Genomic DNA, 115,343 nt, shown 5'->3' with positions numbered 1-115,343 from the left:
GGTTCCGGCAACAGCTGGTCCAGCACGTTGCCTGAAGAATACGGGTGCGTTCACGGGATCAGGCCGTTCGCTGTCGGCGGGATATGAACAGTGCTCCGGCGAACAGGATCAGTGCGCCCAAACCGAACGGGGCGATGCCGAGACCTCCGGATTTCGGCAGTTTTCCGTCGAGGGACTTCAGTTGGATGGCCCAGGCGGAGTCGGAGGCCTGGATGTCGCCGATGAAGTCCTGCCGGAATGTCGCGTTCACGGTGGCGGTGTCCACGTGGTAGCTGTCATCGTTGTACCTCATGGCGGACGGGTTCGAGGCATTCCACCAGCAGGTGATGGACTCACCTCGACCGAGAGCCGCTGCAGGACTGACGGCGGCTTCGGGTCCGCTGACGTTCACGGTTGCGCTCTTATCGCACTGCATTTCCCCGATATTCATGCGCTCACCGCTGTCCGCGTTCTCGCCGTACCGGTCGCTGACGATGAAGCTCGCGATGTCACCATTTCCATCGTTGGTAACCCGGTAGGAGATTTTCACGGTCGGCGCACCGGGGATGACTGCCGCGGCAGTCTCATTCGAGTCAGCCCCTTCGTCGTTGATGAGTTTCTCAAACCCAATACTGGTAATCAAAAGGTCGATACATGCGGAGCCTGTGGTCTCATCACCTTCGAGTTGAACGAAGTTTGCGAGACCGTGATGACCCTGATTGTTGGGGGAGCACTCGAGATTGTCGGATAGGGCGTCAATTCCGTTATCCGCGGCAACCTCGTATGAAACGATCACGTCTATTGTTGCGCTGATGTCAGTATTACCCTCCGCGCTTCCGAGCACACTGTTGAAATTCGACGCCTCCAGCTTGAAGGTACCGTCACCACGATCTTCGAAGTCAACGAGCTCTTCGTCATTCTTCAGCAGTTTTTGGCTGGAACCTTCAATGCCACTCGGCGTGTTTCTCGCTCTGATCGACCTAACCTTCAATCCGTCCATCGGAGTAGGTGACTCAATGATCGATTCCGGAATAGCCGCAGCAGCCGAGTTATTAGTGATCTTAACCCGGTAGGTCGCTTCGAAGGACTCGCCCTTCCGCAACTTTCCTTCGCGTCCTTGGACCGCGACACGCTCGGAGGAGCCGGACTTCTCGATGGCAAAAGAAGCTGGGGGAAGCCTGACCCAGGCTTTATCTGAAACTTCCTGGCCAATTATGGTGTCACTAGTCGGATAATTCTGATCACCAAAGACAGATTGCTCGGGCGCTTCGAGATTGTAAGTCGGTATCACCTTCACGACGTCGCCGTGAATGAGATCGTGGATATCGTCGCTATCTATTTCTGAAATATCCACCATCCCTGTACAGGTCACGGATTTTCCGACACCGAGCCCCGTGTCAAAACTAATTCGGGTTTCTTCTTCACCGGTTGTCACAGTCGATTGAACATCGCCACCTTCACAAATCAGATTCTTAACTGGAACGAGACGTTCGGTTGGCTTACCATGTTCATCGAGCGTGTAGTCTCGGACCGAGACCGATTTAACGTCGGGAGATGGAAGATTTCCCTTATTTTCCCGGATAAACTTTCTCCCTGACGAACTATTATTAGTTATTACATACGATACCTTGAACGAATCTTTCCCTTCGGGGTTCGAGATGGTTTTGTTGTTCTTTTGGTCACCGGGAGACATATCGGAGGATACTGCTGTCCCCTCATCGTTGATCTTCTTTGTCACGGTGCTATCAGCACGAACCAAAGAATAGCAGACGTCTAAGTATCCTTTTTCCACAGGAGCGTAATTTTCTCCTGTAACCACATCCACCGTATTGTACAAACCACGGTTCTCGTTCGATGCGGTTCGGTTCCGTACCGCATTACATACGTATCTGTCGTCCGCATGTTTAGCTGGACGGTCGAGGACACTCTCGACTTTGTACGTGACCTCAAGACGGAAGTTTCCCTTATGACGAGCCTTCATGATGTTGATTTGATCGGTCCGCAGGGTCCACGCGGTGTCATTATCACTACCCGCTAAAACGGCGCCATCACCGACGATCAAATCATGCTGCCTCGTCATTCCCTGATCGTTAATGAGACTCTGCGTGAAATCACGGTCGTAAGCGCGCACGCTCATGACCTTCAACCCCGGTGCCGGTTTAGGAATATCGACGATGTCAGGGAATCCACTGTCTACGTAACCATTGTTTGTCAAAATGATATTATAGTCTGCGTTAAATGTTTGACCGACGACACCGTTGACAGTTCGTGGGACTCCGCCTACATATGACTTGAAGATCACAAGACCGGGTTGCGCTTTCGCCCACGCAGAATCGGTAGCTTCTGCAAAATTCTCCGATTTTTGCTCACGTTTTGCGACGACCTTGCCTGTATTACCGAAGTACTTATCTTTGCTCGCCGCCCCGCCATCACTTTGAAAATTTAGATCTACGATCTGGAAGGAGTTGTCTCCTTCCTTCCGGCAAAACATTTTTTCTCCCGGAGCGAGGGGATTTCCGGGAATGATCACCACTGTTTTATCCTCATCGTTGCGGAAATTAACGGTATCTCTCGCGCCGCAGCGAAGCCCTTGGAGCGAAATCGGCTTATTAGCCCGATCATCTTCCGCACCGATTTGCTTATCTGTAAGCTCTAAATATCCGAGTGGAGCAGCCCCGGTGTTTTTGATTTCGAATTCTACATCGAGATTAGCGTTTACCTTACCAAGATCTAGCGCATCGCCCTTTTCATCTGCGTCTACGTACCTACCACCAAGACCCACTCGTTTTTTGAGTTCAAGATCAATTTTAGCCGGAGCATTTACAACATCACAAGAATAACGTGCACCACGACTAATAGGTCTAATTTCGAATGAATTTGGATCCTTCACATCAGGAAATACTATTGAGCCAGGAACTCGATTCCCGTCACGGTCATATTGTGTACAGGAAACACCCAGGGTGTCAGAAGAATATTGAATGGCATAGCCATCTTTAGGCTCTTCTGTCAATTTGAACGTTGAGCCAATCGATGTCCCATCGTCAGAAATAACCTTAAAAATTGCCTGTCCATCAGAGTCGGTTTTCTTCGTTACAGAAGATACCCCACCATTATCGTCAATCGCTTTCTCAGCAGTAAATGTCCAACCGGATTTAGAAACTGTGGGATCATTATTATTTTTTGAATCAACAATCTTTTTATTCAACAAGACTGTACTTTCACAACCGCGCGTTTTCTCGGCAAGAACCCGGGACAATTCATCGAAAGAATTAATTTGGATGCCTGTTCCGGTTGAGGAAAGGCTGTCAGTCATTCGTTTTTCATTAGTAATTGCTTTAGTTTGAATGATTTCTTTAGATCCGTTAATTGAAACAGTACACGCATTATACGTATGAAGGTTCGGGATTCCGCGGTAATTGTAAGTCAGGTTTTTGTCACACTGGACTCTATTTAACTCGGATTGATTTAGCGAAAACTTATTCGAGCCCTTCCCACCGTTATCTTCATAGTCAACTCCGGTCGGTCGCTGACTTGGGTCAACAAAAACGCTTGGGGAGGTCTTACCGTTCGCCCAATCTATTTTGTCGCACCCTCTCGATTTACAATAGGGAATCTGTACTTCTGCTCCACTGTTTCTCCCTACAAATACGGGAATAACGTTGGTTCCCGAAGCTGCGAGCTTTTCACTCTGAATCTGAGCAGCTTTGAGAGCAACAATGTTGGCGACTCCGTGGTTCTGGTTCCAACTCGGAGGCTTGTTAGGAACCCCATCAGTAATGAAGAATACTGCATCATAGTCTTTATTTTGAACCTGTTGAAGACCCGCTTCCCAGTTAGTTGCGGATCTGGGATCGGTATCGGGGTAATTTGGTGCTTTCAGCTTGTCAATTTTACTGATCGCCTCCGACGCGTTTTCGTCAGACATAACTTTCGGCTCCATTGTTGCACTTTCAACAATATTTGCCTCCCCTGCAAAATTATAGAGGCCGAGCACTGTCGGAGTATTCCTTAATCTATTTACAATCTCTTTTGCGCTGATTTTTAACTTGCCAATTCCGTCATTGTCGTTCATACTTCCCGACACATCAAATACCATAGCAATCTTCAGACCACATTCCTTCGCGGGGTCATGATAGGTACCACTGCGTGCTGCCCGGACGTCGAATCTCGGTACGACGGGTTCATTCTCACGAATGAGACGCTCGGCATCTATGAATTCAAGCTCGTCCGGATGCGCGAGATAGTATTCCCGGAATTCCGAGGCCTCATCCGTCGGCCAGTTCGCCAATGCGTCCTCATACTCCTGCGGGAGGCGCTCGGCGGGCTTCGGTGCCTGCAGCTCCGGCGCGTTGAATTCGGTCGCGGTGTCGATGACCGACGGTTCATCTTCGGGGAGGTCGCCTGTCTCTGTTCCAACTTCCCCGTCATCAGTCTGCGGTACGTCAGACACGTCGTTCACCCGGGAAGCTGGAGCCGACCCCTCTGACTCAACGTCCACGGCTGCCGCTTCGGACCGGTGAGAGGCCTGAGCCTCAACCGCGGAGGCGTTCTGGGGGGACATCTGCACTGCCACGATAGCGACCAGCAGAGCCACCGCAGAAACCAGCACCAGGGCTCGTTTCATCATGAAGGTGACTCCGTCCGCAAAAAAGTTGCGGTCCTGTTGCTCACTCAAAGTTTCTGTGCCTTTCGACGTGTCCGCCGATGCTGACTGGCGGTCCGATTGCTTTCGTTCAATTGTCTTTCACTTTCCGATGGAGAAGATCCAGCGGAAAGTGTTTGTTCCGCTATTTGTTTTGCATGGCGGACATTATCGCGGTGCTACACGTAATGTGCAGCCGGGGAACATGACACGAAATTATATGCTTAATCATAGCTTTAATCCCGCTCAGGGCCAAGATGTTACATCGAGCCGGAGGGAACGGACCGTCCCCATCCGGCGGAGATACTGAAAAGGCACTATTTTTATTCTCTTAACCTGCACGTTTAGGCATACAACAAAAGGACCACCCTTTCTACACGCCAATGACAACGAGTCCGTTCTTCGCCGGCAAGCTTAATAGTCACATTAAGATACAGTTAAGAATAATGTGCCGTATCATGAAGGAGCCACCCCACGGATCGCCTTTGTCGGCTGCATCCAAGTAAATGCCGCGAAAAAGCGCCGCTCCGGTCAGGAACGGCGCTACGGTAAAAATGGCGGTCAGACCAGCAGCTCCGCGATCTGGACGGTATTCAGGGCCGCACCCTTACGCAGGTTGTCGCCGGAGACGACGAGCACCAGGCCCCGGTTGTCGTCGACGGTCTGATCCTGACGGATCCGACCGACGAGGGAGTCGTCGCCACCTGTGGCGGCGAGCGGGGTGGGCACGTCGACGATCGTGACTCCGGGTGCATCCTCGAGAAGACGGGTCGCTTCCTCAGGGGTGATGGACCGGTCGAACTCGGCGTGGATGGTCAGGGTGTGTCCGGTGAATACCGGGACACGGATGCAGGTACCGGAGACCTTCAGCTCGGGGATGCCCAGGATCTTCCGGGACTCGTTGCGCAGCTTCTGCTCCTCGTCGGTCTCACCACTGCCGTCGTCGACGTAGTTGCCTGCGAGGGCCACCACGTTGAACGCGATCGGGGCGACGTAGGGGGCGGTGTCCGCGGGGGCGACGGCCGAGGGGTCGAGGGCCAGGGAGGTGGAACGGGAGCCGACCTCCGCGACCTGATTCGCCAGAGCCTCCACCCCGGCGATACCGGAACCCGAGACAGCCTGGTACGAGGAAACGTGCAGCCGGTTCAGGCCTGCGGCGTCGTGCAGCGGCTTGAGCACCGGCATGGCGGCCATCGTGGTGCAGTTCGGGTTCGCGATGATTCCCTTGACCACGTTCTCCTTGGCCTCCGGGTTCACCTCGGAGACGATCAGCGGGACCTCGTCGTCCTTACGCCACGCGGAGGAGTTGTCCACCACGGTGACGCCTGCCGCGGCGAACACCGGGGCGTACTTCTTCGAGGTGGATCCACCCGCGGAGAAGAGCGCGATGTCGATCCCCTTCAGGGACTCCTCGGTCACTTCGGCGAGGTCCTCGACCTCGATCTCCTCGCCACGGAACGGCAGCTTGGTGCCGGCGGAGCGGGCGGAGGCGAAGAAACGTATGTTGTCCAGCGGGAAGTCGCGCTCCTCGAGGATGGCGCGCATGACGCGGCCGACCTGTCCGGTTGCGCCGACGACGGCGACGGTGGTCATGAGATCAGAAACTCCTTAGTGCTACATGGTGACGGCCGGTCCGGGGAGCCCCTCGGTGGCCGGTGAAGCGGATATTTTTCAGCGCCCGGTACCGGCGTAGACGGTGGCTTCGGTGTCGCCGCCCAGTTCGAACGCGTCGTGGAGGGCGCGTGCCGCGGTCTCGACGTCGGTCTCGCGGATGAGCACCGAGATGCGGATCTCCGAGGTGGAGATGAGCTCCAGGTTGACGCCGGAGTCGCGCAGTGCCTCACAGAACACGGCGGTGACGCCGGGATGGGACTTCATCCCTGCACCGACGAGGGAGACCTTGCCGATCTGGTCGTCGTACAGGACGTTCTCGCAGGCGCCCTCGGACTGGAGCTTCTTCAGCAGCTCCATCGCCCGCGGCCCGTCGGCGCGCGGGCAGGTGAAGGTGATGTCGGTGCGGTTGTCCTCCAGGGAGGAGATGTTCTGCAGCACCATGTCGATGTTGATCTCGGCGTCCGCCAGAACCCGGAACACACGGGCGGCCTCGCCCGGGGAGTCGGGGATTCCGAGAACGGTGACCTTTGCCTCGGAGAGGTCGGTTGCGACGCCGGTGAGAACTGCTTCTTCCACGGGAATATCCTCCATTGAGCCGGTCACGAGCGTGCCGGGGTCGTTGCTGTAGGACGAGCGTACCCGGATCGGGACGCCGAATGCACGGGCGTACTCGACGCTGCGCAGCACGAGGATCTTGGATCCCACCGCCGCGAGTTCGAGCATCTCCTCGAAGCACAGCTGATCGAGTTTGCGGGCGTTCTTCACGATGCGGGGATCCGCGGTGTAGACACCGTCGACATCCGAATAGATCTCGCAGACGTCGGCCCCCAGGGCCGCTGCGAGTGCGACGGCGGTCGTGTCCGAGCCACCCCGCCCGAGAGTGGTCACGTCGCGGGTGTCCTTGTTCACACCCTGGAAACCGGCGACGAGACAGATCCAGCCCTCGTCGAGGGCCTCACGGACACGGTCGGGCGTGACGTCGACGATGCGGGCGTTACCGTGGCGCTCCGTCGTGAGCACACCGGCCTGCGATCCGGTGAAGGACTGCGCCTTCGCACCGAAGGACTCGATGGCCATGGCCACCAGCGCGTTCGAGATCCGCTCGCCGGCCGTGAGCAGCATGTCCATCTCCCGAGCGGGAGGAACGGGATTGACCTGTGCGGCCAGATCCAGGAACTCATCCGTGGTGTCGCCCATCGCGGAGCAGACCACGACGACGTCGTTTCCCTGCTTCTTCGTGGCGACGATCCGTTCAGCCACGCGCCGGATGCGCTCGGCGCTCTCCAGCGAGGACCCACCATATTTCTGGACGATCAGTGCCACCGCGTCACCTCTCGGGTTTGAAGTCTGTTCCGGAATGATCAACACCATCGTACAAGGCGGTACCGCAGCAGCCCGCCACCGGCGTACCGTCGCGCCGCTCGGACCACTGACGCTACCGGTGTGTTCCGGGCTGGATACGGGCGTCCGCGGACGCATCCGCTAGCGTGGAGCGGGTGCAGAGCAACGTCATCGCCGTGTTGTTCGCCCTCGTCTCCGCACTGACCATCGCCTGGGGAACCGTCATCCGGCACCGGATCGCTGAGGAGGCCCCAGGCGACGGCACCAGCCTCCGGAGTGCCCCGATCCTCGCGGTCATCGGGCGACCGATGTGGTGGGCGGGTACCTTCGCGGCACTGCTCGGTTACGCGCTCCAGATCGCGGCACTCGGGTTCGGCACGCTGCTCGTCGTGCAGCCGGTTCTCGTCCTCTCCCTCATGTTCACGTTCCCGATGTCCGCGGTGTACGACGGCCGCCGGATCAGCAAGGCCGAGACCTTCTGGTCGCTGCTTCTCACCGCGGCCGTGGCGGTCCTGGTCATTCTCGGCAGGCCGAGCCCGGGACTGCTCGAGCCACCCCTCAACCGGTGGTTTCCGGCGCTCGCCGTGGGCGGTGGACTCCTGTTTCTCATCGACCGGCTCGCCTACACCCGAATCCGGCGCCAGAAGGCGCTCCTCCTCGGCATGGTGACCGGTGGCGTGATGGGTTATGTGGCGGTGCTGTCCAAGGCGTTCGTCGACATCTTCGTCCACCGGGGCTTCACCGGAATCCTGCTGAGCTGGGAATCATACGCACTGCTCGGCGGCGCGATTCTCGGGACCGCGGTCCAGCAGTCCTCGTTCAACGCCGGTGCCCTCCGCCAGTCGCTCCCGGCGATGACGGTCACGGAACCGATCTTCGCGTTCGTCCTGGGTTACGCGGTCCTCGGGGAGAAGTTCGCGGTGAGCGGATTCAGCTGGACGTGGATGGCACTGGCGTTGCTCGCGATGATCGTCTCGACGTTCCTGCTGTCCCGCAAGGGCATCGGGTAGAAGCTCCGTTCCCCCGCCGGACCGCACGGTGACGGTGGGATCGGGACGTCACCACGGTCCGGGCCGCCGGGCGGAATCCGACCGCGTCCGGTACTCGCCCCCGGACCCGGCGAGTCCCCCGGGAGAACCATGACCATCATCCCGGCACCCCTCCCCTTCGTCGTCGAAGGACTCCGTGACACCGGGTCCGCCGGGCACCTACGCCTACGTGGCGTCCGTTGACTGGATCCGGGCCGCGGTCGGCTCCGCGTAACCGACCGGGCCACACCCGTGGATCCCGTTCCCGGGACCCGGGAGTGGGATCCTTCCCGTCACCGGCGGCCCTCGGATTATCGCTGAATTACCCCCGTTCCCCCGCCGGTTGAATCCGTCCCGGGACTCGGGTGTCGGTGCGGAAAGCTGCGGCTCCCTCACCGCGGAATTTGTGCGGATACACAAAAGAAGAGCGTTCCACCTGCAGGTTCAGGGTAAATCCCGCACGGTTCCGACGATCCGGGATGACCCCGGCCATGGCTCGGCCGTGATTCCCGCCCACATCGCCGATTTCCCACATAATGAGAACCCTTTCCCAGCGCACGATTGTTTTCGATAGACTCCGCCCCATGCAGCGAGCGCTTCTCCTTAGCCGCCGCGGCGGGTGGAACAAGGTCTGACACGACCGGCACCCCGTCGCGGAGTTGAGCTCTGCCGCCGGTCGTGAATTCTCCACCACACACCCGACCGGCCCTGTGCAAGGGCCCAGCAAAGGACTGAACCTCTCATGGCCCCCTCTGACGCATTCATCGCAGCGCCCGCTGACATCAACACCCCCTCCGGCCCCCGCGCCGAGGGCCAGGCCCCGTGGAACATGCAGCGCGCCTCCGACATGCCGATCCACCGTTACCAGCCGTTCCACGAGGAAGTGGAACCGATCGAGCTGCCGGACCGCACGTGGCCCAACAAGCGCATCACCCGTGCGCCGCAGTGGTGCGCGGTGGATCTCCGCGACGGCAACCAGGCACTGATCGACCCGATGAGCCCCGAGCGCAAGCGCCGCATGTTCGAGCTGCTGGTCCAGATGGGATTCAAGGAGATCGAGGTCGGTTTCCCCTCCGCCTCCCAGACCGACTTCGACTTCGTCCGCGACATCATCGAGAACGACCGCATCCCGGACGACGTCACCATCCAGGTGCTGGTGCAGGCCCGCGAGCACCTGATCCGGCGCACGTTCGAGGCCTGCGAGGGCGCGAAGAACGTCATCGTGCACTTCTACAACTCCACCTCGAAGCTCCAGCGCCGCGTGGTGTTCCGCAAGGATCAGGAACAGATCAAGAAGCTGGCCACCGATGCCGCGGAGCTGGTCAAGTCCCTGGCCGCGGACTACCCGGGCACCAACTGGCGCTGGGAGTACTCCCCGGAGTCCTTCTCCGGCACCGAGGTCGCATACGCCAGGGAGGTCTGCGACGCGGTGGTCGACGTCCTGGAGGGGACCCCGGAGAACCCGGTGATCCTGAACCTGCCCTCCACCGTCGAGATGATCACCCCGAACGTGTACGCCGATTCCATCGAGTGGATGCACCGCAATCTGGCGAAACGTGACTCCGTCATCCTCTCCCTGCACCCGCACAACGACCGCGGCACCGGCGTCGCGGCCGCCGAGCTGGGGTACCTGGCCGGCGCCGACCGTATCGAGGGCTGCCTGTTCGGCAACGGTGAGCGCACCGGCAACGTCTGCCTGGTCACCCTGGGGCTGAACATGTTCACCCAGGGCGTCGATCCGCAGATCGATTTCTCGGACATCGACCGGATCCGCCGCACGGTGGAGTACTGCAACCAGCTGCGTGTCCCCGAGCGCCACCCCTACGGCGGCGACCTGGTGTTCACCGCGTTCTCCGGTTCCCACCAGGACGCCATCAACAAGGGCCTGGATGCCATGGCCGCCGGCGTCCGCGAGGGTGCCACGCACACCGACGTCTCCCCCGAGGAACTGCGTGGTTCCGTCTGGGAGGTGCCGTACCTGCCCATCGATCCCCGCGACGTCGGCCGCACCTACGAAGCGGTCATCCGCGTCAACAGCCAGTCCGGCAAGGGCGGTGTCGCCTACATCATGAAGACCGACCACGGTATCGCGCTGCCGCGCCCCATGCAGGTCGAGTTCTCCGCCACCGTGCAGGCCGTCACCGACGCCGAGGGCGGCGAGGTCAACTCCAAGAACATGTGGGACATCTTCGCCGGCGAGTACCTGGACCGGAGGGCACCGCTGGAGCAGATCTCCGTCCGCGTCGACGCCGCCGAGACCGAGAACGACCAGGCCACCGTCACCGCGCACGTCATCCACAACGGCGAGGAGCAGACCGTCACCGGGCACGGCAACGGTCCCGTCGCGGCGTACGCCAACGCCCTCGAGACCCTGGGAATCGACGTCGAAGTCCAGGACTACAGCCAGCACGCCCGCACCGCCGGTGACGACGCCGAGGCCGCGGCCTACGTCTACGCCGACGTCAACGGCACCCGCGTCTGGGGCGTCGGCATCGCCGGCTCCATCACCTACGCATCCCTCAAGGCCATCACCTCGGCCGTCAACCGGGCGAACGCGAAGAACCCCGCCTTCACCGGAGCGTAATCGCTGCCCGCGGAGCCCGACGGCGCCACCCACACGCCACGAAACGCCCCGCCCCGGCCATCAGCCGGGAGCGGGGCGTCGCCCATTCCACAGGTTCAGTGCCCCTACACCTCCGGTCGCCGTTCCTCCAGACCGGCGATGATGAAGTCGAGCTTCGCATCCAGGAAGCCCCTGCCGATCCACGACTCCTGGGGTTTGAAGGCGTCATCCTCCCGCGCGTCGGCGACGACCTGCTCGAAACCGGTCCGTCCGTCCTCGCCCTGGTTGCGGAGCGCGGAGATGCTGAGGTGCGTGGAGATGACCGTGTCCCCGATGAAGTCCAGGGCGAACAGGGCCTGGGGTTCGGTGAACCCGAATCCGCGCAGGGACTCGATCAGCGATCGCGCCACGCCCTGAACGTGCCGGAATGCGCCGGGGAAGGTGAACAGCACCTCATCGAGACCCGGGTACCGTTCGCACGCCTCCCATGAGCTCTCGGCCCACTCGCGCAGCACCTCCTGCCAGGATTCGGAGTTGCCGTTCGGCCACTCCATCGACGCCGCTCCGCGGGCGAGGCAAGCGTGCACGAGATCGTCCCTGCTGTCGAACAACCGGTACACCGCAGAGGTGGACACCCCTATCCGTTTCGCGACCTGGGCGAGCGTGAACCGCGCGATACCGATCTCCAGGGCGGCATCGACGACATCATCAACCGTGAAACTCGGCTTCGGGCCGGTTTTGCGACCGATCCGGCGTACCGGTCGGCGGGCGGGGCTCGTCGGGGTCATGACATCCAGATTAGCCACGAATGACGGCCACCCGCGCGACCCCGCCACCGATCAGCTTAAGATGGAGGTAATGACAACGACGAGGCCAGAGACCCCAGACACCGCGGACGAGCGCTCCGGCGGCAACCGGGACCGCGAACAGCGCAGGCGCGACCGGGCGGCGGAGATCTCCGCCGCCCCCTACGTCGTCGCCGCGATCCAGTCCACGGGCATCCATCCCAGCACCGCACGTCTCGTCGCCATCGATCTCGTCACCTATTCACCGACCGGCGAGGAGGTCGACACCTACCACGCGGTCCTCAACCCGGGTACAGACCCCGGCCCACCCCACCTCCACGGACTGAGCCCCGCCGAGGTCCACGCCGGTCAGCGCTTCGACAACGTGCTGCGCTCGGTGACCAGACTCATCGACGGGCGCACCCTCCTGGTGCACAACGCCCCCCGGGTGTGGGGATTCATCGTCTCCGAGTCCCGGCGCGCCATCCGGCACAACACCAATCGGACCAGCCGTGGTCGGCGGGCCCGTGGCCGGAAGCGGAGGCCCGGACACGTCCCCAGGCCCACGGCGATCATCGACACGCTCGCGACCGCCCGCCGGCGGTCGGTCCGCCTCGACGACACCCGGATCCGCGGTGTCGCCCGCACGCTCGGCCTCGACGCGCCGACGCCGGTGGCGTCCGTGGAGCGGACGGATGTCCGCGAATCCGAGCACACGCGCACCGACAACCGGCTCATCGCGCAACTCTTCTTCGACACCTACGGTGGCCCCGCTGCCCTCGATGAGCAGCTGCCTTTCGCGATCCTGGACCCCGGCAATCTGCACGGCGACCGTTTCGGCCTGCAGCGCAGCCATCTCCGGGTCGACGCCGCCGACGCGGAACGTCGCTTCGTCAACCCCGGCCCCTGGCAGCGCGGCAGGCCGTTGACCGAGGGCATGGAGATCGTCGTCTCTCCTGAGATCGCGACGGACCCGGACGAGATCATCGCCGCGGCCGTCGGTGCGAACCTCAACTACTCCGAGAAGCTGACCCGGGCCACGAGTCTCGTCGTGTGCAACCAGACCGTCGAGCTCTCCGGCAAAGCGATGCACGCCGCGCGAAAGGGCATCCCGCTGATCAGCGACTCCGCGTTCCTTGAGGTCGTCGCCGGCGACATCGTGCCGGGTACTCGGGAGTGAGGTGCGCCGGGCGGTAGACTCGGCAGAATGAAACTCAACCTCCCAGCACCCGTGAAACGGTTGCGCACCAACCTCGCCACCTTCGCGGCGACGGTGGCGACGTCGGCGTCACGGGCCACCGGGCGCGGTGCAGGCGGCATGATCGGCGGTCTCGTCGCCGGCGCCATCGATCCCGCGATCATGGAGGGGCTCGGTAAAGGCCGTCCCGTCGCCCTGATCACCGGAACCAACGGCAAATCAACCACCACCCGCATGCTCGTCGCCGCGCTCCGGACCCGGTTCGACGTGGTCACCAACGAGGGCGGCGACAACATGGACGCCGGCATCATCTCCGCGCTGCTCAGCGGGCGGCATGCGAGCCACATCGTCCTCGAGTGCGACGAACTCCACGTTCCGGGGGTCACGCGCAGACTCCGCACCGACTGCCTCGTGCTCCTGAATCTGACCCGCGACCAGCTGGACCGCGTCGGCGAGATCAACTCCATCGAGCGCGCCCTGCGGCAGTGCGTCACCGACAATCCGCACATGACCGTCATCGCGAACTGCGATGACGTGCTGATGACCTCCGTGGCCTATGACGCGGAGAACGTCGTCTGGGTCGCCGCCGGCAACGGCTGGCACGGGGATTCGGTCTCCTGCCCGCGCACCGGCGGGCACATCGTCCGCGACGGCGACGACTGGTACGCCGTCAAGCCACTGGCCGACGGTCGCGAGTTCCGCCGCCCCACACCGACGTGGACGATCACCGGGGACGGCCTCACGGGTCCGGACGGTGGGACGCTGCCGGTGAACCTCACCCTGCCGGGTACCGCGAACCGGGGCAACGCCGCCCAGGCCATCGCCGCCGCCACCGAACGCTACGGTGTCCCCGTCGCGGAGGCACTGCCCGCCGTGGAGGCCGTGGACAATGTCGCGGGCCGCTACTCCACGATCCGTTTCGAGGGCCGTGACGTGCACATGCTGCTGGCGAAGAACCCCGCCGGCTGGCAGGAGGCGCTGAGCATGGTCGATCGCTCCGCGGACGGTCTCGTCATAGCCGTCAACGGCCAGGTCGCCGACGGCGAGGATCTCTCCTGGATCTGGGACGTCCGGTTCGAGGACTTCGGGGGGCTCTCCGTCTTCGCCGCCGGTGAACGCGGCACCGACCTGGCGGTCCGGCTCACCTACGCCGACATCGACCACACCCTGGTCAAGAACACCGTCGACGCGATCCGCGCCTGCCCCGAGGGGCGGGTCGAGGTGCTGGCGAACTACACCGCCTTCCGCGACCTGCGCCGCGCCCTGACCCGACTCACGGAGGACCCGAAATGACCCAGCTGACCATCGGCCTCATCCTCCCCGAGGTTCTGGGCACCTACGGCGACGACGGCAACGCCCTCGTCCTCCGTCAGCGCGCCCGCATGCGCGGAATCGACGCGGAGATCCACACCATCTCCCTCGGCACTCCCGTGCCGGAGAGCCTCGACGTGTACTGCCTCGGCGGCGGCGAGGACACCGCCCAGATCCTGGCGGCTGAGCACCTCATCAGCGACGGCGGCCTGCGCCGTGCCTCCGACGCCGGCCGACCGATCCTCGCCATCTGCGCGGGACTGCAGGTCCTGGGCACGTCCTTCCGCGCGGCGGGGCGCACCGTCGACGGCGTCGGTCTCCTGGACGCGACGACATCCTCGCTGGCGAAACGCACCATCGGTGAGGTCGCGTCCACCCCCACCGGGGCGGGTTTCACGGCGGCCCTCGACCAGCCGCTCACAGGATTCGAGAACCACATGGGTGCCACCATCCTGGGGCCCGACGCGCGACCCCTGGGAACCGTCACCCGGGGCGTGGGCAACTGCGACTCGGCGGGTGCCGCGGGCACGGAGAATCCTGACGCGCAGACCAGCGCGGAGGGCGCCGTGCAGGGCAGCGTCATCGCCACATACATGCACGGCCCGGCGCTCGCCAGGAACCCGCAGCTCGCCGACCTCATCCTCGCCCGGGCTCTCGGGATCGGGCTCACCGACCTCGCACCGCTGGACCTCGGCATCGTCGACAAGCTGCGCGCGGAACGGCTCCGCTAGAGCGTCAACCGGCCACTGAGGGCCCTGGACAACGTCAGTTCGTCGACGAACTCCAGGTCCCCGCCCAGCGGCATGCCCGAAGCCAGTCGCGAGACCGTCAGTCCCGGGAAGTCCCGGAGCAGGCGCGCCAGGTAGGAGGCGGTAGCCTCTCCCTCGGTGTTGGGGTCGGTCGCGAGGATAACCTCGGTGATCTCCGGCGCGTCGTCGAACTGCGGCTCCTCCGGGGTCGAATCCGCCAGTTCACGATCAGGCAGCACCCCGCCGATGCGCTGCAGCAGCGGGGAGATGTTCAGGTTCTTCGGCCCGATGTTGGCCAACGGATCCAGTGCGCCCCCCAGCACGTGGTACCGCCCGTTGTACTCGCCGGTGCGCTCGATGACCTGGATGTCCTTCGGCTCCTCCACCACACAGATCAACCCACGGTCACGGCCGGAGTCCGCGCAGATCCGGCACACCGCCTCCCGGGAGATGTTGCAGCAGATCCGGCAGAACGCGACCCCGTCGCGGACCGCACCGAGGGCGTTCTGCAACCGGGTGACGTCGTCGGAGTCGACCGTCAGCAGATGGAACGCGATACGCTGCGCCGACTTCGGCCCCACACCAGGTAAACGGGACAACTCATCGATGAGGTCCTGGAGCGGTCCTTCAAACACCGGCGTGTCTCTTTCCTATTCGGAGGCCATGGACAGGGGCCGGCCCGGTTGCGGGTCGGTCGCCCCGATCAGACTACGGCCGTCGCGGGGCGGCGGCCAAAGCACGCGGACCCGGCGCGTGGCCGGGCCCGGACGTTAAACGACACCCGCGCCCCGTCGCTGCGGGGTACGCGGGTGTCGGGGGAATCGGGTCGGTCAGCCCATCAGGCCGCCGAAGTCACCGCCGCCGAGCCCCTGGGACAGCGGACCCATCTTCTCTTCGGCGATCTGCGCGACCTTGCGGTGGGCGTCATCGTAGGCGCCGACGATGAGGTCCTGGAGGGTCTCGATGTCCTCGGGATCGACGACCTTGGGGTCAATGGTGACGGCGGTGACCTGGCCGTTACCGGTCATGGTGGCCTTCACCAGGCCGTTTCCGGCCTCGCCGACGACGCTGGAGGCGAGGATCTCCTGCTGGGCGGCTTCGAGCTTGGCCTGCATCTCCTGAGCCTGCTGGAGAATCTGGTTCATGTCGGGCTGAGTCATTGACTGACCTTCCTGGTGTGTTCGTCGGTGTTCGTCTGCGTGCCGCGCTGCGCACGCTTTCCCGGGCCCCGGTGAGATCCGGTGGCCGTCGTTGCGCAGTCTACCTGTCGGCCGTCAGCCCGCTCTAGAGCTGGCGGGCGCCGAGCTCCCCTGCGAGCAGATCCATCGCGACGTCCCGGGCGGTCCGCCGGTCGGGGGTGCCGGGCCCGGCGGCCGCCTCACGGAGCATGTCCTCCTCTTCCTCGTCGGTCGCGTTCCCGGACGGGGCCGGGCCGGATGTCGGCGCGGGCGCGGGCTCCCGGTTCTGAACGGACGGCCCCGGCTCCGGCATCCCCTCATCCTCCGGGTAGCCGTAGGGATCGTCGGGTGGCGGCGGATCCGCGTCGAAGGGCTCGGGGGGCAGCGGTACGCCACCGGTGAAGCTGTCGGCGTTCCGTCGTGGTTCGGGACGCTGTCCCTGCCGCTGACTGACCCGGATGATCACCTGCTCCCAGGGCCGTTCCCCGGTGTCCGGCTGCGGGCGTCGGACCGGTTCGGCGGGTTTCGGCTCCGGGGCACCGTCGGTGCCGGTGGTGTCCGGCTCCGGACCGCCGAGCGGAGCCGGTGCCCCCCATCCGTCGGTACCGGCGCTGTCCCGGGGTGACGGCTTCTCCGGCCGATCACCGTCGGATCGGCGGTTCTGGGCCGCCGGTTCCGGGGTTGGATCAGGGGTGTGCCGGGGCTCCGCGGACTCCCGGGGCGCAGGGTTCTGGCGCGACTCCGGGTCCTTCCGTGGCTCCGGATCCGAACCGGGAGAATCAGACCGAGGCTGCGCGGGGTCCGGCGCAGAGGTGTTCCGTGGGGCCGGGGGCGCCGGGTCAAAAGGGGCGGTCCCCACCTCGCATTCGACCTCGAGATCGAGCTGGAGCTCGTTCTTCAGCGCGGCGACGATCGCCCCGTTGTTTCCCGGGGCGTTGAGGCGCGAGGCGAGCGCCCCGGTGTTGTGCCCGATGACGAGGGTCCCCCCCCGGACACCGAGGACCCTGGCCTCGGTCAGCATGATCTCGGCGACCTTGTTGCTCGCGCCGATGGCGGCGCGGAGCTGCGCCCAGTTCCGGCGCACGAGTTCCGCGGGATCCCCGGACGAGGCGGCGTCCGGGATCTCCACGTCCGTGTCTGAACCGTCGTGTCCGGGAGCATCGGCGGGCGTGCTCTCGGTGGCAGGCGTGGAGTGCTCCGAATGAGGGGGCGACACCTCCCGTGCGGGTTCGGGCTGCCGTGGCTGCGGCGGCCCGGCGTCGGACCCGGTCCGCCGCTCCGGCTGACGATCCTGTTTCTCCTGCGTGGATGCGGGACGGGATTCGGATCCAGACCGCGGTTCCACCGGTCGGGGCTGTTCCACCCCGGGCGCGGAAACGGGGCGGGCCTCCCGCTGCCGGTCCGCACCCTGTCCGACGTCCGCCTCAGTTCCGGGAACGGTCTCCGGTTTCGGCGGAGTGGCGGCCGGGGTGTCATCGGCCCGGCGATCGGGTGTCCTTTCCGGGGCCGGCTCAGTGGCCGGCGCCGGATCCGGTTGCGGGGCCTGCCGCTGCTGGCGTTCGGTGCCTCGCCGGGCCAGACGCTCAGCTGCCTCGCGGGCGCGGCGGGCGCCCTCGCTGACCGACGCCGGGGCCTGGCTCTGCACAGGCGCGTCGGCGGAACCGGGGGCCTCGGACTGCTGCCGGCTCTGTTCCTGGTTGGTGGCCGCGAGTGCCGCGGCCCGGGTCGCGGGCGGGGCATCGGGGAGCTGGTTCAGTCCCTGCTCGACGAGCTCAAGCCGTTGGCTGACCCCGGCGATGCTGTCGGTGCCCGCGGGCAGCAGCATGCGAGCGCAGAGGATCTCCAGGAGGAGCCGGGGAGCGGTGGCCCCCCGCATCTCGTCGAGTCCGTCGTTGGCGAGGGACGCGAGACGTGCCAGCGCCGAACCCCCGAAGGCCGAGGCCTGCTCGGTGATCAGCGGCACCTGTGCCGCCGGAACGTCGACGAGCCCCATGTCGATGGCGTCCGGCACGGCCTGCAGGACCATGAGATCACGGAGCCGGTCGAGGAGATCGGAGGTGAAACGGCGCGGATCGTGCCCTGCCTCGATGACGTCGGCGACGGTCCGGAACATCGTCGCGCGGTCGCCTTCCGCGAGGGCGTTGACGGCGGCGTCGATGAGCGAGGAGTCGGTGACCCCGAGCAGGGGCACGGCCATGTCGTAGGTGAGTCCGTCGGGACCGGCGCCGGCGAGCAGCTGGTCCATCACCGACAGGGAGTCGCGCGGGGAGCCGCCGCCGGCACGGATGACCAGCGGGTAGACGGCGTCCTCGACCTCGACGCCCTCCGCGGCGCAGGTGCGCTCGAGCAGGCTGCGCATGGCGGGCGGGGTGAGGAGCCGGAACGGGTAGTGGTGGGTCCGGGACCGGATGGTACCGAGGACCTTCTCGGGCTCCGTGGTGGCGAAGATGAACACGAGGTGCGCCGGCGGTTCCTCGACGATCTTCAGCAGGGCGTTGGCGCCCGCGGTGGTGATCATGTGCGCCTCGTCGATGACGAACACCCGGTAGCGGGACTCGGCCGGCGCGTAGAGCGCCCGGTCGCGCAGTTCCCGCATGTCGTCGACGCCGTTGTGGCTGGCGGCGTCGAGCTCGGTGACGTCGAGATTGCCGGGACCACCCGGCGCGAGGGACACGCATGAGTTGCAGGTGCCGCACGGCGTGGAGGTGGGCCCTTCGGCGCAGTTCAACGACCGGGCCATGATCCGCGCGGAGGACGTCTTTCCGCAGCCCCGCGGGCCGGAGAAGAGGTAGGCGTGGTTGATTCGGCCGGAGTCGAGGGCCACGCTCAGCGGATCGGTGACATGCTCCTGGCCGATGACCTCGGAGAACGTTGCGGGACGGTACTTGCGATAGAGAGCCACTCCCCCAGCTTACCGGCGGAGGGATGGCTCAGTTCAGCGCCCCAGATCGAGGAGGTTGACGTCCTGTTCCACCATCGCCTGCTGCAGTGCGGGAATACCGTAGGTCCGGGCGTGGGAGAATTCCTCGTCCGTGAGCAGTACGAGCTGCAGCAGGACGGTGAGCCGGGCGTTCGCGGGCCGGGTGGCCGGGTCTCCGTCGGTACTGACCTCACCGGCCTTCTCCATCATGCGGGGCACGCCCTTCGTCCACACGTAGGGGACGACGAGGAGTCCGTGACGCATGGTGACGCCCGGTTCCGCGACGAGCCCACCGAGTACCCCGACGCCGGGCAGCAGCTGCCCGGGGGCTGCGGGGATCCGCCCCGAGGAATCCCGGAGAAGCGCGGCGGCCGCGGCGACGACGCGGTCCAGGCAGTCGTATTCTCCAGCCGCGACGGCGAACACCTCACTGCGGACGTCGACGGGTCGGGCGTCCAGATCCCCGGGGTCCGTCAGGACATCATCGGTCGCCGATCCGACGATGCTGTCCATGTCGGTGACCAGCCCGGTGTCCACCCGCCCGAAGTCGAGGGTGGTGGCGAGGCGTTCGCCGGAGTCGAGAACCCCGGAGCCGATGTGGAAGTCACCGATCCGGTGCACCTCGAGGGAACCCGGAATGAGGTCGTTGATCCAGTAGGTCGTCTCCCTGAGGTCCACCGTGGCATGTCCCTTCCCGTCGCACCGTCACATGTCGGTGAGACGAGTATAGGGGCCGGTTCAGCCGGCGAACTTCTCGGCCGCCGCCAACAGCACGCAGGTGGCGACGCCGTCCATCGCGACCTCGAGTTCCTCGACGGGCGGCAGCGACGGAGCGAGCCGGATGTTGCGGTTGTCGGGGTCCTTGTGCAGCGGGAACGAGGAACCGGCACCGGTCAGTGCGATCCCGGCCTCCTTCGCGAGCTGGACCACGCGCGAGGCGGTACCATCGACGACATCGAGGGAGATGAAGTAGCCGCCCTCGGGCTTCGTCCAGGTGGCGACGCCGTGCTCGCCGAGGCGGGATTCGAGGATGTCGAGGACGGCCGCGAACTTCGGCGCCAGGGACGCCGCATGCTTCCGCATGAGCGCCCGGACACCGTCTGCGTCACCGAAGTAGCGGGCGTGGGCGAGCTGATTGACCTTGTTCGGTCCGATGCCGCGGACACCCGCGTGCGAGCCGTACCACTCGAGGTTCTCCTTCGACGAGGCGAAGAAGGCCACGCCGGCACCGGCGAAGGTGATCTTGGAGGTCGACGTCATGAACCAGAAGCGGTTCGGGTTACCGGCCTTCTCCGCGAGCTCGAGGACGTTGTGGATGACGGGGAACTCGTCGGTGAGGGTGTGGATCGCGTAGGCGTTGTCCCACACGATGCGGAAGTCCTTCGCCGCGGTCTCCATCTCGGCGAGTTCACGGCAGACCCTCCCGGAGAAGGTGACGCCGGTCGGGTTACCGAACACCGGCACGGTCCACATGCCCTTGACCGACGGGTCCTTGACCAGCTCCCGGACGGCGTCCATGTCGGGGCCCTCATCGGTCATGGGGACGGTGACCATCTCGAAGCCGAGGTGCTCGGTGATCGTGAAGTGGCGGTCGTAGCCGGGGACGGGGCAGATCCAGCGGACCTTGTCGAGGTCCTTCCACGGGGTGTCCGAGTCGTTGTTGCCCCAGACGTAGGACGCGAGGATCAGGTCGAACATGATGTTGAGGGACGAGGCGTCACCGGCCCAGATCTGATCCACCGGGATGCCGAGGAGATCGGAGTAGATCGAACGGATGTCGGTGATCCCGGTCAGTCCACCGTAGTTGCGGACGTCGATGCCGTCGGCGGTGGTGTGCTCCCCCGCACCGGGCTGGCCGAGGAGCTCCTCGGAGAAGTCGAGCTGCTCCGCCGACGGCTTACCGCGGGTCAGATCCAGCTTCAGGTTCCGGGCCTTGAGTTCCTCGTACTTCGCCGAGATCTCCCCGGTGAACTCGGCGAGAGCCTTCGCATCGAGATCCTGCAACGTCATGGGTGCCACCTTCCGCGGTGAATGGATGTGAAACGTTCCGGACACCGGCCCCGGGGTTTCGCCCCTCACGGGCGGTGTCTCCGGGGTCCACTGTAGCCGCCGGTGCCGAGGCGCACCACGGCTGGAGCACCGTCCCGCGAAGGGGGCGGGAGACAAAAAGATGCACCGCCCGGCGTGGAGCGGTGCATCGCGACATCTGAGTTTAAGGGGACCCCGCGCACCCGTCAGAGCCCGCTGACCCTTGCTGCATTCCTGCCCTGGGGGAGTTCACGGGGTGTACGCCGCACGGGGTCCTGCCCACAGGGTAACCCACGAACGACCGGAGACCCAAGCCGGACCCGGGTTTTGTCCGGTGCCCGGGTTTTGGGTATAGTACACCGCAGACATGACGGGGAAACCTGTCGTGCTCTTTCTGGAGGATTCGACTAGCGGCCTATGTCGCACGCCTGGAACGCGTGTTGGGAGCAATCCCTCAGGGGTTCAAATCCCCTATCCTCCGCAGTGAAAAGCCCGTACCACAGGAATTCTCCGGTGGTACGGGCTTTTTCTCACTCCGCTCGTCCCCCGGCCGTCGGCCTTCGCAGTGACATACCTCGCCCGGGTCGGGTCCGCCGATACCGACCCCTCGTGCGGACGGGACCGAGGTGAATGTCCTTCCCCGGGGAATCACATTCACGGCCCGGCCGGACACCACCGGTTTCCGTGCCGGCCACACCACCACGACAACCCGAACGACCCATCACCCCCGACATGGCCCGCCGACATGGCGGCCCGCGTTCCGGCAGAAGACTGCCGGTGAGAGGATCGCCATGATCACGCACACAACAGACGGGTCCGCAGACCACCACGGACCGACCGTCAGGGAGCTGCGCCACCGCGCGGAATGGCCGCTGGTCATTCTGGGGCTCGTTCTGACCGCGATCGTGGCGGTGGCCACGATCGCGGTACTCCTCAGCGGATACACCCCCACCAAATGGGCGATGGGGGTCCTGGCGGGACTCGTGACACCGGTCGTCGCGCTGGTGTTCATCCGCATGATGTACTGGAAGACCGCGGCCAACAGCATCGAGCTGACGGAGAAGCAGCTCCCCGAGCTCTACGCCATCTACACCGAACTCGGTGAGCGGATGGGGTTCGGCCGACCGGGCGGCCCGGACCTGCCGAAGCTCTACCTGCACAACGGCAACGGCGTGATGAACGCCTACGCCACCAAGTGCAGGATGCACGCGACCTACGTCGTCCTGAACTCCGACATCGTGGACCTCGCCTACGTGCACGGGGATTTCGGCGCGCTCCGGTTCATCATGGCGCACGAACTGGGACACGTGAAGTGCCGGCACATCTCCCTCTGGCGGCTGATCTACTCCCCCGTGATGACACTGCTGTTCCTGGGTAAATCAACGACGCGCGCACAGGAGTACACCGCCGACCGTGTCGCCGCGTACTACGCACCGGATGATGTGCTGACCATGGTCAACCTGTTCGCCGGCAAGAACCTCGGCCACCGAGTCGACGTCGACGAGTACTTCCGCACCAGTGAGGCCCACGGCGAGAGTTTCTGGCTGCGTTTCGCCAACTTCCGTTCCGATCACGCCGTCGGTTTCCGCCGCATGGATGCGCTGCGCCGGACCCTCACCGAGGGCTGGGACGTCCACGGGAAGATGCTCTAGCGCCGCACATGACCGGCCGCCGGGCCGGGATCAGTCCTCGGACAGCCAGGCGGCGAGCTCATCGGCCGCGTGCCGGGTCTGGTGGATCGCCATCCCGAGCTGCGTGTCCTCCGCCGAGACGCAGAGCAGCAGGTTCCCCACCGGCTCGTAGACGATGCTCACGACGATGAGTATCTCCCCGGGCATGGTGACCGCGACGACGGTCTCCCCGCCGACGGAATCCGGGTGCCCCATCAGCTGCACCTGGGCTCCCGCGACGCCGAACATGGAGGAGTTCAGGGCCGACAGTCGTGCCGCGTCCTCGGGGCCGCCCATACCGAGTGAGCACACGTGGATCCCGTCCCCGGTGCCGAGGACGATCGCACGGACCCCGGTCACCTCCTCACGGATCGTGGAGAGGTACGGCAGCGCCGCCCGGGCGATCTCGTTCGCACCGAGTTCCCGGCCCCGGATCCGGCGGTGCCGGGGGCCGGTGCCCCGACCGTGTTCAGCCATCAGCGTTCCTCCGTCAGTCGGATGGCGGCGGTGACGAGCCGGGCCATGTCCTCCGGGTTCCGTGGATCCGCCTCGACGACCGGCATCGAGCCGTACCCCAGCCCGGCGAGTGAGGCGCGCGCCCGTTCGAGGGCGCCGGGTACGGTGAAGTTCAGGGCGACCATCATCCGCTCCGCGACGGTCGGCCCACCGGCGGCCGCGATCCAGTGCTCCAGGTCGTCATCGAGGTCTCCCCGGTCGCCGAACAACCAGACGACCACCCCCGCATCGGGGTTGTGGAGGGGTGCCCGGCTGTGGCTGAAACGATCCTGCCCGGCGGTGCCGAACAACCCGACGAGCGTGCCGTCGCCCCGCTCCCAGATCCCGTAGTCGATACCGACGGTGGTGGTCTGTTTCGAGGTACCCGCGAACGCCGCCGCCCCGTCAACCATGAGAACCTCCGTGGTGACGGGCGCGGCGCTCGACAGCGTGGTCACGGCGGTGGTCTTCCCGACCCCCGGAGGGCCGATGAACACGACCTCCGAGTCGGACGGTGAACCGATGATCGCGTCATCCGGAATCACGGCTTCCGGTGTGCCGGATCTCTCGCGGGAATGGGTCACGGGGGCTCCTGAAATGGCGGATACGCTACAGCTGCAGCTATGATTTTTCAAGCACTCGGTGATCAGCATAGGTCATGGCCACAGCCGCCACGAGAACTGATACCCGGACGCGCTCACCTCAGATTGAATAACCCCCTTTTGGAAGGATCGTCATGTCCCGTCAGGAAGACCTGAACAACCTCATCGCCAACATCTCCAGTGATCTGGACGGCTTCATCGGTGCCTCCGTCGTCGACCTCGACACCGGCATGTCGCTCGCCAGCGCCTCCAAGATGTCGAACTTCGACCTCGACGTCGCCTCCGCCTACAACAGCGAGATGGTCAAGGCGAAGTACAAGACGATCAAGGCCCTCGGCCTCGAGACCGGTCTGGAGGACATGCTCCTCACCCTCGACGACCAGCTGCACCTCATCCGGATGCTCGACGACCAGTCCTTCATCTACGTCGCCGTCGACCGCCACTCCTCCAACCTCGCGCTGCTGCGCACCTCCGTGAAGCGGAGGATCGCCGAGATAGCTTGAAGCACCCTCGGGATCCGCGCCGGGCTCGAGTCTGAGGTGACCAACCCCCCGGGGGACGAATCCCCCGACCGGGGCACCGGGACACCGGCGGAAGCCGCGGCAGCGGAACCGGACGCGGAGGCGGCACCCGACGCTCCGGCACCGGAGAGCGCCGCTTCCGGCACCACGGATCTTCCGGCCGTCCCGGAAGAGACCCCTGCGCCGGAGCCGGCCTCCCCGCCGGAACCCGAACCGGACCGGGGACTCGCGAAGCGCGTCTGGCGCCGTTTTCTCGGACGCTGAGAAAGAGACACCGCATTCGGTATCTCTTTTTTCGTCCGGGTACCACCGGCACAGTGCACGGTGGACGTCGACGGTGTTTCCCGGGGTCCACGTGCGGGGCGGCCCCGGCAACGATTCAGCTCCCCCGCTGATCCGGTGCCACCCACACCACATCATCACCGGGGAGGGCAGCGGGATCGAAGCGCTCCAGTAGGCCGGGCATGTCGGAGACCCCGTCGACTCCCACCGACCGGGCTATCCGGCCGCGGATCGCATCGATCGACTCTTTGTCGAGCATCTGCCGCAGAGTCACCGCCCCGTCCCGCTTCGCCAGCCGTTTCCCCTCCGGGCCCAGCACCAGGGGCACGTGCACGTACCCGACCTCCGGGTACCCGAGCAGATGGGCCAGATACGCCTGGCGTGGTGCGGAGGAAAGCAGATCCCGCCCGCGCACGACCTGGTCGATGTCCTGCGCGGCGTCATCGACCGTGACCGCGAGGTTGTACGCCCAATCCGGGCACTGGCCCCCACGGCGCAACACCAGATCATCGACCTCACCGGTGTACTCGCCGGCGTAGTGGTCGTGCACCGTCCACTCCGTGACCTCCGCACGGAGCCGGAGCGCCGGGACACGGTCGTCCGCGGCGAGTTTCGCGCGGCGTCGTTCCCGCATCACCTCATCCAGATCCCGGCACGTGCCGGGATAGCAGCCGGGGAGAATGTGCGGGGCACCGGAGGCCTCCCGGATCTCCCGGCGCGAACAGTAGCACTCGTAGACGAGTCCGCGGGCACGCAGTTCGTCGACCGCGGCCGCATAGGCGGGGTACCGGTCCTGCTGACACCACACCTCACCGTCGAAATCGAGTCCCAGCGCGATCAGGTCCTCGATCTGCCGTTCCGCGGACTCTGTCGATGACCGCTGCGTGTCGATGTCCTCCACGCGCAACAGGAAACGACGGCCCGATCGCCGGGCGAACAGCCACGCGAGCACCGCCGTCCGCAGGTTGCCGAAGTGCAGGTCACCACTGGGTGAGGGCGCGTAGCGACCGGCGCCGGACGAGGAATCTGACATGGGACCATGCTAACGGCCGCGGTGGTGCGGGCTCCGATGGGCGACACCGGTAGCCCCTGTGGCACGATGTTCGCCATGACAACACACTCCGAGATCCCGTCTGGGCAGGGCGCTGCCGACACCTCCGCAGCGTCCGCGAACGCCCGTTTCATCCCCGTCCAGCACTCCTACTACCCCGTGCTGCTGGCACTGTTCGTCTCCGTGTTCGTGATCTCGAACATCACCGCCACCAAGGGGGTGACGCTCGGACCGATCATCACCGACGGCGCCTTCTTCCTCTTCCCCCTCGCCTACATCATCGGCGACGTCCTGGCGGAGTGCTACGGCTTCCGCGCCACCCGCCGCGCCATCTGGACCGGGTTCGCCGCCATGCTCCTCGCCGTCGCCGCGTTCACCGTCGCCATCGCGCTACCCGCCGCAGACTTCTACGACGGCCAGGACTCGTTCGCCAGCGTCCTCGGCGTGGTTCCCCGCATCGTCATCGCCTCGCTCGTCGGCTACCTCGCCGGCCAGCTGCTCAACTCCTACGTCCTCGTCGCCATCAAGAGACGCACCGGCGAGAAAACCCTGTGGGCCCGCCTCATCGGATCCACCATCGTCGGCGAATTCGGCGACACCCTGTTGTTCTGCCTCATCGCCGCACCCGTCATCGGCATCACCACCGTCGGCGACACCGTCAACTACACCCTCGTCGGATTCCTCTGGAAGACCGCGATCGAGGTCGTCATGATGCCGCTGACGTACGCGGCCATCGCCTGGGTGAAGAAACGCGAGAACTACTGATCGACGCCCGCCCACAGGGCTGTCACCGACGACGGCCCCGGTAGGGCCCGACACCGCCCGACCGGACCCATCTACCGTTTCGACGCGTAGTAGCGGCCCATGAACTCGTCCCGGTACGCCTCGTAGTCCCCCGACTCGATGGCGTCCCGGATCCCGTCGACGAGACGGATCATGAAGTGGAGGTTGTGCATCGTGCACAGCGTGCCCGCCAGGAACTCCTTCGCCTTGAGCAGGTGGTGGATGTAGGCGCGGGAGTAGTTCTCGCTGACGTAGCCGCCGAGCTCCTCGTCGATGCCCACGAAATCGCGTTTGAAGCGCGCCCCGGTCAGCGTCATGCGCCCGTCGAGGGTGTAGACGCCGCCGCGGCGGCCGAGGCGCGTGGGCGCGACGCAGTCGAAGGTGTCGGCGCCGGCCTCGATGGCGGTGAACAGGTCATCCGGCTCGGAGATGCCCAGCAGGTGCCGGGGCGCGTCGACGGGCAGTTCATCGCTCACCCAGCCGACGATGGTGCCGAGGCGTTCCTTCTCCAGGGCCCCGCCGATGCCGTAGCCGCCGAAACCGCGTTTCCCCTCCGCACGGAACTCCTCCGAGAGCGCCACCAGACCCCGGGTTGCCTGCCGGCGGAGGTCCTCGTACTGGGCGCCCTGCACGACCCCCCAGAGGGACTGCAGCGGCTTGCCGACGCGCTGGTCCGTCAGCCGGTTGTGTTCCTCGAGGCAGCGGCGGGCCCAGCGGTGGGTCCGCTCGACGGAGGCGTCCTGGTACTCGCGGGTGTCCATGAGGGTGGTCAACTCGTCGAATGCGAACATGATGTCGGCCCCGAGCTGGTGCTGGATCTGCATGGACACCTCCGGGGTGAAGCGGTGCTTCGACCCGTCGATGACGCTGCGGAAGTCCACACCGTCCTCGTCGACGTGCGCGAAGCGGTCCTTGCTGCGGGCCTTCACGTCGGCGGCGGTCAGGTTCGTGGTGTCCATGGCGAGGACCTTCTTGAAGCCGACGCCGAGGCTCATGACCTGGAATCCACCGGAGTCGGTGTAGGTGGGTCCGTGCCAGTTCTCGAAGGCGGCGACCCCTCCGGCGGTGTCGACGATGTCGGGGCCCGGCTGGAGGTAGAGGTGGTAGGCGTTGGAGAGGATCGCCTGCGCACCGGTCTGCCGGATCTGCTCCGGGGTGAGGGTCTTCACCGTGGCCTTGGTCGCCACCGGGATGAATGCCGGGGTGGCGATGTCGCCGTGCGGGGTGTGGATCACCCCGGTGCGCCCGTGGGGGCTGGACTCCAGGCGGGTGCCGAGGGTGAAGGTGGTGTCAGTCATGACTGTCACTGTAGTGCCGGTGCGGCCGGGTGTCGGTCAGCGGCGTGTGCCGGCGCCCGCCGGGGCGGGCTCGTCCGTGGCGGGCCGGGTTTCCTCGAACTGTTCCTCCAGCACGGCACCCTCGATGTCCAGGGTCGGCAGGATGCGGTCCAGCCACTTCGGCATCCACCAGGTCGCGCGGCCCAGCAGGAACATGGCCGCGGGCACGAGGCCCATGCGGATGAAGAAAGCGTCGAAGAGGACACCCGCACCGAGGGCGAAGCCGAAGATCTTGATGAACGGCAGCGGCTGGTCGATGAACGCGGCGAACACGGAGATCATGATGAGCGCGGCGGAGGTGACCACGCGGGCTCCCATGCTGAACCCCTCGATGACGGATTCCTCGACGGCGTTGTAGCGCGATCCCCCGGTACGCTTCCCACCGGTGGCTATCCAGTGCTCACGCATGCGGGTCACCAGGAACATCTGGTAGTCCATCGCGAGGCCGAAAGTGACACCGATGAGGAAGATCGGCATGAACGAGATGATCGGGGCCGGCGTGTCGACGATGCCCCACAGCCCCTCCTGCCAGAACAGGACGGTGACACCGAAGGCGGCTCCGACCGACAGCAGGAACCCGAGGCCCGCGATGACGGGCACCATGATGGAGCGGAACACCACGAGCAGGAGCACGATGGCGAGTCCGACGACGACGGCGAGGTAGATGGGCATCGCCTCGGCGAGCTTCTTCGTCACGTCGCGCTGGATCGGGGTGAGGCCGGTGACGCCGATGCCGATGCCGGTGGCCTCCTCGATCTCGCGGTCGCTCGCACGCAACGAGCCGAGCAGCTGGGAGGTCACGGGGTCGGCGGGGCCGCTGCGCGGGGTGATCAGGAGCTGGGCGGCCCGCGTGTCCTCGGAGAGCCCGATGATCTGGACGTGCTTGATGTCCGGATTCGTGTTGTAGCGCTGCGCGACGTAGGCGTACGAGGCCATCGCCGCCGCGGTCCCGGGGTTGAATTCCTCGGGATCTGTCTCACGCTGGGCATCGACGAGGGGGCGGAGGATCTGGGCATCGGGGTCGACGTCGTGGGCGTCGATGATCATGAGGAACGGGGAGTTGATTCCCGCACCGAAGCCCTCGGCCAGCAGGTCCGCGGACTTTCGTTGCGTGGAGCTCTTGCTGAATGTGCTGTCCGACGGCAGCGCCATCTGCAGGTTGAGGACGGGGTAGGACAGCGCCGACAGCCCGAGGACGACGACGGTGAGCACGAGAGCGGGTGCCCGGTGCACGAACGTCACCCAGTTGCGGCCCATGGAGCTTTTCCGGGGGCTCTCCGCGTCCGACGGGTCCCCGGACGCCGGTTCCTCCCGCCCCCGCCGGCGGCGTGATCCCAGGCCCGGGACCCGGCCCGCGAACGCGAACCGACCGAACAGTCCGAGCAGCGCGGGCAGGAGGGTGAGTGCGACGGCGACGGCGACGGCGACGGTGAATGCGGCGGAGACGCCCATCCAGGAGAGGAAGGGGATGCGGACCATCGTCAGGGCGACCAGCGCGATGATGACGGTCAGTCCGGCGAACACGACTGCGGAACCCGCGGTGCCGACGGCCATGCCCGCGGCGTGTTCCGCGGAGTCCCGTCCGCGCCCGTGTCTCCGTTCGGCACGGTAGCGGGAGAGGATGAACAGGGTGTAATCCACACCGACGGCGAGACCGAGCATCACAGCCAGAACCGGTGTGACGTTATTCAGGGGCGCGAAGTGGGTGGCGATGAGGATCGCGGAGGAGCCCACGGATATGCCGGCGACGGCGGTGATCAGCGGCAGACCGGCGGCGACGAAGGAACCGAACGTGAACAGCAGCACGAGGAACGCGACGCCCAGGCCGATCATCTCGCTCGTCGATTTGATCACCAGGGGGTCGCCGAAGGCGGGACCTCCGGTCTCCACCCGGAGTCCGGCCTCGCGGCCGACGTCCATGGAGTGGCGGATGGCGGCACGCTGTTCGTCCGTGACATCGGCGGGAAGGGGTACATCGAGGCTGAAACTGGTGTAGCCGATCCGCCCGTCATCACTGACCAGCGCGAGGTTCTTCGCGTCCGCCTTCGCGGTCTCCTCCGGGAGTCCCGCGGAGACGGACTGCTCGATGACCGCCTTCTGCAGCTGCGGGTTGAGCTTGACGGGGTTGCCGAAACGGTCGCGGTCGATCACACCGGGTACGTGCTCGTCGATGTCGGCGATGACCCGGTCCATGGCCTCCGTGTAGCGGGGTTCATCGAGCCGTTGTCCCTCCGGGGCGGCGAAGACCATGGTCACGCCCGTGGAGGTCAGCGGGTTGCGCTGGTCCGGGAAGTTCCGGACCAGGGAGTCCGCGGCCGCCTCAGAGGCGGTACCGGGGATGTTGAAGATGTCGTTGAACCCCCGCTGGAGGGCCCCCGCACTGCCACCGACACCCGCGATGATGATCACCCACGCGACGAGGACGACCCATTTCCGCCGGAAAGACCAGCGTCCGAGTTTATACAGCAGCTTGGCCACAGGTGTTTCTCCTCTGTCACGGCGGGATTCGTCGGCGTATCTCAGGATACGGAACCCGCGTGGTCCGTCGCACCACCGCGGCGCGGTACCCGTGCCACTGTAATGGACACCGCGCACCGGCGCGTGGAGCGCCCGAATACACCCGAAACAGAAAAGAGACCCCCGGATTTCCGGGGGTCTCTCCGACTGGCGGTGGCGGGGGGATTTGAACCCCCGGTTGGGGATTACCCAACACTCGCTTTCGAGGCGAGCACCTTCGGCCGCTCGGACACGCCACCGCCGACCAGCCTAACCGCACGGGGCGTCGGGCAACAAATTCCCACGCCAGCCGCGAGGTTGCGGTCTACTTCTACTTCTTGTCGAAGATGTCCTTGACCTTGTCGGCGGCGTCACGGACAGCCTCCTCGGCCTTCTCGACGCCTTCCTTGATGTCGGACTTGACCTGGTCGGCGCGGCCCTCGTTGGCCAGCTTCTCGTTGTCGGTGGCCTCGCCGACACCTTCCTTGATCTTGCCGCCGAGGTCGTTGGCCTTGCTCTCGAAACCCATGATGAAATCTCCTTTGTCAGTCGGTCGATCGGAAGCCCCATACTAGGTGCGTTCCGCAGATCCGGCACGTTCGGGCGGCAACTTTATCCGGAATGTTATCTGGCACAGCCGTCAAAAAGTATCACTTGAACGGTAGTTCAGGTGCCCCACAGGATCCCCATAGAAATGTGCGCTGAAGTGGGACAACAGCTGTCCCGACGGGGTTCCGGAGAAGGACTCCGAGAGTCACGGGAAAACGTCATATGACCAATCACGCCGGTTGAGAAAACCCCGGATGTCACCGGAGCCGACCGAAGAAACCGGTCATGAGTTCGGCGCACCGTCCACCCAGGATCCCCCCGCGGACTTCGGGCCAGCGCATCGCCCCGGACGGCCGGAGAACGTCGTGGACGCTGCCGCACGCCCCGGTCCTGGGTTCGTGGGCCCCGAAGATGATCTCATCGACGCGGGCATCCAGGAGCGCTCCGGCACACATCGTGCACGGTTCCAGGGTCACGACGAGGGTGCATCCGGACAGCCTCCACCCGTCGCCGTGGAGTGCCGCGGCGCGGCGGATCGCGAGGATCTCCGCGTGCGCGGTGGGGTCACCGTCAGCCTCCCGGCGGTTGGTCGCCACGGCGAGTTCCCGGCCCGTGGAATCGATGACGACCGCCCCGACCGGTACGTCTCCGGGCGGGGTCGTCCGGGCCACCTCGATCGCCCTGTGCATGAGCGTCTCCGCGCGGACCAGCCATTCCGGGTCGGGTAGAACCGGCATGCGGGTGACCGTCAGTCGATGTCGAGGTCGACGGCGTCCGCGAGCTCGGACTCGAAACCGAGTTCCGCCGCGATCCGCAGCAGCTGCTCGGAGGCCCACAACTCGGAGTCATCGCAGATGACCGTCATCACCTGTTCACTGACACCCAGATCGGCGAGGATGTCGATGTCCCCCTCCGCCCAGGGATCGACCTTGTCCAGCTCATCGGAGTCCAGTTCAGGGATGTCCGCGCCGATCTCCTCCAGGGCACCGGCCGCGAGATCGTCACTGACCGCCATCGTCGCGTCCGACAGCAGCAGGCGGACCCCGCCCGGCGCGGGCCGGAGGATGAGGAAATACTCGTCATCGACGCAGAGCATCGCGAACGAGGCGCTCTCGCTGCGCAGGCGTCCGACCGCGGCGACGGCATCGTCGATAGAATCGAAGCAGTCGTCGATCTCGCGGACGTCCCACTCCCCGCCCGCCCGGGAAACGGTCACGGCGAAGCAGAGATCATCGTCATGGTCGTCGGTGTCGCCGTCGAATCCGTCAAAGCCGTTGGAATCCATACCGGTAACCGTAGTCGCGATATGGGAGGATTGTCAGATGACCACTACCGCAATTTCCCGGCCCGTCTGTGTCCTCGGCCTCGGCCTCATCGGCGGCTCCCTGCTGCGTGATCTCGCCGCCTCCGGCCACCCCGTTTTCGGATACAACCGTTCCCCCTCCGCGGCCCAGGCCGCAGCCGATGACGGCTACGACGTGACCGACTCCCTCACCGATGTCCTGGAGAAGGCGCAGGAGTGCGGTGCCCTGATCGTGATGGCGACCCCGATGCCCGCGATTCCCACGCTCCTCGAGGCCATCGACAACCACGCCCCCGACTGCGGATTCACCGATGTGGTGAGCGTGAAGGCGAAGGTGCTTGAGCTCGTGCGCGAGCGTGGGATGGCCGACCGTTACGTGGGCGGGCACCCGATGGCCGGGACGGCGGACAGTGGCTGGACCGCCAGCCAACGGGACCTGTTCAGGGGCGCGGCCTGGGTGGTCACCTTCGACCGGGCACTCGACGACACTCCCCCGCCGGAGCAGTGGGTGTCCCTCTGGATCGACGTCGTTCACATGGCGACCCGCGTCGGCGCCGAGGTCATCCCGGCGCAGGTGGGGAACCACGACGCCGCGGTCGCCCGGATCTCCCATCTGCCGCACCTGCTCGCCGAGTCTCTCGCGATCGTCGGCGACAACGGCGGCGCCCTCGCACTGTCCCTCGCCGCGGGCAGCTTCCGCGACGGCACCCGCGTCGCGGGCAGTGCACCTTCGCTGGTCCGCGCCATGTGCGAGACCAACAACGAGGCGCTCCTCGACGCCCTGGATGAGACGCTCGCCCTGCTCAACGATGCGCGCGCGAACCTCACGGACAAACGCCCCAGCATCGAGGAGCTCGTCGATTCCGGGTACCGGTCCCGGATCCGGTACGAGGCACGCTCCGGGATGCACACCGACAACGGCGGCCTCCTCGCCTCTCCACGTCCCGTGATCCGGTTCCAGCCCGGTACGCCCGGCTGGATCAACCAGCTCGCCCACGCGGAGATGCTCGGAGCCCGCATCGAGGTGTACTGACCCGAACACGCGCGGAAGCCCGGTACCGCATGGTCACGGTACCGGGCTTCACACAATGTGGTGCGCCCGGAGGGATTCGAACCCCCAACCTTCTGATCCGTAGTCAGATGCTCTATCCGTTGAGCTACGGGCGCATGTCGCTTTGGGGCGTATCAGCCCCGGCAACGATGTACTACATTACACCCGCCGTGGAAGAGTCAACAAATATGCAGGTGAACGCGCATATCCGACAAAATGAGACGGCCCCCCGTTATCCGGGGGGCCGTCTCATTTTCTGTCTCGACACAGAGTGCGCCCGGAGGGATTCGAACCCCCAACCTTCTGATCCGTAGTCAGATGCTCTATCCGTTGAGCTACGGGCGCTTATTCAGTTGACCCTTGCGGGTGGCGGAGGCGAGAGGATTTGAACCTCCGGTCCTCTGTTAGGAAGACAACTCATTAGCAGTGAGTCCCATTCGGCCGCTCTGGCACGCCTCCATCGACCTCGCGCACATCGCACGTATGCAGATGACGCGAAACCAGCGATGATGTTACCCTGAGCCCCGCTGTCACGGCAAAACCACAGGCCACACACTCCAGATCCACCTGGTTGTAGTGTTGGACGTATGATCCGCAACGATGTCTCCGCCATTCCCGCCTATGTCCCGGGGCGTGCAGCACCGGACGCCCTGAAGCTGTCCAGCAACGAGGCCGCCCACCCACCACTGCCGAGTGCCGTCGAGGCGATGACAGAGGCCGCCCGCACCGCGAACCGGTACCCGGACATGGGGGTCGTCACACTGAAGGCGGAGCTCGCGGACACCCTGGAACTCACCCCGGAACGGATCGCCGTGGGCTGCGGATCCTCGGCCCTCTGCCAGCAGATCGTCCAGGCCACCTGCCAGGCCGGGGATGAGGTCATCTTCGCCTGGCCCAGCTTCGAGGCATACCCCATCTTCTGCCTCGTCGTGGGCGCCAGGCCCGTGATGATCCCCCTCGACGACAACCACAGGCACGACCTCGACGCGATGGTGGCCGCGGTGTCCGACCGAACCCGTCTCATCTTCGTCTGCAACCCGAACAACCCGACCGGCACCAACCTCACGGAAGACGAGTTCACCGCATTCATGGACCGTGTCCCCGATGACATCGCCGTTGTTCTCGATGAGGCGTACATCGAGTACGTCCGCGACGAGAACAACCCGGTCTCCACGGAACTCCTCGACCGGTACCCGAACCTCATCGGCATGCGCACCTTCTCGAAGGCCTACGGCCTCGCCGGCGTGCGCATCGGCTACGCCTTCGGCGAGCCGCAGATCATCGATGCCGTGAATCGAATGGCGCTCCCGTTCAGCGTGAATGCCGTCGGTCAGGCCGGGGCACTCGCGTCCCTGGCCGCCGCGGATGAACTGCTCCGCCGGACTGAGGAAGCCGTCGAGCAGCGCGAGGCGTTGGTCGCCCGGATCCCGGAGGCCGTCGACTCGCAGACGAACTTCGTCTGGATCCCCACCACCCGCGCCCGGGAGCTGGCTGAGGCCCTCTCCGAACGGGGGGTCCTCATCCGGGCCTTCGACGAAGGCATCCGCGTCACCGTGACCACCGGCGAAGAGCTCGATCAGTTCCTCACCGCCTGGGACGACGTGCAGTAGCAGGTAACGCCGGGATAAAGGGGAGGGCCACCACGATCATGTGGTGGCCCTCCCCTTATTCCGCCGGTCCGGTCCCGGTGCCGTACCGGCGATCCGGACGCTAGGCTCCCCGCCCACGCCACCGGAGGAGGCCGACCCCGAACAGGAGGAACATCAGCCCCAAGAGAACGACGGACAGAACATTCGCTCCGATGTTCGCGAACTGCCTCCCGTTCATCTGATGGGGCTGGACCATCTGCGCCTGCGGGCCGTCCATCTGCTCCTGCGGCTGCTCGTGCCGGGACTGCGCCTGGGGAGCGGAGATCGGGGCCGGCCCCACCCCCGACATCGCCGTCGCCGGGTTCCCGGTACCGGCCGGCGGACGGTGGTGATCCACAACGTGGCCGTACGGCGGGCCCGTGACTGCCGCGGTCGCGGCAACGGCGTTCGACGCTCCGCCGGCGATCACAGCGAGAACCACGGCCGGCACCAGAGCCAGGGCGAGTCCACGTGCGGAAAGAACAGGTGCACAGTCACTGTCGGCGGAGAACAGGCCCCGACCGTCGGTGCAGTTGCCACCGGGGGTCGGTGACGTGGGCCCCTCCTCAGACTCCTCGACGTCGGTTCCGCCGGCGACAGGCACGTCAACCACCTGAGTCTCCGTCACCGGAACCTGCACCACAGGAACGTCGACGACCGGCTCATCGACCACCGGAGTCTCAACGACAGACTCTTCGACCACGGGCTCCCAGGTAGCGGATACCTCGATCACCGGCGCCTCAACGACAGGCTCGTCAAAAACCGGCGCCTCGGTCACCGGAATCTCGACGACGGGCTCCTCCTCCACGATGACCGTCTGGCCCACGTCCCCGGGATCCTCGTGGACGGCGACAGGTTCCGCGGTCGTGTCATCGCCGGAGAACAGCCGCTCGAATGCGACGAGCTCCCGGCCTGCGTAGCCGGCGGGCACGGTGAACTCGACGTCGACGGAACCATCTGCGGCCTCCGGGGTGAAGGAACGTCGTGCGGTCACCTCAGTGGCCTCGTGGGTCTCTCCGTGGACGAGAACACCGGTGAGGGTGTGGCGCTCTCCCGGGATGAGACCGGTGTAGCTGCTGTGCTTCGCCACCCTCGTGGACGAGGACTGAACCGGCCTGGAGCGGTACCTCGGCGGTGAGTTTGAGCTTCGCGGCACCCGCTGCGAGACCCGCGGGGACCCGGACCGAGAAGCGGTCCCCGGAGGTGACCGCCGTTCCCGTTCCGACGGCGTTGCCCGAGCCCAGGTCGACCAGTTCGATCCCCTCCGGCGCCTCCTCGATGGTCAGCATGCCATTGTCCGCGGAAAGTGAGACGGTGAACTCCCCGATGTCGGAGCCGACCCGGCCTTCCGTCTCCTGCGGGGTCAGGGCGAGGTTGGCCTCGGGGGCGGTCTCCGCGACGGCGCGTTCGATCCGATGGTCGGCGACCTTCCCGATCCTGGCGCTGGTCCCCTCGTCCACTCCGACGAGCATGGGTCGGCGGACATCGGGGTTGGTGAAGTGCCAGAGGGCGAACTGGGTTGCGGTGATGGCGTCTTCCCTGGAGAATGGGCGCCCGACTCCGGCATTGACGGCCAGTTCATGGACCTCGATCCCGGGGTAGGCATTCTTCAGGATCCAGCGGACGTGGGGCCCACCGGGGATTCCCTCGGCACCGAAGCTGCTCAGGTTGTGCCCGCCATCGGCACTGGCGACGACCGCGTTGATGCAGTAGGCACGTGCCAGTCTCTCGTCCGGCAGCTCCACCGCAAACAGTGCGACGGACCTTTTCTCACCGTCTTCCGCGAGCCGGAAGCTGTGGCCGGAGTCGGCGTACAAGCTCTGGACCCCGACGGGTGTCACGAGAGTCTGCCGATCTGTCGGTTCCGCCGCTGACGCCACTCCGGTCCCGGCCGGGACCGCCAGCCCGAAGACGGCCAGAACGAGTGCCAGGAACAGGGTCGCCCCCTGCCTGATCTGTCGTACTATTGGATACACGGGCACCACCTTTCGTATTATCTTTGATGAGGGTTCCAGCCATGTGGAATGGCGGTTCGATATCGCCCATGGACAGGCCGAAACACCCCGTCCTCACGAGTGTCAAGAACGGGAAGAGAGTAGAAAGCGCCCGTCGAAATTTAAATTCATCACACCATTGGCGCCAGTGTTCAGATCGTTCCGGACCGCTGAGATGCACGGCGGGCCGGCAGCAGGCACACCCCTGCCGGAAGGACACACGATTCCCATTTCCGAATTCCGCGGCCAGCCCCATTTCTCCGGCGGTGCGAAGACGGATTCCCGCTCCCGCATCCGGCGATTCCACCCGCTCTCCGGTTGAATGTCCGTCCGGGTATTCATTCCGGCCGAAAACAAACCCCGAATTTCGGCGGGTGGTGCCGGGCACATGCGGGAACCGGACCCGATGGCGGGCGAAACCACCCCTCGGGAGCAAACCCCGGGCCAGAAGCACGGGGCCGCACGTCGGCGAGGCGACGTCAAGTCCGAACGGAGTCCACGCACCGCGTTCGTGCCGGCCGCGCGACCATCGATCTGACGCACCTCAGGCCGGGCTCCTTCAATCGTCCCCGCGCGCCCTTCCGGTCGCGGGGCCCCGATCAATTCCTGTCCCGCACAGAAAACTGCGCGGGCCCGCAACCGAATACAGATGTCCGGAAATCAGTGCCTCCGCAGCCTGCCACCGGCCCAGAATTCGGCGCACCCGACAGATCGGAGAATACGGTTTTCATGGCCGAAAATAGTCCGTGCCCAGACCTCCCCCGATGAAGTCGGAGGCCTGGAGCACCCTTCAGTGAAGTTCGTCTCAACCACCTGCCCAGCGGTAGTGCACAGGACGTCCGGGCACGTCCTCGCGTCGCCGCCCCCGAATCGCCTGCGATCGCAGCGGCCACCCGTTTCCGGTCCACAGGCCGCCGTACCAGGCAACGAACCGCCCGTCAGTGGCTCACGCACCAGTCCGCGCGGACGGGGTGGCCGCACACCGGCACCGCGCGCGGTCCCCTGCAGGCACGCAGAAGACCCCCTGCGATGCAGGGGGTCTTCTGCCGGCGGAAGTAGAGGGATTTGAACCCCCGGTCCGTTTCAAGGGACGCTCGCTTTCAAGGCGAGTGCATTCGGCCGCTCTGCCATACTTCCTTGGCCGCGACTGATTCTAGCGGATCACCGCAACGTGGCACCAGCGCGCCCCGGACCGCGGCGACAGGTCCCGGATCGCCGGACGCGACCGCCGGTTTCCCCTACCCTGGGCGGTATGAAGGCAATCACACTTGCAAACCCGGACGACAAAACCTCACTCACCTGGAGTGAGGCGCCCACACCCGAACCCGGAACCGGAGAGGTCCTCGTCGAGGTGAAGGCCGTGGGCGTCAACCGCGCGGACCTGCTGCAGGCCGCCGGCCACTACCCCCCGCCGCCCGGCGTGTCCGAGATCATCGGCCTCGAGTGCGCGGGCGTGATCGCGGATCCGGGCGACACCGGCCGGGAGAAAGGCGAACGCGTCGCGTGCCTGCTGGCCGGTGGCGCATACGCGGAGTACGTCGCCGTTCCCGTCGGGCAGCTGCTGCCGATCCCGGAGGGCTACTCCTTCGCGGAGGCCGCATCCGTCGTGGAGGTGGCCTGCACCCTGTGGTCGAACCTGGTCATGGTGGCGGGACTGCACGAGGGGCAGACGGTCCTCCTGCACGGCGGTGCCGGTGGAATCGGCACCTTCGGCATCCAGCTGGCCAAGCAGCTGGGATGCACCGTCGCGGTGACCGCCGGATCCGCGGAGAAACTCGCGACCTGCCGCGAACTGGGCGCTGACATCCTGATGAACTACCGGGAGGAGGACTTCGCGGAGGTGCTGAAGAACCGCGCCGACGTGATCCTCGACATCATGGGCGCGAAGTACCTCGACCCGAACCTCCGCGCGCTGGCGATGGACGGGCACCTCGTGATCATCGGCATGCAGGGCGGAGTGAAGGGCGAGCTGAACATCGGGCGCCTGCTGTCGAAGCGTGGATCGATCTCGGCGACCGGTCTGCGCGGCCGGGATCTCGAGGACAAGGCGGGGATCGTGGCGGAGGTCGTCGAACACGTGTGGCCGATGCTCGAGGACGGTCGGATCAGGGTCAGCATCCACCGCGCCCTCCCGATCGACCGGGCCGCGGAGGCGCACCGCCTCCTGGACTCAGGTGAGGTGACCGGCAAGCTCGTACTCACCGTCGACTGACGGGGGCACGCTCGTCACCTCAGCCGAAGGAGGCGACGGCGCGGGTCAGCTGATCAATGTCGGCGGTCGTGTTGAACGGGCCGAGGGACACTGTCACGGAGCCGCCGGCTTCCCCGGCACCCATCTGCTCCAGAAGTGGATCAGGTGGGCTGACCGTGGTGATGAGCCGGTTGTCCAGCAACCGCTGGTGGACGGCCTGAGCGTCGACCCCGGGGACGACGAGACTGACCCTCGGTATCCGGTCCTGGCGGTAGACGTCGCCTGCGGTTTCGCCGGTGATTCCGAGCAGGTGGAGGCCACCGAGCCACTGGAGGGAATCGATCAGGTGGAGCGAGAGGAAGTGCATGTAGTCCTCCAGCTCCCCGGACGACTCGATGAGGCGGTTGCGGCGACTGCCACGGGCATCCTCCTTCAACCCCGCCAGGTGATCCACGGCGGGGGCGACGCCCCCGAGGAGTCCGGTCGGCAGAGGACCGAGTTCGAGCTTCGTCGCCAGGTGGCCGGGCGCGCCCTCCCAGGCGCCGTCGAGCCGCGGGAACATCGTCGTGTCACGGAACACCAGTGCGGAGACCTGCGGCCCGCCGAAGGCCGCGCAGTCCACGAGGACGATGTCCGCGCCCCAGTCGTCCATGTCGATGCCCCGGTACAGGGCGATGGCGGAGGCGTCGACGAGGACCCACGCGCGTGACCGGTTGTGCACGATCTCCGCGATCTCCCTGACGGGCGCCACGGTGCCGAGGAGCCGGTGCGCCGCATTGACCACGACGAACCGGGTGGATCCGTCGACGAGCTCCCGGTACTGCCAGGCGGGCCATTCCCCGGTCCCGAGATCGGGCTCGGCCCACCGGACGGCCACTCCGCCGAGCGCGCCCAGTGCGGTGAACGGACTGTTCAGGGAGGGATCGGCGCACCGCCCCAGAATGACCGAGCCGCCTCGGCGCAACCGTGGGTGGAGGGAATCCGCCAGGGTCCGCAGCAGCGTCTCCCTGTTGGGACCGAGGACCACCCGGTCCGCGGACGCACCGACGAGATCGGCGACGGCACGTCGTGCCGCTTCGGTGTGCATGTCACCGCGCCGCCCGCCCCCGGGGGCGGTGAGGCCGTGGCTACCGGTGGCGACCTGATTCGAGGTGGCCGATGCGGAGGTCCGGAACGCCGTCGCGACGCCCGAGGCGACCCGCTCCGGGATCTGCGGAAGCTCATGTGCGTTGAGATACGTCCAACCGTCACTCAACGACACGTAGAGTCCGCGCACGCGAGCCACATCAAGGGCCATGTCGCCTCCTCATTCCGTCCGGTGATCACCCGCCAGTATGCCCGCCTGCCGCGCGCAGCGCACATGGGCCGCTAGGGTGTTCATTGTGTCAGATAGCCATTCAACCAAAGACCTGTCCGGGGACATAGCGCGGCTGGTCCGGGCCGAGGACCCCGGCGAGTGCCGCTCCCGGTCGACCACGTTCGCCGCAGCGTGGTCCGATCTCGTGCGCGGTTTTCTCCAGCATGAGCTGTGGCTTCAGCTTGGCTGGCAGGACATCAAGCAGCGGTACCGCCGCTCCGTCCTCGGCCCGCTGTGGATCACCATCGCCACCGGCGTCATGGCCGTGGCCCTCGGTCTGCTCTACTCCGTACTCTTCCGGATTCCCGTCGCGGAGTTCCTGCCGCACGTCACCGTCGGTCTCATCATGTGGAACTTCATCTCGGGCGCGATCAAGGACGGGTCCGACATCTTCATCGAGAACGAGGGGCTGATCAAGCAGCTGCCGAGCGCCCTGTCGGTCCACGTGTACCGGCTGGTGTGGCGGCAGCTGCTGTTCCTCGCACACAACATGGTGATCTGGCTCGTCCTGATGATGGTATTCCCCCGGCCACTCGGCATGGAGGGCTTCCTGGCGATCCCCGCACTGTTCCTGCTGGTGCTCAACGGTGTCTGGGTGTCGATGTTCTTCGGCATCATCGCCACCCGCTACCGCGACGTCTCCCCGCTGCTCGAGGCGCTGGTGCAGCTGCTGTTCTACATCACGCCCATCGTGTGGACGACCACCACCCTGAAGGATCAGGGCGGGGAGATCTCGGAGCGGGCGAAACTCGCCCAGCTCAACCCGCTGTACCACTACATGGAGGTGCTCCGCGCACCGCTCATCGGCGCGGATCTGCCCGTCTACCACTGGTGGGTCGTCATCGGCTGCACCGCCGCCGGCCTGTGTCTGGCGCTGCTGGCGATGAAGCAGTGGCGATTCCGCGTCAGCTACTGGGTGTAAGGAGAACACACCGCATGGTTTCCATCGACACCTACAACGCCTGCGTCGACTTCCCGATATTCGACGCCAAGTCCCGGTCAATGAAGAAGGCCTTCCTGGGGGCCGCCGGCGGTGCCATCGGCCGGAACTCCGACAACGTCGTCGTGGTCGAGGCACTGAAGGACATCAATCTGCACCTCCGCGAGGGCGATCGGGTCGGCCTCGTCGGACACAACGGTGCCGGCAAGTCGACGCTGCTGCGTCTGCTGTCCGGGATCTACGAGCCGACCCGGGGCAGCGCCCACATCCGCGGTCGCGTGGCTCCGGTGTTCGACCTGGGCGTGGGCATGGACCCGGAGATCTCCGGGTACGAGAACATCATCATCCGCGGACTGTTCCTCGGTCAGACCCGGAAGCAGATGAAGGACAAGATGGAGGAGATCGCGGACTTCTCCGAGCTCGGCGAGTACCTGGCCATGCCGTTGCGCACCTACTCGACCGGCATGCGGATCCGCCTCGCGCTCGGGGTCGTCACGTCGATCGAGCCGGAGATCCTGCTGCTCGATGAGGGGATCGGTGCGGTCGATGCGGCGTTCATGGCGAAGGCCCGGGCCCGACTCGAGGAACTGGTCGCCCGGTCCGGCATCCTCGTGTTCGCCTCGCACTCCAACGACTTCCTCGCCCAGCTCTGTGACACGGCACTGTGGGTCGACCACGGTCAGATCCGGCAGGCCGGGCGCGTCGACGACGTGGTCGAGGCCTACGAGGGCAAGGGAGCCGCGGACCACGTGCGCAACCTGATCCGACGCATGCGGGAGGAGAACACCGGCATCCACGGTCGGGGCCCCGTCTCCGGGTGACGGCCCCGGAACGCTGCGGGTTCACCGGTTGTCGAGGATGGTCTCCAGCGGAAGGTAGTGGTCGCAGACGGCCCGCTCATAGGCGCGTACGTCGCCCGCCATCGCCGCCTCGAGCATGTCCCCGTGGGCGTGCGCGGTCTGCACCAGCCCCTCGTGCACGGCGAGGCCGAGTGTGGGGACCACCGCCTGGTGGATCTGCCAGAACGAGCTGACGAGCTGACGAACGACCTCGTTGCCGGCGAGAGCCAGCAGGCCATCGTGGAACGCCAGATCGGCGTCCGTGAATGTCTCACCCTTCTCCGCACTGTCGACCATCGAGTGCACCAGGGCCGTCAACCCCGGCTGGCTCGTTCCGCGCAGGCGACCGCAGAGTGCCTCCGACATACCGAGGTCGAGGAAGCGGCGCACCTGGATGACCTCACGCAATGTGGCGAGGTCTCCCCCGGCGGACAGCGTCGTCCTGAACACGAGCGCCTCCACCAGCGGAGACATCGACAATGCCCCGACGAAGGAACCCGATCCCCGTCGGACGACGACGATGTCGAGCGCCTCCAACCTGCGCAGCGCCTCCCGGACGGAGGAACGTGAGACATCCAGGGTCTCGGCGAGACTGGTCTCCCCGGGCAGCGGGTCCCCCGGGCCCAGTCGGTTGTCCAGGATGAATCGCTTGATCGCTTCGCTGGTCGCGTCCTTGCGGTTCCGGGCCGGCTGCGGCCGGGACGCCTGTCCCACCGACGCGTCTGCCGCCGCATCTGTTCCGGGCTCTCCGGCGCGCATCTTGCTCATGCAGCCAAAGTTATCACGGTTGTCCGACAGGAATGCGCCGATCCCCCTCCCTGTGAGCCCGGGCGAAGATGTGCTCCACATGTGATCGGGACGATAATGGTGATGTGCTGCCGTTTAGTTCACACCATGCATCTATCAGGAGGAATGTCGATAGCACCCCCTTAAGGGGTGGAGTCGAGAATCAAAAGCACATGTCAGGTATCCAGCGTGCGCGTTTCGTCATCTTCCGTTTTCGATTTCATTGAGTGGAGTTCACACACCCCGTATCATCGAGACCGTAAGATGTCTGACAACTTCCCGTGTACCCCAATGAGGAGCCCCCAATGCGAGCACCCACTTCACAGCGCACCCGCGCGCGCATGGCCGGCCTGGCCGCAGTCGCAGCTCTCGGCCTGACCGCGTGTGGCGGCGGAACCACCACCAGCGACACCACCGCTGACGGTGCCTCCGGAGACGGCGACGGCGCGAAGATCATCACCGCCGCCGTAGGCTACGACACCGACAACTACGACCCCGGCACGACCACCTCCGCCCTCGCGCTCGCCGCGAACTGGCACACCATGGAGGGGCTCACCGAACTCGACCCGGCCACCCGCGAGGTCTACCCGGCCCTCGCCGCGGAACTGCCCACCAAGGTGGACGACACCACCTACGAGGTCACCCTGCGTGACGGCGCGAAGTTCTCCGACGGCACCGAGGTGACCCCGGCCGACGTCGTCGCCGCGTTCAACCGCACCATGGACGGCTTCTACGCCCCCATGCTCGGCTTCATCGACTCCGTCGAGGCCAACGGCGACAACGCCGTGACCATCAAGACGAAGTACCCCTTCTCCCTGGTCAACGAGCGCATCTCCCTGGTCAAGGTCGTCCCCGCGGGACAGACCGACGATGAGCTGAAGTCCGCCCCGATCGGCACCGGCCCCTACAAGATGACCGAGGCCGTCAAGTCCAAGCACGTAAAGTTCGCCAAGAACGAGAACTACAACGGCGACCGCCCCGCCGGCGCCGATGAGATGCGCTGGGACATCCTGGTCGACGACACCGCGCGCGTGACCGCCATGAGCGAGGGCTCCGTCGTCGCCATGGAGAACGTCCCCTCGGTGAGCAGGAGCCTGCTCGAGGGCAAGGTCGAGATGGAGTCCGAGCAGGGCTTCAACCTCCCCTTCGTCATGTTCAACACCAAGAAGGCCCCCTTCAATGACGCGAAGGTCCGCCAGGCCGTGCTCTACGGCATCAACGCCCAGGAGCTGATCGACAACACCCTCGACGGCAACGCGAAGGCGGCCACCTCCTTCCTCCCGGAGTCGCACCCGAACTACCACAAGGCCTCCCAGGTCTACACCTACGACCCCGAGAAGTCGAAGGAACTGCTGAAGGAGGCCGGTGTCGAGGACCTGCACTTCACCCTCAACACCACCGACCACGGCTGGATCGCCAACATGGCGCCGCTGATCCAGCAGCAGCTGGGTGAGGCCGGCATCACCGTCGACACCATCGACACGCAGGCCTCAGGGGCGATGTACTCGAACGTCACCGACGTCGACGACCCGCAGTTCGACGTGGTCCTCGCCCCCGGCGACCCCTCCGTCTTCGGAAACGACCCCGACCTGCTGATGAACTGGTGGTACGGCGACAACGCCTGGACCCAGAAGCGCTCCGGCTGGAAGGGCTCCGAGGGGTACACCAAGCTCCATGAGCTCATGGACAAGGCCGTCCGCGCGACCGGCGACGAGCAGCAGGATCTGTGGAACCAGTCCTACGACGTCATCGCCGAAGAGGTCCCGATCTACCCGCTGTTCCACCGCAGCGTCACCTCCGCGTGGAACGACGACAAGATCGAGGGTTTTCAGCCGATCGCCCTGACCGGCATCTCCTTCCTCGACGTCAACGTCAAGTAATCCCCTTCCCGGACCATCCCTGTGGCCCCTGCCCCGCACGGTGCGGGGGCCACAGGGGTGCCGGATGGCCCCCGCACTCCGGAGCGCCGTCCGGGACAACTATCTGAAGGTACTCAAGTGTCCAACCTGATCAGGCTCATCGGGCGCCGCCTCCTGGCACTCCCCGTGATGATCCTGGGCATCACGTTCCTCGTGTTCTTCGTGATGTCCTTCAACCCGGTCGACCCGGCGTACGGAGCCCTCGGTGAGGGCGCTTCCGCCGCGCAGATCGAGGCGTACCACGAGGAATACGGCCTGAATGATCCGCTCTTCGTCCGCTACCTCGCCTTCCTCGGCGGTCTCCTCCACGGCGATCTGGGAAGCTACACCTCCCAGCGGCTCCCGGTCTCCGGACGTATCGCGGAGGCCTTCCCCGTCACCATCTCCCTGACCTTCTACGGGCTGATCATCGCCGTGGTCATGGCCCTCATCTTCGGCGTTCTCGCCGCCCTCTACCGCGACTCCTGGATCGACCAGGTCATCCGCGTGTTCTCGATCATCTTCGTCGCGACGCCGTCCTTCTGGCTCGCGGTCCTGCTGATCCAGGCGTTCACCATCAACAACGACATCCTCCCGGCCTCGGGCCCGCTGATCGCGTTCGAGTCCGATCCCAGGGCCTACATGATGCGGATGCTCATGCCCGCCTTCGCACTGGGTATCCCGGTCGCAGGCTCCCTGATCCGCGTCGTGCGTACCTCCATGGTGGAGGAACTCGACAAGGACTACGTGCGCACCGCGCTCGGCGCCGGCATCCCCAAGCACATCGTCGTGGCCCGCAACGTCCTGCGCAATGCGCTGATCACGCCGGTGACCGTCCTCGGTCTCCGCATCGGCTACCTCATGGGTGGCGCGGTGATCATCGAGGTCATCTTCGCCCTCCCCGGCATGGGGCAGGCGATCCTCGAGGGCATCCAGTCGAACTACGCGGACCTCGTCCAGGGCGTGACGCTGACGGTGGCGCTCGCGTTCGTGGTCGTCAACATCGTCGTCGACATGCTCTACATCCTCATCAACCCGCGTATCAGGACGGTGTGACATGCGCAGAGAACTCACCACCAAGCTTTCCAGGCCCGCACTGAGGTTCGGCCGCTGGCGGGCGATGTCGGTGCCGTCGCGCATCAGCGTCATCCTCCTCGCCGCGATCATCATCATCGCCGTGTTCGCACCGTTGTTCGCGACCCACGATCCACTCCTGATCACCCGGCCGAACACGGCCCCGGACTCCGAGTACTGGTTCGGCACCGACTACCTCGGCCGTGACGTCTACTCGCGCATGGTCTACGGCGCCCGGATCTCCCTGACCATCGGCATCTGCGCCACCCTGTTCGCGCTGGCGTGTGCCGCGGTCCTCGGTTCGATCGCGGCGGTCAGCTCGCGCTGGGTCTCCGAGACCCTGATGCGCGTGCTCGACATCATCATGTCCTTCCCCGGGATCGCCCTCGCGGCGGTGTTCATCGCGGTGTTCGGCAACTCGATCCCGATCCTGATCTTCTCAATCGGCTTCCTCTACATCCCCCAGCTGACCCGCGTCGTGCGCGCCAACGTGCTCGACCAGTGGGGCGAGGACTACGTCAACGCGGTCGTTGTCTCCGGCGCGGCCCGCACCTGGATCCTCATCAAGCACGTCGCCCGCAACTGCGTCGCGCCGATCCTCGTGTTCGCCACGGTCCTCGTCGCCGACGCGATCGTCTTCGAGGCGTCCCTGTCGTTCATCAACGCGGGCGTCCCGGAGCCCGACCCCTCCTGGGGTTCGATCATCGCCTCCGCCCGTCAGGGTGTGCTCACCGGATTCTGGTGGGCCGCGATGTTCCCCGGTCTCGCCATAATGATCACGGTGCTCGCGCTGAACGTCCTCGCCGAGGGCATCACCGACGCGCTCGTCGCCGCGCCCGGCGCGACCAAGATCAACCCACAGGACACCGACGGCAAGCGAGAGGCGGACCGCCTGGCCTCCGACCCGGTCGCCGCATACAAGATCCAGGAGGAGGACCTGAACAAGCGGCTCGCCGAGCTGCGCGAGGTGGAGTCCCGCCGCACGGACCGCTTCATCCCCGACTACTCCGTCCCACCGCTGCTGGAGGTCAGGGATCTCTGCCTCCGGTTCCCGCGGCACGGTGACGTCGACGTCGTCGACCACGTCAGCTTCGAGGTCCGCCCCGGGCAGACGATGGCGCTCGTCGGTGAGTCCGGCTGCGGCAAGTCGATCACGGCACTGACCATCATGGGCCTGCTCGACAGCAGGGCGACGATCACCGGTGAGATCATCTACGACGGCACCGACCTGCTGAAGCTCTCGACGAAGCAGCATGCGGCACTCCGCGGCCACGAGATCGCGATGATCTACCAGGACGCGCTCTCCTCCCTGAACCCGTCCATGCTCATCAAGGCCCAGCTGAAGCAGCTGACCAAGCGCGGCGGGACCCGCAGCGCGGAGGAGCTCCTCGAACTGGTGGGCCTCGATCCGAAGCGCACCCTGGAGTCCTACCCGCACGAGCTGTCCGGCGGCCAGCGCCAGCGTGTCCTCATCGCCATGGCCCTGACCCGCGACCCGAAGCTGATCATCGCCGACGAGCCGACCACCGCGCTCGATGTGACGGTGCAGAAGCAGGTCATCGAACTGCTCAACGACCTGCAGGACAAGCTCGGTTTCGCGATGATCTTCGTCTCGCACGATCTCGCGCTCGTCGCGGAGGTCGCGCACTCCATCACCGTCATGTACGCCGGCCAGGTGGTCGAACAGGCGCCCACCGTCGAGCTGATGACCGATCCCCGGCACGAGTACACCCGCGGCCTCCTCGGCTCGGTGCTGTCCATCGAGGCCGGATCCGGCCGCCTGCACCAGGTGCCCGGCGTCGTCCCCAGCCCGCGGGACTTCCCCCGTGGTGACCGCTTCGCGCCCCGCTCCTCGCACCCGATCGTCGGACTCGACACCCGCCCGGTGCTCACCCGTGCCGCTGGCGAGCACCACTTCTACGCCGTGCAACCCGAACTCGCCGAGAGCGGAAAGTGAGCAATCCGATGTCCAACGACAACGAGCGGGACACCAACGAGGTCGCCCGCACCGAGACAGAATCCGCCCTCGACTCCTTCCAGCAGGAGACCGTCGAGCCCGCGCCGGAGCACCCGGACGAGACGCTCCGCGCGCGCCAGGTGGACTCCACCGGACGCGCCGCGGCCAACGACGACGCCACGACGCCCATCATCGAGCTCCGGAACGTCTCCGTGACGTTCCGTTCCCGGTCGGGTGGCATCTTCAGGCCCCATCTGGTGCACGCCGTCCGCGGCGTCACCATGAAGCTGAACGCCGGCGAGACCCTCGGTCTGGTCGGCGAATCCGGCTGCGGAAAGTCCACGACCGCCCGCGTGATGTGCGGCCTGCAGGACCCCACCGAGGGCGAGGTGTACTTCCAGGGCAGGAAGGTGACCAAGCGCTCCGGGAAGGACCGCAAACAGATCGGCCGCGTCGTCTCCGTCGTCTTCCAGGACCCGGCGACCGCCCTGAACGCGCGCATGATCGTCGCTGAGCAGCTGCTCGATCCGATGGTCGTGCACAAGATCAACAACAAGAGCTACCGCGAGGAGCGGATCCGCGAGCTCATCCACCTGGTGGGACTCCCGGAGAGCGTGCTCCAGGCCCTGCCCGGCCAGTTGTCCGGTGGGCAGCGGCAGCGCGTCGCCATCGCCCGCGCCCTGTCGCTGAACCCGGACGCGATCATCGCCGACGAACCGACCTCGGCGCTCGACGTCTCGGTCCGCGCCCAGATCCTCAACCTGCTGTCGGACCTGAAGGACGATCTCAACCTCGGAATGGTGTTCATCTCGCACGACATCCAGACCGTGCGCTACGTGTCCGACCGGATCGCCGTGATGAACGCCGGCACCGTCGTCGAGGAGGGACCCGCCCGACAGATCCTGGAGAACCCCCGGGACGAGTACACGCGTACTCTGCTCGGTGCGGCACCGTCTCTGCTGCACCCCGCCAAGTCCGCCTTCGCCAACTGACGGCCGGTCCGCCGTATCACCCATCTGAAAATCAACTAGGAGCCCACAGTGGAATCCCCCTTCACCGGTGTCATCCCGCCGGTAGTCACCCCCCTCGACGACGCCGGAAACTTCGACCGTGCCAGTTTCGACCGGGTGGTCAACCGCATGATCGACGCCGGGGTGCACGGCCTGTTCTTCCTCGGGTCATCGGGAGAGGTCGTCTTCTCCACCGATGAGCGCCGCCGGGAGATCATCGCCGCCGCGGCCGAGACCGTCGCCGGGCGCGTGCCCGTCCTGGTCGGCTGCATCGACACGGAGACGAACCGAGTCATCGAGCACGCCCGCACCGCCGCCGAACTCGGCGCCGACGCCATCGTCGCCACCGGACCGTTCTACGCACTCGGCGGGGTCAACGAGATCGAACGGCACTTCCGGAAGATCCACGAGGCTGTCGACCTGCCCCTGTTCGCCTACGACATCCCCGTCTGCGTGCACGTGAAGCTTCCCGGGGACCTGCTGGTCAGGCTGGGCGTCGAGGGTGTACTCGCGGGGGTCAAGGACTCCTCCGGCGATGACGTCTCCTTCCGGTTCCTCGCCCGCGACAACGCCGCCGCCGGCCGCCCCCTCACCCTGCTCACCGGCCACGAGGTCGTCGTCGACGGCGCGTACATGTCCGGTGCCGACGGCTGTGTGCCCGGTCTCGGCAACATCGACCCGGCCGCCTACGTCCGCCAGTGGAACGCCTACCGAACGGGCGACTGGGACACGGTCCGCGCCGAGCAGGACCACCTCACCGAACTCATGCGCATCGTGCTGGTCACCACCGGAGCCGTGGGCTTCGGTGCCGGGGTCGGCGCCTTCAAGACCGCGCTCATGCTTCTGGGCGTGTTCTCCACGAACCGCATGCCGGAACCCGTCGCCGCCCTGACCGGTGAGAACCTCACCGCCATCGCCGAGGTGCTGAGGGCGTGCGGTCTGGAGCCGACGGTCGACCCGGACTCCGTCCGTATCCCACCCTTCGCCTCCTGATCCACCGGATCATCACCGCACGAACCGAGAGAGGACGGTACCCGTGAGCACCGACAGTGACGTCGGCCGCGTTCTCGCGGTCGACATCGGCGGAACGAAGATCAACGTGGCCCTCGTGGACGCGGACAACACCGTCTCGGGGCTGTCCACCGCGGCGACCCCGAGCCGCGAGGACGGTGCCGCCGTCGTCCGGCAGGTGCTGCGGGTCGCGCGCCGCGTCATCGAGTCCGCGCGCGGCCCGGCACCCACGCTGGTGGGCATCGGCAGCGCGGGTGTCGTCAGCCCGGACGGGCGGCGCATCACCTCCGCGACGGACGCCATCCGTGGCTGGGCGGGAACCGAACTCGCCGCCGGGGTCGAGGAGGAACTGGGCATCCCCTGTTCCGTGCTCAACGACGTCCACGCCCACGCTCTCGGTGAACTCGCCGGTGGTGCCGGTCGGGGGCATGATTCGATGCTGATGGTCACGGTCGGCACCGGCATCGGCGGCGCCGTGATCGTCAACGGCGGGCTCGTGCCCGGCGCACACGGCGTGGCCGGGCACGTCGGGCAGATCCGGGTCACCACCACCGATCCGGAGAGGTGCGCCGGATACACGGACAGCCTGGAGAATCTCGCCTCGGGGCCTGGCATGACCCGCTTCTACACACAGCTCGGCGGAAAAGGGGTCGGAAACGGACACCAGCTCCAGACGGCGGCCCGAACCGGTGCCCTCGCCGCGGACGTGATCATCTCCGCGGGATCGGTCACCGGTCACACGGTCGCCTCCCTCGTCAACACGCTCGATCCGGAGCTGGTCGTGATCGGCGGTGGTGTCACCCGGATGGGCGAGCTCTGGTGGCGGCCGCTCGAGGAGGCCTACGCTGAAACCCTGATGGCCCCGCTCCGGGGCACCCCCCTGGTCGCTGCCGAGCTGGGCGATGACGCCGCCCTCGTTGGTGCGGCACACCACGCCCGCGCGCACCTCAATCCCTGAAGAAGGAGCTTCACCCAATGAGTGACATGAGCATCGACGCCCTCCTCGACCGTCTCCGCGGCGGACTGGTGGTGTCCTGCCAGGCCTACCCCGGCGAACCGCTGCGTCGCGCGGAGATCACCGCCGCGATGGCCCAGGCCGTCGTCGAGGGGGGCGCGCGCGCCGTCCGCGTCCAGGGAGTCGCCGACATCGCCGCCGCACGGCAGGCCGTCGAGGTTCCCGTCATCGGGCTGATCAAGCACGGCCACGACGGCGTGTACATCACCCCCTCCGTGGCGCACGCCCGGGCCTGCGCACTGGCGGGCGCGGATGTCGTCGCCATCGACGCCACCCTCCGCGAGCGGGGCAACGGTGAATCCTTCGCCGACGCCGTCGCCGCGATCCACGCCGAGTTCCCGGGTGTCGCGGTGATGGCCGACTGCGCCTCCGTCCCCGATGCGGTTGCCGCCGCGGAGGCGGGTGCGGACATCATCGGCACTACCCTGGCGGGATACACCCCCGGCTACGGGCACGCCCGGGCCAAGACCCCCGGCCCGGACCACGACTTCATCGACAAGGTCCTCGCCGCGGTGGACCGGCCCGTCCTCGTGGAGGGACGCCTGCACCGGCCCGAGGATGTCGCCGGGGTCCTCGCACGCGGCGCCTTCGCGGCGTGCGTCGGCACCGCCATCACGCATCCGACGACGATCACCAGCTGGTTCGTGCCGGAGAACTGACCGACTGTCCCCCCGGCCCCGCCCGGGACCCGGACCTCACGCGCCGGCCGCGGATTTCCACCGCCGGTCGGCGCGTGACGACGTCGTACGGACGTGCCCCTGTGCGACAATGGCCGCATGGCTCTCACCACCTCGGACCGCGTCGCAGCGGTCATCGTCACCCACCGTCGCGCCGACCTCCTGCGCGCCTCCCTTGAGGTCGTCGCCGCTCAGTCGGCACCCGTGGAGTGGATCATCGTGGTGGACAACGGCTGCGAACCGGCCGTGTCGGACGCGGTCGCGGAGATCGCCGGCGAGCGGGGCGTCTACCTGCCGTCCCGCACGAATCTCGGCGGTGCGGGCGGTTTCGCCTACGGGTTCCTCACCGCCCTCGCCCTCGGCGCGGACGCCGTGTGGTGCGCCGACGACGACGGTCGCCCCGAGGGCCCGGAGGTCCTCGCCACGCTGCAGGAGTGCGCGCAGCGGCACGGCCTGGACGAGGTCTCACCGGTGGTGTGCAACCTCAACGAACCGGATCTCCTCGCCTTTCCCCTGCGGCGTGGGCTGGAGTGGCGGCGCAGGCGCGGCGAGCTCATCGACCCGGCGAACCCGGACGATGATCTCCTGACCGGCATCGCCTCCCTGTTCAACGGCGCGCTGATCTCCGCGGCGGCGATGGAACGCATCGGTGTGCCGGATCTCCGGCTGTTCATCCGGGGCGACGAGGTCGAGTACCACCGCAGGCTGACGCGTTCCGGGCTCAAGTTCGGCACCTGCCTGCGCTGCGCCTACCTGCACCCGGACGGATCGGACGAATTCAAGCCGATCCTCGGCGGGCGGATGCACACCCAGTACCCGGACAACGAGGGCAAGCGATTCTTCACCTACCGCAACCGCGGCTACCTGATGAACCAGCCGGGTATGCGTCACCTGCTCCCCCAGGAGTACGCCCGTTTCGGCTGGTTCTTCCTGGTCAAGCAGCGCGATCCGGCCGGTTTCCTGGAGTGGCTGCGCCTGCACCGGATGGGGCGCCGGGAACGCTTCGAGCGCCCCTGAGGTCCGGGGCGACGGCCCCGGTCAGCGGACCCTGAAGATCACGGTGCGCTGGACGACGAAGTTCACCACCGTCGCGATGCCCTGCGCGATGACGAAGGCGACCACCAGGGAGAACAGGTCGGGGATGTCGCGTTCCACGAAGAATCCGAAGAGGTACTTGTACAGCTGGGTATTCAGGATCCAGGTCAGGGCGTAGAGCACGGCCACCGCGACGAACCGGGCCCTGGAGGGCGCGGCCTGGAACGTCCAGCGTCGGTTGATGGCGTAGGCGGTGATCGTGCCGAAGATGAAGCCGATGTTGCGGGACGCGAACGGGCTCAGCCCGAAGATCATCTGGAACAGCCACGTCAGGCCGATGTCCACCACCGCGGAGATCCCGCCGGAGATGATGAACCTGACGCCCTGCGTCTTCACGTCCCGGCCGTCTCCGGACTCGGCCGGGGGAAGTGGACCGGTGTACTCGTCCGCGCCGGCGGCGACCTGTGCCTCCATCTCCTCGGTGGAGACGAAGAGTCCGTCGTCCGGGTCCCCGGTAGGGGACACGGTGGAGGGGTCGGGGTGCCGCGGATCGCGGGCGTCGGGTGCGGTGTTGTCGTCGTAGTCGGCCACGCCAGGTGATGCTACCCGCTCACCGGAGCCCGGTCAGCGGCGCAGCAGATAGCGGTACAGGTCCAACCGCTCCACGGGGGGCAGAGCACCGGCGCCGTACCCGCCGACCCCGGCGAGTGCACGCAGGGATCCGGTGCACAGGTCCCGGATCCGGTCGGCGGTGAGGACACCGTCGTCATCGTCCACCCAGCCGATCTCGGCCATGGTGGCCTCGATGACGTTGTCCCCGAGCTCGGCGTCGACGAGGGAGGACAGGGTGAGCACCGTGACCAGGAACGCGTCGCGGGCCTCGGGCCCGTCTTCGAGGGGCAGTCCGTCCAGGATGGCGCGCGTCCGTTCGTCGAGTTGCACCGGGCGGGCGAGGTCCAGTGCCTGGAGCAGCGGGATGAAGTCGAAGATACGGGACCGGTTGATCAGGTCCGCGGCATCCTCGTCGACGAGGGCGAGGGTGGAGGCGATGGTCTCCCTACCGGTGAGTTCGGCGTTGATGTCCGCCGGGTCGAAGTCGACGGGACCGACCCCTCCGGGCCGGAGGCTCCCCGAGCCACCGATGCAGAGTGCCCGCGGCGTTCCCCGGTCACGGGGATAGGACTCGATGACCTCGACGAACATGCGCCACAGTCCCCAGGTGTAGATGGCGATGTCGCCCGGTCGGGAGAGAACGTCGTGGACACATCCGTCAGTCCGGAAGGTCTGCGTCCCGGAGGTGAAGGACCATGGCGCACCGGCACCGTGGCCGTGGAACCCGAAGCAGATGCTCAGGACACGGTGGAGCTCCGTCAGGGACATCGCGTCGTTCAGGCCCACCTGCCGGTGGATCTCCCGGTCCGCGCACCACAGGGTCGCCCGGATGATGAGGGTGCGGGGCTCCCGGTTGCGGTCCGGTCCGCCCGCGGACGCACGGGCGTCGCGGCGGGGCGCGAGCTCGATGACGTTTCCGCGGGCTGGATCGGTGGGCATGGCCCCCAGCGTAGCCAGCTGACGCGGTCCGCGCCGTCGAGGTAGAGGACCGCCTATCCTGTCGCGGGTCCCGGCCGGGACGGCGTCAGCCCAACGGCAGGGGCCGGACGTCCGGGTCGAAGGTCTCCTTCAGGTGGGCGCGACTCCGGCGCTGGGATTCGATCGCGAACCACTGTTCCACCAGATCACCCGCGGCCTGGGCCATGCACCAGGCGGCGCGGGCGCTCTTTTCACCGTGGAATGAGGCACCGCTGTCGGGCCCGTCGTCGGGCAGCGTGACGGCAGGCAGACGGGGCACGGTGAGGTGGGTGTTCTTCTCGTGCGCCTTCTTCGCGGCGGCACGGATCTCGTCCGCGGCGCGGGTGAGGCCGGCGTGGATCGCGGCGAGTGTCGTCGTTCCGGCGCGGGTGGCGGCACCGTCCACGGCATCCGGGTCGGTGTCGCCGACGGGCAGCAGCACGGTGCCACGCAGGAGTGACTCGAGGACGGTCACGGGGTCGGCGGACCCGGTTTCCGGCGTCCCGGCGTCCGCCCCCTCCGGATCCGGTTCCGAATCGGGCGTGCCACCGTCGGCGGGGGTCTCCCCGACGATCCAGGCCCCGCTGTAGCGCCCCGTGGCCGAGTTGGGGTCGGTCTGGACGTGCCAGACGATGCGGAGGGTCGGGTCCGTGGCGTCGAGGACGGCGATCGTGGGGTGGTGTGCGGGATCAGCGGTGCCACCGGTGGTCGTGGTGTTCAGCGTGTCGGTCACCGCTTCATTGTCCCATCCGGTGATTCCGTGGTGTTCTCCAGTGCGCGGACCCCGAGCAGGACCGGCACGGTGCACACTCCGAGCACCGTGTGGGGCCGGGTGACGCCCCGGGAGCGGAGCCATCCGACGAGCGCGCGTTTGATGCGGGCGTCCGCGTAGAAGCTCGTGCAGAGGAGAGCGAGTCCGATGACGAGCACCGTCGGGTTGGCCGAGCGGCGAGTGTCGTCCCGCGTTTCGACGGGTGTGCTCCCATCGCCGTCGGGTTCCTTCTCCGGCGCGGCGGACGTGGTGTCGGTGAGCGCTGCGGTGGTTGCCGCGGCTGCGACGAGGACCACGACATCGACTCCCCAGCGGATCAGTCGGTGATGGATGTGGTCGGGCATCGCGGTGAGGACGCCACCCGCGACGGCGAGTGGCAGATCGGCGAGGATCCCGGACCTCGGTTCTGTGCGTGGTGCAGCCATGCCCCGCAGCCTACCGGGGTGGTGGGGGTACGGGCCGTGGCCCGCGTTGGCTAGACTCGGGCGCATGTTCGGACTGTTCAAGGGCCAGGATCGCGACTCCGGGGAAGAACCGGGGCATATCGCCGCGGAGCGTACCCAGCTGCCGTTGAATCAGCACATGACGATGCTGATGGCGCAGGAGCTTCCGCTGCTGGACAGTGTCGACCGGGTGCGGGTCTACGAGATCCTGCGGGAGTACGACGGCCCGGAGATCACCTCCCAGGAGGAGCTGCCCGCGGAGATCCGCCAGATGATGGACCTGTAGCTCCCGGTTCCGCCCACGCCGCCGGTTGTGCGACCCGTCACGGGACACGATCGGCCGTCGCTCTTCCCCGGTGGTTTCCCGCAGGGCCTCACGCCCACATGTGGGATTGTGGGAAATCACACGCTGATTTCTTCCTGTAAAAGCGCCCGATCGGGTCCGATTCATCCCCACCCGGCCGGTTCTGGGGGTAGCGTGGACAATCGATGACGAGCGATAAGGGCGCGTCCAGCACCGTTGCTTCGAGCGGTGCCTCCGGGGCCCTGAACACAGAAGCCAAGAAACTGACCGGCTGGGGTCGTACGGCCCCCACGACCGCCGAGGTCCTGTCCACGGAAGACCTCGACACGATCGTCAAGGCAGTGCAGCTGGTCGCCGAACAGAACGACAGCAAGCCCGCCCACCTGCGTCGCGGCGTGATCGCCCGCGGCATGGGCCGCTCCTACGGAGATCCGGCCCAGAACGCCGGCGGCCTGGTCGTCGACATGACGCCGCTGAACCGGATCCACTCCATCGATTCGACCTCCGCCATCGTGGACGTCGACGGCGGTGTCACCCTCGACCAGCTGATGAAGGCCGCGCTGCCCTACGGACTGTGGGTACCCGTCCTACCGGGCACCCGCCAGGTGACCATCGGCGGTGCCATCGGACCGGACATCCACGGCAAGAACCACCACTCCGCCGGTTCCTTCGGCGACCACGTCGTCTCCATGGAGCTGCTCGTGGCCGACGGCCGGATCCTCCATCTGGAACCCGAGGGCACCGCCGATGATCCGGACGGCTCCCTGTTCTGGGCGACGGTCGGTGGCATGGGTCTGACCGGCATCATCGTCCGCGCGCGGATCAGGATGACCCGTACCGAGACCGCGTACTTCATCGCTGACGGCGACATGACCCACAGCCTCGACGAGACGATCGAGTTCCACTCGGACGGCTCGGAGAAGAACTACACCTACTCCTCGGCCTGGTTCGACGCGATCTCGGCTCCGCCGAAGCTCGGCCGCGCCGCGATCTCCCGCGGCTCCCTGGCCACGCTCGCGCAGCTCGAGGAACTGGCTCCGAAGCTGGCGAAAGACCCGCTGAAGTTCAACGCCCCCCAGCTGGTGACGGTGCCGGACATCTTCCCGTCGTTCACCATGAACAAGCTGTCCATGATCGCCGTCGGCGAGCTGTGGTGGCTGAAGTCGGGCACCTACCGCAACCAGGTGCAGAATCTGACGCAGTTCTACCAGCCGCTCGATCTGATCGGTGAGTGGAACCGCGGCTACGGCCCCAAGGGCTTCCTCCAGTACCAGTTCGTCGTGCCGCGCGAGGCCGTCGAGCCGTTCAAGGACATCATCCGGGACATCCAGTCCTCGGGACACTACTCCGCGCTGAACGTGTTCAAGCTGTTCGGCGAGGGCAACCGCGCCCCGCTGTCCTACCCGATGCCGGGCTGGAACGTGTGCGTGGACTTCCCCATCAAGCCGGGCCTGGGCCACTTCCTCGACGAGCTCGACCGCCGTGTGATGGAGTTCGGTGGCCGCCTCTACCTGGCCAAGGAGTCGCGGACCTCCGCGGAGAACTTCCACAGCATGTACCCGCAGATGCAGTCCTGGCTGGAGACCCGCAACGCGATCGACCCGAACGGGGTCTTCGCGTCGGATCTGTCGCGCCGCCTCGAGCTGCACTAGACCGACCCCCACACGACAACGATCAGGAAGTAGAACACGACATGCTCAATGCTGTGGGCAAGGCCCAGAACATCCTGCTGCTCGGCGGCACCTCGGAGATCGGCGTCGCCATCGCCTCCGAGTTTCTCGCCGCCGGGCCGGCGGCGGTCACCCTCGCCGCCCGGAAGAACTCCCCGCACCTCGAGGAGGCGAAGGCGCAGCTCGAGCGCGCCGGAGCCAGCGAGATCCGGGTCATCGACTTCGACGCGACCGACTTCGACAGCCATCCCGCCGTGATCGAGGAAGCGTTCTCCGAAGGTGACGTCGACATCGCGATCGTCGCCTTCGGCACCCTCGGTGACAACGAGGAACTGTGGCGCAACCAGGCCAAGGCCGTCGACGCCGCCCAGGTCAACTACACCGGTGCCGTCTCCGTCGGCGTGCTGCTCGGCCAGCGCTTCGAGGCGCAGGGCCACGGCACGATCGTCGCACTGAGCTCCGTCGCCGGAATGAAGGTGCGGCGCTCCAACTTCGTCTACGGATCGACCAAGGCCGGTTTCGACGGCTTCTACAGCCAGCTCGGCGAGGCCCTGCGCGGTTCCGGGGCGAACGTCCTCGTCGTCCGTCCCGGCCAGGTCCGGACCCGGATGAGCGCGGACGTCGAGGAGGCCCCGCTCACCGTGGACCGCACCCAGGTCGCTGAAGCGGTCGTCTCCGCGGTCGACGCCGGCAAGGACACCGTCTGGGTCCACCCGCTGTTCAGGTACGTGATGATGGTGTTCAACCACATCCCGCGGGCGATCTTCCGCAAGCTCCCGTTCTGACCGGATGACGCCGCCTCCCGCACCGGGTCCGCGACCGTCGTGTCCGGTCCGGGTGTGGGAGACTTGGAAACATGACTAACGCGACGGACGGCTTCACTGGCGCACCCGCCCGGGCGACCCGGAAAAGGGTCTTCTTCGGCCCGACGGCCCCGGCGGGAGGCGCGGACTTCACCTCGGACGCCCTCGGAGGTCGGGCCACCGTCCTCGCGATCGCCGCGGCCGGCATCGGCGGCGGCGCACTGACGCTGATCTGCTGGTACATCCTCAAGATGACCAGTCTCCCCGCGTTCGGTGGTTCCCTGGTCTCCAGGGCCCTGTCCACCGCAGGCACCGTCATGGTCCTCCTGCTGGTGGTCAGCCTCGTCTTCCTGTGGCTGCGCGACGAACACCACGATCGCCGCCGCCGCGAATCGGAGACCGACGAGGTCCGGTCCCTCGCTCGGGGGCCGGGCGCGGCGATCGCCCCGGGCACCGTCCCGGGTGACCCGGAGGAACCCGAACCCCCCGTGGTCGAGTTCCCCGACAGCGAACGGGTGTCCGCCACGCGACCCCGGTGGCGGGTCTGGCTGACCTACGTGGTCTGCTATCTGTCGCCCTCGGCACTCGTGGTCACCGCGCTCGCGCTGCCGCTGTCCGCGACCCGCCTGTACCTCGACGGCATCACCGTCGACCAGGGGTTCCGCACCCAGTTCCTCACCCGGTTGACCGATTCCGCGGCCCTGAGCGACATGAACTACATCGACATGCCCTCCTACTACCCGGGGGCGTGGTTCTGGTTCGGCGGCCGCTTCGCCAATCTGCTCGGAATGGAGGGCTGGGCGGCGTTCCAGCCGTGGGCCCTGGTGTCACTGGCCGCCGCCGCATCGATGGTTGTGCCCACCTGGCAACGGCTCAGTGGATCACTCACCGTCGCCACGGGCATCGGGCTGACCAGCATCTGCCTCATTCTCGTGATCTCCCCCGAGGAGCCGTACGCGGCGATCGTCGCACTCGGGGCACCCGCAGCGACCGTCCTGGTGCGGCGTGCCCTCGACGGCAGCCGGCTCGCCATGGTCGGCATGATCATCTATCTCGGCGCCTCGGCATCGATCTACACCCTCTACACGGCGGTCATCGCCCTGTCCGTGGTGACGGTCGCCGGGGTGTTCGCCGCGGTCGTGGACCGGTCCTGGCTCCCGCTGCTGCGGATGGTGCTGATCGGCGTCGCCTCCATGGCGATCGCGTCGGTGGTGTGGGGACCCTACCTGCTCGCCATAGTCAGCGGAGAGCCGCACTCCGGCGCGACGGCCATGCACTACCTGCCGTACAACGGCACCCAGGTCCCGATGCCGATGCTCTCCTTCTCCGCGGTCGGGGCGCTCTGCCTGCTGGGCATGGTCTTCCTCGTCGTCCGGGCCGTGGACCGGGATGTCCGCTCCATGGGCATCGCCCTGGTCGTGTTCTACGGCTGGATCGTGGCGTCGATGATCGCGACCCTCGCCGGGAACACCCTGCTCGGGTTCCGGATGGACGCCGTCGTCACCCTGCAACTGGCCACCGCCGGCGTCTTCGCGATCGCGGAGATCCGGCTCCTCGGGCCGGACGCCCTCTATCCCCACCAGATCTCGGCGCGCACGGGACGCAACGTCACGCTCGTCATGGTGACACTTCTGCTCATCGCGGGTGTCGCCTACGCCCAGACGATCCCGCAACGCAACCACAACGCAATCGACCTCGCGTACACGGACACCGACGGTGACGGGGTCCGCGCGGACCTCTATCCCCCCGACTCGGGTGCCTGGTACGGGGAGATCGATGAACTGATCCGCGGCAGGGGCCACATCCCCGCCGATACCGTCGTCCTCACCGACGAACACAACTTCATGTCCTACCACCCCTACCGGGGCTTCCAGGCCTTCACCAGCCACTACGCCAACCCACTCGGTGAGTTCGACCTCCGCAACCGGGAGATAGAACAGTGGGCCACCGCCTCGTGGAACGTACTCGCCGAGCCCCGGGAGTTCACCGCCGCCCTCGAGCAGTCCCCCTTCACCGCACCCGACGTCTTCATCCTGCGCGGTGACGCCGAGGACAGGGAGGAGGGCTGGAAGTACGACATCGCCGAGGACATCTACCCCAACAACCCGAACGTCCGGTTCCGGGGTGTCTGGTTCAACCCCGAGTCATTCACCGGGGACGGCTCCCCCTGGGATGTCGAGCAGGTCGGTCCCTTCGTGGTGGTGACCCGCAGCCGATGAAGCCGGAGGACAACCCTGACGTAGAATCGTCTGCTGTGTCAGCAACAGCCGTTAATACCCCGCCCACCGCGTCGAGACGGTTGCTCAACCTCGCCATCGTCAGTGGTGTCCTGGGTTTCCTCATGTTCGTGCTCACGCCGTTCATGCCGGTCTCCCAGACCCAGTCCTCCTTCGACTGGCCACAGAACGATTCCCTGAACAGCGTCAACGCCCCGCTGCTCAGCTATGTCCCGCAGTCCGTCGACATCGACATCCCGGTGTCCGCGCTCACGGAACTGCGGGACAGCCAGTCGACCGTCCTCGGCACCCTGCCCGCGGACAGCGAGGACGCGACCACGCGCGGACTGTTCGTCCGGCTCACACCCACGGGTCTCGACGTCATCGTCCGCAACCAGGTCCCCTTCGAACTCGACGCCGAGCAGCTCGAGGCGCTCCCCCGGGACGCCGTACTGCACGTCTCCTCCACCGAGGAGGAGACCACGGCCCGGATCAACGGTGCCCGTGGCCCGGACGGCGAGGAATACAGCGGGACCGTCAGCGGTGACCAGCGCCCCCAGCTGACCGGCATCTACACGGAGCTGGACGGCGGGGACGGGGCCACCGCACGCGAACTCATCGACGAGGGCCTCTCGGCCCACATCGAGATCAACTCCCGCTTCACCTCCGCGCCGAGCGTCCTCAAGTACATCACGATGTTCTCGGGCCTGGTGCTGCTCGCGGTCGCGCTGTGGACGCTGCACCGCATGGACATCCTCGACGGTCGACGGACCCGGCGTTTCCTGCCGGTCGGCTGGTTCCGGCCACGGCTGCTCGACGGCATCGTCGGCGGCGTGCTCACCTGGTGGTACATCTTCGGTGCCAACACGTCGGATGACGGCTACCTGCTCACCATGGCGCGGGTGTCGGACCACTCCGGCTACATGGCCAACTACTACCGGTGGTTCGGTGTCCCCGAATCCCCGTTCGGCGCCCCCTACTACGACCTGCTCGGGCTCATGGCGCAGGTCTCCACCGCCTCGGTGTGGATGCGTCTGCCGGAGCTCATCGCGGGCCTGCTCACCTGGATGATCATCACCCGGGAGGTGCTGCCCCGCCTGGGATCCAAGATCAACAACCGCCGCGTCGCGCACTGGACCGCGGCATTCTCCTTCCTGGGCTTCTGGATGGTCTACAACAACGGGCTGCGCCCCGAGCCGGTCATCGCCGTCGGCGCCCTGCTGACCTGGGTGTCCATCGAGCGGGCCATCGCGACGTCCCGGCTGCTGCCCGCAGCCGTCGCCGTGATCATCGCGACGGTGTGCCTCGGCGCCGGCCCCACAGGTCTGATGGCCGTCGCGGCACTGCTGGCCGGCCTCTCGGGGATGATCCGCATCGGCCTGCGCCGGATGCCTCTGCTCGGAGCCGGTCGGGGCGCACCGAGGAGTGCGTCACTCCGCGCGGCCGCGGCGATGATGGCGCCGTTCCTGGCGTCCGGGACCGCGATCCTGCTCGCCGTGTTCGGTGACCAGACCCTCGGCACCGTCCTCGAGTCCATCCGGGTGCGCTCGGCCAAGGGCCCCTCACTGAACTGGTACGACGAGTGGGTCCGCTACGAGACCCTCATGCAGCAGACCGTCGACGGGTCCTTCGCCCGCCGTTTCGCCGTGCTCATGCTCTTCGTCTGTCTCGCCCTGGTGCTGGCCAGCGTGCTGCGCAACGGTCGTGTCCCCGGTTCCGCTCAGGGGCCGTCGATGCGACTGATGCTCGTGTTCTTCGGAACCATGTTCTTCATGATGTTCACCCCGACGAAGTGGACGCACCACTTCGGCGTGTACGCCGGCATCGGAGCGGCGTTGGCTGCGCTGGCGGCCATCGCGGTGTCGAACATGGCGCTGAAGAGCGCCCGGTCGCGCACCCTGTTCATCGGTGCGATCCTCTTCCTCCTGGCCTTCGCGCTGTCCGGGACGAACGGCTGGTGGTACGTCTCCAGCTACGGTGTCCCGTGGTTCGACAAGACGATCCAGTACCGCCACATAGAGGCGTCCACGGTGATGCTGTTCATCGCGCTCGCCGTCCTCGCCCTCGGCGCGATCCAGTCCTTCGTCTCGGACGTCGCGACGGCGCGTGCCGCTACTGAGGGCCGGGCCGAGGAATACGCCGTGGAGAAGCAGCGTCGCCTGCGCCGCTTCGACGGCCTGGCGGCCTCACCGATCGCGGTCGCCTCCGCTCTCGTGGTCGTGTTCTCGGCGCTGTCCCTCGGCAAGGGCTTCGTCTCCCAGTACCCCGCCTACTCGATCGGGCTCGGAAACGTCCGTTCCCTGGCGGGTGACAGCTGCGCACTGGCCAACGACGCACTCATCGAATCGGACACGAACGACAGCTTCCTCAACCCTGTCGACGGAACGCCGCTCGGTGAGTCCCTGGAGAGCGAGGACAACCGGGGATTCGACGCGAACAACGTCCCACCGTCGATCAACTCCGCGGGCGTGGACACCGCGACCACGGGAGCCGGCTCCATCGCCGGCGCGACCGACGAGGACACCGCCTCCGGTGATACGGGCGGCCAGGACTCCGGTTCAGGCGGCGGTGTCCGCGGCGACGTCGGCGTCAACGGTTCCGTCGCGCAGCTCCCCTTCGGGATCGACTACCGTGAGGTTCCGGTCGTCGGGTCCTACACCGCAGGCCCCCAGTTCCCCGCCGAGATCACCACGTCCTGGTACGAACTGCCGGAGCGTCATCCGGACGCGCCGCTCCTCGTGGTGTCCGCGGCCGGTCGGATCGAGCACAACGACATCAACGGCGTCCGACAGGAGGGGCAGCGACTCGTCATCGAGTACGGCACCCGTGGAGCCGACGGTGAGGTCACGGACGTCAACGAGATCGAGCCCCTCGACATCGGTCCGGCACCCGGTTGGCGGAACCTGCGCGTTCCGCTCGACCAACTCCCACCGGACGCGAACGTCGTCCGGATCGTCGCCACGGACACGAGTCTCGACCCGGAGCAGTGGCTCGCGGTCACCCCACCGAGGGTGCCGACGCTGAAGTCACTGAATGAGGTCGTCGGCTCCGAGGATCCCACCCTGCTCGACTGGTCGGTCTCGCTGCAGTTCCCCTGCCAGCGTCCGTTCGACCACTGGGCGGGGGTCGCCGAGACACCGCTCTGGCGGATCTCACCGGACCACGCCGGCAAAGTCACGCTCTCCCCGTGGCAGGACTACAACGGCGGAGGCGTCATGGGTGTCGCGGAAGCCATCAACAAGGCCACCGAGCTGCCCAGCTACCTCAAGGATGACTGGCACCGCGACTGGGGCTCCCTCGAGGCCTACGAGCTGCGCACCGATTCCCGCGGGGAGGCCCCCGTCGATGCGGTGATCGACTACCGCACGGTACAGCGTTCCGGTTTCTGGAACCCGGGCAAGATGAAGATCGAGGACTGACCGTACAACCGGCGGAAGGCCCCACCCGCCGTTCACCACGCGCGGGTGGGGGCCTTCCGCCATCCGGGGCCCGGGGCGGGTGGAATTGTCCGACGTCCGGTCGCCGGGAAACAGATCCGGGACCCCGCTCGTGGCCGGCGCCCCACGCGATGTGGCGACCCGGTTCCGGGGATCAGGGAAATGTACCGGGGCTCACGGCCACCGGTTCCCGTCGAGCATGGCACCATCCGCCCGGAAGCCCGACCGGCTGCGTCCTCGCCCCTCTCCCGGATTCGGGGTGGAGGGTGCTTCTTCCCGGGAGCTGCACGGGAAACGGCGACGGCCGGCGCCCGGAGCTACCTCGGGTGCCGGCCGTCGCCGGTGTGCCGCAGACGGCGGGTCAGCTGTTCTGTTCGGCGAAGTGCTGGGCGTTCCTCAGCAGGATGAGGAGGTCACCGATGGTGTACTCACCGGTCTGCAGCATCGTCTGCAGGTCGGGAACGGGCAGGTCACCTCTGGCGGCCAGCTCCCGGACGCGGTCGACGATCTCGGTGGCGGGGCCGAGATCGATCCCCTGGCTCTGGGCGACGGCGACGAGAGCGCCGACGGCCAGGGCACCCGCCGCAACAGCGAGGATGGCGCCGACGAGTTCCCGGTTGTTGTTGCCCAGCGCCTCGAGCTCGGCGATCCGACCGCCGATGGCGTCGAGGTCGAGCACCGTGGACAGCACGTCCCCGAGGTTGACGTCGATACCGGCACTGAAGTCGGTGAGCTGCTGTTCACTGCCGTTGAACAGGTTCACGTCGGAGACGGTGACCATCCCGGGTACGACACCGTTGTCGGCGCGCTGCCAGAAGGACATGTGGTTCCAGCCACCGGGGATGTCGGCCGGGGGACGGTTCTCGTAGGCGGCGAGCCAGAGCGGGTAGTCGCTGAACTCACTCGTGTTCGCCATGTTCTCCTGCCAGAAGTACCGGTAGGTGTAGATGATCGGCCTGCGACCGGTGAGGCGCTCGATGTCGGTGAGGAACTCCCGGACCCAGGCGCTGAGCTGGGCCGGTCCGAGGTTCTCCGCGTACTCGATGTCGAGCACCGGAGGCAGCGAGGGCTGGGGCTGCGTCGCGAGCGCCGCGGCGTACTCGGCGGCTTGTGCGCTGGCGGAGGAGCTGGGGCGGGCCATGTGATAGCTGCCGACCAGCAGGCCCGCGTTGCGGGCCTGCTTGGAGTCGGCGACGAAGTACGGGTTCATGTAACCGATCCCCTCCGTGGCCTTGATGAAGGCGAACCGGTGTCCGGAAGCGGAGACCTCGCGCCAGTTGATGGCGGCCCCTCCCGGATGCTGCCAGCTGGCGACGTCGACCCCCTGGGGAGAGGTGATGCTGAATGCGGCGGCTTTCGGGGCGCCCAGCAGAGTGACGACCAACGCGAGCGCGGTCATGAGTGCGGTGACGGGGATGGTGACGGCGCGGTGGTGCGTCGCGCGCACGGCAGCGCGATCGTGCGGAGAGAAGTACATGGGCGTAAATCTACAGCAAATTCACATGAGTCACATCTTTAACATCAACAACATGCGCAATTGGCGTGTCACGCTGTCACATCCGGGGTCGACCCCTGTCCACAGGACCGGCACCGACCGTCCCACGTACGACGAAACCACCCTGCTCCAGCTCGCGCAGCGACATCACCGGGCGATCGAGCAGCACATACCCGGCATCCCGCCGGGCGGCACGCCACCCACGAATGAACAGCCAGATGAACAAGGGGTAGATGACGAGCGCGACAGCCCCCATGGAGACCATCGCCGCACGCGTGTCGTCGTACATGATGTTCCAGCAGAAGTGTGCCGCGAACGCCACAGACACCCACAACAGGCCGGTACCCAGCCGCCAGAGGCGACTGCGGTGCGCGGTGAACACGGCCACACCCAACCCCCATCCGGCCATACCGGTGAACAGCACGTGCAGCAACGGGCCGGCCGCGACCCGTACCCCCCAGATCCACAGCATTCCCTTCACGTCACTGACCGGGTCGTACACGGCCCCGATCACCGCGTAGCCGACGTTCTCCACGACCTCGAACCCGAGACCGACGAGAATGCCGCTCACGAGGCCGTGCCACGGCCTCGTGAGCCGACGGAAACTGAACAGGATGATCAGTACCCCCAGGGTCTTGACCGTCTCCTCCGGATAGGCACCTCCCCAGGACGCCTCGAAGTGATCGAGTCCGAGCCTCCCGGGAAGATCCAGGGATGTCGCGGACAGCGGGAAAGCGAGCAGCGGGGACACCGCGGCCCCCCACAGCAGGGCCGCCACCACATAGCCTGCCCCGGCGCGGGGCCACAGCGGACTGGACCGGACCACCAGCAGAACAACCGAGAGTTCCACCACCGCAAGCAACGCACTGAGCCCCATGACACCCATCGACGGCAGCTCACCGTCCGTGGCCAAACCGGCGAACAGCGCCACCACCAGGGCCAGACCTCCTCCGACGAGCAGCCCGATGCCGTCCAGGACCCACAACGAACCCCGCAGGAACCTGTTCACGCCCGCACCTCCGAAGTCAGTAGAGACGGCAGGTCCAGCTCGGTGACATCATGCTCACCGTTGTTGCGGACCTGCGGCCGGATGAGTTCCGTGAAATCGTCGCCCCGTTCACCGTGGACAGCGACGACCAGCAGCTCCCCCTCGTGGTCCCCGGACCCCGGCAGGGCCAGGCCCGTGAGCTGGTCTTCCCGTTCGTCACCGTCGAACCGTTCCTCGGGCGACACGGCCTGCTCCTGGTGATGCAGTTCGAGGAGGTCACCGTCCCACGTGACCTCGAGGTCCATTCCCCGGGACACACCCATCGCCCGCAGCATCCGGCGCGCAGCGAGTTCCGGATCCGGAACGCCCTCCACCACCAGGGACTTTATGGTGGTTCCCCCGCAGTCCCAGCCACCTTCCAGCATCGTGTCCGGGGACGACTCGCACATGACGGGTTCGCCGTCCGCGTACCGCAGCGGGATCTGCCAGCCGCCGCCGACGGAGTCCCCGAGGATCACCTCGTCCGCGGACCGCGAGGTCGCCGGCAGCCGGGACGTGATCAGCAGCGGTACGGCCACCAGGAGCAGCAGTACACCGATCAACTGCAGGACATGCGCAGTCCGGAACTGCGGTTTCAGACGATAGGGCCCCATGCATGACGACGATACCAAGCGGTCCGGACTCCCCGGCCGGGATCAGGACGAGTCCGGGCGACCGGCATCCACCACACCGGTGGGATCCGGTCCATCCCGCACCTTCGTGCCGGTCATGGTGGCGGCCGCCACCATCCCCGCCGGAGGGGGACACCCACCGCCAGCAGGTCCCGCGCCCGGGTGGCATGAGTACCGATCCGGCACGTATCCGTCGGCACTGACGTCTTCTCTATTTCAGTGTCCCGTGCCGGGAAGCCCGTAGAGTTGGGGGCATGAAGGATCTCTACCGCTATGTCAACGGCCCCTGGCTCGACTCCCACGTCATTCCCGATGACCGTGGTGTCGACGGCAACTTCCACAAACTCCGCGATCGCGCTGAAGAGGATGTCCGCGCCATCGTCGAGGCCGACGATGGCCGCGCCGGAACCCTCTACGACTGCTTCATGGACACCGACGCCATCGAGGAAGCGGGCGTCGCGGTCCTGGATACAGACCTGGACCGGCTCGACGTGGATACCGTCGAGGAACTCGTCACAGCCCTCGGGCGACTCGACCGGGAGGGGGTCGGTGCCCCCGCCGGCTTCTGGGTGGAGAAGGATTCCGCCGGTGAAGAGGCGCTCGCCTACCTGGTCCAGGCGGGCCTCGGGCTGCCCGACGAGGCCTACTACCGCGATCCCTCCCACGCGGAGACCCTGGCCACCTACCGCGCGCACGTCGCCACCATGCTCGAATTCCTCCCCTCGGAACGTCTGGGTGGACTCTCCGCGACCGATGCAGCCGGGCGCATCGTGGAACTGGAGAAGCGCATCGCCGCCGGGCACTGGGATGTCGTCGCCACCCGGGACGCGGTGAAGACGTTCAACCCGACGGAGTTCACCGATCTTCCGCCGCTCGTCCGCGCCCTCTGCACGGCATCGGGTCTTCCGGAACACCGCCTCATCGTGATGATGCCGTCCTACCTCGGGCACCTGGACGAACTGCTGCGCGAGGCGGATCTCGCGGACTGGAAGCTCTGGGCCACATGGCACATCCTCAACGCCCGCGCGGGTCTGCTCACGGACGAGATCAGCAGGACAAACTTCAACTTCTACGGGACCGTCCTGCAGGGAGCCACGGAACAGCGCGACCGCTGGAAGCGCGGTACCGGCCTGGCCGAGCGCTTCGTCGGCGAGGAGATCGGCAGGCTCTTCGTCGCAGAGCACTTCCCGCCCGAGTACAAGAGGCGGATGCTCACCCTCGTCGACCACCTGATCGGGGCCTACCGTGAGCGGATCACCAACCTCGTCTGGATGACCGAGGAAACCCGGAGGAAAGCCCTGGTCAAGCTCGACAAGTTCAACGCCAAGATCGGCTACCCGGACAACTGGCGCAGCTATGAGGGTCTGGTCTTCGAGCCGGGGGGCGCCAATCTCGTGGCGAACGTCCGCCGCGGCAGCGCCTTCCTCCACGACTACGAGCTGAACAAGATCGGGAAGCCCGCCGACCGGACGGAGTGGGTGACCACCCCGCAGACGGTCAACGCCTTCTACAACCCCGTCGTCAACGACATCACCTTCCCCGCGGCGATTCTCCGACCGCCCTTCTTCGATCCCGATGCCGACGCGGCGACGAACTTCGGCGCGATCGGAGCGGTGATCGGGCACGAGATCGGGCACGGTTTCGACGACCAGGGCAGCCAGTACGACGGTGACGGCAACCTGAATTCCTGGTGGACCGACGAGGACCGCGCCGCGTTCGAGGAACTGACCGCACGACTGGTCGACCAGTTCAACGGGCGGGTCCCCGGCGTGCTGGCCGGCACCGAGTCCACCGGTGTGAACGGGGAGTTCACGCTCGGTGAGAACATCGGTGACCTCGGAGGCCTCGGCATCGCCGTCGTCGCCTACCGCCGCCACCTGGCGGATCAGGGCCTCGACTTCGACTCGGCCCCCACCGAAACCGTCGACCACGAGGGCGGCGACCCGGACATGGAGGGCCGCGAGTTCACCGGACTGCAGCGCCTGTTCATCTCGTGGGCGCGGGTCTGGCGGACGGCGATCAGGCCGGAGCTGGCCACCCAGTACCTCGCCGTCGATCCCCATTCGCCCGCCGAGTTCCGCTGCAACATCATCGCGGCCAACGTGGACGAGTTCTACCGCGCCTTCGACGTGCACCCCGAGGGCATGATGTACCTGGAACCCACCCGGCGCGTCACCATCTGGTGACACCGGCCCCGAGAGGATGAGACCCGGATGACACACTATCCGCCCCCCTACGGACAGCCCGCGGCACCGACGGAGACACGCCAGCGGAACTGGCCGAACATCGTTCTGGTGATCTTCATTCTCCTCCTCTACGGGTCCATCACCGCACAGGCGGTGACGAGCCGTTCCCTCCTGTCCAGCGCCGCCCGGGACGTCCCCGCGTCCCCGTTGTACGGCTACTCCGCCGTCCGTGACGCGCCGGAGGGATGCCCGGGTGGCACGCCGCCGTGCCCACCCATCACGGAACGCCTCGCCGACGTCGTCGGCCCGGATGCGGACCCCGTTCCCGTGATCGAGGCGAGCGCCACCCTGGGTACCGGAGGAGAAGCACAACGGACCCTGGCGTATCTGCTCGGGGACCGGATCCCGGATGGCCCCGGTCCGGGCGAGTTCCTCCTCGACGACCTGACCGCCCGGAAGCTGGGGCTCTCCACGGGGAGCGAGGTTGATCTCCGCGTCACCGCGGATACCGGCACCGAGGCCGGGGTCCGCCTCCGGTTGATCGGAACCTTCCGCCCGGCGGTGGATGAGCGGGCCGAGGAGGCCGGTGATCCGGACGCCGCACGTCAGGTGATTATCTCCGCCACCGACATCCCGGCACTGGACGGAACACCGCCCACCGGCTGGTGGACGGCCCAGACGATCCCCGGTGGGTTCGGGGCCCTGTCAGTGGTGGGACTCGAGGGCACACGCCAGCTGCAGGACAGCTGCGACTTCGCCCCCGAGTACGCACGGGGCCCCGGCTTCGCCTCATGGTGCGAAGCTGGGGCCCCCGCCCCCTCGGGCGGACTGGAGGGCCTGGATGCCCCCTACAACAGGTGGGTCATCCAGAGCACACTGGCGTTTATCGCCGCCATTCTCTGGGGACTGACCGTCCGCCGCAAAATTGCCCTGGTACTGGTTCTCATGCCCTTCTCCGCGATGGGAGGGATTGTCCTCGGGTGGCTCGCCGCCTACCCCATCTCCAGGGTCCTCGCCCCGGTGATCTGGCCGGAAGGCGGATTCGTCTTCGATCACATGGGGCCACTCGGATTCTTCGCTCTGCTCGGCGCCGCCGGCGGAACCGGGTGCGCCGCACTCGTCGGACTGCTGATCGCGGCCGTAGCTGAATCGGTGCGCGCGAAGAACCAGCGGTAGGGACAAATCGCCACTGGCGCCCTCTGACGGGGCCACCATGTTGATTACCAAGTAAGTTACCGGGTAACCTACTTGATGACCACCCCGCCCGATTGTCTAAGGATCCGACGATGTCAATAAAGTTCGCGCTACTCGGACTCCTCGATGACGAACCCTGCGGCGCAGGGAAACTCCGGCAGCGCTTCGAAGACCGCACACAGGGGATCTGGCCGATGAACATCGGGCAGGTCTACCAGACGATCCAACGACTCGACCGCGACGGACTCATCGAGAAAACCGGAACCGACACCACCTCCACCCGCCCCGCCGACATCTACACCACCACCGAGGCCGGACGCGCGGCCCTGGAGCAGTGGTGGAACGAGCCGACCCTCCGACCCCGCAACGACCGCGACGACCTGGTCATCAAGATCGCCGTCGCGACCGTCATCCGGGGGGTGAACAGTCGGGAGCTCATCCAGCGGCAACGCGAGGCCACGATGCGGGAGCTCCGCGAGATCACCCTCACCAAGGCCTCGATCCCCCCGGCCCGCACCGCGCAACGTCTCCTGCTCGAACGCCGCATCTTCGACCTCGAGGCCGAAGCACGCTGGCTCGACCACATTGAAACCCTCGCTGACCCGGAAGGCCCCCGATCATGACCCCCTCCCCCATCCTCACGCTGGAGAACGTCACCCGACTGCACTCCGACGGCCCCGACACCATCGCCGCCCTCGAGAACGTCAGCCTCTCCGTTGCTCCCGGCGAACTGGTCGCCGTCATGGGACCGTCGGGCTCCGGGAAGTCGACCCTCCTCAACGTCGCCGGAACCCTGGACGCCCCGGACCACGGCCGCGTCATCATCAACGGGCGGGACACCGCAGGTCTCTCCCCCACGGAGCGCGCCGCGATCCGCCGCCGTGACGTCGGCTTCGTCTTCCAGTACTACAACCTGGTCCCCACGCTCACCGTCGCGGAGAACGTCGCCCTACCCCTCGAACTCGACAACGTACCCCGCCACGAGGCACGCTCCGCGGCACTCGCCGCGCTGGAGGACATCGGCCAGGCCGAACTCGCCGACCGTTTCCCCGCCGAAGTCTCCGGCGGCCAGGCGCAACGCGTCGCCATCGCCCGGGCTCTCGTCGGTGAGCGTTCCCTGCTGCTCGCCGACGAACCCACCGGCGCGCTCGACACCACCACGGCGGAATCGGTGATGGCGCTCCTGCGCTCTCGTATCGACGCCGGCGCAGCCGGCCTGCTGGTCACCCACGAACCCCGCTTCGCCGCCTACGCCGACCGCACCATCTGGCTCCGCGACGGACAGCTCGTCCAGCCCCGCACCGGGAGTGATGCCCGATGAACGCCTGGCTCACCTCCGCCCGGATCGCCCGGCGCGACCTGACCCGCCACCGGTGGCGTTCCCTCGCCGCCGTCCTCCTGTTCGCCCTGCCCGTCATGGCGGTCCTCGTGTTCGCGGGAGCCGTGCTCAGCGAACGCACCACCGACGGAACCGACCCCACCCGCGCCTACGCCACCGCGTGGCTCGATCACACACCCTGCACCGCTGACGGGGACGATCTCTGCGAGGGGCCCGATGCCGCCACCGTCGCGAAGACCGACCACGAACGACTCACCGAGAACCTGGGGATCCATCCCGGTTCCCTGATAGCCGTACTGGACACCGAGGTCCGGATAACCACGCCCCGGGGAACGAGTTCCCGGAGCACCGCAACCGCGCTCCCCGGTACCCTCGACGGGGCACCGGAACCGGGATCCTTCATGATGCCGGGCTCCACAGCCGAAGCTCTCGGCCTGGAGCCCGGCGACCCGGCGACGGTCACGGTTCTGGACGCCGCCGGAGACGCGCACACCCGTGAACTCACCTACGTCGGCCCCACCCCCGGCAGCACCTTCCTCTCCCTCGCCGACGTCCCGGGTTCCGAGAGCATCGGCACCCCCGATTTCACGGGTGCCACCGACGGCACCCCGTGGAGCGTCGGCTACCTCGTTCCCCTGGATTCCGTGCAGTCCTTCGTCGGTCCGGACGCCCAGTCGTTCCGGACGAGCGGCATCTACCTCACCTTCACCGGGGGGCACGACGACACGGATCCGTATGTCGCGCCCGATGTATTCCGGGCACTGATGGACCGCGACGCGATCGTGAACTGGGTCGTGCTGACATTCGCACTGCTGGTCATCATCGCCGTCGTCACCCCCATCTTCGCGGTCGCGGCCCGACGCCAGACCCGGCTCATGGGTCTGCTGTCGGCCACCGGAGCCGCCCCGGTGCACCTGCGCCGCGTACTGCTCATCCAGGGGCTCATGATCGGTGCCGTCGGCGCGGTTCTCGGCAGCGTGCTCTCCATCCCCGTCGAGCGGGTCCTGGTCGGGGCCATCAACCCCGGGGCCGACGTCCACTGGCCCTGGGACCTCGCACTCCTGATCGTCGCCACCTCCCTGCTCGTCGGTGTCGGGGCGGCGCTGCTCCCCGCGCTGAAGACCGGACGGCAGGACCCGGTCGTCGCACTCCGCGGTGGTCGCAGCGTCAGGATCCGGCGATTCTCCCTGCCCATGGTCATCGGCCCGGTGATCATGCTCATCGCCCTCATATTGAGGGCGATCGAAGAATCCCCGTTCATCCACATCCTCACCCAACCGCTGCTCGGGCTGGGGCTCGTGCTCACCGCACCCATCCTGCTGTGGGGGACGGCCGCACTCGCCGGCAGATTCCGGCTCCCCGGCCGGCTCGCGTCCCGCGACGCGCTGCGCTCCATGACGCGAACGGCCCCGGCGGTCGGCGCGATCGCCGGTATCACGTTCGTCTCGACCACGTTCCTCAGCATCCTGTGGTTCCCGGCGACGACACACGACGAGGAGAACAGGCTCCCGGACGCCTCCGTTCTCTTCCTGCCCACGGAAGACGTGGACTTCAACCCGGATGCGGCTCACGAGGGCATCTCCGACATCCTCGACAAGCCCCACGGCGCACAGAGCGACCTCTTCGCCCCCCGGTCCGACGATTGGGGCGCCACCGACTGGGAGGGCCTCGCCGCGGCCGGAACCACGACCGCCGACGACGAGTACTACTTCGACCTCCCACTTTTCCGGGGGTGGGCGGCCCACGGGCTCCCCGGCGTCCACACCAACATCCTCATCAACGACGGTTCCGCCGTCACCGCGCTGGAGGGCCTCACGGACGAACAGCGCACGGCGATCCGCACGGCACTGGACGAGGGCGAGATCGTGGTCACCGACCCGGATCTCACCGTCGACGGTGTGGCGGCATTCGGCAGGACGGTCCGGTCGAACGGCGCATCCGCCGAACATCGGGAAAAGAAGTACGCGGGCCGACTCGAGGCCCACCCCGAAGAGCTGCGCGACCGGCTCGTCGACGAGAGCGGATTCCTCACCTTCCGGAACCACGGCGACACCGCCGAACAGTACGATCCGGGGAACTACGAGGTTCGCACCCACCCGGCGACGGTCGTCCCCCTCGACGGGCCCGGGGTCTCGCTCCTCACCCCGGCGACCGCCGCGAAGATCGGCATGGAGACCACCTACGCGGGCACGCTGGTGACCACCCTCGAACCGGTCAGCACCGTCGACTCCTTCCGGCTCGACGCGAAGGTAACGAGAGAGAAGCCACCCTTCCGGGCTGAAACGGCGAACCGACCACTCTACGAGCTGTTGACCTGGATGATTCCGTCGCTGTTCGCCGGCCTCATCAGCTACGGCATCGTCGTGCTCCTCATGCTGCTCGCCGCAGCGGAATCCCGCAGGGACACCGACATCCTCACGGCGATCGGAGGATCACCGCGGATCCTGGCCCGATACGTGGGCGCGCAAGGCCTGATCATCGGGCTCGGCGGGACGCTGGCGGGAACCCTCTTCGCCTTCATCCCCCTCCTGGTGGAGATGGCGAGCACGGACATGGAGTGGTTCCCGAGGTACGTATTCGACGAGATCGGCGTCGGCCCGTGGTCGATTCCCCTGCTGATCACCCTCGTCGGTGTTCCGCTCCTCGCCTGGGCGACCGGGCTGGCCATCGGAGGTTGGATCGCCGGGCACCGGCGTCCGCTGAGCGACCGTCGGGAGTGACCGGGGCCGGAGGCGCGGTGGCGGTAGCATGGGCGATATGAGCGATAGTCGGACGGGTATCGCCGTGCTCCGGCGGACGTGGTTCCACGACGCCCGCCCCTCCGGTCTCGCCGGGGCCTCCGGTTCCGATGACCGGACACCGGCCGGGCACTGTGGGGTACACACGCGATGATCACGTGGCGCGCCAACGCCCGGACAGCCCTGCGTGAGCTCTCCGATCACCGGTGGCGCACCTTCACCGCTCTCCTGCTCCTAGCCCTCCCCGCCCTGGGCGTGATGATCATCGCCGGTGTCTCCGTCAGCGGAACCCGCGATCCCGGGAACGAACCGATGTCGGGGTACCGGCAGGTGTGGATCAGCGACCGGACGTGCCTGCCCTTCCAACTCAATTCGACATTCGATCCCTGCCTCGACCCGGATCACGGACATCTCCGCGGCACCCCGTACCGCGACCGCCTGGCCGCCGCGATGGGGCCGGACGCCGATGCCGTCGTGACCACGGTGTCGGTCCCGATTCGCGTGACCACCGGTACCGGAACCACCGACAGTGTGTCCGCCACCGCGGTGCCCGAAACACCTCCGCACGCGCCACGCCCCGGCACCTTCCTCCTCGACTCCGCCACCGCCGCAGGCCTAGGTCTCGAACCGGGCGACGTCGCCACCGTCGGCATCCCCGTGGTCGGTGGTGGAATCCGCGACACGGAACTCACACTGGCCGGGTACTCCACCCGCGGGGCTGCGGTACCGCTGGCGGATCTCCCCGGGGAGCGGGCCTTCACCGATCCCGGCTTCCACGGGAGCGGGGACGGGGAATCGTGGCCGGTGTCCCACTACCTCCCGGAGACCACAGCCGACCGGATCCTCGCGAACCACGCCGCGGAACTCGAGGCACAGCACGTGATCATCGGGACACCCGTGGAGACTCCGGAATCCGGGCGCCACGTGGTCGACGATCTCACCGCGACCCTGACCGACGCCGGTGCCGAATCCGTGGAGGTGTGGATAGCGCTCCTCACCGCACTCCTGATGGTCGTATCGGTCATCGCCCCGCTCCTCGCGGTCGGCCCCACGGCCCCGGAGCACCCGCGCCGCGTCCCGCTGATCAAGGGCCTCATCGTCGGCTCACTGGGCGCAGTAACCGGAGTCGTGATCTCCGCCCCCGCGCAGTGGGCACTGCTCGCCGTTCTCCGACCCGGAGCCGCGATGATCTGGCCCCGGAACCTCGCGATACTCACCTCCGTCGTCGGAACCTGCGTCGGCGCAGCGGCCGCGCTCCGGACGGCACGACACCTCGAGCGGCCGGAGCCGGATGCCCCGACGGACAATCCGCCGGCCCGGGCACACCGCTTCCACTGGCCCACGGCCATCGGCCCGGTAATTCTCCTCGCCGCGCTCATCACCGGCCCGGTGAACGCGGTCGCGGACACCACCACCCTGACCGTCCTCCTCGCAGGCACGGGACTCGTCCTGTCCTCCCCGCTCCTGTTGCGGGGGGCCGCCCGGCTCGCCGGACACGTGTCCCGCCCGGCCCGGCTCGCCGCCCGCGAGGCACTGCGCCACCCCGACCGCGATACCGCGGCGACAGGGGTCGTCGCGGGAATGACGCTGCTCGCGGCAGCGCTCATCGCCGGAATGCCGCCAATCGACGACGGTGGCACCGGAGCGCTACCGCACGATGTCGTGGCCTTCGAACAGTACGGCCGGGTCCACCCCTCCCCCGACTCCGCGCACGCGTACATCACCGGTCACATCGGCGCCGCCGGGGTCCGCTCCATCAGCGACATCTACGCGACAGCGGACTCGAAACTCCACGGCACCTGGCACGGCGTGCCCGCCACGGAATCCGGTGACCGCACCCGGACCGGCGCAACGGGACAGGGCTGGGATACCGCTCTCCCGCACCACCACAACGGCATCGTCATCAGTGACGGAGCGACGATCACCGCACTGACCACCCTCACCGACGCCCAGCGGGACGCGATCCAGACCGCACTCGACGCCGGTGACGTCGTCGTGACGGATCCCGCTCTCGTCACGGACGGCACGGCCCGATTCGCCCACCGGGAGGGCTACGGCGACACACCGAACCCCGGTGAACGTGACGGCTCCCCAGTCGGCGCCGGAGAACCCACGATCGTCAGCCGCTCCGCGACCGCGGTACCGGTGCCGGGCGCCGCAGGCTGGTTCATGACACCGGCCACCGCGGCGGAACTGGGCATCGACCCGCTCTACCGCGGCGCGATCGTGCACACGGAGAACCCGATACGTGTCCTCGACACCATCAGGGTCCGTACCGGCACGCAACAGAGCGACGGAGTGCCCCTCCGCGCCACCGGCGAGCTCGCCCCGAACACCCTCACGGCGACCGCGGCGGTGCTCATCGCGCTGGCCGCGGCCTACGGGGCCACGCTTCTCGTACTCCTGCTCACCGCCGCCGAGGCACGCCGAAGCACCGGGATGCCCGGTGCGGGCGGTACCTCCCCCTTCCTCCACGCCCGGTACTTCGGCGCGCTGGGGCTGATCACCGCACTCGCCGGAGCCGTGCCCGCGACACTCATCGCCGCGATCATCCTCCGGGGCCCGGCCGTCCTACTGCCAGCAGTCGGGCTTTCACTGCTCGCGTGGCTCAGCGGCACCGCTCTCGGAGCCCGGACCGCGCGGAACCGCGGACGGCGGTGACGGTTTGCGGTCTCAGACCCGGATCCCCTCGACGGCCAACAACCCGCGCTTGAAATCCACGCCGCCGGCGAACCCACCGATCCCGCCACCCGACGCCAGCACCCGGTGACAGGGCACCAGCACAGGCAGCGGATTCGAGGCGCACGCCGACCCCGCCGCACGGAAAGCCTCCGGGCTACCGGCGAGCTCGGCCAGCCGGGCGTAACTCACCGTCTCCCCGAACGGGATCCCCCGCAACGCCGCCTGCGCCCGCTGCGTGAACGTCACCGGCTCCGGAACATCCAGTGACACCCCGAACACCTGACGGTCACCGGCCAGATACTCCCCGATCTCCCCGACCGCCTGTGCGGCGTGTCGCGCGGCCGCACCGGAACCGGACGGATCGTCGACAAGCGCACCCCGGAACAGCACCCGGCGCACACCGGCCTCCCCGGCAACCACCGTCAACGGGCCGAACGGAGTGTCGAGCGAACGGAACGCGATCATGTCCATGGCCCGACACTACCCGCCGGTAGCATGGTCACCATGAGCGAGACACCCGACGAACCCCAGGTCATCCACGACGACGCCACCGGACGTGACTTCGTCGTCGGCGGCACCGAAGGCGGCCTCGACGAGGAGGGACAGCTCGAACAACTGGCCTGGTACCTCAACCAGCACCACCCCGCACCCGACCTCACCCCACCCTGGGCCGGCGGCACCGGCGACCGGGACACCTGCGACGACTGGGCCGCGCGCCTGCCCGACCGGCTCACCCACGCCGCCATGCTCATGCTCGGCACCGCCGCCGGCCACCGTATGCCCGGCGTCGACTACCTCGGCGGGGTCACCGCCGACGATCTCCCCGGGCTCGGTGTGGTGTTCACCCCCTCCGAACCCACGGGTGACTGGGCGGTCAGCCTCCACGGCGGCGGGTGGTGGCGTGGCACCGGAAGCTGTCTCGACAACGCCTGGCGCCCCGGCGTCGCCGCCGTGGCGGAGCTGTCCGGCACGACCATCATCGACGTCGACTATCCCCTCGCACCCGAGCACCCGGTCACCGCGATGCGTGCGGTGACGCGCGCCGCCATCGCCCACGCCCGTCAGCAGGGTGCACGCCATGTCGCCGCCTGGGGCGAATCCTCCGGTGCGGCGCTGGCCGCGCTCGTGGCGGGCGACGTCGACAAGCTGCTGCTCACCCGCCCCAGCCTGCACCTCGGCGGACTGCCCGACGTCGTACGCGGCGACGCCGAGATCCCCGATCCCGCAACCTGGCCGCGCACCCTGATCCAGGTCGGTGAGCAGGACACCACCGTGCCGCACTTCCGGTGGGCGGAACACGTCGCCGAGGTACTGACCTATACGGCACAACACACCATCGTCACGCCCACCGTCGCGCGGAAGATGGCGAAGGACGCCGCGGACTTCCTGCGGGGATAGAGCGGAGCCGGCCGATTTCCGGTGGGCGGGCTCCGGGATGGCCCCGGCAAACACATCCACGGCACGGGCCACCGCCCGTCCCCATGTGTCGGGACACCAGGTGCCGCGGAGGACCCCGGTTCCCGGACGCCCTGTATTCTGACCCGACCGCTTCTCCGCGGTCGGCCGAAGGGGCGCCGTCAACGCGTGCCGACATCCCGGGCCACGAACGACGTGCTGCGGAAACACGCCTGCCCGGTACGTGTCAGCACGCGGCGAGGGGACCTCCGGACAGCGGAAACCCGGGTAGCCCGAGGGGCCACCCGGGTCAACGGGAGTGTCGGTCAGCCGCCGAACTGGCTGAGGTCGATGCCCTCCAGCGGGTCCGCCTCATTGCCCTCCTCCGCGGGCTCGTCGGCCTCGCAAAGGGTGAGCGTCGCGCCCGTGGAATCGGCGATGATCAGCATGGTGCCGAACTCGGCCTCGAAGGGTCCGCGGATGATCTCCCCGCCGAGTTCGGTCACCTTCTCCGCCGTCGCGGCGATGTCCCTGACGCCGAGGTACGTCTGCCAGAAGCCGGGGATCTGCGGCGGGAACCTGCCCTCCGCGTCCCAGATGCCGGCGAACGGGGAACCGTCGACGTCGATGAGGGTGTAGCGGGCGCCGTCCTCGTCGAGCCGACGGACGGTCCAGCCGAACAGTTCGGTGTAGAAGTCGACGGCGCGATCGTAGTCACCAGTTGCGGTGAGTTCATGCCAGACGGCGGTACCGGGTTCACCTCCGGACACGAAGCGTTCCTCGCCGGAGGGCTCGATCGCACCGAACATGGCACCCGCGGAGTCGACGAGAATCGCGACCTGGCCGAGGTGGACGTCGAACGGTTCGGTGAGGACGGTGCCGCCGAGTTCCCGGGTGCGGGCGACGGTGGCGTCGATGTCGCCGGTGAGGAAGTACGTGATCCACGTGTCAGGCTGCGTGGCGTCCTCCGGCTGCTCGATGAAGCCGGCGACGGGCAGCCCCTGGGCCCGGGCGAGCCGGTAACCGGGGGCGGCCTCCTCGACGTCCCAGCCGAGGATCTCGGAGTAGAAGTGCGCGGTTTTCCGCATCTCGGAGGTCGTGAGGTCGATCCAGAACGGCATACCGTCCTGTGCCATGAACGCAGGCATTACATGTTCCTCCACTTTTCGGGGTCGAAGTCATCGTTCGCGGTGGCCTCGTCGAAGAAATCGTCGTCATCGTCGCTGCCGGAGGCGGCGACACGCGCCGACGCCCCACCGACGGTGACGACGTCGCCGACGCGCAGGGTGCGCCCACGGCGGGTGTCGGCCTCGCCGTTGACCGTGACCTCACCGGCGGCGATCGCCTCCTTGGCGGCACCGCCGGTGTCCACGAGGTTGGCGAGCTTGATGAACTGCCCGAGTTTGATTGTGTCGTCCCGGATCGCGACGTCGACTGCTTCCATGCGGTCCAGTGTACGGGCGGTCCAGTGGTGCCCCGACACCGCCGGGGCGGGAGACCGTGCGGCTCCGGTCAGCGGAAGCGGACGGCGGTGCCGGTGGCGGCGACGAGCAGCATGTTGCCCTGCCCGAGGACGGCGTACTCGATGCTGACGCCGACGACGCCGTCCGCGCCGAGTGCCGTGGCGCGCTGCACCATCTCACCGAGGGCCTGTTCCCGGGCGGTGGCCGCCTCCTGCTCGTACCCCTGGCTACGGCCGCCGACGATGTTCCGGAATCCGGCGGCGAAGTCCTTCAGGGCGTTGATGCCGACGATGGTCTCGCCCGCGACGACGCGGATGTACTCGCTGATCTCTCGGCCGTCGACGGTCGGGGTGGTGGAAACGATCATGGTGTGTGCTCCTCGTTGGTTGTGCGCTTCACGGCCGAGTGTAAGGGCACCGGTGGAGCAGCGCAGACGCCGACAGGCTCAGACGAGCCGGACGGCGGTCCCGGTGAGCATGATCGCGAAGTTCCCGATGGCACCGGTGTAGGGGTGGGAGACCCCCGGAGACCGATGATCGCATCGGCGCGCAGCCCGGCGGCCTCCTCCCGGGGCATGTCGAGCGCCTGGCCCCGGGCTTTCAGGGCGGCAGCGGCCTTCTTGTCCTCACTGCTGCGCAGCGTGTAGGCGTAGCCGGTACCGGTGACCACACCGAGATACTCGTGGATTTCTCGTCCTGCGACCGAATCTGTGGTGGTGATGATCATGGTGCGGGCCTCCCGGACGGACAACTGTGTTTTTGCGAGTCTATCCCTGCCCGACGACCCCGCGGAGGCCCTCGAGGATCATCCAGGCGGCGATCAGTGCGAAGATGAGGCCGCTGACCAGCTCGATCAGGGGACCGTTGCGGACGATACGCACGGCGAGCGTCCGCACGGCCAGAGCGAAGCCGACGAACCAGACGACACCGGTCACGGTGAGCAGTGCCAGTATCGTCGCACCCGCGACGAACCCGCCGTCCGGGTCGACGAACTGCGCGAAGATGGCGGCGAAGAAGAGGACGGCCTTGGGGTTCGACAGATTCGTGGCCAGCCCGGTCCGGAAGGACGCGACGGGGCGGGCGTCGGCTCCGGTGTCCGTCGGCGCCGATCCCACGGGGGACCGGGAGCGTTCGCGTCTACCGTGGATCCCGGCCCTGATCGACCTGAACGCGATCCACGCGAGGTAGCTGCCGCCGATGATCTGCAGGATGTGCAAGAGACCCGGGTGGGTGGTCATCAGCGCGGACAGACCAATGAGGCTGGCGACGATCCACAGGGTATTGCCGGCGCAGATACCGAGTGCGCACCACACGCCGTCGGCCCTGCTCCGGGCGCCCAGCCGGATGATCTGGAGGGTGTCCGGGCCCAGGCTGGCGATCGCCGCGATCCAGACGACGAGCAGGGTGGTGAGGGCGGCGAAAGTCATGCGCCTGAGAGTACCGTCCGGTGGACGCCACCTTCAGTGCCCGTGGCTACACCTGATCGGTGGGCATGATGAGCATGGTGTCGACGTTGACGTGCGCCGGCATGGATGCGACCCAGCGGACGGCCTCCGCGATGTCCGCCGCGGTGAGGTTGATCTTCCCGTCGTAGACGGTGGCGGCGCGCTCGGCGTCGCCCTTGAAGCGGTTGAGGGAGAAGTCCGTCTCGACGCGGCCGGGGTCGATCTCGCTGACGCGCAGCGGGGTGTCGGCGGTCTCTATGCGCAGCACCCGCGTGAGTGCGGCGACGCCGTGCTTCGCGGCGTTGTATCCGCTGCCGCCGGCGTAGGGGACCCGGGCGGCGACGGAACCGATGTTGATGACCTGGCCGTGCGACCGGGTGAGCCGCTCGAGGAGGGCCTTGGTGACGCGCAGGGTACCGAGCACGTTGACCTCGTACATCCAGGTCCAGTCCTGGATCTCGGTCTCGGAGACGGGGTCGAGTCCCAGTGCTCCACCGGCGTTGTTGACCAGCAGGTCACAGCGATCGATGTCGGCGGTGAATTCCCGGACACTCGCGTCATCGGTGACATCCAGGTGGCGGGCGATGCACCCGGTGCGCTCGGCGAGGGCCTCGAGCTTCTCCATTCGCCGGGCACCGGCGATGACGGTCCACCCGTCCCCGACCAGCGCCTCGACGCACGCTTGCCCGATGCCTGCGGACGCCCCGGTGACGACCGCGACCCGACCTGAGTTCTTCATTGCGTTCATGGTTTCATTCTGCCAGCATCCCTGCACCGGTGAGACCGGGGCCGTCCACTCCACCGGAACGGGGTTGGCCCGGTTCCACCATTTCGGTGGGTTCGGCTACGGGTCGATCAGGCCGGATGCGCCCCGGATCCGGTTGTCCACCATTCCGACGGCCTCCATGAGGGCGAAGCAGGTGGTGGGTCCGACGAAGGAGAATCCCACCTTCTTCAACGCCTTTGCGAGAGTGATCGACTCCGGGCTGGTGGTGGGCTGTTCGGCGGCCGAGTCAGGCGGGGTCCACGCCGCCGGGGTGAAGGACAGCACCAGCCGGGGCAGCCCACCGCTCTCCCGGAGGGCGAGCGTGGCGCGGGCGTTGGCGAATACGGCGCGGATCTTCGCACGGTTCCGGATGATCCCGGAGCCGGCAAGCAGCCTGTCGGCGTCCGCGTCGCCCCAGTCTGCGAGCACCTCGGGGTCGAATCCCGCGAAGGCCTCCCGGAATGCGGGACGCTTACGCAGGATGGTCTCCCACGACAGCCCCGCCTGGAACCCCTCGAGGCAGATGCGTTCGAACAGTCCCCGTTCATCGGTGACGGGCCGGCCCCACTCGTGGTCGTAGTAGTCGCGCAGGAGTTCCGAGGAGCAGGCCCAGTGCGGCCGGAGTCTGCCGTCCGCCCCGCGGACCAGACCCCGGGCGGCGGGATCGTCGGTGTCATTCATGGCTTCACCCTAGGTCAGGGTTTCGCTCGTACCGGTCACCCGGTGGCCACCCTGCGGAAAGACGGGCGGATTCCCCGGCACCCCACAGCGGTATCAGGCGGTGACCTGGCGGACGGTGATATTGATGCGCCCCTCGGTGAGTCCGCAGCCGTCCGGGGTGGTGTCCGCGATGAGGCGGGGCACCCCGTGGAACGCCAGACGCGCGGGCCCGCCGAAGACGAGGACGTCGCCGGACTCGAGGGGGACGTCCCGCCAGGGGCGCGTCTGTCCCGCGACGGTGGCGATGCGGAAGATCGCGGAATCCCCGATGGAGAAACTCACGACGGGTGCGTCACTCAGCTCGGTGTCGTCCCGGTGCATCCCCATCCTCGAACCGGGTGGGTAGTAGTTGATGAGCGCGGTGTCGGCACGGTAGTTCTCCACCCAGGGGCCCAGCTCCGGAGCGTGCCGGGCCGCGTCGGCGAGCGCACCGCGGGCGAGGTCGGAGAGGAAGCCCGGGACCGGTGGCACAGGTGTTCCGTCCGGGGTGCGGGAGCTGTAGCGGTACGGGTCGGTGTGGAACCAGAGCCCGAGGGTGGTCATCCAGACACTCATCTGTCCGCTGCGCAGGACGGGCCGACGCATCGCGGCCGGCCCGCGGGCGTGGGCGCGGGCGCCTATGACCAGCCGGGACTGCGTCTCGGGGGCGAGCCAGGCCGGCAGGTGGACGACCCCGGGGATGATGCGGGCGGGCTCGCGGGGCAACGCACCGGGTTCGAACATTTGTGCCATGACCTCACCGTAGCAGCGCCCGGTGGATACACTTCCCCCGTGTCCCCCTTCGATCTGACCCGCATCGGCGCCGGGCTCGCGGCGGCGACGGCCGTCGGCACGCTCGGCGACGCCCTGGCCGGGACCGGCGCCTGCGTCGTACAGGCCCCGCCCGGTACGGGCAAGACCACGCTCGTACCGCCGGCCCTGGCCAACATCACCGGCGGAAAGGTGGTGGTGACCGCACCCAGGCGGGTGGCCGTGCGCGCCGCGGCGAGGCGACTCGCCCAGCTGGACGGCTCGGAGGTTGGTGACCGGGTCGGGTTCACGGTGCGCGGTGAGCATCACGCCGGCTCCCGGGTCCAGTTCGTCACCCCGGGCGTTCTGCTGCGCCGCCTGCTGGCGGATCCGGAGCTGCGCGGTGTGGACGCGGTGGCCCTCGATGAGGTGCACGAGCGGCAGCTGGACACCGATCTGCTGGTGGGAATGCTCACCGAGCTGCACCAGCTGCGCGATGATCTGGTGCTGACCGCGATGTCGGCGACCATCGACGCCGACACGTTCGCCGGGCTGATCGGGGGCCCGGTGGTGTCCACGGAGGCGGTGACACACCCGCTCGACGTCCGGTACGTTCCCGGCGGCACACGCCTCGGTGCGCGGGGTGTGGAGTGGACTTTCCTCGACCATGTGGCCCGGGTGTCGGTGGACGCCGTCGCGGAGCTCGGGCATTCGGCGCTGGTGTTCGTGCCCGGCGCGCGGGAGGTCGACCGGGTCGTCGCCACGGTCAGTGATCTCGCACCCCGCGTGCCCGTGCTGCCGCTGCACGGACAGTTGAGTTCGGCGGCGCAGGATGCTGCGTTGACGCCCTCGGATCGGCCACGGATCGTCGTGGCGACGTCGATCGCGGAGTCCTCGCTCACGGTGCCCGGGGTGCGCATCGTCGTCGATTCGGGGCTCGCCCGGGCACCGCGGCGGGATGCGTCACGCGGCATGACGGGCCTGGTGACCACGACATGCGCCGCATCATCGGCGGACCAGCGGGCCGGGCGCGCCGGCCGTGAGGGCCCGGGAACGGTGCTGCGCTGCTACGAGCCCCGCGTGTACTCCTCGATGCAGCCGCACATCACCCCGGAGATCGCGACGTCGGACCTCACGCAGGCCGCGCTCCAGCTGGCCAGCTGGGGTACGCCCCGTGGTGGGGGACTACCGCTCGTCGACGCTCCGCCCACCGCCGCGATCACGGGAGCAGAGGACGTGCTGCGGCGCCTGGGTGCGGTTGACGACGACGGCTCGGCGACCCCGTTCGGGCGGAGGCTGGCGGGCATACCCGCGGGTCCCCGGCTGGCCCGGGCCCTGCTGCTCACCGTTCCGCTGCTCGGTGAGCGGGCGGCACGTACGGTCGCGCTGCTGGCGGATCAGCCCCGGGGTGACATCACGGCGCAGGCCCGCGCGGAACGGGGCCGGCTCGGCCGGGAGACCACGCGCCTGATGCGGCTGGCCCGCGGCGCGGAACCCGGGACGGGCTATCCGACCACACATCCCGAGGGCCTGGTCACCGCCCTGGCGCACCCGGAGCAGGTGGCCCGGAGAACGGGTGGCGACTGGCTGCTCGCCAGCGGTACCCGGGCGACCCTCCCCGGCGGTACGGGTCTGGATGACGCGGAGTGGCTGGCCGTCGCCGAGGTCACCCGCACCACGGCGCGGGAGGGCCGGACCGGTGCGGTGATCCGGGCGGCAGCCCGGCTGGACGAGGAGACCGCCCTGGCCGTGGTCGGCGTCTCGGAGACCGTGACCGCGACCCTCGAGGGCGGGCGGATCCGGGCCCGGAAGGTGCGGCGGGCCGGAGCCATAGAGCTGAGTTCCACACCGACCTCCGTCGACAGGAGACACGCCTCGGAGGCGATCGCGGAAGGACTGCGGACCGAGGGCCTGGGGGTGTTCACCTTCTCGGCGGCCGCGACCGACCTGCGCGACCGGCTCGCCTGGCTGCACACCCACGTCGGCGATCCGTGGCCGTCGGTGGCGGAGGAGGACCTGCTGGCGAATCTGGACGCCTGGCTGGCCCCCGACCTGGAGCACATCGCCCGGGGCACCCCTCCGGGGAAGATCGACATGCACGCCGCGCTGCGCCGGCTGCTCCCCTGGCCCGAGGCGGCGCAGCTGGATGAGCTGGTTCCCCGGCGGCTCACCGTTCCGAGCGGACACAGCCACGCCGTCGACTACTCGGGGGAGAAACCAGTCGTGGCCTGCAAGCTGCAGGAGTGTTTCAGCCTGGCGGAATCCCCCCGGATCACCGGGGTCCCGGTGCTGTTCCATCTGCTGTCCCCGGCGGGACGACCGCTGGCGGTGACCGATGATCTGGCGAGCTTCTGGTCCGGGCCCTACAGCGGGGTGCGCGCGGACATGCGCGGCCGGTACCCGAAGCACCCGTGGCCGGAGGATCCGTGGAGCGCGACCGCGACGGCGCGGACGAAGCGCCGGATGTGACGGCGGGAACGGTACAGAACACCGGAAGCCCATCCGGGGGTGAACACTGGTAATAACCGGCTCCGGCTGATAGACCTGAAGGTGCGACATCACCGCTGAGCTGGTGAGAGACCGCGATCCCGCAGGAGCACCCACCAGCCCGCACGATCGGAGGTACCTCCCATGCAGAAGCCGACCACCCAGCTCTACATACTGTGGGCCATCACCGTTGTCGCCGCGGTTCTCCTCGCGCTCCACCACTTCATCTTCTTCCCGATCCCGCTCGTCGCGGCGATCGTGGCCTACCGGAAGATGCGGCGCGTCCCGGAACTCCGCACACGGTTCCTCATCGTGTTGTGGGTGAACATCATCGTGCTCATCGCACTCGGCGCCTATGTCGTCGTCAACTTCCCGATGGGCAACCCCGCCGCAGCCTGATCGCCCCCACTCCCCCGACCACACCGAGCGACACCACCGCCACGGCGACACCGGCGGTGGTGTCGCTCAACCAGTGAACCCCCAGAATCAGGCGACTCGCCGCCACGGCCACGGTCACGGTGACCGCGGTGGACACAGCCGCCCACCGCCCCGCACGGCGCAGCACCGGCCAGAAGACCACCACGAGAGATCCGGTGAGGACCGCCGCCCCCGTCACGTGTCCCGACGGGAACGCCGCCGTGGGCTCCACCGCCAGCCGCCACTCCACCGGCGGCCGGGTCCTCCCCACGACGGGCTTGAGCAGATGGGTCACCACCTGGGCGAGAACGACCGCGCACCAGAACCGCACGGCGGTGGCCCGCCCGAACCGGCGGAGGAACAGCACCCCGAGGACCGTCGCGAAAACCAGGACATGCCAGGGCCGGAACACCTCCGCGAGAACCTCGCTGACCGCCACCATCCACGGTGTGCGGTGGGCGACGAGCCACTCCCCGAACGCGACGTCGGGAACCATCAGCCACCGAGGATCTGGGTGTACGTCAGATAGCTCGACATCACGATCACCATGCACAGCAGCGCGGCACGGATGAACCCCGTACCGCCGCGCACCACCGTGCGGGCACCGATCTGCGCACCCGCGATGTTCGCCACCGCGAGCACCAGGCCGAGGGTCCACCAGATGTGACCGCCCACGGCGAACACGACGAGCGCCCCGACGTTCGTCGCCGTGTTGACGACCTTCGCCAGGGCGGCGGACGTGAGGAAGTTCTGGCTCAGCACACCCGTGAACACCATGATGAGGAACATTCCGGTGCCCGGACCGAAAATGCCGTCGTAGCCGGCGATCAGCGCCACTGCGCCTACCGCGATCAGACGCCGTACGCCTTTCGGCGCCTCGCGTGCGACACCCGTCCCGAAGCTCGGGCGGAGCGCCACGAACACACCCGCCGCGACCATCAGCACGATCACGATCGGCCGCATGAGGGACTTGTCGATCGCACTCGCCGCGAGCGCACCGCCCGCGGAGCACACGGCGGCCACCGGCACGAAGCGGATCACCAGGGACCGGTCCGCACCGACCTTCCGGCACAGGGAGAACGCCGCGGACGCCGTCCCCGACACCGCCGCCAACTTGTTTGACGCCAGCGCCGTCACCGGGGCCAGCCCGGGGGCCACGGCGAGAATCAGCGGGATCAGGATCAACCCGCCACCACCGATCACCGCGTCGATCCAGCCGGCGACACCCGCGCCCGCGATCAGGATGAGCCACGCGGGCAGGGCGAGATCCATGGGTACCAGCTTTCTCGAGGATTCCGGGAGGTGACCACTGTCACCCACGGGGGTCGGATGTCAATTATGCACCGATCCGTTCGCGCCCGTTCCCCGATTGGCACAATGGACGAGGGTAAAATCTGACGACCGACGGAGAGGAGAGCCCGTGCACGCCCCGCGCATCGACCGCCGGTGGCTCGCCGTCGTACCGTCGACCGTCATCCTCGGGTGGGCGTTCACCCGCATCGGGCTGCCCGCGGGCTGGGTGATCGCCGCGATCCTCGTCGCCGCCACCGCAGCCGTCACCACCGGCCGCAGCCTGGACCTTCCGGCCCCCGCGTCCCGGTCCTCCCGGGCCGTCATCGCGATCCTCTCCGCGGCGCCCCTCACGGCCACGCCCGCGGCCGAACTGGTGGACTTCCTCATCCCCGGTACCGTCATCACGGCCGCGACTCTCGGAATCGGTGTCGCCGGCGGTCTGCTCCTGCACCACGCGCACCGGGAGATCAGCCGCTCGACGGGTGTGCTCTCGATGCTCGCCGGCGGTGCCTCCGTCATGCCGTTCCTCGCCCGGGACATGGGCGCCGACTACCGCTACGTCACCCTCACCCAGTACCTCCGACTGCTGGCCGTGATGCTCTCCCTGCCGCTCGCGGCGATGGTCATCGGCTTCGACACCCACCCCACGGCCGACACGACCACGGACTTCTCCTGGATCGGCCTGCTCGTCCTCCTCATCATCATGGCCGTGGGGCAGCCCGTGGGAACCCGGCTGCACATACCCGCGCCGTCGATACTCGGGCCGATGCTGCTCACCGTCCTCGCCCACGCGCTTCTCGACGACAGGCTCACCCTCGCCCTCCCCGGAGCCGTCACCGCGGTCGCGTTCATGGCGATCGGCTGGATGGCCGGCGGGGCACTGTCCGTCCCGGCGCTGAAATCCTTCGCCCGGACCCTGCCCGCCACACTGCTGTTCATCACCGCCCTCATGGCCTGCTGCGCCGCCACCGCCTTTCTGCTGACCTGGTGGCTCGGCATCCCCTACCTCGACGCGTACCTCGCGACCAGCCCCGGCGGACTCGAGACCGTCCTCATCATCGCCGACGAGGCCGACTCCGGGCCCGTCGTCGCCGCGGTCCAGATCATCCGACTGATCGGCGTACTGATCCTCGCGGGCTGGATGCCGCAGGTACTGCACCGGATCGCACGCGTCCGCCACCGGGGTTGAACAGACGGGACGATAGGGCAGCACCGTATGACTGCCGCCTAGCGGGGCTGTTTACCCACGGGATTCTCTCGAGGCCCACTTCCGCGCCGCAGATCTGCACCCGCACCTCGTCGATCAGGCCAGGCGTGGCGTCCGCAGTGCTCCCTAGCATCCGAACGACGGGTCAGCTACCCCTCTCCCCGCGCAGGAATAAGACTCGCAACGAGCCAAAAAGGGTGACAGACCGTAAGCGATACACGGACCGTCCGGAACAATTGGTTTTCGAGAAACAGCCCACCTGTAGGCGAACTACTACCGGTTCCAGAGGTGGACAATAAGCTGACTCACAGGTATGGGTTTCTCTACAGCTAGATGCAGGAATACCGACATAATTGGTTCGGTGATTGGCTCGCGTTTTGATGATGAACAGAAGCAGCGTTTGGGTATATCATGACCGAGCCGGAAGAATACGGAACTTGCCGTTGAGGCTGGATTGACCGACGAATCAGCGACCACGGCCATCCTTGAGCACACCACTACGTACGGAAATCAAGTTCTTTTACATCGTCCCCTACTCGCAAGTACTGAAAGACAGCTAAATGCTTCCCCAAAAACCAGATAGATCCTTCACAGCATGGCTGATATCGACAATTTTGACCCGCTTGACGGTGACATCAATCCCGATGGTGAGCATCGTTGGAATATCAGCCTCCGGTGGTTCATTTATCCTCGGAGGAATTACTTCTGGAGCATATGCAATTGGAGAGTCCGTAGGTGCCATCTGGCTTACCCCCTTGCTTTCTCACCAGAAGGTGAAGAAACGCCTGCGTCAGGGTTGTGCCATTTGCTCGCTCCTACTCTTCGGTTCCGGCGTCCTTGCCGTTCACGGGACACCTTACAATTATTCTGTACCACTTTTGGTTTTCATAACCGGGCTAATCTCAGCTCCAATACCGGGAATTCTTCGCTCATCAATAAGCCAATCTTCTAGCAGTCCAGACCGAGCAATGAGCCTCGACAACGTTATCAATCAGAGTAGCTGGGTCGTGGGTCCAGTTCTCGGCGTCGCCATGGTCCACACTTTTGGAAGCATGGCCGCTTTTCTTTTACTTGGCTTATTCCTGGGTACTTCAATGATCACGACCCCTAAAGCCATTACAGCCAATTATCATCAGTCGAGTGGATCCAAGTCCAAACCAGACCTACGAATCGTCCTGAATCCGATAATTGCCTCTGCGGTAATAATGGCCGTAACAGCCTCTTTCGATACATTGGTGCCCATACTGCTGACCGAGTGGACTGGCACTGATGTACGCACTGGATGGGTACTCGCCGCCTTGGCCAGTTCTAGCGTTCTGATTTCAGCGCTTCTCGGAATCAGAGCGGGTTGGAGCGGAAAGGAAAGCAAATCAGTTTTCTTCACCCTCCTCGTCATTGTCCTCATTGGAGCGACCGGTTTTGCCTATTCTTTCCCATCTCTCATAACTATAGCTGTGATACTCGGCGCTTTTCAGGCACCCGCCATGATATTCAGACAGCAAATCATCGCAGACAGAGTTCCCAAAAGCCAGCAAGCTACCGCATTTTCTTATCTCTACGCTGCAGGAGGTATTGGCTATTCACTCACCGCGGCTCTGACCCCGACAATATCAAAGGTCGGAAACCCCCAATATGCGTCACTTTCAGTTGCCTTCATTTGCTTGATTGCACTGGTGGCCAGTCATTTTTATTCGAGAAAAGCCCATTCCACTAAACGCCAATGATGGACCTTTTCCAGGTTTTCCTTTCGTAACGGCGCTTGTGAGCGACAGACAGTGCCATGCCAGATGCAGTCTCTCATCCCGTAAACGTGACCGGGATGTTTCCAGCGGACGCGCACACCACGAATGAGATCAGGAGCAACGTCTACCACTGACCGTCTTGTACGACGATCACACGACCTGGACCCCGAACAAAACCACCAGCGCCACACGCGACACCACCAGCACCCAGCCCTCCGCCCCGGTCAACGAAGACTCGGCCGCCGCGCGAGCCAATGCAGAACAAGAGGCGATCGACAACGCCGCCGAGGCTGCAGCGACACCCGCTCCCGGCCGGGAAGACCTGGAACCCGCTGAACCCGGCTTCGATGACAACACCATCGACAACGATGCCGGCGCCGACTGGCACGCCACCACTGACCCCGAGGCGACGATCACCCCCGGGCAGATGCGCTCAGACAATGAGGACATCCCCGGAGGGTTCACCAAAGAGGAAGCAGACCGCGCCGAAGTCCAGGAAGCAGCCGAACGGCAGGCTCAACAGGACCGTGCCGCCAACCCACTGGCGCGAGCACTAGCAGCAGCGCCGGTCAACTGCACCACCTACTGGCCCAGCCCCTACAAGGTCTGCGGAGCAATCCGCGAGAAGTATGACGCCATCGGCGGTCCCACCAGCTTCCTCACCTGGCCCAAGTCCGATGAACTCGGAGTCCCCGACGGGGTCGGGCGCCGTAACGAGTTCGTCAACGGGTTCATCTACTGGCACCCCACCACCGGCGCGCACCCGGTCACCACACACTTCTCCACCGTGTGGGCACGCAACGGATGGGAAGCCGGGCGCCTCGGCTACCCCACCACCGACGAGTTGGGACTGTCCGACGGTATCGGACGCAAGCAGTCGTTCCAACGCGGACACATCTACGGCTCCCTGGCCGGCCTCGCGAGCATTGAAGGACTCATCTACGACAAGTGGGTGACCACCGGCGCAGAAGGCGGGCCCCTCGGATACCCCACCGCTGACGAAGCCGGGGCACCCGACGGTGTTGGGCGATTCAACAGGTTCGTCGGCGGCATGCTCTACTGGCACCCCACCCATGGAGCACACCCCGTCACCGGCGACATACTCGATCAATGGGCAGACCAGGGATATGAAGTAGGAAATGCCGGCTACCCGATTGGCGATTACTACGACTCACAGGATGGCTGGTACGAGCAAGAGTTTGAGAACACTGATATCATCGGAGATATATCAGCCGATCCATTTGACGGCGGTTTCTACTTACCCTATATCAGCTTCCCTACACCCTTGGCAGCACAACGGTATTTCGACAACGAAGTTACTCTTGCCGAGGCACAGGAACAATCAGAGGAAAACAGCGTATCCGCACGTTCGTTAAAGAAGGAATACGGTCCTTGCGTGCTAAACCCCTCTGCCTTGCACATCCGAACAGACCCGAGGCCCGACGGAGATACTGGACCTTATGTCGCCTTCAAACCACAAACTCAGTGCGGAACAAAGAAAGCCCCAATCCGAGTCAGTAGCATCCATCATCATGGAAGAATCATGTATAAGTACTATACTAAGTGGAATCAAGCAGCCGAAAATGATGTAAGCAACACCAACTCTTCCAGCCTCTTACAGAAAAAGCTCGAGGAAAAGTGTGATGGCACGGCGGTAAACACTCTTCTGTGGGGCTCAGTTCAAGGGACAATCGTTTATAATGGGAAGACCTACTACGCCACTGTGAAGCCACCGCAGAAAAAACTTGACTGCCGTGTCCACTAGGAAGAGATCAAACAATGTCCAGAAAACCTCGAATAAAAAGGTCTTCAGATGTAGCCCACGTCTTTTATTCCACGTATTATGATGATCCCGAGAATCGTTTCTCCGGATATGTTCTGTGTGTTACAACTGATAGTAACATATCAGAAAAATCTACTTCACACCCCGACCGTTGGATAAAATATCACCATCTACAGAGCGAGCCAATCTACACTTCTTTGCATACTGCAAACAGTGACGGCGAGTCAAGGAAAGTGATTTGGCTGGTCTTGATGGGCCTGCTGTGGCCCATAGAAGAAGATTGGGAGTCCTTTGAACCTACTTGCGTAGGGGCCGCTTGGGATATTGCGACCGCAAAGAGGCTTCAGAACGACGTCGACCAAGGTGGAAATACTGTGGTGATGGGTTTTCCTGACGGTTGGCTCTATGGTCGTGACAAGATTCCACCCGTCGCCTGATCTGATATGACTTAGAAGGTGCGGAACAACCTCAGCTTCAGTCCGCCACGTTATTGCTCTCAAGTGCCCGGTAGATCGTCGAGCGACTGACCCCGAGCACTCTCCCGATCTCTGTCACCGTCATCGTCTTCGCCTCATACAGTGAGCGGGCGGTGGCGGTCTGCTGTGCGGTGAGCTTTCGTGGGCGGCCCCCAACCCGCCCCCGTGCCCTGGCAGCAGCTAAGCCGGCAGTGGTGCGCTCTATCACCAGGTCACGCTCGAACTGCGCCAACGCCGAGAACACATGGAACACCAACCGGCCGCCCGGCGTCGTCGTATCAATCGTCTCCTGCAACGAGACAAACCCAACCCCGCGGGTCTGTAGATCCTCCAACTGATCAATCAGGTGCGGGACTGACCGACCCAGCCGGTCCAATCGCCACACCACCACCGTGTCCCCGGAACGTAGCTTGCCCCATAACCGGTCCAGCTCTGGGCGATGCGCCCGGGACCCGGACCCGACATCGGTGAAGATCTCGCTACAGCCGTGCCGGCTCAGCGCATCGCGTTGCAGACTCGCATCCTGATCCGCTGTTGATACTCGGGCATACCCGAATACTTCACCCATAGAACCCGCTTTCGTGTGCCCAGGTGTCCGAAACTCGTCGCGGACAAGTCTAGTGACACCTTGATTCTGACACAGTGTTCTGAGACAACGCGACCTGCAATGGCACGCTCCGGTACCGATGTGCAACCTGGTGTGTCATAAACGATCGTCTAATGCAACAACCACCAGGCGGGCTTAGTAGTTGCACAAAGTACGGAATAATACCCCCAGCACCCCGGACACCATGCCGACGCAGAATGAGTAAGGCCCCCAGGAAAATCAAAACCTGGGGGCCTTTACCTTTTTACGACGGTTTTTGTTCCTTACCGACATTCCACAGCAAATACGTGACCATTGCCGCGCCGACACTACCGGCAACGAGCCGGTATCCGGAAAACCATAATACTCCTTCAATTATGGCCACGACAAGCATGAATGTCAGAAACAGAAACAACTTCTGATTTTTAGAAAGACGGTCCACAGTTCTCCTTTCTGAATTCCGTTCCACTCAAGACCACAGGGACTGACGTCACCATGTACAAGGGAAACATGTGCATGACCTAACCAAACTGTCCGGCTAGACAGTTCATCCCCTAATAGAAATGTATTCCGGGGAAACATTTTTCGTCGGCAAGAGTCCCCACATGGGGGTATTTAGAGATAGGCCCCCAGTCTGCTGCACCCACCAAGTACACAGTCACGACAGCAACGCCGACACGGCGATAACCTGCACGTTTTACGGTAAAATCAGCCACCTACCGAAGTCTTACGTTCAAGGAGCCCGCGCCATGCCCCGATTCGCACCGGTCACCGTCCGACCGGACGGCAGGGTCTTCATCGGCGACCATAAGCCCTACGTCGCCCCCGACAGCCTCGATGAGCTGCACGGCCCATCGGAGGGCATCTTCGTGCTCCCCCACTCGGTCCGCTGGCTCAACGAGAAAGCACGCACCACCGACGTCACGAACAAGATCCGTCGGCGCTGCGCGTACCGTGATCTGCTCGCGGAGGGAACCTACGAGCAACAGTGCGAGTTCATCAACCGTGACCTGCTCATCCGGGACTTCCGCACCTTCCGTTCCCCCGCCGGGTGACCAAGCTCTGGACAGACGCTTTCCCCGACCTGACATCCGCTGGATAGGCTTCGCGCGGAACAGCGCACGATCACCCGGCACGTCGGTGTTTTATCGGGCTTCAGGGAAAGCAGTCAGGGACCGGCGCAGTGGTTTCAAATGGCCGAACCCGAAGATGAGGCAGCGCCGTCAATGATGATCCGGATGATGGGCGGAACGTGATCTCATCGCTGTGGCTGTGCGCAACGGTAACGACTCATCACTCGTCAGGCACCGAGCCTCAGCACACCAAACAATGGTGAAAACAATCCAGGGTGCGTGTCCGCCACTACTCCGGGATCGTCACCACTTCGATCACCCCTGCCTGATCATGCTTCAGTGTGCCCACACACCCGATACCGGAGCACATTCCTCGCCGTGAACGGTCTTCAACGGTGGTGATACCGACCTCCCGGAACCGGGAGGCGGGCATGCTCACTTGAACTTGAGGTCCAGGCCCACCCCCGGTCACAGCCCGACGCGGCGGGCGGATTCCTCCCAGAGTCGCCGGGCGATCTCCGGATCGCGGCTGCCGGGATAGTCCGGCCCCTTCTTCTTTCCGAGGTAGTACCCACCGGGAACGAAGTCGACGCCGACGGTTCCGGTGGCCAGCCGGACGAGCCGGTCGGCCCCCTTGTCGGAGCTGCTCAGCGCCATGCGGGTCACCGGGTTGGTGTAGAAGAACTCGAGCCTGCCGCCGGTACCGGAGCCGAAGTTCGAGGCGATGACGCCGGGGTGGAAGGAGACACCGTAGATGCCCCGGTCGGCGTGCCGGCGGGACAGTTCACGGGCGTGAATGATGTTCATCATCTTCGAGTCACCGTAGGCCTTCATCGGGTCCCAGGGCCCGTCGGCGTTGTCGAGGTCGTTCACGTCGAGTTTTCCGTAGTACTTCGCGGCGATCGAGGCCGTCCCGACGACGTACCCGAGTCCGGCGGCGAGGTTGTCGGCGAGCAGTTCGGTTAAGAGGAACGGCGCGAGGTGGTTCACCTGGAGGGTGAGTTCGTTGCCGTCGTCGGTGACGGTCCGCTCCGGGGCGAAGACACCTCCCGCGTTGTTCGCCAGGACGTCGATGCGCGGGGCGATCCGGCTGATTCCGTCGGCGAGTTCACGGACCTCGTCCAGGGACGAGAAATCGGCGGTGAAGTGGGGTGCACCGATCGCGGTGGCGACGAAGCGGGTCTTGGCCGGGTTCCGGCCGACGACGATGACGCGGTGCCCGAGGTCGGCGAGTTTCCGGGCGGCGGCCGCCCCGATGCCGTCACTGGCTCCGGTGACGACGATGGTGCGGGGCACCTCGACGAGTGGAGGTCGGCTCATCGGTTCTCGCCCCCGTCGAGACCGTCGAGGACACAGTCGCGCAGGATGCCCATGGGGATCGAGCCGAGGGCGAGGGCCTCCGCGTGGAACTGCGGGAGGGTCATGCCCCGGTCGAGGGCCTCGTCGCGGAGCTGCTGCCAGAGGCGCTGGCCGAGGGCGTAGGACGGTGCCTGGCCCGGCCAGCCGAGGTAGCGGTTGAGCTCGAAGTCGAGGTTGGGGCCGGCCATGGCGGAGTTGGCGCGCAGGAACGACGCCGCGTACTCGGCGTCCCACGTCCCGCCGTCCGGCGTGGTCTTCCCGAGGTGGACTCCGATGTCGAGGACGACGCGGGCGGCCCGCAGACGTTGTCCGTCGAGGAGCCCCATGCGGGTCGCGGGGTCGGTGTGGTGGCCGAGGTCGGCCATGAGCTGCTCGGCGTAGAGCGCCCAGCCCTCGCCCTGCCCGGAGTTCCAGCACGCGACGCGGCGCCAGAGGTTGAGCCTGTCGGATTCGCAGAGGGTCTGGCCGATCTGGAGGTGGTGGCCGGGAACGCCCTCGTGGAACACGGTGGTGAGTTCCTGCCAGGTGTGGAACACGGTCTCGCCCCTGGGCACGGACCACCACATGCGTCCCGGGCGGGTGAAGTCGCTGCTGGGCGGGGTGTAGAAGATGCCTCCGGTTCCGGCGGGGTCGATGCAGCACTCGATGGTGCGCACCGGCTCGGGGATGGTGAAGGCGGTTCCGTCGAGATCGGCGATCGCCTGATCGGCGGTGGTCTGCATCCATTCCTTCAGGGCGTCGACGCCGTCGAGCCGGTAACGTTCGTCGGCGTTGAAGCGGTCCATAGCCTCCCCGACGGTGGTGCCCTCGCCGAAGCACTCGACGGCGATGGCCTCCTGCTCGGCGACGATCTCGGCGAGTCGGGTCAGTCCCCATTCGTAGGCCTCGTCGAGATCGACGGTGGCGCCGACGAACTCGCGGGAGAAGCGTTCGTAGCGTTCCCGTCCGACGCCGTCCGCGGCGGGGGCCTGCGGCAGGAGGGTCTCGCGCAGCCAGGTGGCCATGACCCCGAAGGCCTCGCGGGCCCGGACGAGCTCGGCCTGGTCGGTGTCGATCCCGATGCCGTTGAGGGCGGACTCGTCACCGGCGAGATCCTCGCACTGGGCGATGACCTGTTCGACCTGACGTCGGGCGGCGACGTGCCCGCGCTCGGCGGCGAGCATGAGGGAGGCGCGGTGTCCGTCGAGTGCACGCGGGACATGCCCGAGACGGGAGATGATGTCCGCCCGCGCCTCGGTGGTGTCCGTGGGCATGAGGCTGAAGGTGTCACGGATCCACTGGACGGGGGAGGCGATGTTGTCGAGCTGCCGGATGTCCTCGCCGGCCTCGTGGAGTTCGAGCCGCAGCCCGAGGCGGTCCCGCAGGACGGCGGCGGTGACGCGGTCGACATCGTCGAAGTCGACGTCCCCGTCACCGGCTGCGGCCTTCTCGAGGGCGTCGACCTCGTCGAGCATGCGCCGGGTGCGTTCCGCTACGGCGTCGTGGTGCTCCGGGGAGAAGTCCTCCATGTCGCCGTTGTATTCGGTGAATCCCCACTCTGTCGCGGACAGCGGGGACAACGCCGCGAGATCGTGCACGAAGGTCTCGCAGGCGAGATCGAGACGGGACGGGTTACGGAAGGTGTCGGAGCTCATGCCCACCCAGTGTAGCCGCGGCGGGCAGGTCAGCCGCAGAGTTCGCGGTTCCCCCATTTGGTGCCCGGGGCGCGCCATTCGGCGAGTCTGTCGAAGATCTCCCCGGGGTCGTCGGTGACGATGAGGGCGTCGATGTACCGGCGCTGGATGAAGCCTTCCGCGCACATCCGTTCCAGGGCGTCGACGAGCGGGGTCCAGTACTCGTCCACGTTGAACAGGACGATCGGGCCGGTACCGGCGACGAGCTGCTGGCGGGTGAACACCTGGAACAGTTCCTCGAGGGTGCCGGCGCCGCCGGGCAGCACGATGAAGGCGTCGGCGAGTTCCTCCATGCGGGACTTGCGTTCGGCCATGGTCTCGACGACCTCGAGGGAGGACAGGCCGTCGTGGGCGATCTCGAGTTCGACCAGCGAGCGGGGCATGACCCCGATGGCCCGTCCGCCGGCGTCGATGACGGCGTTCGCGACGACACCCATGAGTCCGACATCGCCGCCGCCGTAGACGAGGTCGATGTCACGTTCCGCGAGGGCGTGGCCGATGGTGCACGCGGCGTGGGCGTAGTCGGTGCGGGCACCGGGGGCGGAGCCGCAGTAGACGGCTACCCGGTTGATCGGCGGGGTGAGGTGCATGACCATCGTCCCGGGGCAGTCATCGCAGTCGAGGGACTCGAAGCCGAGGCGGGCGTAGAGGCGCCGCGCTGGATTGTCGTGCTCGACGTGGAGGGAGATGCCGGGCCAGCCGACGGTGCGGCCGTGTTCGACGACGGCGCGGATCAGGGTGGTGCCGATCCCGGCCCCCTGAAAGCCGTCGTCGACGCTGACGGAGAGCTCGGGGATCTCCGGTGCGACGTAGCCGTGGGAGCGGATGAAGGTGGCCCAGACGACACCCGCGGTGCGCCGTTCCCCGGTGACGGGATCGGGCATCTCGGCGACCATGCCGATGTCGCCGCGCTGGGGGATGAACTGCAGGTAGGGGGACAGTCGTTCGTCGGTGGTGTCCGCCTCCGCCCCGACGTTGTGGACGGTCGCCCACTCGCGGAGGGGGTGGTCGTCGACGGTCATGGGCCGCAGGGTCGCGGAGCTGTCGGGGACGTGTGCAGTCATGGGTCACAGACTAGCGGCAGTGGAGCAGGCGCATCCTTGTGCAGGCTTCGAGCACGGTCGTACGCTGGGATCGTGAATTGTCCGGGGAATGCGATGGAACTGGTCCGCGACGCCTCGCGCGTCGTGGTGTTCACGGGAGCGGGGGTGAGCGCGGAGTCGGGCCTGGACACGTACCGCAACGACGAGTCCGGCCTGTGGGAACGGGTCGATCCGGAGGCGATGGCCAGCATCGACGCCTGGCGCCGGGATCCGGAACCGATGTGGTCCTGGTACCTGTGGCGGGCACATCTGGCACGAACCGCGGAACCGAACGCCGGACACCGGGCGGTCGCGCGGTGGGCGCAACTGTGTTCGGTGACGGTGGTGACGCAGAACATCGATGATCTGCACGAGCGGGCCGGCAGCGACGCCGTGGTGCACCTCCACGGCAGCCTCTTCGAGTTCCGGTGCACGGAGTGCGCGGATCCGTTCGAGGTCGTTGATTTTCCCGCGGTGCGGGAGCCCCGGATGACGCCGCCCGCCTGCCCACGGTGTGGTGCAGCGGTGCGCCCGGGTGTCGTGTGGTTCGGCGAGGCGTTGCCCGCCGCGGAGTGGGAGCGCGCCGCCGAGGCGATGGCGGGTGCGGATCTGGTCGTGATCGTGGGCACGTCGGGTGTGGTGCAGCCGGCGGCGTCGCTTCCACTGCTCGCGGTGGAGGCCGGGGTCCCGGTCCTCGAGATCACCCCGGCACCGACGGAGCTGACCCGGATCGCCGACGTGAGTTGGCCCACGACCGCGGCGCGGGGCCTGCCGGTGCTCGTCGACGCCGTCCGCCGTGCCCGGGACCTGTCGTGAGCGCGCGGGCTTTCGTGGTCGGGTCCGGCCCGAACGGGTTGGCCGCCGCCATCGAGCTGGCGCGCGCGGGATTCCGTGTGACGGTGCTGGAGGGTGCCTCCGGGATCGGCGGCGGCTGCCGGAGCTCCGCGCGGCTTGTCCCGGGCATGGTCCACGACGACTGTGCGGCGGTGCATCCGCTGTTCGCGGCGTCACCCTTCTTCCGGACCCTCGAACTCGACGTGGAGCTGGTTCATCCGGAGATTCCGCTGGTGCACCCCCTGGCGGGCGGGGATGCCGCGGTACTGCACCGGGATCTCACGGCGACGGTAGCCGGGCTCGGGCGGGAGGGCCGCCGGTGGCGGAGACTCTTCGCTCCCCTGGTCCGCTACCCGGACCGGATCGCGGATCTGGCGTTGACTCCCCTCCCCGGTTCGATCGCGCGGCACACGGTCCTGGGGCCGCGGTTCGCTGCACGTGGCCTGCCTCCCGCCACTTCGGTGACGAGGTCCCTCGGTGGGGACACCCCTGCCGCGGCCCTGTTCGCGGGGCTCTCGGCCCACGCTTTCAGCAGACTCGACCGGCCGTTGACCTCTGCGGTGGGGCTGATGATGGGGCTGACGGCGCAGACGTGGGGCTGGCCTGTGGTCCGGGGTGGTTCGGGGCGGTTGACAGCCGCCCTGGCGGATTATGTCCGGGAGTTCGACGGAACGATCCGCACCGGGGTGACGGTCCACCGGTTGAGTGATCTCGCGGACTTCGGATACCGGGGCGCCCCGGCCGGTGATGTCGTGGTGCTGACCACGACGCCGGGGCACGCGGCTGCGCTGCTGTCGGGGACCCAGCCCGCCCGGCTGCGGCGTCGGTACCGGCGGTTCCGGCACGGGGCGGCCGCCTTCCGGGTGGACCTCGCGGTGCGCGAGGGCATTCCGTGGCTGAACCCGGATGCCCGGCGCGCGGGCACGCTGCATCTGGGTGGAACCGCCGGGGAGATCGCCGCGGCGGAACGGGCGACGTCGTCGGGTCGTGTCGCGGAGGATCCGTTCGTTCTGGTCGGACAGCAGTACCTGGCCGATCCCTCCCGTTCGGTGCGGTTGGATGGTGGGTGGCTGCACCCGGTGTGGACGTACGCGCACGTGCCCGCCGGATGCCGGGGTGACGTGACGGAGCGGGTGATCTCCCGGATAGAGACGTTTGCTCCCGGGGTACGTGACCGGATCGTCGGGGTGTCGACGCGGAGTACCACGGAGCTGGAGGCGTACAACCCGAACTACGTGGGCGGAGATGTCACCGGGGGTGCGAATTCCCCGCGCCAGTTGATCGCCCGTCCGGTTCTGCGCAATCCCTACGACACGGGTGTCAACGGCGTGTTCCTCGGTTCGGCGTCGACGCCGCCGGGCGGTGGCGTGCACGGGATGGCCGGGTTCGCTGCGGCGCGGCGGGCGGCGGACTGGGCCGGCATGTTTTAGACCGATCTGTCTGTTATTTTGCCCCTGAATGAGGCTTTCCAGTTAGTGGCGGTAGACAGTTCAGTCTGTCTTTTATAGACTCATCGTCCATGAGCACTCTGGCCGTGTCCGCGCGCACCCCCGTATTCCGTCGTCCCACCATGCCGACGGCCCGGTGCCTGCACCACATGATGCACAGCCAGTTGACCATCCGGGGCGAACTCGTGGCGGCGACGGGACTGTCCCAGCCCACGGTCACGCGCGCCGTCACCAGCCTCGTCGGCGCGGGGCTCATCCACGAACGCCCCGACCTCGTCCGCGCGACCGGCCCCGGACGACCCCGCATCCCCCTGGAGATGACCCCCACGCCGTGGCTCCACATCGGTGCCGCGATCGGCGCGGACGGGGGCACTCTCGGAGTGTTCGACACCCGTGGCCGCGTCCTCCGGGAAACCACGTTCCCCCCGTACACCGACACCACAGGCACAGCCGACACCGCGGAACACCTCATCGCCGGTATCCACCGGCTGCTGTCCAGGCTGGCGGTGCCGGTCGCCGACATCGGTGTCGCGGTGACAACGCCGGACACCGGGTTCCTCGGCGAGCGGCTCACCGAGGAATTCGGCTGCCCGGTGACCGTCGGTGACCTCACGGCGGCGCTGGCCGCAGCGGAGCTCCTCACCACGGGTGCCACCACCGACCCGATCCTGATCATCCACCTCGACCGCGGACTCACCCTGGCGGTCGCGGACGACGACGGGGTGACGGCCCACCCGGTGGACACCGACCTCGGACCGGAGATCCTCGCCCGCCGCCTCATCGACGCCGGGTTTCTCCCCGACCAGAAACCACGCGGGTTCACCGGGCTCCTGCCCGGCGAGACACCGCAGACCCCGCAGCTGCGGTCACTTCTCGACGATCGGGCACGGGACCTCGGTGAGACGGTCGCGCGCCTCACCCGGGACACCGGCGCCGGGACGGTCGTGCTCGCCGGCCCGGGATTCACCGTCGACCCGGGCGGCTACCGGGAACTGGCCCTGGCGGTGAACCCGAACGTCGACAAGCGCGTCGCCATCCGGATCGTCCCGGACGCGGCCACACTGGCCCGCGCCGTCGCCCGCACCGTGGCCCTCGACCGGCTGCTGTCGGACCCGGCCGCGGTCCACGCCGAACTCATCGACCGGAATCAGCTGTAGCGCACCTCGTCGAGAAGCAGCCGCTGATCCGACTGCCCGCGGGCGATGTCGACGTACCGACCCGCGTGCGGGATGAAGGACCCGGACTGCTCCGCCGACAGCTCACGGCGCACCTTCGCCGGAACACCGGCCGCCAGGGAGCGGGCCGGGATCTCCTGCCCCTCGAGTACGACCGCACCGGCCGCGATGAGGGACCCCGCGCCGACGCGCGAGCGTGACAACAGCGCGGCCTTCATCCCCACCAGCGTCCCGTCCTCCACCGTCGTTCCGTGGAGCAGTGCCATGTGCCCGGCTGTGACATCGTCACCCAGGGTGCACGGCGCATCCGCGTCGACGTGCATGACGCAGTTGTCCTGGATGTTCGTGCGCGCACCGATGCGGATCGCATTGACGTCACCGCGCAGCACGCAGCCGTAGAACACCGAGGAGTCGGGGCCGATGACGACATCACCGATGATGGTGGCGTTCGGCGCGATGAACGCCGAGGCGTGGATACGCGGATTGATGCCGTTGAACGGGAGAATCAGTGGTTCCATTCCACCAGTCTGCCCGTGACCTCCACCGCCCGCATCCCGAACTCCCGGGCGGCCGCCACATTCACCGGATTGTCGTCGAAGAACAGAACCTCACCCGGCTCCGCACCGAGTGCCGCACACGCCGCCCGGTAGGCACCCGGATCGGGCTTCGCGACACCGATGTCGCAGGACATCGTCACCGCGTCGAAACGCTCCAGCCACGTGTGCCGCGCGCGGACCCGTTCCGCGAGGAACGTCGGGATGTTGCTCAGCAGACCGACCCGATGCCCGGCGTCGATCAGCTCACCCACATACGCCACCGCATCGACGTCCTCGTCCAACCAGCTCGCGATGTCGGCCTCCACCACCGCGTCGACGTCGAACGGTGGCAGCTCGAGGGTCGCGCGGATCCGCTCCCAGTACTCCGCCGGCGTGAGCTCACCCGCGTCGAGCGGCCCCCGCAACTCCCAGTACAACGGCCACAACCGCTCGTCGGTGCCGACCGCGGCCTCGATGGCACGCAGGTGGGCATCGGTCTGGGTGGTCAACAGGACGCCGTAGAGATCGAAGAGACAGGTCTGCACGCACGCCAATCTACCGCGGCCCCTCAGGCGTTCGCCGCCTCCCGTTTCCGGGCGCGGGCCCCGACGATCTGCGCGGCGGAGACCGCCACGATCACCGTCACGGCGCCCACGGCCTGGATCGCGGAGAAGCTCTCCCCCTTGACGATCACTCCGAGCGCCGTTGCCGTCAGCGGGTTGATCACGCTGAGCAGGGAGACACTGACCGCGTCGAGCACCGCCAGTCCGCGGAACCACAGACCGTAGGCGATGAGCGCACCCACGACGGTCAGGTAGGTGTAGCCCGCGATGTTGGTGCCGGTCAGGTGGTCCGGCAGTCCCTCGAACAGCAGCAGCGGTATCAGGGCCAGACCACCGAACGTCAGCTGCCACCCCGTCACGGCGAGCTGGGGAACGCCCTCGGGACGGCCCCACCGTTTCGCCAGGACCAGGCCAGTACCGGTGAACAGCGTCGCCGCGACCGCAGCTGCGACACCCTCGGTGTTCAGTGCGGCATCGGGCGAGAGCACCAGCGCCGCGACACCGGCCACGGCGATGACGCCGGCCACGACCTGCGCCCTGTACACCTTCACGCCCAGCAGCAGCGGGCTGAGTCCCATCACGACGAGTGGTGCGGTGCTGGTGATCACGGCCGCGGTACCACCGGGGAGCAGGTAGGCGGTGAGGAAGAGCAGGGCGAAGAAACCACCGATGTTCACCACACCGAGCACGATGGCCCTGATCCACCAGATCCCCTTCGGCAGCACGCGGAACCAGGCGAGCAGGAGCAGGCCGGCGGGCAGGGCACGCATGACACCGGCGAGGATCGGCCGGCCGTCCGGAAGCATCTCCGTCGTGACGACGTAGGTCGTGCCCCACGTGAATGGGGTGATCGCTGTGAGCAGAAGATTCATGGCCGTCCTCCCCTAGTACCGTTCGTTGACCCGACGTGAGGCGTGGCGACCCGGATGCTCGGGGGCTTCGGCGCCGTGGCCCATGGCGATGACCAGTGCGATGACCCGGTCGTCCCGGCCACCGATGCCGATGGCCTCCTTCACCTTCTCCTCGTTCCAGCCGGTCGTGGGACTGGTCGCCAGTCCCTCACCCGCCGCCGCGACGAGCGCGAAACCGGCGACGAGCATCGCGTCACGCAGGGCGGCCTCCCGTAGTTCCTGCGGGGTCTTGAGGCTGTTGAACTTCTCCGCGGTGGTGCGTACCTGTTCGGGCAGGATCTCCCCGGCGTCCTCCGGCAGAACCTCGACCCGACCGACCGCCACGAGGACGACCGGGGCGTCGATGAACTGGTGCTGACCGGAGGCGTCGACGAGCGCCTGCCGGACCTCCGGGTCCCGGATGACGACGAGGTCGCGGGCCTGGGCGTTGAAGGCGCTCGGGGCCTCGAGAGCCTGATGGACGACGCGGTCGAGGACCTCCGGAGAGACGTCGTCGGGGAGGTAGTTGCGGACGGCGCGGCGGGTGGCGATGGCCTCGGCGATGGTGCGGGACATGATGGACTCCTGGAAGGTGCTCAATTGTTCGATATCAAAGTGTTCGACGCCAGATTAATCTCATGTAAGATTGATGTCAAACACTTCGGCGTCAAACAGTTAGGGGATGGCCCATGGCCGACCACATCGACCACATCATCGAGCAATGGCGCACCACCCGCCCCGATCTCGATCCCGCACCGATGGAACTTCCCGCCCGACTCCAGTACCTCGCCAGGGCCTCCGGGGACCACATCATCGCGAACCTGGCCCGATTCAACCTGGAACGGTGGCAGTTCGACGTCCTCGCCACACTGCGCCGTATCGACCGGCCGCTGACCGCGGGAGAACTGTGCGCCAACTCCATGATCTCCGGCTCGGCGATGACCAACCGCGTCGACAAGCTCGCCGCCGCCGGCCTGCTCACCCGCTGCACCGACCCCGACAACCGCCGCTGCGTCCGCATCACGCTCACCGACGCCGGACGCGAACTCGTCGACAAGGTCCTGCCCACCCACCTCGACACCTGCCGCGACACCCTCACCGGACTCACCGACGACGAGCGGGAGACACTCGGACACCTGCTCCGCAAGGCACTGGCGGCCCACACCGGATGATCGACTTCGCACAGCCAGCCGACAGGGTCGCCCCCCTGCTCCTCGGCTGCACACTCAGCCACGCAGGCGTCACCGTCCGACTCACCGAGGTCGAGGCCTACCTCGGCGAACAGGACGACGCCTCCCACGCCCGCCGCGGGAGGACACCGCGCAACGCCGCCATGTTCGGCCCACCCGGTCGGATGTACGTCTACATCTCCTACGGCATCCACCGCGCCGGCAACATCGTCTGCCACCCACCCGGCGGCAGCGGCGGAATCCTCCTCCGTGCCGGTGCGGTCGTGGACGGCCACGACACCGCGCGCGCCCGGCGCGGCCCGACGATCCCCGACGCCCGCCTCGCACAGGGACCGGGCAATCTCGGCCGGGCACTCGCCCTCCACGTCGACCACAACCACTCCCCCGTCCTTCGCTCCGGGACCGACGGCTTCATCCTGAGGGACCGCGACCACGAGCCGCACTGGACCACCGGCCCCCGGATCGGCATCACGCGCAACGCCGACGCACCCCTGCGCTTCTACCTGCCCGGCGACCCCACCGTCACCAGCCCCCGGGGACGCGCGCGGCGCTGACCTGCGCCGAATCCCACGCGACGCACGTTAGGATCCGGGCATGGAGCAACTGCAACCCGACGCCGTCACCGTGCTCATGGGTGTATCCACCACCACGCCCGCCGACCTGATCAGCACCACACTCGCCAGCCTCGCCAAGCAGTCCCTGCGCCCCACCCGCACCATCGTCACGGCGGACGCACGCCTCCACCCGACCCTCGAGAAACAGCTCACCTCACCCGAGGCCCACGACATGGGCATCATCTACACCGTCGCCGACGAAACCGGCCCGGCCGCCGCGCTCGACGCGGGCCTCGCCCACGTCGACACGGAGTACACCGCGCGCGTCAACCCCGGCGACATCCCCCACCCCGACCGGCTGCGGCGCCAACTGGACACCTTCCACCAACGACGTGTCGACATCCTCGGCACCGCCGTCATGGAACTCGACCGAACCACCGACGCCACCGACCCCGTCAGCCTCCTCGGTGCGGATCTCTCCGTCCGCACCATGCCGAGCTCACACACCGAAGCCACCCGGCATCTGGGCCGCCGTAGCCCCGTCATCGACGGCACCGTCATGGCACGCACCGCCGCCATGCGCGCCGCCGGTGGTTACCGCGGTGGCGGCCACGGGGCCGACCGGGACCTGTGGGTCCGCATGATCGGGGCGGGTGCCCGGGTCCGCAACCTGCCCACCCCGCTGACCTGGCAGCGAATCGACATCGACGCCGGCCCCGGACCGAGCCGCGCAGACAGGCGGGCGGCGAGCCGGAGCGTCCGCGACACCCTCGACGAACAGGGTATCCCCCGGAAGAGTTTCTGGCGGAGGTTGTTCGGGCGCTGAATGCCGGTGGCGTGACGTACGGCCGCGGTGCACCTGGCCGACACGTTGAACCGGAGCCCTTCCCTCCCTGCCCGCCGGGCGTCGATACGCGCGCTCCGTGACCGCGCCGCCGGCGGATGGAGCATCTCCGCGGTCTCTGCCGGGGCCCGCCGATACGTCGTCAGTACGTGCAAACATCGGCACACACCGCCAGACACCCGGGTGGATCCTCCGGTCAGTGCGTGTTGACACGCACCGACGATCCACCGGTCCAGCACCGACGGCGGCGGCTCCCCCGCACTCGACGCGGGTCCCGGGACGCCGGGCACCGCGTGCGAAGAGGATCCACGAGACCGAAAACCCCTGGACGGGGCACCTCACCGGTACATGTCAGCACGCAACGGTGAGACGAACGGCCCCCGCGCCCCGACCGGGCCGGGTCAGATCCCGCCCACGGTCCCCTCGCGCCGCGGATCCGCCCCGCCGCTGATCCGACCGTCGGGCCGCACGACGAGCACGGCGGCACCGCTCGGTTGATCGGCGAGCTGCACCCGGTGGCCGCGGGAAACCAGCCCGTCGATCAGCACCCGGGCCGGACCATCCTCCGCCTCACCGATCAGGGGATGTTCACCGCCGACGGCGGTGACGCGGGTGTTCCGCGCCCCGAAGTTCGGGGCGCCCACCGCCTGCTGGGCGTCCAGACCCCAGTCGATGAGGGCGACGAGGATCTTGACCACGTACTGGATGATCACCGCACCGCCCGGCGCCCCGACCACGGCGCGCAGGTCGGGACCGTCGAACACGAGGGTCGGGGCCATCGAGGACCTGGGTCGCTTGCCGGACTCCACGCGGTTCGCCACGGGACGTCCGTGGACGTCGGTGGGCTCGGCGGAGAAATCCGTCAGCGTGTTGTTCAGGAGGAACCCGCGCACCATGTGGAAGGATCCGAACCCGATCTCGATGCTCGTGGTGAGACTGACCGCGTTGCCGGCGGCGTCGATGACGCTGACCTGGCTGGTGCCGTACTCGGGCAGGTCACGTCCGGCGGCGAGTCCGTTCGTGGGCAGCCCCGGTTCAGCGGTGCCCATGGTCCGGTCCATGTCGATGAGTGCGGCACGTTCCCGCAGGTAATCGCGATCCAGCATGTCGGGCAGCGGATATCCGTCGGCGATGAACGTGTCCCGGTCCGCATAGGCCAGGCGCTCGACCTCACTGACGAGGTGGACGAGTTCAGGGGCGGGCACCCCGTTCCGCGGCGGGGCGCCGAGATCGTGGTGTTCGAGCATCCCGAGGATCGCCGCGACCGTGATCCCGCCGGACGAGGACGGCGGCGTCCCCGCCAGTCGAAGACCCCGGTAGGTGGACCAGAGGGGTGCACATTCGACAGCCTGGTATCCGGCGAGATCGGCGAGCGTCATCAGGCCCGGTGTCACGGTGTCCGAGGGGCGGCAGACGCGTTCGACGATCGCCTCGGCGATCTCCCCGGTGCGTAGCGCGTCGGCACCGTGTTCGGCGATGAGCTCACACGTCCGCGCGTAGTCGGGGTTGGTGAGCACGGTGCCCTCCGCCTTCGCCTCCCCGGCATCGTCGAGGAAGTGGCGTGCCGCCTCGGGACAGCGGGCGAGGTCGGTCTTCGCGTCATCGATCGACGCCCAGAGACGATGGCTGACCGAAAACCCCTCCTCGGCGCACCTGATCGCGGGGGCGATCAGATCCGCCCACGCGATGCGCCCGAATCTCCGGTGCGCGAGCTCGAGGGCGGCGACCGCCCCCGGAACCCCGACGGAACGGCCCGAACGCAGAGCGTCGGGGACCGGAGGCCGGGGATCGTCGTCACTGATCCGGGTCAGGTAGGTGCCGGTCGCGGCGGCGGGTGCGGTCTCCCGCCCGTCGAACGCGGTCGTGTTTCCCGTCGCGGCGTCGAAGTGCAGGAGGTAACAGCCTCCCCCGATACCGGAGGACTGCGGTTCGGTGAGCCCGAGCATGAACTGGGCGGCGACCGCGGCGTCGAGAGCCGTCCCACCGTCCGCGAGGACCCCCACCGCAGCATCGGTGGCGTGTTGATTGGCGGTCGACACGGCGAAGGTGTCGGTGACGACCTCCACCATTCCATCGCGGTATCCGGTCGAGATCTCCGGGCTGGTCGTGGTGTCGCGGCCGCCGGGGACCGGATCCCGGGAGGGTGGGGTCATGGCAGGATTGTAGCCTCCACCACAGTCTCCCACCCGATCGGCGCTCATCGAGGTACGGCGACCGCCTCTCTCCCCGCATATCAGCGCGGCTCGGCCCGCACGTCGAATCCACCGATGCGGAAAGACCGATCCAGGTCATCCCGGACCTTTCTTCGACCTCTCGCCGGTAGTGCCCGTCTCATCCGGAGTCATTTTCTGGTAGACCAGAGCTCACAATGTGATTCCCGTTTGAGGAGAGCCCCGTGTCCATCCGCCGCATCACCGCATCCACCGTAGCCACGGGGGTCCTCATCCTCGGTCTCGCCGCACCGGCCGGAGCCGACCCGTGGCCCACACCTGAACCGGGTAGTCCCGGTCACCGCGACTCCCAACAACTCCTCGACGCCGCGACCACGGAACTGAGCTCCTACATCTCATCGAATTTCGGGGCGATCATCCGCGACATCATCTTCCCACCGACCGACGGGCGCACCCCCGCCTGGGCGCAGGTCTCCATGCTCGGCCTCGTGGCCGGCGGCGCACTGTACGAGGTCACCCAGGGAGCGCTCGGATCTTCCGGGGTCAACCTGCGCTGACCCACGCATGTCGCCGGCCGCCGGCCGTGTGACAACCGACCCGCGGATCAGCGACACCCGGTGACAACCACCACCGTTGTATCCGGACCGGATCCGGAAGCTCGGTTCTCCACACGTGCGGAGAACCGTCGCTCCACCGGAACCTAACGCATCGGCACTTCCCCGATCGTGCGGCGTAGCTTCCTGGTGTGCAGTTTCTCGGGTTTGGCGGCGAGTTTCTCCATCGCCCGCATCGCGCAGATCAGGTGTGCCTCCTTCGATGAGGAATAGAACGCCTGGGCGCCGGCGGGCAGCTTCGGCACATTGTGCAACGGGAGGTCGGAGACACTGAGCAGCGTGCCGTAGGGGATGCGGTAGCGGTATCCGTTGGCGGCGAGGGTCGCCGACTCCATGTCGACGGCCACCGCCGTGGAGCCGCGGAGGATCCGCCACAGATCCCGGGACGTGTGCCATTCCCAGTTCCGGTCGTCGGTCGACATGACCGTACCGGTGCGCATCAGCGAGTGGTTGTCGCCGTAGACCGCGTTCACCGACTTCTCCAGCGCACGCTGCACCTCAGGCACCGCGGGGATCGGGATGTCGAGACCGATCCGGTCGTCGAGGATGTGATCCCGGCGCTGGTAGGCGTTGCCGAGGATGAGGTCTCCGATGCGCATGCGGCCGTCGAGACCTGCGCAGTGGCCGATCATGATCCAGCATTCGGGTCGGAGGACCGCCAGGCAGTCGGTGATCGTCTTGGCGTTGGACGGCCCCACCCCGATGTTGATGATCGTCACGCCCGTGTTGTCCTCGGCGGAGAGATCGTAGCGGGGCATCTGGCGTGACGACGGCCCGAGCAGCGTCTGCAGTTCCACGCCGTCGACCTCCCCGCGCCGGAGCACGCGACCGTCGTTGAGACGGAGTTCCGTGTAGCGGGATTCGGGGATCGCCAGCTCCGACAGCGCGTAGCGGACGAACTCGGTGGTGTGCATGGCGTAGTTCGTGAACAGGATGTACTTCTGCACACCCTCGACACCGATGCCGGTGTAGTGCTCGATGCGTTCACAGGCGATGTCGAAACGCTGCGGTGAGAAGTGGAACAACGGCATCTCGGAATCGTGGAACACGTCCCAGGACCCGTCGATGATCCCGTCGTGCACGTCATCGAGGCTCGGTCGCGGGATGACGCCCGCATCATCGTGGACACGCGGCGGCGGTGGGCAGTCGGCGGGAAGGGACAGGTACTCCGGCGGGATACGCACCTCCGACGGACCGGTGGAGATCGTGCACGGATAGTTGGTGGTCAGGCGGTCCAGCTGGGCGGTCAGGTAGCGGCGCATGAGCCGTGGGCGGGAGACGGTCGCGGCGTAGCGTCCCGCCCGGTCGACGTAGCCGAAGGGTTCGGTGCGGTCGATGGGGCGCCAGGACTCCACCTCGACGACGAGCTTGGGATAGACCACGTCGCTGTAGCGGCTGTAGTCGGCCGGCCCGTCGGTGGTTTCTCCGGAGTTGAGGATCCCGCATGCGAGTTCCACCGCGGCGTCGTAGCGTCTGATCAGGTCGTCGACGGCTGCTTCGACCGAGTCGTGTGTGATCCATCCGGTGGGCATCTGCGTTGACCGTGTCTCCATGCCGCCCAGACTAGCCACGGTCGACGGGGCCCGGTACCCCCTCCGGTTCAGAGCCACGTTCATGTCGTCGGTACGTGTCAACACCCATCGACGAAACGAGTGAACAGGCGTTTTCCCGCCATCATCGACACGTTTTCACGTGGTAGCCACGCGCGGGCCCTGCGGTGAACAGCCGGCCCTCTGGGTATCGACGGTGCGTGTTAACACCCACCAGTAATGGACACCGACCTGGGTTTTCTCCGTTCTCCCACCGGGTTCGCACGCACCGACGACATTTCCGGCGACCCAAACACCGCTCATTCCCTGCCGACGCACCGCACCGTACGAATCACCGCCCGCACCGGCGCGCCTAGACTTTCGGCCATGGGGACCGCACCGGAACCATCGACCCACCGACCGGAGCTCACGGGCACCACCGGCAACCGGCTCCGCCGTCTTGACCTGGTGTTCGCTGCACTGGCGGCGATGTTGGCGGTGTTCCATCTGCTCGTCGCACTGTCCGGAACAACCCCCGGCCATGCCGCTCTGATCGAGGTCGTGCTCGCGGTTCTCTTCGTCCCCGCGTTCGCGGTGTGGCGCAGCCGGGTCGTCCCGGCGGCGACCGCGCTGACGGTCCTGACCGTGGCATGGACGGTGAACTGGTTCACTGCACTGCCGACGAACCTGGGTATCAGTCCGTTCCTGGTCGCGGTGCCGATGGTGGTGTACTCGACGGCCCGGTACCGTTCAGATCTGCTCGTCCCGGGTGTTTTCACCACGATTCAGGCCGTCTGGTGCTTCTTCTCCCCGCTGCTGTGGTGGTGGACACCCGATCATTTCGAGCGCGCCACCGGTGTTCAGGCGGCGAGCTGGGTCGCGCTTCAGTGGCTGGTTCTGGGCCTGGTGTTCGTCTCGGCGCGCAGCGCGCGGTCCGCGGAGCGGCACCTGGTGGTGGAGCAGGAGGCGGCGCGCGAGCGGGAGCGTGCGGGTGTCGCGAGGGAGATCCATGATGTGCTGGCGCACAGCCTGACGCTGATCAACATGCAGGCCGGGGCGGGTGTCATGCTCGGCGGTGGGGTGACGGACCGGCGGGCGGAGATCCTGTCGACGATCCAGAAGGTCAGCTCGGAGGCCCTCGAGGAGGTGCGCGGGATCGTGGGGACGTTGCGTGACGATTCTCCGCCGACGTCGGTGACGGGCATGGCCGGGATCCGGGACATGGTCGGGGAATTCAGGTCCGCCGGGCTCACGATCGAGGCATCGTTGCCGGAGGGTGAGGTCTCGGACTCTCAGGTTGTCCGCCTGACGCTGCGCCGGGTGGTGCAGGAGGCGCTGACGAACGTGCTGCGCCACCAGGGCCCGGGCAGCACCGTGGCGCTCACCGTGGAGGTCACCGATGAGGTTCGCGTGGTGGTGGACAGTCGCGCCGGCGGCCCGGTTCCGCGGCGGACGCCGCATTCAGGTGCCGGGCTGACCGGTGTGCGCGAGCGGGTGGAGCACCTCGGCGGGACCCTGGATGTGGACGTGTCGGATCCGGCGCACGCGCACCTGGTGGCCGGTTTCCCGGTGGTGGTGGCACCGTGATCCGGGTGCTGCTCGCGGACGATCAGCCGCTGGTGGTCCAGGCGCTGGAGATGACCCTGTCGACCCAGCCCGACATCGAGGTCGTCGCCACCGCCGCCGACGGCGCGGAGGCCCTGGAGGCGGTCGCCGCACACCGGATCGATGTCGCGGTGCTGGACATCCAGATGCCACGGGTCGACGGGATCGGGGTGGCGCGCGAGATCCTCGCCCGGCACCCGGGCGTCCGGGTGCTGATGCTGACGACGTTCGACGCGCACGAGCTGGTCCGCGACGCCCTGACCAAGGGTGTGCACGGTTTCCTCCTGAAGGACTGCGGGCCGGAAGCGCTGATCGACGCCGTACGACGGGTGGACGCCGGGGCGTCGGTGCTCTCTCCGGGGGTCACGGACTATGTGCTGCGGGTGTTCCGCGGACACACACCCACCCCACCCGCGGAGCCGTTGACGGACCGCGAGCGGGACGTTCTGGCGGGAATCGCCCGGGCCCGCACCAACGCCGAGATCTCCGCCGACCTGCACATCGGTGAAGCCACGGTGAAGACGTACATCTCCCGTCTGCTGGCGAAGACGGGGACCCGGGACCGGGTGGGACTCGCGCTGTGGGCCCGGGACCACGAGCTGCACCTCTGATTCCCCCGCGCGGTGGATGTGCCGGAGGCCGGCCGACGTTTCACTGGTGTCATGAACAACCACGAACCGGCGATCGAGTGCCACGACCTCTCCATCAGCTACCGGGGCCAGCGGGTCCTGGACGGATTCAGCATGACCGTCGAGCGGGGCCGGATCCACGCCCTGGTCGGCCGGAACGGTGCGGGCAAATCCACGTGCTTCCGGATCATCCTCGGACTCGAGGACCGGGCCGGCGGCACGGTGGAGGTCGACCGGGCGTCGGTGGGCGCCTCGGTCAACGGGCCGGCGCTGTACCCGCACCTGAACGCACGGGACAACCTCCGCGTCCACACCCTGCTCCTCGGCCTCGACGACGCCGAGATCGACCGAGTCCTCGGGGTGGTGGGCCTGACCGGCACGGGGCGGAAGAAGGTGCGCAGTTTCTCCACCGGCATGAGATCCCGCCTGGCGTTGGCCGTCGCCCTGCTGGGTGGGCCACGGATCCTGCTTCTCGACGAACCACAGAACGGCCTCGACCCGGAGGGCACCGTCGCACTGCGGGGACTCCTGCGCGGCTACGCCGACGCCGGTGGGACGGTGCTGATCAGTTCACACCAGCTCGGTGAGATCGCCCGCACCGCCGACGACATCACCGTGCTCCACGACGGGCGGGCCGCCTACTCCGGCTCACTCGACGCCTTCGCGCCGGCCGGCGAACTCGAGTCCCGGTTCCTCGACCTCACGGCGATCCGATGATCCGCGTGATCCGGGCGGAACTCGTCCGCACGAAGAACACGACCGTCGCCTTCTTTCCGCTCCTCGGTTTCGCCCTTGCCGGACTGGGGCTCCTCACCGGCTACTCGGATGCCGGCCGCGGCGCCTGGCAGGCGATCTACGTCACCGGCATGGCAGCACCGCTCATGGCGTTGCTGTCCGGCCTCCCGGAGAAACGGGAGAAGTCCTGCCGGGAGGGCGGGACGGGGATCCGGCAGGTGTCACCGCGCCTGATCCGGGGCGGACGCCTCATCGTCCTGCTGATCATCCTCGCGGCCATGCTCGCCTGCGATTTCGGCATTCTCCTGATGCCGGTGGCCTGGGTGTGTGCCTGGATCGGTGCCGCCGGGGTCGTCGCACTGTTCGGTGTGATCAGCCGGTGGATCGGCCTGATACCGGCCCTCCTGGTCGCGGTGGTGTGGCAGTTGACGGGCACGCTGACGGCGGAACATCCGCTGTGGTTCCTCCTTCCACCGACGTGGGCGGTACGAATCATGCTGCCGGTCCTCGGTGTCCACTCCAATGCCGTCCCCCTCGACCCGGGCGATCCACTCACCACGGAATCCCCGACCCTCGCCGCGGTCCTCTGCCTGGTGTTCGCGGCCCTCGCCGCCACCGCGTACGTGTTCATCGGGACACCCCGCACCCGGCCCGACAGATCAACCACAACGGCCACATCACACACCGGAACCTGGGCCGCCGAACCCGCCGCAGACCTGCGGAAGGGACGGGCGTCGACGGGCGCGGCACTGAGCCACACGCTGCTCCGCACCGCACTCACCCCCCTCACTCTCGCGGCGCTGGCGCTGATCGCCGTCGCCGGATCGTGGACCGCGGACCTCGCGGTGCACCTGATCCTGCCCCTGGGCTGCGGAATCGCGGCCGTGGTCACCTGGACCGCACTGCAGCCCGCATGGTGGATCACCGTCTGCCGGA

102 protein-coding genes, 6 tRNA genes and 1 other RNA gene (1 of these 109 only partly in view) are annotated in these 115,343 nt (G+C 66.9%); 54 read left to right on the top strand and 55 right to left on the bottom strand.

What is annotated here, in order from left to right; all coding sequences use genetic code 11:
• Positions 1-58: 58 nt before the first annotated feature.
• The 3 genes from JIM95_RS05180 to JIM95_RS05170 all read right to left on the bottom strand — a co-directional run bounded on the left by JIM95_RS05180 (position 59) and on the right by JIM95_RS05170 (position 7,558).
• Positions 59-4,654, bottom strand: a complete 4,596-nt coding sequence (locus tag JIM95_RS05180) for a vWA domain-containing protein (protein WP_200257976.1) — start codon at positions 4,652-4,654, stop codon at positions 59-61.
• Between the two features lie 528 nt (positions 4,655-5,182).
• Positions 5,183-6,214, bottom strand: a complete 1,032-nt coding sequence (locus JIM95_RS05175) for an aspartate-semialdehyde dehydrogenase (RefSeq protein WP_200257980.1) — start codon at positions 6,212-6,214, stop codon at positions 5,183-5,185.
• A 78-nt stretch (positions 6,215-6,292) separates the two neighbouring features.
• Positions 6,293-7,558, bottom strand: a complete 1,266-nt coding sequence (locus tag JIM95_RS05170) for an aspartate kinase (RefSeq protein WP_200257982.1) — start codon at positions 7,556-7,558, stop codon at positions 6,293-6,295.
• Between the two features lie 34 nt (positions 7,559-7,592).
• Between JIM95_RS05170 and JIM95_RS11355 the strand changes: the two genes are divergently transcribed.
• The 3 genes from JIM95_RS11355 to leuA all read left to right on the top strand — a co-directional run bounded on the left by JIM95_RS11355 (position 7,593) and on the right by leuA (position 11,188).
• Positions 7,593-7,721: a hypothetical protein gene (locus JIM95_RS11355; protein ID WP_267164791.1), complete on the top strand. Its 129-nt coding sequence runs from the start codon at positions 7,593-7,595 to the stop codon at positions 7,719-7,721.
• A gap of 10 nt (positions 7,722-7,731) precedes the next feature.
• Entirely contained in the window at positions 7,732-8,586 is an 855-nt protein-coding gene (locus JIM95_RS05165; protein ID WP_200257984.1) for a DMT family transporter, read from the top strand.
• Positions 8,587-9,346: 760 nt separating this feature from the next.
• The gene (gene leuA / locus JIM95_RS05160; RefSeq protein WP_200257986.1) at positions 9,347-11,188 is read left to right on the top strand and encodes a 2-isopropylmalate synthase; all 1,842 of its coding nucleotides are present in this window, start codon (positions 9,347-9,349) and stop codon (positions 11,186-11,188) included.
• Between the two features lie 104 nt (positions 11,189-11,292).
• Here the strand turns inward: leuA and JIM95_RS05155 are convergent, their stop codons facing one another.
• The gene (locus JIM95_RS05155; protein ID WP_200257988.1) at positions 11,293-11,955 is read right to left on the bottom strand and encodes a TetR/AcrR family transcriptional regulator; all 663 of its coding nucleotides are present in this window, start codon (positions 11,953-11,955) and stop codon (positions 11,293-11,295) included.
• A gap of 61 nt (positions 11,956-12,016) precedes the next feature.
• On the opposite strand from JIM95_RS05155, the gene JIM95_RS05150 reads away from it, so the two are divergent.
• From JIM95_RS05150 to JIM95_RS05140, 3 genes are read left to right on the top strand one after another with little or no spacing between them, the layout of a single operon-like run.
• Positions 12,017-13,132, top strand: coding sequence for a DNA polymerase III subunit epsilon (locus JIM95_RS05150; protein ID WP_410170750.1), 1,116 nt, complete (start codon positions 12,017-12,019; stop codon positions 13,130-13,132).
• 27 nt (positions 13,133-13,159) lie between these two features.
• A complete protein-coding gene (locus tag JIM95_RS05145) occupies positions 13,160-14,443 on the top strand; it encodes a Mur ligase family protein (RefSeq protein WP_200257992.1) in 1,284 nt (427 codons plus the stop codon).
• The gene (locus JIM95_RS05140) at positions 14,440-15,192 is read left to right on the top strand and encodes a type 1 glutamine amidotransferase (RefSeq protein ID WP_200257993.1); all 753 of its coding nucleotides are present in this window, start codon (positions 14,440-14,442) and stop codon (positions 15,190-15,192) included. Before JIM95_RS05145 ends, JIM95_RS05140 begins: the two co-directional genes overlap by 4 nt.
• Here the strand turns inward: JIM95_RS05140 and JIM95_RS05135 are convergent.
• The 6 genes from JIM95_RS05135 to ffs form a co-directional block, all read right to left on the bottom strand.
• The gene (locus JIM95_RS05135; protein WP_200257995.1) at positions 15,189-15,845 is read right to left on the bottom strand and encodes a recombination mediator RecR; all 657 of its coding nucleotides are present in this window, start codon (positions 15,843-15,845) and stop codon (positions 15,189-15,191) included. The two genes, JIM95_RS05140 and JIM95_RS05135, sit on opposite strands and share 4 nt — an antisense overlap.
• Positions 15,846-16,040: 195 nt before the next feature.
• Entirely contained in the window at positions 16,041-16,370 is a 330-nt protein-coding gene (locus JIM95_RS05130) for a YbaB/EbfC family nucleoid-associated protein (RefSeq protein WP_198738894.1), read from the bottom strand.
• A 124-nt stretch (positions 16,371-16,494) separates the two neighbouring features.
• Positions 16,495-19,290, bottom strand: coding sequence for a DNA polymerase III subunit gamma and tau (locus JIM95_RS05125; RefSeq protein WP_200257997.1), 2,796 nt, complete (start codon positions 19,288-19,290; stop codon positions 16,495-16,497).
• 33 nt (positions 19,291-19,323) lie between these two features.
• Entirely contained in the window at positions 19,324-19,986 is a 663-nt protein-coding gene (locus JIM95_RS05120; RefSeq protein WP_200258004.1) for a suppressor of fused domain protein, read from the bottom strand.
• Positions 19,987-20,046: 60 nt separating this feature from the next.
• Positions 20,047-21,318, bottom strand: a complete 1,272-nt coding sequence (locus tag JIM95_RS05115) for an aspartate aminotransferase type Ic (RefSeq protein WP_200258006.1) — start codon at positions 21,316-21,318, stop codon at positions 20,047-20,049.
• Positions 21,319-21,519: 201 nt separating this feature from the next.
• Positions 21,520-21,616, bottom strand: an RNA gene (gene ffs, locus JIM95_RS05110) — signal recognition particle sRNA small type.
• Between the two features lie 116 nt (positions 21,617-21,732).
• On the opposite strand from ffs, the gene JIM95_RS05105 reads away from it, so the two are divergent.
• A tRNA-Ser gene (locus JIM95_RS05105) sits at positions 21,733-21,817 on the top strand.
• Positions 21,818-22,127: 310 nt separating this feature from the next.
• The gene (locus JIM95_RS05100; RefSeq protein WP_234034577.1) at positions 22,128-22,988 is read left to right on the top strand and encodes a M48 family metallopeptidase; all 861 of its coding nucleotides are present in this window, start codon (positions 22,128-22,130) and stop codon (positions 22,986-22,988) included.
• Between the two features lie 30 nt (positions 22,989-23,018).
• On the opposite strand, the gene JIM95_RS05095 is transcribed toward JIM95_RS05100, so the two are convergent.
• A complete protein-coding gene (locus JIM95_RS05095; RefSeq protein ID WP_200258007.1) occupies positions 23,019-23,483 on the bottom strand; it encodes a roadblock/LC7 domain-containing protein in 465 nt (154 codons plus the stop codon).
• On the bottom strand, positions 23,483-24,085 hold the full coding sequence (locus tag JIM95_RS05090) for a hypothetical protein (protein WP_200258008.1): 603 nt from the start codon (positions 24,083-24,085) through the stop codon (positions 23,483-23,485). Before JIM95_RS05090 ends, JIM95_RS05095 begins: the two co-directional genes overlap by 1 nt.
• A gap of 152 nt (positions 24,086-24,237) precedes the next feature.
• Between JIM95_RS05090 and JIM95_RS05085 the strand changes: the two genes are divergently transcribed.
• Both JIM95_RS05085 and JIM95_RS05080 read left to right on the top strand, forming a co-directional pair.
• Positions 24,238-24,606 carry a roadblock/LC7 domain-containing protein gene (locus JIM95_RS05085; RefSeq protein ID WP_200258009.1) on the top strand — a complete coding sequence of 123 codons (369 nt, stop codon included), beginning with the start codon at positions 24,238-24,240 and terminating at the stop codon, positions 24,604-24,606.
• Positions 24,607-24,642: 36 nt separating this feature from the next.
• Positions 24,643-24,888, top strand: coding sequence for a hypothetical protein (locus tag JIM95_RS05080; protein WP_200258010.1), 246 nt, complete (start codon positions 24,643-24,645; stop codon positions 24,886-24,888).
• Positions 24,889-25,003: 115 nt separating this feature from the next.
• On the opposite strand, the gene gluQRS is transcribed toward JIM95_RS05080, so the two are convergent.
• The gene (gene gluQRS / locus JIM95_RS05075) at positions 25,004-25,939 is read right to left on the bottom strand and encodes a tRNA glutamyl-Q(34) synthetase GluQRS (RefSeq protein WP_200258012.1); all 936 of its coding nucleotides are present in this window, start codon (positions 25,937-25,939) and stop codon (positions 25,004-25,006) included.
• A gap of 75 nt (positions 25,940-26,014) precedes the next feature.
• Between gluQRS and JIM95_RS05070 the strand changes: the two genes are divergently transcribed.
• On the top strand, positions 26,015-26,722 hold the full coding sequence (locus tag JIM95_RS05070) for a queuosine precursor transporter (protein WP_200258013.1): 708 nt from the start codon (positions 26,015-26,017) through the stop codon (positions 26,720-26,722).
• 71 nt (positions 26,723-26,793) lie between these two features.
• Here JIM95_RS05070 and tgt read toward each other — a convergent pair whose 3' ends face one another.
• From tgt to JIM95_RS05040, 6 genes are all read right to left on the bottom strand, one after another.
• Positions 26,794-28,038 (bottom strand): tRNA guanosine(34) transglycosylase Tgt, encoded by a 1,245-nt coding sequence (gene tgt, locus JIM95_RS05065; RefSeq protein WP_200258014.1) that lies wholly within the window; start codon positions 28,036-28,038, stop codon positions 26,794-26,796.
• Between the two features lie 36 nt (positions 28,039-28,074).
• Positions 28,075-30,555 (bottom strand): MMPL family transporter, encoded by a 2,481-nt coding sequence (locus JIM95_RS05060; protein WP_200258016.1) that lies wholly within the window; start codon positions 30,553-30,555, stop codon positions 28,075-28,077.
• Between the two features lie 187 nt (positions 30,556-30,742).
• Positions 30,743-30,833 (bottom strand) — tRNA-Ser (locus tag JIM95_RS05055).
• Positions 30,834-30,904: 71 nt separating this feature from the next.
• Positions 30,905-31,102 (bottom strand): CsbD family protein, encoded by a 198-nt coding sequence (locus JIM95_RS05050; RefSeq protein ID WP_200258017.1) that lies wholly within the window; start codon positions 31,100-31,102, stop codon positions 30,905-30,907.
• A gap of 277 nt (positions 31,103-31,379) precedes the next feature.
• Entirely contained in the window at positions 31,380-31,859 is a 480-nt protein-coding gene (locus JIM95_RS05045) for a nucleoside deaminase (RefSeq protein ID WP_200258018.1), read from the bottom strand.
• A gap of 11 nt (positions 31,860-31,870) precedes the next feature.
• On the bottom strand, positions 31,871-32,407 hold the full coding sequence (locus tag JIM95_RS05040; protein WP_200258019.1) for a tRNA adenosine deaminase-associated protein: 537 nt from the start codon (positions 32,405-32,407) through the stop codon (positions 31,871-31,873).
• Positions 32,408-32,444: 37 nt separating this feature from the next.
• Here JIM95_RS05040 and JIM95_RS05035 point away from each other — a divergent pair, with 37 nt between their 5' ends.
• Positions 32,445-33,458 (top strand): prephenate dehydrogenase, encoded by a 1,014-nt coding sequence (locus JIM95_RS05035; RefSeq protein WP_200258020.1) that lies wholly within the window; start codon positions 32,445-32,447, stop codon positions 33,456-33,458.
• A 58-nt stretch (positions 33,459-33,516) separates the two neighbouring features.
• On the opposite strand, the gene JIM95_RS05030 is transcribed toward JIM95_RS05035, so the two are convergent.
• The 3 genes from JIM95_RS05030 to JIM95_RS05020 all read right to left on the bottom strand — a co-directional run bounded on the left by JIM95_RS05030 (position 33,517) and on the right by JIM95_RS05020 (position 33,935).
• Positions 33,517-33,592 (bottom strand) — tRNA-Arg (locus JIM95_RS05030).
• A 156-nt stretch (positions 33,593-33,748) separates the two neighbouring features.
• Positions 33,749-33,821: transfer RNA gene (locus tag JIM95_RS05025), tRNA-Arg, on the bottom strand.
• A 22-nt stretch (positions 33,822-33,843) separates the two neighbouring features.
• Positions 33,844-33,935, bottom strand: a tRNA-Ser gene (locus JIM95_RS05020).
• 128 nt (positions 33,936-34,063) lie between these two features.
• On the opposite strand from JIM95_RS05020, the gene hisC reads away from it, so the two are divergent.
• A complete protein-coding gene (gene hisC, locus JIM95_RS05015; RefSeq protein WP_200258021.1) occupies positions 34,064-35,086 on the top strand; it encodes a histidinol-phosphate transaminase in 1,023 nt (340 codons plus the stop codon).
• Positions 35,087-35,186: 100 nt separating this feature from the next.
• Here hisC and JIM95_RS05010 read toward each other — a convergent pair whose 3' ends face one another.
• From JIM95_RS05010 to JIM95_RS05000, 3 genes are all read right to left on the bottom strand, one after another.
• Positions 35,187-36,194 (bottom strand): VaFE repeat-containing surface-anchored protein, encoded by a 1,008-nt coding sequence (locus JIM95_RS05010; protein ID WP_200258022.1) that lies wholly within the window; start codon positions 36,192-36,194, stop codon positions 35,187-35,189.
• Positions 36,100-37,080, bottom strand: a complete 981-nt coding sequence (locus JIM95_RS05005) for a Cys-Gln thioester bond-forming surface protein (protein ID WP_200258024.1) — start codon at positions 37,078-37,080, stop codon at positions 36,100-36,102. Before JIM95_RS05005 ends, JIM95_RS05010 begins: the two co-directional genes overlap by 95 nt.
• A 1,068-nt stretch (positions 37,081-38,148) precedes the next feature.
• A tRNA-Ser gene (locus JIM95_RS05000) sits at positions 38,149-38,235 on the bottom strand.
• Between the two features lie 115 nt (positions 38,236-38,350).
• Here JIM95_RS05000 and JIM95_RS04995 point away from each other — a divergent pair.
• A complete protein-coding gene (locus JIM95_RS04995; protein WP_200258025.1) occupies positions 38,351-39,310 on the top strand; it encodes an NAD(P)H-quinone oxidoreductase in 960 nt (319 codons plus the stop codon).
• A 19-nt stretch (positions 39,311-39,329) separates the two neighbouring features.
• On the opposite strand, the gene JIM95_RS04990 is transcribed toward JIM95_RS04995, so the two are convergent.
• Positions 39,330-40,586 (bottom strand): aminotransferase class V-fold PLP-dependent enzyme, encoded by a 1,257-nt coding sequence (locus JIM95_RS04990; protein ID WP_200258027.1) that lies wholly within the window; start codon positions 40,584-40,586, stop codon positions 39,330-39,332.
• A 112-nt stretch (positions 40,587-40,698) separates the two neighbouring features.
• On the opposite strand from JIM95_RS04990, the gene wzm reads away from it, so the two are divergent.
• Positions 40,699-41,568 carry a galactan export ABC transporter permease subunit Wzm/RfbD gene (gene wzm, locus JIM95_RS04985; protein WP_410170756.1) on the top strand — a complete coding sequence of 290 codons (870 nt, stop codon included), beginning with the start codon at positions 40,699-40,701 and terminating at the stop codon, positions 41,566-41,568.
• 14 nt (positions 41,569-41,582) lie between these two features.
• Positions 41,583-42,407: a galactan export ABC transporter ATP-binding subunit Wzt/RfbE gene (gene wzt, locus JIM95_RS04980; RefSeq protein WP_200258035.1), complete on the top strand. Its 825-nt coding sequence runs from the start codon at positions 41,583-41,585 to the stop codon at positions 42,405-42,407.
• Between the two features lie 21 nt (positions 42,408-42,428).
• On the opposite strand, the gene JIM95_RS04975 is transcribed toward wzt, so the two are convergent.
• Positions 42,429-43,193: a FadR/GntR family transcriptional regulator gene (locus JIM95_RS04975; protein ID WP_200258038.1), complete on the bottom strand. Its 765-nt coding sequence runs from the start codon at positions 43,191-43,193 to the stop codon at positions 42,429-42,431.
• A 323-nt stretch (positions 43,194-43,516) separates the two neighbouring features.
• Here JIM95_RS04975 and JIM95_RS04970 point away from each other — a divergent pair, with 323 nt between their 5' ends.
• From JIM95_RS04970 to glfT1, 8 genes are all read left to right on the top strand, one after another.
• Complete coding sequence (locus JIM95_RS04970; RefSeq protein ID WP_234034578.1) at positions 43,517-45,091, top strand: ABC transporter substrate-binding protein; 1,575 nt, start codon at positions 43,517-43,519, stop codon at positions 45,089-45,091.
• 117 nt (positions 45,092-45,208) lie between these two features.
• Positions 45,209-46,165 carry an ABC transporter permease gene (locus JIM95_RS04965; protein ID WP_198738871.1) on the top strand — a complete coding sequence of 319 codons (957 nt, stop codon included), beginning with the start codon at positions 45,209-45,211 and terminating at the stop codon, positions 46,163-46,165.
• Between the two features lies 1 nt (position 46,166).
• Positions 46,167-48,140: a dipeptide/oligopeptide/nickel ABC transporter permease/ATP-binding protein gene (locus tag JIM95_RS04960; protein ID WP_200258041.1), complete on the top strand. Its 1,974-nt coding sequence runs from the start codon at positions 46,167-46,169 to the stop codon at positions 48,138-48,140.
• A gap of 8 nt (positions 48,141-48,148) precedes the next feature.
• Complete coding sequence (locus JIM95_RS04955; RefSeq protein ID WP_200258044.1) at positions 48,149-49,132, top strand: ABC transporter ATP-binding protein; 984 nt, start codon at positions 48,149-48,151, stop codon at positions 49,130-49,132.
• Between the two features lie 48 nt (positions 49,133-49,180).
• Positions 49,181-50,143, top strand: a complete 963-nt coding sequence (locus JIM95_RS04950) for a dihydrodipicolinate synthase family protein (protein WP_200258052.1) — start codon at positions 49,181-49,183, stop codon at positions 50,141-50,143.
• A 43-nt stretch (positions 50,144-50,186) separates the two neighbouring features.
• Positions 50,187-51,119, top strand: a complete 933-nt coding sequence (locus tag JIM95_RS04945; RefSeq protein WP_200258055.1) for an ROK family protein — start codon at positions 50,187-50,189, stop codon at positions 51,117-51,119.
• Positions 51,120-51,145: 26 nt separating this feature from the next.
• Complete coding sequence (locus JIM95_RS04940; protein ID WP_234034619.1) at positions 51,146-51,835, top strand: N-acetylmannosamine-6-phosphate 2-epimerase; 690 nt, start codon at positions 51,146-51,148, stop codon at positions 51,833-51,835.
• 117 nt (positions 51,836-51,952) lie between these two features.
• Positions 51,953-52,870 carry a galactofuranosyltransferase GlfT1 gene (glfT1, locus tag JIM95_RS04935; protein WP_200258058.1) on the top strand — a complete coding sequence of 306 codons (918 nt, stop codon included), beginning with the start codon at positions 51,953-51,955 and terminating at the stop codon, positions 52,868-52,870.
• Between the two features lie 21 nt (positions 52,871-52,891).
• Here the strand turns inward: glfT1 and JIM95_RS04930 are convergent, their stop codons facing one another.
• The 4 genes from JIM95_RS04930 to JIM95_RS04915 all read right to left on the bottom strand — a co-directional run bounded on the left by JIM95_RS04930 (position 52,892) and on the right by JIM95_RS04915 (position 55,654).
• Positions 52,892-53,362: a GtrA family protein gene (locus tag JIM95_RS04930; RefSeq protein ID WP_200258663.1), complete on the bottom strand. Its 471-nt coding sequence runs from the start codon at positions 53,360-53,362 to the stop codon at positions 52,892-52,894.
• A 150-nt stretch (positions 53,363-53,512) separates the two neighbouring features.
• The gene (locus JIM95_RS04925) at positions 53,513-54,439 is read right to left on the bottom strand and encodes a hypothetical protein (protein ID WP_200258061.1); all 927 of its coding nucleotides are present in this window, start codon (positions 54,437-54,439) and stop codon (positions 53,513-53,515) included.
• A gap of 85 nt (positions 54,440-54,524) precedes the next feature.
• A complete protein-coding gene (locus tag JIM95_RS04920; protein ID WP_200258063.1) occupies positions 54,525-55,190 on the bottom strand; it encodes a hypothetical protein in 666 nt (221 codons plus the stop codon).
• Positions 55,187-55,654, bottom strand: coding sequence for a hypothetical protein (locus JIM95_RS04915; RefSeq protein ID WP_200258064.1), 468 nt, complete (start codon positions 55,652-55,654; stop codon positions 55,187-55,189). The genes JIM95_RS04920 and JIM95_RS04915 overlap by 4 nt, the downstream gene beginning before the upstream one ends.
• Before the next feature lie 64 nt (positions 55,655-55,718).
• Here JIM95_RS04915 and JIM95_RS04910 point away from each other — a divergent pair, with 64 nt between their 5' ends.
• The 5 genes from JIM95_RS04910 to JIM95_RS04890 all read left to right on the top strand — a co-directional run bounded on the left by JIM95_RS04910 (position 55,719) and on the right by JIM95_RS04890 (position 64,084).
• Positions 55,719-55,958 (top strand): hypothetical protein, encoded by a 240-nt coding sequence (locus tag JIM95_RS04910; protein ID WP_200258065.1) that lies wholly within the window; start codon positions 55,719-55,721, stop codon positions 55,956-55,958.
• 203 nt (positions 55,959-56,161) lie between these two features.
• A complete protein-coding gene (locus tag JIM95_RS04905; protein ID WP_200258066.1) occupies positions 56,162-57,628 on the top strand; it encodes a decaprenylphosphoryl-beta-D-ribose oxidase in 1,467 nt (488 codons plus the stop codon).
• 41 nt (positions 57,629-57,669) lie between these two features.
• Complete coding sequence (locus JIM95_RS04900; protein ID WP_200258073.1) at positions 57,670-58,431, top strand: decaprenylphospho-beta-D-erythro-pentofuranosid-2-ulose 2-reductase; 762 nt, start codon at positions 57,670-57,672, stop codon at positions 58,429-58,431.
• A 71-nt stretch (positions 58,432-58,502) separates the two neighbouring features.
• The gene (locus JIM95_RS04895) at positions 58,503-60,668 is read left to right on the top strand and encodes a galactan 5-O-arabinofuranosyltransferase (protein WP_200258076.1); all 2,166 of its coding nucleotides are present in this window, start codon (positions 58,503-58,505) and stop codon (positions 60,666-60,668) included.
• Entirely contained in the window at positions 60,665-64,084 is a 3,420-nt protein-coding gene (locus tag JIM95_RS04890) for an arabinosyltransferase domain-containing protein (RefSeq protein WP_200258081.1), read from the top strand. Before JIM95_RS04895 ends, JIM95_RS04890 begins: the two co-directional genes overlap by 4 nt.
• A gap of 379 nt (positions 64,085-64,463) precedes the next feature.
• Here the strand turns inward: JIM95_RS04890 and JIM95_RS04885 are convergent, their stop codons facing one another.
• The 3 genes from JIM95_RS04885 to JIM95_RS04875 all read right to left on the bottom strand — a co-directional run bounded on the left by JIM95_RS04885 (position 64,464) and on the right by JIM95_RS04875 (position 67,238).
• On the bottom strand, positions 64,464-65,579 hold the full coding sequence (locus JIM95_RS04885; RefSeq protein ID WP_234034579.1) for a glycoside hydrolase family 25 protein: 1,116 nt from the start codon (positions 65,577-65,579) through the stop codon (positions 64,464-64,466).
• A 76-nt stretch (positions 65,580-65,655) separates the two neighbouring features.
• Positions 65,656-66,606: a PrsW family intramembrane metalloprotease gene (locus JIM95_RS04880; RefSeq protein WP_200258084.1), complete on the bottom strand. Its 951-nt coding sequence runs from the start codon at positions 66,604-66,606 to the stop codon at positions 65,656-65,658.
• Positions 66,603-67,238: a hypothetical protein gene (locus JIM95_RS04875; protein WP_200258087.1), complete on the bottom strand. Its 636-nt coding sequence runs from the start codon at positions 67,236-67,238 to the stop codon at positions 66,603-66,605. The genes JIM95_RS04880 and JIM95_RS04875 overlap by 4 nt, the downstream gene beginning before the upstream one ends.
• Positions 67,239-67,510: 272 nt before the next feature.
• Between JIM95_RS04875 and JIM95_RS04870 the strand changes: the two genes are divergently transcribed.
• From JIM95_RS04870 to JIM95_RS04845, 7 genes are all read left to right on the top strand, one after another.
• On the top strand, positions 67,511-69,442 hold the full coding sequence (locus JIM95_RS04870; RefSeq protein ID WP_200258090.1) for a M13 family metallopeptidase: 1,932 nt from the start codon (positions 67,511-67,513) through the stop codon (positions 69,440-69,442).
• 27 nt (positions 69,443-69,469) lie between these two features.
• Positions 69,470-70,618: a hypothetical protein gene (locus tag JIM95_RS04865; RefSeq protein ID WP_200258093.1), complete on the top strand. Its 1,149-nt coding sequence runs from the start codon at positions 69,470-69,472 to the stop codon at positions 70,616-70,618.
• A gap of 110 nt (positions 70,619-70,728) precedes the next feature.
• Positions 70,729-71,259 carry a PadR family transcriptional regulator gene (locus JIM95_RS04860; RefSeq protein WP_198738852.1) on the top strand — a complete coding sequence of 177 codons (531 nt, stop codon included), beginning with the start codon at positions 70,729-70,731 and terminating at the stop codon, positions 71,257-71,259.
• On the top strand, positions 71,256-71,957 hold the full coding sequence (locus JIM95_RS04855; protein WP_200258096.1) for an ABC transporter ATP-binding protein: 702 nt from the start codon (positions 71,256-71,258) through the stop codon (positions 71,955-71,957). Before JIM95_RS04860 ends, JIM95_RS04855 begins: the two co-directional genes overlap by 4 nt.
• Entirely contained in the window at positions 71,954-74,695 is a 2,742-nt protein-coding gene (locus JIM95_RS04850) for an ABC transporter permease (RefSeq protein ID WP_200258098.1), read from the top strand. The genes JIM95_RS04855 and JIM95_RS04850 overlap by 4 nt, the downstream gene beginning before the upstream one ends.
• 37 nt (positions 74,696-74,732) lie before the next feature.
• The gene (locus JIM95_RS11350) at positions 74,733-74,867 is read left to right on the top strand and encodes a hypothetical protein (RefSeq protein ID WP_255567665.1); all 135 of its coding nucleotides are present in this window, start codon (positions 74,733-74,735) and stop codon (positions 74,865-74,867) included.
• Positions 74,864-77,374: an ABC transporter permease family protein gene (locus JIM95_RS04845; RefSeq protein WP_200258101.1), complete on the top strand. Its 2,511-nt coding sequence runs from the start codon at positions 74,864-74,866 to the stop codon at positions 77,372-77,374. Before JIM95_RS11350 ends, JIM95_RS04845 begins: the two co-directional genes overlap by 4 nt.
• A 12-nt stretch (positions 77,375-77,386) precedes the next feature.
• Here the strand turns inward: JIM95_RS04845 and JIM95_RS04840 are convergent, their stop codons facing one another.
• Positions 77,387-77,866 (bottom strand): methylated-DNA--[protein]-cysteine S-methyltransferase, encoded by a 480-nt coding sequence (locus JIM95_RS04840; protein ID WP_234034580.1) that lies wholly within the window; start codon positions 77,864-77,866, stop codon positions 77,387-77,389.
• 33 nt (positions 77,867-77,899) lie between these two features.
• Here JIM95_RS04840 and JIM95_RS04835 point away from each other — a divergent pair, with 33 nt between their 5' ends.
• Positions 77,900-78,793 (top strand): alpha/beta hydrolase, encoded by an 894-nt coding sequence (locus JIM95_RS04835; RefSeq protein WP_200258103.1) that lies wholly within the window; start codon positions 77,900-77,902, stop codon positions 78,791-78,793.
• Between the two features lie 323 nt (positions 78,794-79,116).
• Here JIM95_RS04835 and JIM95_RS04830 read toward each other — a convergent pair whose 3' ends face one another.
• The 8 genes from JIM95_RS04830 to JIM95_RS04795 all read right to left on the bottom strand — a co-directional run bounded on the left by JIM95_RS04830 (position 79,117) and on the right by JIM95_RS04795 (position 83,915).
• Positions 79,117-79,938 (bottom strand): VOC family protein, encoded by an 822-nt coding sequence (locus JIM95_RS04830; protein WP_200258105.1) that lies wholly within the window; start codon positions 79,936-79,938, stop codon positions 79,117-79,119.
• On the bottom strand, positions 79,938-80,234 hold the full coding sequence (locus JIM95_RS04825) for an RNA-binding S4 domain-containing protein (RefSeq protein WP_198738846.1): 297 nt from the start codon (positions 80,232-80,234) through the stop codon (positions 79,938-79,940). The genes JIM95_RS04830 and JIM95_RS04825 overlap by 1 nt, the downstream gene beginning before the upstream one ends.
• Positions 80,235-80,302: 68 nt before the next feature.
• Positions 80,303-80,620 carry a YbjQ family protein gene (locus JIM95_RS04820; protein ID WP_198738845.1) on the bottom strand — a complete coding sequence of 106 codons (318 nt, stop codon included), beginning with the start codon at positions 80,618-80,620 and terminating at the stop codon, positions 80,303-80,305.
• Positions 80,617-80,979: a YbjQ family protein gene (locus JIM95_RS04815; protein WP_198738844.1), complete on the bottom strand. Its 363-nt coding sequence runs from the start codon at positions 80,977-80,979 to the stop codon at positions 80,617-80,619. Before JIM95_RS04815 ends, JIM95_RS04820 begins: the two co-directional genes overlap by 4 nt.
• Before the next feature lie 40 nt (positions 80,980-81,019).
• Complete coding sequence (locus JIM95_RS04810) at positions 81,020-81,679, bottom strand: LysE family translocator (protein ID WP_200258107.1); 660 nt, start codon at positions 81,677-81,679, stop codon at positions 81,020-81,022.
• 46 nt (positions 81,680-81,725) lie between these two features.
• Entirely contained in the window at positions 81,726-82,445 is a 720-nt protein-coding gene (locus JIM95_RS04805; protein WP_232958375.1) for an SDR family oxidoreductase, read from the bottom strand.
• Positions 82,446-82,541: 96 nt separating this feature from the next.
• Positions 82,542-83,144, bottom strand: coding sequence for a DNA-3-methyladenine glycosylase I (locus tag JIM95_RS04800; RefSeq protein WP_198738842.1), 603 nt, complete (start codon positions 83,142-83,144; stop codon positions 82,542-82,544).
• Between the two features lie 93 nt (positions 83,145-83,237).
• Positions 83,238-83,915, bottom strand: coding sequence for an alpha-ketoglutarate-dependent dioxygenase AlkB family protein (locus JIM95_RS04795; RefSeq protein ID WP_200258109.1), 678 nt, complete (start codon positions 83,913-83,915; stop codon positions 83,238-83,240).
• A gap of 39 nt (positions 83,916-83,954) precedes the next feature.
• Between JIM95_RS04795 and hrpB the strand changes: the two genes are divergently transcribed.
• Both hrpB and JIM95_RS04785 read left to right on the top strand, forming a co-directional pair.
• Positions 83,955-86,381: an ATP-dependent helicase HrpB gene (hrpB, locus tag JIM95_RS04790; RefSeq protein ID WP_200258112.1), complete on the top strand. Its 2,427-nt coding sequence runs from the start codon at positions 83,955-83,957 to the stop codon at positions 86,379-86,381.
• Positions 86,382-86,543: 162 nt separating this feature from the next.
• Entirely contained in the window at positions 86,544-86,798 is a 255-nt protein-coding gene (locus tag JIM95_RS04785) for a hypothetical protein (RefSeq protein ID WP_200258115.1), read from the top strand.
• Here the strand turns inward: JIM95_RS04785 and JIM95_RS04780 are convergent.
• The gene (locus JIM95_RS04780; protein WP_198738838.1) at positions 86,764-87,312 is read right to left on the bottom strand and encodes a phosphatase PAP2 family protein; all 549 of its coding nucleotides are present in this window, start codon (positions 87,310-87,312) and stop codon (positions 86,764-86,766) included. The two genes, JIM95_RS04785 and JIM95_RS04780, sit on opposite strands and share 35 nt — an antisense overlap.
• Entirely contained in the window at positions 87,312-88,088 is a 777-nt protein-coding gene (locus JIM95_RS04775; protein WP_198738837.1) for a TSUP family transporter, read from the bottom strand. Before JIM95_RS04775 ends, JIM95_RS04780 begins: the two co-directional genes overlap by 1 nt.
• A 148-nt stretch (positions 88,089-88,236) precedes the next feature.
• Here JIM95_RS04775 and JIM95_RS04770 point away from each other — a divergent pair, with 148 nt between their 5' ends.
• From JIM95_RS04770 to JIM95_RS04760, 3 genes are all read left to right on the top strand, one after another.
• On the top strand, positions 88,237-89,298 hold the full coding sequence (locus tag JIM95_RS04770; protein WP_200258125.1) for an AbrB family transcriptional regulator: 1,062 nt from the start codon (positions 88,237-88,239) through the stop codon (positions 89,296-89,298).
• A 578-nt stretch (positions 89,299-89,876) separates the two neighbouring features.
• The gene (locus JIM95_RS04765; RefSeq protein WP_248702942.1) at positions 89,877-91,040 is read left to right on the top strand and encodes an MFS transporter; all 1,164 of its coding nucleotides are present in this window, start codon (positions 89,877-89,879) and stop codon (positions 91,038-91,040) included.
• 157 nt (positions 91,041-91,197) lie between these two features.
• Positions 91,198-92,823, top strand: coding sequence for an LGFP repeat-containing protein (locus JIM95_RS04760; protein ID WP_234034581.1), 1,626 nt, complete (start codon positions 91,198-91,200; stop codon positions 92,821-92,823).
• 492 nt (positions 92,824-93,315) lie between these two features.
• Here the strand turns inward: JIM95_RS04760 and JIM95_RS04755 are convergent, their stop codons facing one another.
• On the bottom strand, positions 93,316-93,885 hold the full coding sequence (locus tag JIM95_RS04755) for a recombinase family protein (RefSeq protein ID WP_198735170.1): 570 nt from the start codon (positions 93,883-93,885) through the stop codon (positions 93,316-93,318).
• A gap of 767 nt (positions 93,886-94,652) precedes the next feature.
• Between JIM95_RS04755 and JIM95_RS04750 the strand changes: the two genes are divergently transcribed.
• Positions 94,653-94,958: a hypothetical protein gene (locus JIM95_RS04750; RefSeq protein ID WP_200258133.1), complete on the top strand. Its 306-nt coding sequence runs from the start codon at positions 94,653-94,655 to the stop codon at positions 94,956-94,958.
• A gap of 486 nt (positions 94,959-95,444) precedes the next feature.
• Here JIM95_RS04750 and JIM95_RS04745 read toward each other — a convergent pair whose 3' ends face one another.
• From JIM95_RS04745 to JIM95_RS04735, 3 genes are read right to left on the bottom strand one after another with little or no spacing between them, the layout of a single operon-like run.
• Positions 95,445-96,296, bottom strand: coding sequence for an SDR family NAD(P)-dependent oxidoreductase (locus JIM95_RS04745; protein ID WP_200258142.1), 852 nt, complete (start codon positions 96,294-96,296; stop codon positions 95,445-95,447).
• Entirely contained in the window at positions 96,293-97,969 is a 1,677-nt protein-coding gene (locus JIM95_RS04740) for a DUF885 domain-containing protein (RefSeq protein ID WP_234034582.1), read from the bottom strand. Before JIM95_RS04740 ends, JIM95_RS04745 begins: the two co-directional genes overlap by 4 nt.
• 29 nt (positions 97,970-97,998) lie before the next feature.
• On the bottom strand, positions 97,999-99,072 hold the full coding sequence (locus tag JIM95_RS04735) for a TIGR00730 family Rossman fold protein (protein ID WP_200258148.1): 1,074 nt from the start codon (positions 99,070-99,072) through the stop codon (positions 97,999-98,001).
• A gap of 93 nt (positions 99,073-99,165) precedes the next feature.
• On the opposite strand from JIM95_RS04735, the gene JIM95_RS04730 reads away from it, so the two are divergent.
• From JIM95_RS04730 to JIM95_RS04720, 3 genes are all read left to right on the top strand, one after another.
• Positions 99,166-99,906, top strand: coding sequence for an SIR2 family NAD-dependent protein deacylase (locus JIM95_RS04730; protein WP_200258151.1), 741 nt, complete (start codon positions 99,166-99,168; stop codon positions 99,904-99,906).
• On the top strand, positions 99,903-101,354 hold the full coding sequence (locus JIM95_RS04725) for a phytoene desaturase family protein (protein WP_200258154.1): 1,452 nt from the start codon (positions 99,903-99,905) through the stop codon (positions 101,352-101,354). The genes JIM95_RS04730 and JIM95_RS04725 overlap by 4 nt, the downstream gene beginning before the upstream one ends.
• 89 nt (positions 101,355-101,443) lie before the next feature.
• On the top strand, positions 101,444-102,529 hold the full coding sequence (locus tag JIM95_RS04720; protein WP_200258157.1) for an ROK family transcriptional regulator: 1,086 nt from the start codon (positions 101,444-101,446) through the stop codon (positions 102,527-102,529).
• Here JIM95_RS04720 and JIM95_RS04715 read toward each other — a convergent pair.
• Genes JIM95_RS04715 through JIM95_RS04700 form a run of 4 tightly spaced genes read right to left on the bottom strand, consistent with a single transcriptional unit; the run spans position 102,520 to position 105,112 of the window.
• Positions 102,520-103,065, bottom strand: coding sequence for a gamma carbonic anhydrase family protein (locus tag JIM95_RS04715; RefSeq protein WP_200258160.1), 546 nt, complete (start codon positions 103,063-103,065; stop codon positions 102,520-102,522). The two genes, JIM95_RS04720 and JIM95_RS04715, sit on opposite strands and share 10 nt — an antisense overlap.
• The gene (locus JIM95_RS04710; RefSeq protein WP_200258164.1) at positions 103,053-103,628 is read right to left on the bottom strand and encodes an HAD family hydrolase; all 576 of its coding nucleotides are present in this window, start codon (positions 103,626-103,628) and stop codon (positions 103,053-103,055) included. Before JIM95_RS04710 ends, JIM95_RS04715 begins: the two co-directional genes overlap by 13 nt.
• A gap of 23 nt (positions 103,629-103,651) precedes the next feature.
• Positions 103,652-104,518, bottom strand: coding sequence for an EamA family transporter (locus JIM95_RS04705; protein ID WP_200258166.1), 867 nt, complete (start codon positions 104,516-104,518; stop codon positions 103,652-103,654).
• Between the two features lie 12 nt (positions 104,519-104,530).
• Positions 104,531-105,112: a nitroreductase family protein gene (locus tag JIM95_RS04700; RefSeq protein ID WP_200258678.1), complete on the bottom strand. Its 582-nt coding sequence runs from the start codon at positions 105,110-105,112 to the stop codon at positions 104,531-104,533.
• 113 nt (positions 105,113-105,225) lie between these two features.
• Between JIM95_RS04700 and JIM95_RS04695 the strand changes: the two genes are divergently transcribed.
• Genes JIM95_RS04695 through JIM95_RS04685 form a run of 3 tightly spaced genes read left to right on the top strand, consistent with a single transcriptional unit; the run spans position 105,226 to position 107,106 of the window.
• Positions 105,226-105,708 (top strand): MarR family winged helix-turn-helix transcriptional regulator, encoded by a 483-nt coding sequence (locus tag JIM95_RS04695; protein WP_200258180.1) that lies wholly within the window; start codon positions 105,226-105,228, stop codon positions 105,706-105,708.
• Positions 105,705-106,280: a DNA-3-methyladenine glycosylase gene (locus JIM95_RS04690; RefSeq protein WP_200258182.1), complete on the top strand. Its 576-nt coding sequence runs from the start codon at positions 105,705-105,707 to the stop codon at positions 106,278-106,280. Before JIM95_RS04695 ends, JIM95_RS04690 begins: the two co-directional genes overlap by 4 nt.
• Positions 106,281-106,320: 40 nt before the next feature.
• A complete protein-coding gene (locus JIM95_RS04685) occupies positions 106,321-107,106 on the top strand; it encodes a glycosyltransferase (RefSeq protein WP_200258185.1) in 786 nt (261 codons plus the stop codon).
• 419 nt (positions 107,107-107,525) lie between these two features.
• Here the strand turns inward: JIM95_RS04685 and JIM95_RS04680 are convergent, their stop codons facing one another.
• Positions 107,526-109,325, bottom strand: coding sequence for a gamma-glutamyltransferase family protein (locus JIM95_RS04680; protein ID WP_410170796.1), 1,800 nt, complete (start codon positions 109,323-109,325; stop codon positions 107,526-107,528).
• A gap of 194 nt (positions 109,326-109,519) precedes the next feature.
• Between JIM95_RS04680 and JIM95_RS04675 the strand changes: the two genes are divergently transcribed.
• Complete coding sequence (locus tag JIM95_RS04675) at positions 109,520-109,852, top strand: hypothetical protein (RefSeq protein WP_200258192.1); 333 nt, start codon at positions 109,520-109,522, stop codon at positions 109,850-109,852.
• Positions 109,853-109,995: 143 nt separating this feature from the next.
• Here the strand turns inward: JIM95_RS04675 and amn are convergent, their stop codons facing one another.
• Positions 109,996-111,441, bottom strand: a complete 1,446-nt coding sequence (gene amn / locus JIM95_RS04670; RefSeq protein WP_200258682.1) for an AMP nucleosidase — start codon at positions 111,439-111,441, stop codon at positions 109,996-109,998.
• A 384-nt stretch (positions 111,442-111,825) separates the two neighbouring features.
• Between amn and JIM95_RS04665 the strand changes: the two genes are divergently transcribed.
• The 4 genes in view from JIM95_RS04665 to JIM95_RS04650 are tightly spaced (at most 51 nt apart) and all read left to right on the top strand, a layout consistent with a single transcriptional unit that may run on beyond the window.
• Positions 111,826-113,025, top strand: coding sequence for a sensor histidine kinase (locus JIM95_RS04665; RefSeq protein WP_200258195.1), 1,200 nt, complete (start codon positions 111,826-111,828; stop codon positions 113,023-113,025).
• Positions 113,022-113,654: a response regulator transcription factor gene (locus JIM95_RS04660; RefSeq protein ID WP_200258197.1), complete on the top strand. Its 633-nt coding sequence runs from the start codon at positions 113,022-113,024 to the stop codon at positions 113,652-113,654. Before JIM95_RS04665 ends, JIM95_RS04660 begins: the two co-directional genes overlap by 4 nt.
• Before the next feature lie 51 nt (positions 113,655-113,705).
• Complete coding sequence (locus tag JIM95_RS04655; RefSeq protein WP_200258206.1) at positions 113,706-114,389, top strand: ATP-binding cassette domain-containing protein; 684 nt, start codon at positions 113,706-113,708, stop codon at positions 114,387-114,389.
• Positions 114,386-115,343: the 5' portion of an ABC-2 family transporter permease gene (locus JIM95_RS04650; RefSeq protein WP_200258209.1), read on the top strand. 410 nt of this gene lie beyond the right edge of the window; the window shows 958 of its 1,368 coding nt (coding positions 1-958); it begins with the start codon at positions 114,386-114,388; its stop codon lies beyond the right edge, outside the window. The genes JIM95_RS04655 and JIM95_RS04650 overlap by 4 nt, the downstream gene beginning before the upstream one ends.

The sequence above is a fragment of the Corynebacterium antarcticum genome, from assembly GCF_016595285.2.
In the GTDB taxonomy this organism is placed as follows: domain Bacteria; phylum Actinomycetota; class Actinomycetes; order Mycobacteriales; family Mycobacteriaceae; genus Corynebacterium; species Corynebacterium antarcticum.
The sequence above is the reverse complement of the archived record's forward strand: the minus strand, read 5'-3'. Positions and strand labels throughout refer to the sequence as shown.

Coding starts and splice junctions, on each gene's coding strand:
- JIM95_RS05175 (WP_200257980.1), bottom strand. CDS start 6,214: ATGACCACCGTCGCCGTCGTCGGCGCAACCGGACAGGTCGGCCGCGTC.
- JIM95_RS11355 (WP_267164791.1), top strand. CDS start 7,593: ATGATCAACACCATCGTACAAGGCGGTACCGCAGCAGCCCGCCACCGG.
- leuA (WP_200257986.1), top strand. CDS start 9,347: ATGGCCCCCTCTGACGCATTCATCGCAGCGCCCGCTGACATCAACACC.
- JIM95_RS05155 (WP_200257988.1), bottom strand. CDS start 11,955: ATGACCCCGACGAGCCCCGCCCGCCGACCGGTACGCCGGATCGGTCGC.
- JIM95_RS05150 (WP_410170750.1), top strand. CDS start 12,017: ATGGAGGTAATGACAACGACGAGGCCAGAGACCCCAGACACCGCGGAC.
- JIM95_RS05145 (WP_200257992.1), top strand. CDS start 13,160: ATGAAACTCAACCTCCCAGCACCCGTGAAACGGTTGCGCACCAACCTC.
- JIM95_RS05140 (WP_200257993.1), top strand. CDS start 14,440: ATGACCCAGCTGACCATCGGCCTCATCCTCCCCGAGGTTCTGGGCACC.
- JIM95_RS05130 (WP_198738894.1), bottom strand. CDS start 16,370: ATGACTCAGCCCGACATGAACCAGATTCTCCAGCAGGCTCAGGAGATG.
- JIM95_RS05115 (WP_200258006.1), bottom strand. CDS start 21,318: ATGACGTTGCAGGATCTCGATGCGAAGGCTCTCGCCGAGTTCACCGGG.
- JIM95_RS05100 (WP_234034577.1), top strand. CDS start 22,128: ATGATCACGCACACAACAGACGGGTCCGCAGACCACCACGGACCGACC.
- JIM95_RS05095 (WP_200258007.1), bottom strand. CDS start 23,483: ATGGCTGAACACGGTCGGGGCACCGGCCCCCGGCACCGCCGGATCCGG.
- JIM95_RS05085 (WP_200258009.1), top strand. CDS start 24,238: ATGTCCCGTCAGGAAGACCTGAACAACCTCATCGCCAACATCTCCAGT.
- gluQRS (WP_200258012.1), bottom strand. CDS start 25,939: ATGTCAGATTCCTCGTCCGGCGCCGGTCGCTACGCGCCCTCACCCAGT.
- JIM95_RS05070 (WP_200258013.1), top strand. CDS start 26,015: ATGACAACACACTCCGAGATCCCGTCTGGGCAGGGCGCTGCCGACACC.
- tgt (WP_200258014.1), bottom strand. CDS start 28,038: ATGACTGACACCACCTTCACCCTCGGCACCCGCCTGGAGTCCAGCCCC.
- JIM95_RS05050 (WP_200258017.1), bottom strand. CDS start 31,102: ATGGGTTTCGAGAGCAAGGCCAACGACCTCGGCGGCAAGATCAAGGAA.
- JIM95_RS05045 (WP_200258018.1), bottom strand. CDS start 31,859: ATGCCGGTTCTACCCGACCCGGAATGGCTGGTCCGCGCGGAGACGCTC.
- JIM95_RS05040 (WP_200258019.1), bottom strand. CDS start 32,407: ATGGATTCCAACGGCTTTGACGGATTCGACGGCGACACCGACGACCAT.
- JIM95_RS05035 (WP_200258020.1), top strand. CDS start 32,445: ATGACCACTACCGCAATTTCCCGGCCCGTCTGTGTCCTCGGCCTCGGC.
- hisC (WP_200258021.1), top strand. CDS start 34,064: ATGATCCGCAACGATGTCTCCGCCATTCCCGCCTATGTCCCGGGGCGT.
- JIM95_RS04995 (WP_200258025.1), top strand. CDS start 38,351: ATGAAGGCAATCACACTTGCAAACCCGGACGACAAAACCTCACTCACC.
- JIM95_RS04990 (WP_200258027.1), bottom strand. CDS start 40,586: ATGGCCCTTGATGTGGCTCGCGTGCGCGGACTCTACGTGTCGTTGAGT.
- wzt (WP_200258035.1), top strand. CDS start 41,583: ATGGTTTCCATCGACACCTACAACGCCTGCGTCGACTTCCCGATATTC.
- JIM95_RS04975 (WP_200258038.1), bottom strand. CDS start 43,193: ATGAGCAAGATGCGCGCCGGAGAGCCCGGAACAGATGCGGCGGCAGAC.
- JIM95_RS04970 (WP_234034578.1), top strand. CDS start 43,517: ATGCGAGCACCCACTTCACAGCGCACCCGCGCGCGCATGGCCGGCCTG.
- JIM95_RS04960 (WP_200258041.1), top strand. CDS start 46,167: ATGCGCAGAGAACTCACCACCAAGCTTTCCAGGCCCGCACTGAGGTTC.
- JIM95_RS04955 (WP_200258044.1), top strand. CDS start 48,149: ATGTCCAACGACAACGAGCGGGACACCAACGAGGTCGCCCGCACCGAG.
- JIM95_RS04940 (WP_234034619.1), top strand. CDS start 51,146: ATGAGCATCGACGCCCTCCTCGACCGTCTCCGCGGCGGACTGGTGGTG.
- glfT1 (WP_200258058.1), top strand. CDS start 51,953: ATGGCTCTCACCACCTCGGACCGCGTCGCAGCGGTCATCGTCACCCAC.
- JIM95_RS04930 (WP_200258663.1), bottom strand. CDS start 53,362: ATGGAGGCACAGGTCGCCGCCGGCGCGGACGAGTACACCGGTCCACTT.
- JIM95_RS04925 (WP_200258061.1), bottom strand. CDS start 54,439: ATGCCCACCGATCCAGCCCGCGGAAACGTCATCGAGCTCGCGCCCCGC.
- JIM95_RS04915 (WP_200258064.1), bottom strand. CDS start 55,654: ATGGCTGCACCACGCACAGAACCGAGGTCCGGGATCCTCGCCGATCTG.
- JIM95_RS04910 (WP_200258065.1), top strand. CDS start 55,719: ATGTTCGGACTGTTCAAGGGCCAGGATCGCGACTCCGGGGAAGAACCG.
- JIM95_RS04905 (WP_200258066.1), top strand. CDS start 56,162: ATGACGAGCGATAAGGGCGCGTCCAGCACCGTTGCTTCGAGCGGTGCC.
- JIM95_RS04900 (WP_200258073.1), top strand. CDS start 57,670: ATGCTCAATGCTGTGGGCAAGGCCCAGAACATCCTGCTGCTCGGCGGC.
- JIM95_RS04895 (WP_200258076.1), top strand. CDS start 58,503: ATGACTAACGCGACGGACGGCTTCACTGGCGCACCCGCCCGGGCGACC.
- JIM95_RS04890 (WP_200258081.1), top strand. CDS start 60,665: ATGAAGCCGGAGGACAACCCTGACGTAGAATCGTCTGCTGTGTCAGCA.
- JIM95_RS04885 (WP_234034579.1), bottom strand. CDS start 65,579: ATGTACTTCTCTCCGCACGATCGCGCTGCCGTGCGCGCGACGCACCAC.
- JIM95_RS04875 (WP_200258087.1), bottom strand. CDS start 67,238: ATGGGGCCCTATCGTCTGAAACCGCAGTTCCGGACTGCGCATGTCCTG.
- JIM95_RS04870 (WP_200258090.1), top strand. CDS start 67,511: ATGAAGGATCTCTACCGCTATGTCAACGGCCCCTGGCTCGACTCCCAC.
- JIM95_RS04865 (WP_200258093.1), top strand. CDS start 69,470: ATGACACACTATCCGCCCCCCTACGGACAGCCCGCGGCACCGACGGAG.
- JIM95_RS04860 (WP_198738852.1), top strand. CDS start 70,729: ATGTCAATAAAGTTCGCGCTACTCGGACTCCTCGATGACGAACCCTGC.
- JIM95_RS04855 (WP_200258096.1), top strand. CDS start 71,256: ATGACCCCCTCCCCCATCCTCACGCTGGAGAACGTCACCCGACTGCAC.
- JIM95_RS04850 (WP_200258098.1), top strand. CDS start 71,954: ATGAACGCCTGGCTCACCTCCGCCCGGATCGCCCGGCGCGACCTGACC.
- JIM95_RS11350 (WP_255567665.1), top strand. CDS start 74,733: ATGAGCGATAGTCGGACGGGTATCGCCGTGCTCCGGCGGACGTGGTTC.
- JIM95_RS04845 (WP_200258101.1), top strand. CDS start 74,864: ATGATCACGTGGCGCGCCAACGCCCGGACAGCCCTGCGTGAGCTCTCC.
- JIM95_RS04840 (WP_234034580.1), bottom strand. CDS start 77,866: ATGGACATGATCGCGTTCCGTTCGCTCGACACTCCGTTCGGCCCGTTG.
- JIM95_RS04835 (WP_200258103.1), top strand. CDS start 77,900: ATGAGCGAGACACCCGACGAACCCCAGGTCATCCACGACGACGCCACC.
- JIM95_RS04830 (WP_200258105.1), bottom strand. CDS start 79,938: ATGCCTGCGTTCATGGCACAGGACGGTATGCCGTTCTGGATCGACCTC.
- JIM95_RS04825 (WP_198738846.1), bottom strand. CDS start 80,234: ATGGAAGCAGTCGACGTCGCGATCCGGGACGACACAATCAAACTCGGG.
- JIM95_RS04820 (WP_198738845.1), bottom strand. CDS start 80,620: ATGATCGTTTCCACCACCCCGACCGTCGACGGCCGAGAGATCAGCGAG.
- JIM95_RS04815 (WP_198738844.1), bottom strand. CDS start 80,979: ATGATCATCACCACCACAGATTCGGTCGCAGGACGAGAAATCCACGAG.
- JIM95_RS04810 (WP_200258107.1), bottom strand. CDS start 81,679: ATGACTTTCGCCGCCCTCACCACCCTGCTCGTCGTCTGGATCGCGGCG.
- JIM95_RS04805 (WP_232958375.1), bottom strand. CDS start 82,445: ATGAACGCAATGAAGAACTCAGGTCGGGTCGCGGTCGTCACCGGGGCG.
- JIM95_RS04800 (WP_198738842.1), bottom strand. CDS start 83,144: ATGAATGACACCGACGATCCCGCCGCCCGGGGTCTGGTCCGCGGGGCG.
- JIM95_RS04795 (WP_200258109.1), bottom strand. CDS start 83,915: ATGGCACAAATGTTCGAACCCGGTGCGTTGCCCCGCGAGCCCGCCCGC.
- JIM95_RS04785 (WP_200258115.1), top strand. CDS start 86,544: ATGCAGAAGCCGACCACCCAGCTCTACATACTGTGGGCCATCACCGTT.
- JIM95_RS04780 (WP_198738838.1), bottom strand. CDS start 87,312: ATGGTTCCCGACGTCGCGTTCGGGGAGTGGCTCGTCGCCCACCGCACA.
- JIM95_RS04775 (WP_198738837.1), bottom strand. CDS start 88,088: ATGGATCTCGCCCTGCCCGCGTGGCTCATCCTGATCGCGGGCGCGGGT.
- JIM95_RS04765 (WP_248702942.1), top strand. CDS start 89,877: ATGCTTCCCCAAAAACCAGATAGATCCTTCACAGCATGGCTGATATCG.
- JIM95_RS04755 (WP_198735170.1), bottom strand. CDS start 93,885: ATGGGTGAAGTATTCGGGTATGCCCGAGTATCAACAGCGGATCAGGAT.
- JIM95_RS04750 (WP_200258133.1), top strand. CDS start 94,653: ATGCCCCGATTCGCACCGGTCACCGTCCGACCGGACGGCAGGGTCTTC.
- JIM95_RS04745 (WP_200258142.1), bottom strand. CDS start 96,296: ATGAGCCGACCTCCACTCGTCGAGGTGCCCCGCACCATCGTCGTCACC.
- JIM95_RS04740 (WP_234034582.1), bottom strand. CDS start 97,969: ATGAGCTCCGACACCTTCCGTAACCCGTCCCGTCTCGATCTCGCCTGC.
- JIM95_RS04735 (WP_200258148.1), bottom strand. CDS start 99,072: ATGACTGCACACGTCCCCGACAGCTCCGCGACCCTGCGGCCCATGACC.
- JIM95_RS04730 (WP_200258151.1), top strand. CDS start 99,166: ATGGAACTGGTCCGCGACGCCTCGCGCGTCGTGGTGTTCACGGGAGCG.
- JIM95_RS04720 (WP_200258157.1), top strand. CDS start 101,444: ATGAGCACTCTGGCCGTGTCCGCGCGCACCCCCGTATTCCGTCGTCCC.
- JIM95_RS04715 (WP_200258160.1), bottom strand. CDS start 103,065: ATGGAACCACTGATTCTCCCGTTCAACGGCATCAATCCGCGTATCCAC.
- JIM95_RS04705 (WP_200258166.1), bottom strand. CDS start 104,518: ATGAATCTTCTGCTCACAGCGATCACCCCATTCACGTGGGGCACGACC.
- JIM95_RS04700 (WP_200258678.1), bottom strand. CDS start 105,112: ATGTCCCGCACCATCGCCGAGGCCATCGCCACCCGCCGCGCCGTCCGC.
- JIM95_RS04695 (WP_200258180.1), top strand. CDS start 105,226: ATGGCCGACCACATCGACCACATCATCGAGCAATGGCGCACCACCCGC.
- JIM95_RS04690 (WP_200258182.1), top strand. CDS start 105,705: ATGATCGACTTCGCACAGCCAGCCGACAGGGTCGCCCCCCTGCTCCTC.
- JIM95_RS04685 (WP_200258185.1), top strand. CDS start 106,321: ATGGAGCAACTGCAACCCGACGCCGTCACCGTGCTCATGGGTGTATCC.
- JIM95_RS04680 (WP_410170796.1), bottom strand. CDS start 109,325: ATGAGCGCCGATCGGGTGGGAGACTGTGGTGGAGGCTACAATCCTGCC.
- amn (WP_200258682.1), bottom strand. CDS start 111,441: ATGCCCACCGGATGGATCACACACGACTCGGTCGAAGCAGCCGTCGAC.
- JIM95_RS04665 (WP_200258195.1), top strand. CDS start 111,826: ATGGGGACCGCACCGGAACCATCGACCCACCGACCGGAGCTCACGGGC.
- JIM95_RS04655 (WP_200258206.1), top strand. CDS start 113,706: ATGAACAACCACGAACCGGCGATCGAGTGCCACGACCTCTCCATCAGC.